Genomic DNA, 115,079 nt, shown 5'->3' on the forward strand with positions numbered 1-115,079 from the left:
TCGTTCACGATCCCACCCGTCCGACACCGCTCGTCGGCGGTCATCTCGGCACGCCCTCGGGTTTTGTCGATCGCAGCGGCCACGACAACCGTGCCGATATTGCCGTCTATACCAGCGCGCCATTCAAGGCGGCGACGTCTTATATTGGCGAGGCCTCGGCCGAGATCGAGGTCGAGACACAGTCCGAAGGTTTCGACCTCTGCGCGACGTTATCGCTCGTAGGGTCGTCCGGGGAGGCGAGGGTGCTGAGCACCGGTTATGCCCGCTTCGCAGGCGGCGGCAGGGTTTCGGCGCGCATCAGTCTGCGCCCTATCTGCGTCACCGTTTCCGAAGGTTGCGCCTTGCGGCTTTCCCTGCAGGGCGCCGGCGCGCCGGTCTTCGAAATCCATCCGGGCGATAGACCATTCGCGTCGGTGCCGGAGATGGCGCGGCGACCGATCACCATTTCCATCTGCCATGGCGGGACGACCCGCTCCCGCCTGATCATGCCCGAGGCTCTCGACCATGTCGCATAAGCACTACCTGACGCTCGACAACATCACGGCCATCTACGGCGATTCCGTCGCCGTCAGCGGCCTCACGATCGAGGTCGCCAAGGGCGAGCTTCTGTCGCTGCTCGGGCCGTCCGGCTGCGGCAAGACGACGACGCTCCGGATGATCGCCGGTTTCGTGCAGCCATCGGAAGGGCGCGTCATCCTCAACGGCGAGGACATCAGCAAGCGCCCGGTCCACACCCGCAATATCGGCGTCGTCTTCCAGTCCTACGCGCTGTTTCCGCATCTGACGGCGCTCGACAATGTCGGTTTCGGCCTGCGCATGCGCCATGTCGGCAAAGCCGATTGCCGCGCCCGCGCCGCCGCCGCACTCGATACTGTCGGGCTCGGCGCCTATTACGATCGGTATCCCGGCCAGCTTTCCGGTGGCCAGCAGCAGCGCGTGGCGCTTGCCCGCGCGCTGGTGATCGAACCGGACGTGCTCCTCCTCGACGAGCCGCTTTCCAACCTCGATGCCCATCTTCGCGCCGACATGCGCACCGAAATCCGCACGCTGCAGCAGCGGCTTGGCATCACCACCGTCTTCGTCACCCATGACCAGCAGGAAGCGCTTGCGATGTCGGACCGCGTCGCGGTGATGAACAAGGGCCTGCTGGCCGAAATCGGCACGCCGGTTGCGCTCTGTGACCGGCCGCATTCGCCATTTACCGCCTCCTTCCTCGGTGCCCGCACGGTGATCGAGGGCAAGACCGAGAACGGCCTGTTCACCGCGCCGGGGCTGACATGCGAAGGGGCGCCTGCCGGTGCCACCCGTCTCGTGCTGCGCGCATCTCGCCTGAGACTGTCCGGTGAGACAGGCCCGCTGCATGTCTCAGGCACGCTCGTCAATGCAGCCTTCCTCGGCGACACCTACGAAGCCGATATCCAATCCGCATGCGGCACGATCCGCCTGATCGTGCCTTCGGATATGCCGCCTCCGCCCCTTGGGACGCCGTGCAGCATCCAGACCCAGCCGGGTGGCGCCACATTCATCTGACCGAAAAAGGGGAACCAAGACATGAACGTCTCGCGTCGTACATTCAACAAGCTGATTGCCGGTGCCGGCCTTGCCGCACCGTTCCACATCATCCGTCCCGCCTCCGCGCAGGAGCCGAAAAAAGGCGACGAACTGGTCGTCGGCATCTGGGGCGGCGCGCAGGAAAAGATCGTCAAGGAATATGTCGAGAAGCCGCTGGTCGAGAAATACGGCTGCAAGATCAGCTACGTTCTCGGCGGCACCGGTGACCGTCGCGCCCGCGCCTATGCGGAACGCGGCCGTCCGAGCTTCGACGTTCTCTACCTGAACATCTTCGAAAGCCGTCAGGCGGTGAAGGACGGCGTGACCCAGGCGCCGACGCCTGCCGTCAAGAACTTCGAAGCGCTCTATCCGAGCGCTCGCAAGGGCGGTTACGGAGTTGCCTTCAACCCCTGCACGATCGTCTACGACAAGACCAAGGCGTCGAAGCCGATCACGTCCTGGAAAGACATGTGGAACCCGGAATGGAAGGGCCGCATCGCCTGGCCGGATGGTCTGGGTGCCGAAGGCATTTCCGCGCTGATGATGGCCGCCCGGGTCTGGGGCGGCGACGAGAAGAACGCCGACATCGCCTTCGAAAAGGTCAAGGAACTGAAGCCGTTCGCGGCGATCCAGGGCAGCCAGGCGCAGCTTTTCGAAATGTTCGACCAGAAGCTCGCCGATCTTTCCGTCGAGTTCGGCAGCTTCACCCAGTCCTATGTCGAAACGCGCAATCCCAATATTGCGATCGCCACCCCGGTCGAGGGACAGGCGCTTTCGATGAACGTCGCCTGCATCACCGAAGGCACCAAGAACCAGAAGCTCGCCGAAGAGTGGATCAACCTGCATCTCTCCGAGCCCTGCATGCTCGCCTACGCACGCCAGATCTACTACTCGCCGACCGTCAGCAACATCACCGTACCGGATGACATCAAGTCGAAGCTCGTGCTCGGCGATGCCAATGTCGCCAAACTCGTCGATTTCGATTGGGACGTGATCAATGCCAGCCGCGCTAAATGGCAGGCGAAATACGATCGGGAGATCGCCGGATGAACCGTTGGATCGGGCCAGCGCTTGCAGCGCCGGTCACCCTTTGGCTGCTTTTATCCTTCGCGGCGCCAATGTTCGTGGTACTCGTGCTCTCCCTGCACGAGTATCCCGATCCTTTCGGCCCGCTGTTCATAACGCCGTCGATCGCGCAGTTCCGGGATATCGTCTCGGACGGCTTCTATTTCGGCGTCGTCTCCGAAACCATCCTGCTCGGCCTCGGCGTCACCGTCATCACCGCGCTTCTCGGTTATCCGCTCGCCCACTGGCTGGCGCGGATGCCGGTGAAATACCGCGCAGCCGCGTTTGCGGTCATCCTCATTCCGCTGCTCACCAATGTCGTGGTGCGCTCGCTCGGCATCATCCTGCTGCTGGCACCCGAAGGGCTGATCAATTCCGTCACCGGCCTCATCGGCATTCCTCCGGCCCGGTTCATGCTGTTCACCCATGGTGCGGTCGCGGTTGCACTGGCGCAGGTCTTCCTGCCGTTCATGGTGCTGGCGCTCTACGACAACCTGCAGAATACCTCGCCGCGGGTGCATGAAGCGGCCCAGAGCCTTGGCGCATCTCCGGCGGTCCGGTTCCTCACCGTCGATCTGCCGCTTTCGCTACCGGGACTGCGTTCCGGCACTGTCATCGTTTTCCTGATGGCGACCACGGCCTATGTGTCCGCCTCGCTGCTCGGCGGCAAGAAGGTCTGGACCACCGGCATGCTGGTGCTGCAGGAGGCGATCAAGAACCTCAATGCGCCGCTTGCTGCCGCACTTGCGATCATCATGACCGTCACCGGTCTCGCCTTTGCGGCGCTCTGCGCCTACGCGCTCAACCGGCTGATGCCGTGGCTGAAGGGCAAGCCCAGCAATCCGTGGAGCATTCCGCGCTGGCTGGTGCCGATCATCGACATCCTCGGGCCGATCGTGTCGAAGCTGCTGCTCGCCACCTCGCTGCTGCTCCTGCTGCTTCCGCTGGTGCTCGTCTGCGTCCAGAGTTTCAACGACGTGCCGCAGGCGACCGCTTCCGGCTTCCGCGGCTTCACGCTGAAATGGTACGAGGCGGTGTTCTTTGCCGGAACCTATGCGGATGCCTTCTGGGTGTCGGTGCGGCTTGCCGTCACCTCCATGCTGGTGGCGCTGGCGCTTTCGCTGCCTGCAGCATTCGCGCTCGCCCGCTATCCCTTCAAGGGCCGGTCCGCGCTGCTGACCTTCTGGCTTTTACCGATGTCGCTGCCGCATGTGGCGATCGGCGTCGGTATGCTGCGGTTGCTGCAGATCTACCTGATCATCCCGCCTTTCCTCGGTCTCGTGGCGATCCACGTGATCGTCATCCTGCCGTTTGCGATCACGCTTCTGACCACCTCGGTCATGGGGCTCGATCGGGCGCAGGAAGAGGCGGCGGCGAGCCTTGGGGCAAGCCCGGTGCGACGCTTCTTCCTGATCATCATGCCGGGACTGGCGCCAGGGCTGTTCGCGGCCGGCATCGTCGGCTTCCTGCTGAGCTTCGGCGAGGTGACTGTGACGAGCTTCCTCACCACCGCCCGGCTGACGACTCTGCCGGTCAGGATCTACGCGGAATCAACCTTCAGCCTCGAGCCGACCGCGCATGCAATCTCAGCGGTGTTGATCCTGTTTACCGTGATCGCGCTGACCGTACTGGGCAAGGTCGTGCGTCTCGACCGCCTCTATGCCAGATAGACAAGGTGGAACAACGGGTGGAGATCCGGGATCAAGCTGGATATCCAGGAGGTTCGGACCAACCGACGCTCTATGTCAGTAGATAGACAAGGATCGCCGCCCCCAATATCCAAAGCGCGCTCAGAAGAGCTAGAGAAACAGCAACCGTTCTGCGGTCAAGTTGAACCCACGGCCGTGGACCGCGCAGGCTCATGGCCGACGTGTTATTGCGGGCGGTTGGAACTCCGAAGACCGATATACTTTCTTCAGCAGAAGCAGTTTTTGACAGTCTCGCTTTCATGCCAGTCTTATCCGATTTGTCCAAAATCCATTTAATTTTGAAGGCATTCTGCCGGAGTTGATTGCCGGCGCGGCGATAAGATGATGCACCTGCAAAAGTTGTCCCGGTAACTCGCCGGTTGCGGTGGAAATTTGCCGAAGATACGCTACATTTCCTGATTGAACTGGACGACAGCGACAGCTGTATGGAGGTTCCACTGCCGCAGGGCCGCCCCCAGCGGTTACCCCCACTGCGGCGAGGGCTCGACGTGCTTCCATACCGCCCGTCGAGCCCTTCGTGCCGCCCCCACTGCACCGTTCAGCGACATCAACCGTCGCTCACTATCCGATCGCGGTTCCCGCCTATTGATAGGTTTGACTTGGTGTTTTGCGTGAGTGCTTGGCCGCCGTAACATCCAGATCACCAGTAAGCTCCTTGGTGATCGCTTCAAGCGTCACGGAAAGTCCAGCCTCGACCTCGATCGATTTGAGACCCTTTGCGATCTCTCTCGCGTAGATCACCAACCTCGCCAGAGCGACGAGTTCTGCTTCCATATCAATTTGCAAATCCGAGCATGCCATGCACCAACCCCCAACCTGTGCGGGCAATCTAAAACTCTTTGAGGGCGTCGGGCGTGACATCGGCGTGACACAACGCATGGCTGATGACGCTAGTCGTCGCGCCAGAGAGATGTTCGGTTAAATTCAAAGTGGGTGGGGGGAGAATAGGCGTCGGCGTGACGCAGGGCATCGATCAGGGCCATGGCGTCCGCTCTTTTTTGGTCCACATAGTTGTGGCGAAGAATTCGCAGCAATTCGTTGGCGCGCCCACTCGCAATCTCCAAGCAGTTTGCCACGACCGCGTTCCAGCTACGGGCCTTGAAGAACAAAGATCGCGCGCTTTCCGTGAGATGCCGCGCTTCCCGGGCGGAGATCAGACCGCGCGTGCAACAGCCGGCGATCGTTGCGTCGACGTTGACCATCGGAATGGTGATAGCGACATATCCAAGCTCTTTCGGTCCATGCAGAAGAGCGACATCCGCATCGTCGATACGGGTTTCGCTCGCATAGGCCGCAAAGATTTCCCCAATGCCGATCATGCCGAAGGCGTGACACTCTGCCGCTCGCAAGGCACCCATGCTCGCCGCTCCAAAGACCGCCACGCCTTTCGAGAGACCGTAGAGAATTTCCTTGTGCCAGACGGGGGCGACATATTCGAAGGCGCCGTCGATCAATCCGATGGCCCGCGCGCCCTGGTCGACTGCCAGCCGCACGTCTCCCTGCATCGCCGGCGGCCTCACACTCATATCGTCGGAGACGAAACGTCCTGCCTCCGGCAGGCTTGGACCGACAAAAAGTACTTTCATGAGGTAAACGATGCTGCCATCGCCCTGCCGCCAAATCTGTGCCGTCGCTCTCCCTCGGGGCTTTCCAGTCCGGGCACCAATATCTTGACGACCGCAAAAGGTGATGTCGGCTCGCTCAATCGGACGGCGATTGCCTGCGTGATACCCGACCGCTTCAAGTTCCCCAGGATTCCTGCGAGGTCGCCTGGACCGGGCAAAGGCGCGCCGCATGAAGGATCCGCAGAAAACAACTTTAGCAACCGCTCGGGCAGCGGTCGCCGATAGGTCTCATGGAATACGTCATCGCGTGCGCCGCTAATATAAGTGACCCGGGACTGCGCGGCTTCCGTCAGCGCGCGTATGGCAGCGCGTTCGGGGGATGGATGAGCACCGCAGCCGAACGTCACGTCGACATATCGCGGCGCGCGGGACGCGAGCGCGGCATTCGCCGCAAGGAAGGCGCCGATACACGGTACGCCGATATCGCTTGTCATGTCGAACATACGCAGCAGGATGCCCGCATCCTCGATCTTCACGATGAGGGACCTAACGTCCTCATCGCTGAATGCGTCGGGTTCCAGACACCTGGAGTGCTGACTGGATTGAGGAAGAACCTGCCACAAGACATGAGCGTCGCGTTCGACGCGCTCGAGAAGACCGTGGAAAATTGCCTCGTCATATGTGTTGCCCGATGCAAGACCATCCGAAGATTGCCAGTATCGGCAGTTCGACAGGGTCCGATCGAGTGAAACGGCTTCGGCCGGAACATAGACGCGGTCAAAACTGAAGAGGTCTTCTCCCGCCGCAAATGCCATAATGTCGGTTGCTCGGGGAGGGGACTGGTTCCGGCCAAGAAGCGGCACAAGCAAATCGACACGCTCGTCGGCATCCGAAAGAGCTGACGCGGAGACATTCCTGATCGACAGGAACGGGTCGCAAGCGACCGCCCGCTCTATGGCCTCCATGACCGCGGATGTTCTCGCATCGGCATCGGTAAGTCCTTTGCCTTGAGCAACCACGATCGATTTGGCGTTTGGAGCATAGGCGCACCAGACCGGAATGCTGATATGATCGAGTCCGGTCTGGCGGCCGATACGGGTTATTCCAAGCGTCTTCAGAAAAGGACGCACCCGCTCATAGGTCTCCTCGGGTAAGCAGATGCGGTCCATCGCTTACGCCGTCGACAGCTTAGCCATCGAAGACACCAGAGAAAGCCTGTTCGGAGGAGGAGACTGCAACCGCCAGGTTGACGTCTTTGACAATTGTTCCCCCTGCATTTCTAAGATCGTTTGCCGCAGCCAGCGGTCCGGAAACTGGCGGCTGCATCGGCAGGACCGTTCCTGCGTCGATGTCCGCCAGATAAAGCTGATCGTCTCCGGGCAGCCCGATTATCACAACTCTTGCCATATTTACCCCTCAGGTTGTTGGCACGAAAAAATCTAAAAACCGGCTTTCATCAGGCCCTCGCGGTAGAGTTCCTTCTGCCATTGTTCTTTCACCGGAAGCACGGAGAGCCATTTGTCGAGATCGAATTGCGGGTTGAGCTCCTGAGCCCTGCGGCGATGGACGCGTGCCTTCGCGGTATCGCCAGCCATTGCATAACTCGCCGCTAGCAATCTCCGGGCCGACGAGGAGTCCCCCATCTGGTCTATGTAGCTGATAGCCTGTCGGAACTCACCCAGGAAATAGCTGGCGCCAGCCGCAATCCAAAAATAATCGTCGGGACATATCGGATTTAGGCGGATAGCCTTGCTGATCTTCACCAATCCATCGGCAGGTTTCGATGCATGAACCAAAGCGTCGGCATATCCGCATATTGCGTCGGCAAGGTGCGGGCTCAATCCCTCGGCTCGATCGAATGCCTCCAGGCTTGCATCGACGTCACCGCGGTAAAGCCTCGATAGCCCAAGCTCCCGGTGAGCCGATGCCAGTTCCGGCTCCAGGGCCACAGCTTTTCTTGCCGTTTCTTCCGCCTGAACCAGCAGCTCGGTTTCTCCCCGCGCCGTCAAGACCCATTCCCATGAGTAGGTACGGGACAAACCCGCCAACGCCGGCGCGAAATCCCCGCGCATTCTCAGCGTTTCTCGAAAGGCGTTTCTGGCCCGGCGCACGTCAGGGAGCGTGAACTTGTTGAGATGCTGGGCGCTTGTGAGATAGGATCTATAGACGTCCGGATGAGCACGGTAATCAGCAAGCGCTATTTCAGTGCGCTGGAGGTGGCCGCTAATAGCCATCACGATCATCTGTGCCACTTGTCTGCGGTGTGAAGCAAGTGAGCTGGCGTTGAGGCGGAAACGCTCCGCCCACAAAACGCTGTCCGAGGGAAGGAAGATCATCTGTACGAAGAGGCCTTCGCTACTGATGTTCGTGTCGAGGACGTAGGAGATGGAATGTCTCTCCAGCTGAGCCATCTTGTCCGCATCCTGCCGGATGCGGACTGCCGTATACGGAGCAACGACCGCCACCGTCCTCAAGGAACAGAGACTTATCGTGATGTCTTCCATCAGTGCGCGAGCTGGATAAGCGGCGTTCTGCTCTGCTTCCTGGGGAGGAAGCAATACCAGCCGGGGGAGTTCCATGGGCATCGGGGGGACGATTGCAGCCCTCACGGGCAACGTGAACTCGGTTCGACCGATCGATGATCTTGAGGATCCGATTTGGTCTTCATGACGATGCGCCCCAAGCAGCACCTCGCGCACGGCGGAATCGCCCGGATCGCGTTCGAGGAGTTGTTTTGCGCTATCCTTGACATCGGTCCATTCCGACCGACTTGCTGCGGCGGCTTGTGCCTCGAAGAGCCCTGCGCGAAAACGTTGCCACTGGACCGACCGTTGTTTCTCGACCCATGGTTTCAGGCCGACGGGTAAATTGGCTTCGTCCATAAACTGCCGCGTCATCAATTTCGACATTGCGTTCAATCGCGGCAGCGCTTCAAGATCGCTGGAGAAGACGGAGAAATCCGCCTCAACGGGCTCGGCGGATCGCTGTACGGTCGAAGCCGTGAAATCGAGTGGAGCGGGCCAGCCGTCCATGGCGCATTTGCGCACGCGCTCGGTCATCTTTCGAAAGTTGATTTTGGCTGCGTCTTGATCGCCTGCCCAAAGCAGCCGCGCCAGATAATCTCGCGGCAGCTCAAATTCACCGCTGGCCAACATATAGGCGAGGCCGAACAGTGTCTTCTGTGGCAGTGGTACTGTCCCTCGTTCCTCGTCAGCAAGCCAAAGGCCCCCGAATGTCACAAGCCGGAGCATCGGAATGATCCGTTAACGCGTTGCGCCCGGATCCGCGTGATCGCGTTCCAGACCTGACGGGGCCCCCAAGGATTTGACCAGTTGAACGATGTTTTGGCGCAGCTTCGCATTTGCTACCCTCTGGAATGCCAGATTGAGTTCCACCCCCTCACGGGTTGCCAGAAAGGAGGTCACCGCATCTTCCTCGTGCACGACAATCTTGCTATCGGTCGCCGATGACGGGGTTGGCGCATCGGCAAAGAAATAGCCGACAGGCGCGTTCAGTATAGTTGCAATCATCTGAAGACGACTGGCGCCAACCCGATTGGTCCCCTTTTCGTATTTCTGCACTTGCTGGAAGGTAATCCCAAGCCCGTCGGCCAGTTTCTCCTGGGACATCTTCAGCATGGCCCGTCTCAATCGGATCCTTGATCCAACATGTACATCAATCGGGTTCGGCTTCTTCTGATCCATCACTGTACCCTCCGTCACGGCTACACAGTGGTATAAACCGAGACTTCGTGCAACTAGGACCTGTCGGCAAAGGTGTGCCCGGTGGAGAATCTACGCAAGGAGCATCATGCCAGGTCGCAGGAAGTTGGTAAGGACCTCTCTGACGAGGCTTCATCCGTCGGTTCAGTTTCCCTCTCCATGGCGGACCCACTGGCTGGACCGATCTCGGGACCGGAAGTTCCCTCACGTCCGGCTTTAAAGGGTTCTGCTAATTTACGGCTGCCCGGAAGCACTCGCCTAACCTCACCCACTTGCTGTCGCCGCACACTGCACCGCGTGGGCGGGAGAGGGGCTGCGCCCCTCTCAGGGTAGTTGGTGGCTTTAGCCCATTCGGTTTCCTCCTTTCGGTTTAGAGTTAGAGGGCTGTGCTTGGCGCACTGACGGATTGAGAGGGTTGGAGAGAGGCTCCGGCCGGTCCGTCATGGAGAAACCGACATGGCACAGGCCATCGAAAAATCACCCTCAGTGCAGCCCGCGATATTCCCTTCAACAACTGGTGTTGAGCCAGCAGAACGTCCGTAGGATAAAGTCCGGTTGGCCTGCTGCCGGTTTCATGGACATCGAGTTAAGGTGTTCCTCCTGAAACCGGAGAGCATGAATGCAAAGACGAATATTCAGCCGCGAGTATAAGCTTGAAGCGGTGAAGTTGGTCAGGGAACGTGGGGTCACTGTTGCCCAGGCGGCCCGTGACCTTGATGTGCACGAGAATGTGTTGCGCAAATGGGTTCGGGAATATGGCGACGATCCCAGCCAGTCCTTTCCCGGAAAAGGCCAGATGAAGCCGGAGCAGCTTGAGATCGAGCGGCTCCGTCGTGAAGTTGCCAAGCTGAAGGCGGAGCGCGATATCCTAAAAAAGGCCGCAGCCTACTTTGCCAGGGACGCGATATGAAGTTCGCGTTCATTGCAAGGCACCGTTCGATCTGGCCGGTGGCATGGCTCTGCGAAGCGCTGGGGGTTTCTCGTTCAGGTTTCCATGCCTGGCTCAATCGTTCTCCCAGCGAACACGCCTGCTATGATGAGGTTCTGCTGGAGAAGATCACGCAGAGCTTCAAATCCAGCGACCGCACTTATGGTGCCCGACGGGTCTGGCACGACGTGTTGGAAGAAGGGTTGTCCTGTGGCCTCCATCGTATTGAGCGCTTGAATGCGCTCAGGGCCAGGCCCAGACGGCGTGGCTTGCCAAAGGATGCCGGTGACCGTGCCGTCATCATGCCGAATGTGCTGGACCGTCAGTTCATGGCAGAGCGACCGAACCGGAAATGGGTGGCCGACTTCACCTATATCTGGACCGCAGAAGGCTGGTTGTATGTCGCTGCCGTCATTGACCTATTCTCACGCCGTGTCGTCGGCTGGTCAATGAATGCCAACATGACGGCCCAACTCGTCACAGATGCGCTGATTATGGCGATCTGGCGTCGAGGAAAACCAGATGCGCTCCTGCATCATTCCGATCAGGCAAGCCAATACACGAGCGAGCAGCTCCAGCGCCTCATGGGCTACCACGGCATCACCTGCTCCATGAGCCGCTCTGGAAATGTCTGGGACAACGCCGCAATGGAGAGCTTCTTCTCATCGTTGAAAACGGAGAGAACAGCACGGAAGGTGTATCGCAAGAGGAACGACGCCAGAGCGGATGTGTTCGACTACATCGAGCGCTTCTACAATCCGAAGCGCCGACACTCGACACTGGGCTATCTCAGCCCCAACGACTTTGAAACCAAGGTGGGATTAGCTTAACCTCGTGTCCATGAAACCGGCAGCAGGCCACCGTGTCGATCGTCGGCATCTATGGCAGTTTTCTCGACAAGATACCCATGGGATCCGCTGCCCTACCTTCAAGATAGCACAGACGCCGGTGCAGCATTACCTGCCGATCCTCATGGAGCGCATTCAGAACGGAGAAATCGATCCGTCCTTCGTCATTACCCATCGCGCCGCGCTGGAAGAGGGGCCGGAGCTCTACAAGACCTTCCGCGACAAGAAGGACGGCTGCATCAAAGTCGTCATGAAACCCTGAAAAGGAGAGAAACATGAATCCTGTGGAAACAGGCAGGGGCCTTGCCGTCGTCACCGGCGCATCGACCGGCATCGGTTACGAACTGGCGAAATGCGCGGCACAGGATGGTTACGATCTCGTCGTTGCCGCCGATGAGCCGCAGATCCAGGACGCGGCCGTGAAGCTCAGGGAGTTCGGCGGCAAGGTCGAGGCGATGCAGGCGGATCTCGCCACGCCGGATGGCGTGCGGCATTTCGTGGCGGGTATTACCGCGCTCGGACGGCCGGTCGACCTGCTGATGGCCAATGCGGGCAACGGCCTGGGCAACGGTTTTCCCGACGAAGACATTCGCGAAGCACAGCGCGTCGTCGATACCAATATCAGCGGCACGATCGCGCTGGTTCATGACATCGGCAACCGCATGCGAGCGCGCGGCCAGGGCCGCATTCTCTTCACCGGTTCGATCGCCGGCTTCGTGCCGGGAACCTTCCAGGCTGTCTATAACGGCACCAAAGCCTTCATCAATTCCTTCTCCTTCGCGTTACGTGAGGAACTGAAGGATACCGGCATCACGGTAACCTGCCTGATGCCCGGTGCGACGGACACCGAGTTCTTGGAACGCGCCGACCTCCTGGACACCCAGGTCGGTCAGTCCAGGAAGGACGATCCGGCTGTCGTGGCAAAGATCGGTTACGATGCGATGATGGATGGCGAAGGCGACGTTGTTTCGGGCTGGAAGAACAAGCTGATGTCGACGGCGGCCAATATCACGCCGGCCGGCATGCTCGCCAGGCAGCACCGCAAGACGGCCGAACCCGGTTCTGCCAAGAACTGATCAAGATCATTCGAGGCGGGCCGATTGGCCTCCGGTCTCACGCGAAGAGCGGTAGATCCGGTCGATCACCCTGCCCACATCGGCGATCCTCTCGCATGCGGGATCGTACCTTTCTCCCGCGGCCAACCGCCGAGCCCAGTCGGCCGCCGCGCGTCCGCCCCAGTCGTCCGGAGGCTCGATCAGGGTTTCGCGCCATGTGCCGTAAAAGCGTTCGAGGGTGAAATCGTAGAACGACCCATCGACATTGCGCATCGATATCCCCCCGTTCGTGCCGTAGAAACTTGCCTCGATGATAGCCTCGCGGCCGGCCTGCAATCGCCATGAGCAGGCAAGGCGGACCGCCATTCCATCGCCAAACGTCAGGTTCGCGACGGCGTAGTCCTCGACCTGATGATTATCGGCGATGATTGGCCGGCCGCCGGCCATCAGGTGACCGGAGACGGATGTCACAGCCGAGAAATCCAGGGACCACAGCGCCATGTCGATCAGATGGACACCGAGATCCATCAGGCAGCCACCGCCCGACTTGGCCTTGTCGTAGAACCACGGCTTGTCGGGTCCATAGGCATTGTGGAACACGAGGTCGGCTGCAAATATCTTTCCCAGTTCTTCTGCCCGGATGATCTCGCGGATACGGGACATGCCCGCGGTATGCCGGTAGGAAAAATCGACCTCCAGCAGCCTATCGGACACCTTTGCCGCCTCCACGACTGCTGCCACTTCTTCTGCCGAGCGGCCGAGCGGTTTCTGGCAGAAGACCGAGACGCCCGCCCGCAGCGCGGCGATCGACTGTTCCGCATGCTGGGCGCTGGGGGTCGCGACAACGACGCCATCCAGACCGTGAGCGAGGAGCCCGTCGAGATCGTCTGCCATTGCGGCACCGGGCGCGATCTTTTTCGCCTCCGCCGCCATGTCCACGGAAGGGTCGGCGATCGCTACGGCCTCGGCAATTCCGGTATCAAGGATCGCCTGCATGCGGTGCCGGCCGATCCAGCCCACGCCGAGGAACCCGAGCCTCACCGGCTTGGAGGAAACGGAAAGTGTTTTTTCGGAAGTCATTTCATTCATCGTAGAGCACCAATGCCTTGAGAAAGTTTCCCGGACGATCGCGGGTATCGTTGAGCGCCTGGTCGAGCTGGTTCAGGCGATAGGTGTGCGTGTAAAGCGGCGAGGGATCGAGCTGGCCGGTCGCGACCGCTTCGACCGCCTCGCGAATGCCCTCCATGTACCTGGCGGGATCGCGCTCATGGGCATTGACGACATCCAGCCCGCGCCAGTTCCAAAGCTGCATGTTGACCTGACGCGGACCGTCCTGATGATAGCCGGCGATGATCAGCTTACCTCGCTCCATTGTCAGTTCGGCGGCGAGGTCGAGCGGCCATTGCTTGCCGACGGCCTCGATGACGTGGTCGCAGAAACGACCGTCGGTAAGCCTGCGGACTTCCTCGATGATGCGCCAATGGTCGTCCATGACGATGGTCTCGGCCGTGCCCATCCGCCGGGCGACCTCCAGAGAGAACGGCCGCCGCGAAATGGCGATCACCCGCGCGCCGGCACTAGAGGCGAGCCGGGTCAGCAGAGCGCCCAGGAAGCCGATGCCGATGATCGCCACCGTCTGGCCGGGCTCTATTCCGCTGCGGCGGAGGATGTTCATGGCGCAGCCAAGCGGCTCGCCGGGGAAGGGTTTGCCCTCCAGCGCTGGCGGCAGAGGAACAACCATATTCTCGTCGGCCACGTCATGCGTGGCATAGGCGTGATAGGAGAGGGCGGCCACGCGGTCCCCGATCCTGACACTGCGGACGCCAGGCCCTATCGCATCGACATCCCCCCAGCCTTCGTGCCCCAGGCCGCCCGGTTCGGTGGGAAACGTCATCCAGTCGGGGCCGGCCCACGGGCCGAGGTTGGACGCGCATACGCCGCATCCTTCCAGCCTAATCCTGACCTGATGAGGGCCGGGCTCGGATAAAGGCCGCGCCTCCACCGCAATCCTGCCCGGGCCGGTCATGATGGCGGCCTTCATCTCCTTCAGCCGCGGCATCGTCGTGCTATCCATGCCAAATTCTCCTCTTCGGAACGCGTGACACGGCGGGTGGAACTGGAAACCCGCAGCAGAGTTCCGGAAGAAGTTGAAGAAGATGAAGTCATAGAAGATGAAGCTGCATCAGCGGTCAGCTTGCCGCTCGATCTCTTCCATGACCACTTCGGGCGGTACGTTCTGCTTCATCTCCTCGATTTCGTGCTGTTCGACCTCGGTGTCGATGCCGAGCCTGTCGGCGATTGCCGAGACCATCGCGATCAGCTTCGTCGTCTCATGTTCGTTGAGAAGCGAGATCTGGAGGCTGAGGTCCGCGCGTTTATCGTCTTCCAGCGCCATGCGGTTCTGGCTGATCAGCACGAAGGTCGAAATGAAGATGGCCTCCACCGAAGCCACCATCGCCAGGATGACAAGCGAAGGGTCGAAGGCGGGCATCACCGGCAGCCATCCGACATTGACGATGATCCACAGACCGAAGACCAACGCGTGGAGGTAGACGAAGGGCATGCTGCCGGCAAAGTTCGTCATCGCTTGCGCAATGCGCTCCTGCCGCGACATCGTCTTCTGGTCTGCGGCCCGGCGCTGGATCAGCGCATTGATATTACGGTCGAGAACTGCGGAGATCGGCTGGCCCTTCCGGGGGACATCGGAGGCCGAGGTCTTTTCTTTTTCCTGATCGGTCACATCTCTATCCCGTCACGGTGCGTCCATTTTTCTCCTAACCGGAGACTCCGCGCGCGGTTCCTGCCGCTGGGGATGATGTCATTGATGAAGTCATAGATGACAAAGATGTCATTGATGAAGGAACTTTCGTTCCCGACTGCTGTTCGGCACCATCGAAAGCTATGTTCCATACATCTAGGACATCCGATGGCAACGATTCTTGTAACTGGTGGTTGCGGCTTTATCGGCCGGCATGTGACTGAAGAACTTCTGGAAAATGGCTGCGATGTACGCATTCTCGACGCTCTGATTGACCAGGTGCATGGCGACGCGGAAGCGTCCGTGCCCGATGCGGCGGAAGTCTACCGCGGCGACGTCAGAGACAAGGCTGCAGTCGAAAAAGCGATCGAGGGCATCGACGGCATCATCCATCTCGCGGCCGAGGTTGGGGTGGGCCAGTCGATGTACGAGATCGCCCGTTATGTCGCTGGAAACGATCTCGGCACGGCAGTCCTTCTCGAAGCCATGATCGGCAGGCCCATCCGGAGGATCGTGGTGGCCTCGTCGATGAGCGTCTATGGCGAGGGGCGTTACCGGACAGCCGATGGAGACCAGCTCGGCTTCATCCGGCGGAAGCCGGAGCGGATCAGGACCGGTCAGTGGGATCCTTTGTCTTCCGATGGAAGGGCGCTGATACCGATTGCCACCGACGAGGAAAAGCCGGTCGACCTCGCCTCGATCTATGCGCTGACGAAATATGCGCAGGAAAAGCAGGTGCTCATTTTCGGCGAGGCCTATGGAGTCGAGGCGGTGGCACTGCGGCTATTCAACGTCTTCGGCGCCGGCCAGGCGCTTTCCAACCCCTATACCGGCGTGCTCGCCAATTTTGCGTCCCGGCTCGCGAACGGCCAGCCACCGATGATCTTCGAGGACGGCCAGCAGCGCCGCGATTTCGTCCATGTACGCGATGTGGCCCGCGCATTCAGGCTGGCGCTCGAAAAGCCGAACGCCCCCGGCCATGTCATCAATATCGGCAGCGGTCAGGCCTATACGATCGCGGAGGTGGCAACCTTGCTTGCGGAGGCGATGGGCGTTCCGGATATCACCCCCGACATCATGAACAAGGCCCGTTCCGGCGATATCCGCAACTGCTTTGCCGATATCTCCAAGGCTCGCGAACTCCTGGGCTTCGAGCCCGGATATCGGCTGGAGAACTCGCTGGCGCCGTTCGCCGAATGGGTCCGCAGCACAGGCGCCGTCGATCGCGGTGCCGAAATGAAGCGGCAACTCGAAGAGCGGGGGCTTGTATCATGAACCCAACCGTCCCGTTCCCCGCAGACCCTGTCCGTCGCAAGTCCTATGGTTTCGTCGAGTGGTTCCGGCCGGGCGAGTTCGATCGGACCGAGCAGTTGCTGCCCAACATCCTCGCGAGCGGTGCCTGCTATTTGCGCACCCATCTCTCCTGGGCGGAATACCTCGCCCCCGGTGGCGAAGAGTGGTTCGACTGGCTGATCCCGCGCCTCGGCAGCCAGATCGATCTTCTGCCCTGCATCCACTATACGCCGCCGTCGATGTCGCGGACCGGCCGGTCCTCCGCTGCGCCGCGCGATCTCAAATCCTATGCGGATTTCGTCGATCATGTGCTGACCCGCTATGGCAAACATTTCAGTCACATCGAACTGTGGAACGAACCCAACAATTTGCTGGACTGGGATTGGCGCGACGACGGCGACTTCCTTTTGTTCTGCGAAATGGTGGGCGGGGCTGCCTATTGGGCAAAACATCGGGGCTGGAAGCCGGTGCTTGGCGGCCCGTGCCCTTTCGATCCCTATTGGCTGAACCTGATGGGCGAGCGTGGCGTTCTGAGTGTCGTGGACGCCGTCGGTTTCCATGGTTTTCCGGGCACCTGGGACAGCGAGACCGGCACCTGGGGCGGCTGGGACATGCATCTCGGCGAGATGCGCAAAATCCTCGACCGCTACAATCCGGCTGCCGAAGTCTGGATCACCGAGACAGGTTATTCCACCTGGCGCAGCGACGAGATGGAACAGGCCCGGCGTTTCGTAAAGGCGCTCTCCGTGCCGGCCGATCGCATGTATTGGTATTCGTGGTGCGACGTGCCGCCGGACGTGCCGGTTCAGGAGGGGCTGTGGTTCGATCCGCGGCATTATCATCTCGGCGCCGTCACCCATGACTATCAGCCGAAACTGCTTGCCCGACTGCTGATGGAAGGCGGCGTTTCTCGTCTCGAGGACGTGACGCAACTTGCGGCTCCGAACCTTTCGGCCGGCGCGGCGCCTGTCGTGGTTACCGGGGGCAGCGGCTTCATCGGCTCCAACCTCGCCGACAGTTTTCTGCAGGAAGGCGAGGATGTGGTGATCCTCGACAATCTCAGCCGACCGGGCGTCGATCAGAACCTTGCCTGGCTGACCGAGCGCCACGGCAAGCGGGTCCACCCGGTGCTTGCCGACGTGCGGGACCTGCGCAGCATCGAGGCGGCCTTCAGCGATGCCAAGGCGGTCTTTCATTTCGCGGCGCAGACCGCGGTCACCACCAGCCTTGCCCATCCGATCGACGATTTCGAAGCGAATGCGCGGGGAACGATCAACGTCCTGGAAGCCGTGCGAAAGGCCGGAAAGAACGCCCCGGTGATTTTCGCCAGCACCAACAAGGTTTACGGAGCCCTCGAAGATCTGAAGATGCTGGAGGTGGAGGACCGTTACATCCCGGCGAATGAAGGCGTGCGGTCACATGGCATCGGCGAGGAAAGGCCGCTCGATTTCTGCACACCCTACGGTTGCTCGAAGGGCGTTGCCGACCAGTATGTGCTCGACTACGCCAAGTCCTATTCCATCCCGACCGCGGTTCTGCGCATGAGCTGCATCTACGGGCCGCGGCAGTTCGGAACCGAAGACCAGGGCTGGGTGGCACATTTCCTGATTCGCGCCCTGTCAGGGGTGCCGATCTCCATTTACGGCAACGGCAAGCAGGTACGCGACATCCTCCACGTCGATGATGCGGTCCAGGCCTACCGGGCGGTGCTTTCCAACATCGCTGAGGTCAAGGGCGAAGTCTTCAATCTCGGCGGCGGACCGCTTAACGCCGTCAGCATTCTGGCCGTCCTCGAAGAGATCGAGAAGCTCGCCGGGCACCCGCTGGAAACCGACTTCGGCGACTGGCGCGCCGGTGACCAGTATTACTTCGTCGCGGACACGCGAAAGCTGGAACGCCAGCTCGGCTGGCAGGCACGGGTGCGCTGGCAGAGCGGCCTGCGGCACCTGGGCGAATGGCTGGCCGACAACCGCTTCGGTGGTCGCCCGCGTCTTCGGCAAAAGCAGAAGGTGCGGGCATGACGGCGCGCGGCAATCCGGTCGGGAGCCGTCGGCTGCTGATGACGGTCGATGCCGTCGGCGGCGTCTGGCGATACGCGCTCGACCTCGCTTGGGGTCTGCGATCGAACGGGGTCGACGTCGTCTTCGCCGGTCTGGGACCTAAACCATCGGTCGAGCAGACACGCGAGGCGGAGGCCCTTGGAAAGCTGATCTGGCTCGACGCCCCGCTCGACTGGATGGTCGAAGACGAGGCGGCACTGAGACCCGTTCCGGATCTCATCGCAAATCTCGCAGAGCGGGAAGGGATTGACCTCGTCCATCTCAATCTCCCATCCCAGGCGGCGGGATTGGCGATCGAGATACCGGTGGTGGTGGTGTCTCATTCCTGCGTCGTCACCTGGTTTGCCGCCGTTCGCGGCAGTGCCGTTCCCGATGACTGGATGTGGCAGTTTCACCTCAATCGGCAAGGGTTCGATCGTGCGGACGCGGTGCTTGCGCCGAGCGGCAGCCATGCGGCGTCGCTGCAAAAGGCTTACGGACCGATTGCCGGATTGCAGGTGGTCCGTAATGCAAGCCTGGTCGAGCATCCGCGCGGTTCGAAAGAGGATTTCGTGTTTGCCGCCGGCCGCTGGTGGGACGACGGAAAGAACGGCGCCGTGCTGGATGCCGCAGCCAAGCACGTCGACTGGCCGGTGGTCATGGCGGGCGCGAACCGCGGGCCGAACGGACAACATCTGCCGCTGGAAAATGTCCAGTGGCGGGGCGAGCTTTCCCACGACCAAACCATGGCGCTGATGGGCCGCGCCGCAATCGTCGCATCGCCTTCCGTCTATGAACCGTTCGGCCTGGCGGCTTTGGAAGCGGCCCGCAGCCGAAGCGCCTTGGTGCTGGCCGATATCCCGACCTATCGGGAGCTCTGGGATCGCGCGGCCCTGTTTGCTGATCCTCGCGACCAGCAGGCATTCGCCCGGGCCATCAATCGTCTTTCACGGGATAGGCGGTTGCGGGAAGAACTGGCCGAAGCAGCACTTTCCCGGGCTCGTCATTATACGCCGGAGGCCCAGGTCGCAGCGGTCATGCAGGTCTATGACCGGCTCCTGCCGGCGAACCACCATGCACGCACCGCAGCGGAGTGATCATGAAGTTCATTTTCTACACCCATTCCCTGATTTCCGACTGGAATCACGGAAACGCTCATTTTCTTCGAGGCGTCATGCGTGACCTCATCAGCCGCGGCCATGAGGCGCTTGCGCTGGAGCCGCAGGATTCCTGGAGCCGTGTCAACCTCCTGAAGGAACAGAGGCCTGTCGCGGTTCAGAAGTTCCGGGAGACATTCCCTCAACTTACGGCGCAGACCTATGACGGCAATTTCGACCACGAGGCCGCGATCGCCGACGCCGATGTGGTCGTAGTTCATGAATGGACCGAGCCGGAACTTGTGGAACGGATCGGGAAGATCCGACGCAACGGCGGCAGGTTCACGCTGATCTTCCACGATACGCATCACCGCGCTGTTTCGGCAGAAAGCGATATCGCCGGTCTGAGGCTCGCCGACTACGACGCAATCCTGGCTTTTGGCGAGACGTTGCGACAGCGTTATCTCAAGGCGGGCTGGGGCAGGGCCGTCTTCACCTGGCACGAGGCTGCGGACGACACGCTGTTCCATCCGCGGCTGGACATCACCAAGACGGGCGATCTCATCTGGATCGGCAATTGGGGTGACGACGAACGGTCCGCCGAGATCATGGAGTTTCTGGTTCGACCCGCCAAGGCGCTGAAACTCGACGCGACGGTGCGCGGAGTGCGCTATCCGGAACACGCGCTGGAAGAACTCAGCCAAGCTGGGATCGCCTATGGCGGCTGGATTGCCAATGCCGAAGCGCCGCTCGCGTTCGCCCGGCATAAAGTGACCGTCCATATCCCGCGGCGGCCCTACGTCGAAAACCTGCCGGGCATTCCCACGATCCGTGTCTTCGAGGCGCTCGCCTGTGGCATCCCGCTGATCTCGGCCCCCTGGGACGACGTCGAAAACCTCTTTCGACCGGAGACCGATTACCTCGTCGCACGCGACGGTGAGCAGATGACGCGTCTGCTGCGCGATGTTCTGTCCGATCCGGATCTGTCGGAATCCCTGACCGCCTCCGGTCTGGCAACCATCCGCGCCCGCCACACCTGCCGCCACCGGGTCGATGAACTGCTCTTCATCCTGACCCAATGCGGCACCGAACGGGTTACCGGCAAACTGGCAGCAAGGGAGGCCGCCGAATGAAGATCGCATTCTACGGATCGAGCCTTGTCTCCGCCTACTGGAACGGCGCCGCCACCTATTACCGCGGCCTCCTGCGGGCCCTGGCGCAGAAAGGCTACGACATCACCTTTTATGAGCCGGATGTCTACGACCGCCAGAAGAACCGCGATATCGACCCGCCGGACTGGTGCAGGGTCGTCGTTTACGAAGGCACCGTCGACGCGTTGAAGGCCGTTACGGTGAGGGCGGCTGACGCCGATATCGTCGTCAAGGCAAGCGGGGTCGGTTTTGAAGACGACCTCCTGCTCGAAGAAATCCTTCGCAACGCCCGGCCGACGGCGCTGAAGATCTTCTGGGACGTCGACGCGCCGGCGACGCTTGCCGAACTGCGGGCCGCTCCCTGCCATCCGCTTCGCCAGGCTCTCGGCAAGATCGACCTCGTTCTGACCTATGGCGGCGGCGACCCCGTCGTCAACGCCTATCGTGCCCTCAGGGCGGCCAATTGCGTTCCGGTCTACAATGCGCTCGACCCCGACACCCATCATCCGGTACCGGCACAGCCACGCTTCGCCGCCGATCTCGGATTTCTCGGCAATCGTCTGCCGGACCGAGAGGCGCGTGTCGAACAGTTCTTCCTGGAGCCCGCCGCACGATTGCCCCGGCAGACGTTCCTGCTCGGCGGTTCCGGCTGGCAGGACAAGCCGATGAGCGACAACGTGCGCTCCATCGGCCACGTCTCCACCCGCGATCACAACGCCTTCAACGCGACGCCGAAGGCTGTGCTGAACATCTCCCGCGCCAGCATGGCAGAAAACGGCTTTTCGCCGGCGACGCGGGTGTTCGAGGCGGCCGGGGCCGAAGCATGCCTGATCACCGATTATTGGGAAGGCATCGACCTCTTTCTCAAGCCCGACGAGGAGGTTCTGGTCGCCCGCGACGGTCAGGACGTGGTCGAGATCCTCTCCGGCCTGACGCAGGAGAGGGCAAAGGCGATCGGAAAGAGGGCATTGGCCCGCGTGCTTTCCGAGCACACCTATGCCCATCGCGCAGACGAGGTCGATGCGATCTTCCGGGCCCAGGCCGGCGCCCGCATGGAGGCGGCCGAATGACCAAGCGGCTCGACATCGTTTTCCTCGGCTTGTCGCTGTCGTCCTCCTGGGGCAACGGCCATGCCACGACCTTCCGGGCGCTGATCCGGGGGCTGAAGGCCGCCGGGCACCGCGTGCTGTTCCTGGAGCGCGACGTTCCCTGGTATGCGACCCAGCGCGACCTTGTCGATCCCGATTTCTGCGAACTCGCCTACTATTCCGACGTCGGGGCGATGATCGACGCCTATGCCCACCGGATCCGGCGCGCCGACGCCGTCATCATCGGCTCCTATGTGCCGGAGGGCGTGAGCGTCATTGATGCGGTGGCGGACCTTCAGCCGAGACGTCTGTGCTTCTACGATATCGACACGCCGGTGACGCTTGCCAAGCTCGAAAGGGTGGACGAGGAATATCTGGCTCTCCGGCAGATCCCGCTCTTCGACACCTATTTTTCCTTCTCGGGCGGCGAGGTGCTGACGCGGCTGGAGCAGCGTTTCGGAGCCAGGAAAGCCGAGGCCCTTTATTGTTCGGTCGATGCTGGCCGATACCAAAATACCGGTGAAACTTTCCGGTGGGATCTTGGTTATCTCGGCACATATAGTGCCGACCGCCAGCCGACGCTCGAAAGGCTGCTAATCGAACCGGCAAGGCGGCTGCCGCACTTACGCTTCGTGGTGGCCGGGCCGCAATATCCCGCAGACATCGCCTGGCCCGCCAACGTGCAGCGCATCGAGCATCTGCCGCCGAGCGAGCACGCCGGCTTCTACAGCCGGCAACGGTTTACCCTCAACGTCACGCGGGCCGACATGATCGCCGCCGGCTGGTCTCCAAGCGTCCGCCTGTTCGAAGCCGCCGCCTGCGGCACGCCGATCGTCAGCGACTTCTGGCGCGGCCTCGACGAGCTTCTGCCCGATGGAGAGGCCCTCATTGTCGCGAGGCAGCCGGAGGACGTGATGAAGGCGCTGACCGAGATGGGCGAGGAGGCTCGCAGATCCCTGGCAGAGGACGCCAGGGCTCGCGTCCTGAAAGACCATACCGGCCTTGCCCGTGCCCGTCAGCTCGCCGGAGCGCTCGAACACCTGCCCGAACGATCCGCACGCAGCGAACCGATGATCCAATCCCTGTCAGCCTAAGGAGTGCCTCAATGCTTCAAAGAACCCGAAACGGAAAAAGCAGAACCGTTCTTGTTGCCGGAGGGGCCGGCTTCGTGGGCTCGCATCTTTGCGATGCCCTGCTTGCCCGCGGTCATCGGGTGATTTGTGTGGACAGCTATATTACCGGTTCCAAGGACAATGTCCGTCCGCTGCTGAACCATCCGGAATTCCGGCTGATCGAGGCGGATATCTGCGAGTTCGACCGCATCGACGAGCCGCTGGACCAGGTCTACAACCTCGCCTGCGCCGCGTCTCCGCCGCAATATCAGGCCGATCCCGTCCACACGATGATGACCTGCGTCACCGGCACCGGCAATCTCCTGTCGCTTGCCGAGCAGCACGGCGCCAGCTTCCTGCAGGCCTCGACGAGCGAGGTCTATGGCGACCCGGCCGAGCATCCGCAGCGCGAGGACTACCGCGGCAACGTCAACTGCATCGGCCCGCGCGCCTGCTACGACGAAGGCAAGCGCGCGGCGGAGGCCCTCTGCTTCGACATGCTGCGGAGCGGACGGGTGGATGCCCGGGTGGCGCGCATCTTCAACACCTACGGCCCGCGCATGCAGCCGAATGACGGCCGGATTATCTCCAATCTTCTGGTCCAGGCGATTTCCGGCAAGCCGCTGACGATCTATGGCACCGGCGAACAGACGCGCTCCTTCTGCTTCGTCAGCGATCTCGTCGCCGGCCTGCTGGCGCTGATGGATGTCGATCCCAATCCGCTAGGGCCTGTCAACCTCGGCAATCCCGGCGAGTTCACCATCAACGAACTCGCCGCCCTGGTGCTCGCCATGGTGCCGACGGTTTCGAAAATGGTCCGCAAGCCGCTTCCGCAGGACGATCCCCAGCGGCGCCGGCCGGATATTTCGCGGGCGCGGGAACTGCTCGGCTGGGAGCCGAAGGTGCCGCTGCGGGAAGGCCTGCGGCACACCGCGGACTGGTTCATCGCGACGGTCGGGAACGATGCGGAGAGGAAGCCGCGCCGCAGTACCGTCTGGAGCCCGGCGGTTTCCCCCGAAATGGGCATGAGGGTCTGACCATGGATGCTGGAAGAGGGAGAACCCACGAGGACCTGCAACGGCGGATCGCGGAGCTCGGGCCCTGGTTCCACAATATGGAGATCGGTGGCGTACAGACGGCGCCGGATCATTTCCTCGGCGATTATCCGGCCTTCAAGTGGCGCGGTTTCCAGCATGTCATCCCTGAAGATCTCGAGGGCCGCAGTGTCCTCGATATCGGCTGCAATGCCGGCTTCTATTCCCTGGAGATGAAGCGGCGGCATGCCGGGCGCGTCGTCGGTATCGATTCCGATCCGCGCTACCTCGCCCAGGCGCGGTTTGCCGCCGAACAATCCGGCCTCGACATCGAGTTCAGGCAGATGTCGGTCTATGACGTCGGCCAGCTCTGCGAAAAGTTCGACCTCGTGATTTTCATGGGAGTGCTCTATCATCTGCGCCATCCGCTGCTGGCGCTCGACCTTCTCCACGAGCACGTAGTCGCGGACCGGATGCTCTTCCAATGCCTGCAGCGCGGTGACGAACGGGCTCCCTGTCTCCAGGAGAATTACGAGTTTTCCGAATGGGCCGTCTTCGACCGGCCGGATTACCCAAAACTGTTTTTCGTCGAGGAACGTTACGCCGCGGATCCTACCAACTGGTTCATCCCCAACAAGGCGGCGATGGACGCTATGCTGCGCAGCTCCGGCTTTACGATCGAGGCAAATCCCGAGCGCGAGGTCTATCTTTGCCGGCGCGGCGAGCGGCACTACATGGTCGAACCGCCGCCGCGGATTTCTCCCGCAGATCCCTGACAGCTCTGAAATTGACCCCGATAGGGCCGATGGAGTAGGGAAGGCCGAGGCGGCATCCCCGCACGGGCAGGCCGGCAATTGCAAACCATTTCAACAATGTAGAGTCGATTATATCAACAGGATAGAGAACGCGTCTGTCAACTTGACGGCGCGGCCGTTTGCGTTATCCGCGTCACGTGCATAGGGAATCCGGTTGTTCGACGGCCGGCCGATCGCCTGGTGCCGGATCGACGCCGCGCCGCCAGCGCTGATCCGATCCAGCAGACGACGCACCTGGCGTGTGCTCAGGTCGAGAACATGCGCCGCCGTCACCAGCGTCATCCGATCGGCCATAACCTTCGTCAAAACTTCGATCCGCTGCAGATCGCGCTCGCTCATCGCTATCAGTCCCATCGCCAATCTCCCAGGTCATCAAGACCCGGGGAGAGTGACATTCCAACTTTGCAGAATCAGGACACTTCAACTTTGCGGCTACAGGGATTGGTCGCATAATAGATATTATGGAACGGGAAGGCGGTTTTACGTGTGTTGCTTTTTGCCATCAGCGTCCACAAAGCGCAGGGATCGGCCTTCAAGCGGGTCATCATCCCTGTCTTCCGGTCGAAGCTGTTGGATCGGACCATGCTCTACACCGCCATCACGCGTGGCGTAGAGACTGTCGTTATCGTCGGCAACACCGATCTCATCAACGAAATGGTCGCAGCGGCTCCGGCAAGCCTGGAGCGTAACACCGCGCTCCGGTTCGACGAGAACTAGCAACGGCTCACAGCCGGACTTCCGTTGCCATCCGATCCCTGCGCATGATGGCCCAGTCGATGAGTTCGGCCATCGACGGACCCAGGGCCTTGCCCATCTCGGTCAATGCATATTCTACCTTCGGCGGCACCTGGGGATAGACGGTACGGGTTACGATCCCGTCCTTCTCCAGCTCCTTCAATTGCTGGATGAGCATCTTCTGGTTCACCCCTTCGCACCGCCGTTCGAGTTCGGAAAAGCGAAGCGCCTCCTTGGTCCCGAACAGTTGGCAGATGATGACGATCTTCCATTTACCTTCGAGTACCCGCACGGCGTCCGTCGTCGCGTCCGCCCATTTGCGTTGCTGCTGCGGGTCTCCGCATCTCCACTCCCGTTCCTGGGCCATACATACCTTTTGGTGGGGAACCCGCCTATCTGTCTGTTCTTGTTGAAGTCGCAGTATTCATTATCTTGATTGGCGGCACAACAGGAGCATCAGCATGAAAATCGGTATCATCGGAATTGGCCATATCGGCGGCACTCTCGCCCGCAAGCTTGCATCGGCAGGCCATGAGGTCAGGGTGGCGAACTCCAAGGGCGCGGATGCCGTCAGGCCATTCGCCGACGAGATTGGAGTCGCTGCTGCGGACACGAAAGGAGCCATCTACGGCGCGGACCTTGTCATTCTTTCCATTCCGCTTCTCGCCATCGAAAACCTGCCGAAGGACCTCTTCAAGGACCTGCCCGCCAACGTCCCCGTCATAGATACCAGCAACTACTATCCGGGTCTGCGTGACCCGCAGATCGCCGACCTCGATGCAGGCGAGGTCGAGAGCGTCTGGGTCTCCAGACAGATTGGTCGCCCTATCATCAAGGCCTTCAACAACATCCTCGCATATTCCCTGGCGGAACTGGGCCAGCCCGAGGGTGCGGCCGGTCGACTGGCCGTGGCGGTCGCGGGAGACGACGCCGCCGCGAAGAAGATCGCCATGGCAATCGTAAACGAGGTCGGGTTCGATCCGGTCGACGGCGGACCGCTCGCTGAATCCTGGAGGCAGCAGCCGTTGACGCCGGGCTACTGCTGCGACTTCGACGCACCCACCATGCGCAAGGCGCTCGATGCTGCGGCGAAGGGTGAAGCACCCACAAGATGGTCCATATTTAAGAGCAAGATGGCAGCGCTTCGGCCAGACTCGACTCATGCGGACCGCGTTGCAATGAACCGCTCGTTCGTCCCACTTCATTAAAGCAACAGCACCCTATTCTCGATCCGCAACACGAAGAGATCGTGTTGCGGATCAGCGTCTCTTGGAACACAACAACCCCCCGACCCCAAGGGTGGCGACCCTATCACTGGCACGCGTTGCGCCTGCGCGGCGGCGAGAATAACGTCTATTTCGCCTTCGCCAATGTGCTGGATGCGGCGCGGGGATACTTGGGCAAGAGTGCTGTGTTCGGGCCGGATTCCTTTGCCTTTCCACGCCAGGAATCGGCGATTTTGGACGAGGAAGGGATTGCCGCGGCAACCGTCGACACCTCCAATCTCGATACGCCCTATCCTACAAATATCGTCCGCCGAAAGGATCTTGTTGTCATGCGCCAACCGCATCACTATCAGCCGCTGGTCAAATGGCATCAGTGAGAGGCTGGTATGATGTCCACATTCACATTCGCGACCGTCCCGCAGATCATTGCAGGGCCGGGCTGCATCGCCAGGCTTTCGGAGCTGGCGACCCTGCTCGGGTCGCGTGTTTTGGCGATTTCAGATGATGGGGTCGTCAAGGCGGGGCTGGTGCAGCCGGCCCTGGCGAGCCTTTCGGCAGGTGGCGCTGAAACATCGCTCTTTACGGGCGTTGTCGCCGATCCGCTGGAAGCCATCATTCATGCGGCTGTGGCGCAGGCGATTGAGTTTGGCGCAACCGGCGTATTGGGCATCGGCGGTGGCTCGTCGCTCGATGTCGCAAAACTTGTGGCTCTGCTCTGCAGAAGCGGCGAAACACTCGATGATATCTATGGAGTGGGCAAGGTACGCGGGCAGCGTCTGCCGCTGGTGCTTGTGCCGACAACGGCAGGCACCGGATCAGAAGTCACACCGATTTCCATTGTGACCACCGGCGCGCACCAGAAAAAGGGCGTCGTATCGCCGGTGCTGCTACCGGATGCTGCCGTTCTCGACGCCGAACTGACCCTCGGCCTTCCACCAACCGTGACCGCTGCAACGGGGATTGACGCCATGGTGCACGCCATCGAGGCGTTCACCTCCGCAAGTGCAAATAACAATCCGGTTTCCCGCACCCTTGCCAAGGAGGCTCTTCGGCTTCTCGGGGCGAATATCGAGATCGCCGTCATGACCGGAACCGATCTTGCCGCCAGGCAGGCGATGCTGCTCGGCGCGATGCTCGCCGGACAGGCCTTTGCCAACTCGCCGGTCGCTGCCGTCCATGCGCTCGCCTATCCGGTCGGTGGCCGCTATCACGTCCCGCACGGCCTTTCCAACAGTCTCGTCTTACCGCATGTCCTGCGTTTCAACGCGACCGTGTGTGGCGATGCCTATGCTGAGCTGGCGCCTTGCCTCTATCCTCACCTTGAGCCTGCAGGTCAGGCCGAGCGGATTTCCGGCTTTATCGAAGGATTGGCGATGCTGCCTGTGCGCCTGAACCTGCCCGTACGCCTGAGAGATGTTGGAATTCCCAAAGACGGACTTCCTCTGCTAGCGGAAAGTGCGATGGAACAGAACCGTCTGCTGGTCAACAATCCGCGCACGGTGTCGCTGCCAGATGTTGTCAGGATCTACGAAGCCGCTTGGTAAAAAAGGTGCCGGATGCCACAGGTCGCGCCATACGCAACGATACGGACAGGATTTTGGTGCTCTTGAGCCAATCTGAACCCTCGACCCCTTAACGCTCACTCGGGAACGTGGTCAGAAGGATCGTCTGCGACGATGATTTGTTGTGGGAAATGATGACGCCTGTAGCCGATGGGCGAATTCTCATCCCACCATATCCATGCCCCACTCCTTGACACAACGCCGTTAGGGCCATTGAGCTAAATATGATCCTCGACCTCTTGTGGGGCCGGTTGACTTACCAACCTTAAGGACTACTCTTTAGTGATCGCAAGCATATCCACGCCCGGATGGGGTGGATGATGGGGCGATTGGGCAACCTTGAGGAGGATGAGGTTTGCCATGACCTATCGTGTTATTCTGTTGATCGGCGCGTCTATCGTCGCCGTTTCGTCGTTTGATGCCGCAGCTCAGGAAAGTGACGCGACGGCGGGCGCCACCGTTTTCAAGAAATGCGCGACCTGTCATATCGTCGATTCCGATACGAACAAGGTCGGCCCGTCACTGAACAAGCTGTTTGGCCGAAAGGCCGGAACGCATCCCAATTTCGCCTATTCGACCGGGATGAAAGAGGCCGGAGACGGCGGCCTCGTCTGGGACGAGGCGACGTTGCGCGACTATCTGCACAATCCAAAAGCGAAGGTGAAGGGCACCAAGATGACCTTCGTCGGCCTGAAGGACGAGCAGGAGATCACCAATCTCATCGCCTATCTCAAGCAATATTCCCAGTAACCGGCCGAGAGACCACCGGCTGGACATGCCTAAATTGCAGTAATTGCCCATCTTTTCCATTCGTGCGATAATAACCCCGTATTTTTGCGGAATGCGGTTTCACGGTCGACCTGCTCAGGGAGGGGCGGAAATGGCTGTTGTGCTGATTCTCGTCTTGATTGTTGTCGGCTCCGTGCTGTTCCATGTGCTGAGCCCGTGGTGGTGGACGCCGATCGCCTCCAACTGGACCTATATCGACAGCACGCTCGTCATCACCTTCTGGATCACCGGCATCGTCTTCGTGGCTGTGGTTTCGTTCATGGCCTATTGCGTCTTTCGCTTCCGACACAAGCCAGGCAACCAGGCGGCCTATGAGCCTGAAAACCGCAGGCTGGAATGGCTGCTGGCATCGGGAACGGCAGTCGGCGTCGCGGCGATGCTGGCGCCTGGCCTGGTGGTGTGGAACCAGTTCATCACGGTGCCCGACGATGCCGTACCGGTCGAGGTCGTCAGCCAGCAGTGGTTGTGGAACTTCCGCCTGCCGGGCGCGGACGGAAAGCTCGGCCGCGCGGAGACGCGCGACGTCAGCGCCGAAAATCCGCTCGGCCTGAACAAGAACGACGCAAGCGGCCTCGACGACGTGATCATCGAGGGCGGCGAACTGCATCTGCCGGTCGGCAAGCCGGTGCGCATATTGCTGCGCTCGGTCGATGTTCTCCATGATTTCTACGTGCCGGAATTCCGCGCCAAGATGGACATGATCCCCGGCATGATCACCTATTTCTGGTTCACGCCGACGCGCACGGGAAGCTTCGAGATCCTCTGCGCCGAACTCTGCGGCGTCGGCCATCCGCAAATGCGTGGCACCGTCGTCGTCGACGAGGATGCGGACTACCAGACCTGGCTTGGGCAGCAGCAGACATTCACCCAGCTTACGGCGTCATCGGGAGAGCCGCCGCGGCCGGCAAACTGACCCGGCGGAGCGGCCGGAAGCCGCTTCGGAAGGAAAGGGAAGAGAGATCATGGTCGAGATTCCATCCGGAAGTGCAGGCGCCATCCCCGCCGCCGAAGTCGAGGATGTCGAGCTTTATCATCCGAGCAGCTGGTGGACGAGATATGTGTTCAGCCAGGATGCCAAGATCATCGCCGTGCAATATTCGATGACCGCTATCTCGATCGGCCTTGTAGCGCTGGTGCTCTCCTGGCTGATGCGGCTGCAGCTTGCCTTTCCCGGCTATTTCGCCTTCATCGATGCCGATCACTATTATCAGTTCATCACCATGCACGGCATGATCATGGTGATCTATCTCCTGACCGCGCTGTTCCTCGGTGGTTTCGGCAACTACCTCATTCCGCTGATGGTCGGCGCCCGCGACATGGTGTTTCCCTACGCCAACATGCTGAGCTACTGGATCTACCTGCTCGCGGTGCTGATCCTGGTCGCCGGCTTTTTCGCCCCCGGCGGCCCGACAGGGGCGGGCTGGACGCTTTATCCGCCGCAATCCGTTCTTTCCGGCACCCCCGGCGGCAAGGACTGGGGCATCCTCCTCATGCTCTCGTCGCTGATCGTCTTCATCATCGGCTTCACCATGGGCGGGCTGAACTATGTGGTGACGGTGCTGCAGGGGCGGGCGCGCGGCATGACACTGATGCGCATGCCGCTCACCGTCTGGGGCATCTTCACCGCCACCGTGATGGCGCTGCTCGCCTTCCCTGCCCTGTTCGTCGCTTGCGTCATGATGCTGTTCGACCGGGTGCTCGGCACGAGCTTCTTCATGCCCGCCATCGTCGAGATGGGCACGCAGCTGCAGCACGGCGGCGGCAGCCCGATCCTCTTCCAGCACCTGTTCTGGTTCTTCGGGCATCCCGAGGTCTATATTGTAGCACTTCCCGCCTTCGGCATCGTTTCGGACCTGATCAGCACGCATGCGCGCAAGAACATCTTCGGCTACCGCATGATGGTCTGGGCGATCGTCATCATCGGTGCGCTGAGCTTCGTCGTCTGGGCACACCACATGTATGTCAGCGGCATGAACCCGGCCTTCGGCTTCTTCTTCGCCACCACGACGCTGATCATCGCCGTCCCGACGGCGATCAAGGTCTATAACTGGGTGCTGACGCTCTGGCGCGGCGACATCCACCTGACTCTGCCGATGCTCTTTGCGCTCGCCTTCATCGTCACCTTCGTCAATGGCGGGCTGACGGGCCTCTTCCTCGGCAATGTCGTCGTCGACGTGCCGCTGTCGGACACGATGTTCGTCGTCGCGCATTTCCACATGGTCATGGGTGTGGCGCCAATCCTCGTCATCTTCGGGGCGATCTATCACTGGTATCCGAAGGTGACGGGACGCATGCTGAACGACGTGCTCGGCCATATCCACTTCTGGATCACCTTCCTCGGCGCCTATGCGATCTTCTTTCCGATGCATTATCTCGGCCTGCTCGGGGTGCCGCGCCGCTATTTCGAGATGGGAGAAACGGCCTTCGTTCCGCCTTCGGCCCATACGCTGAACATCTTCATCACCGTCATGGCGCTGATCGTCGGGGCCGGACAGATGGTGTTCCTGTTCAATCTCGTCTGGAGCCTTTTCCGGGGGCAAGAGGCCGGCGGCAATCCATGGCGGGCGACGACGCTGGAATGGCAGACGCCGCAGACCCCGCCCGCCCACGGCAACTGGGGCAAGGACCTGCCCGTCGTCTACCGCTGGGCCTATGACTACAGCGTGCCGGGAGCGGCCGAGGATTTCATTCCGCAGAATGTTCCGGCAAGCGATGGCGTCACCCGGGAGGTTCCCGCATGAACGTCATCCTGATCTTCCTTGCCGCGATCGCCGCCATCATCATCTGGTGGCTTTCCGGGCAGCGGCTGACCTCGAAGCCCTGGCTGGAAACCGGGTCGGTGCAACTGCCGGATCATATCGGCGCAGAGCGGCGACAGCCGCCGGCGGTGAAGATCGGCCTCTTCGTGTTTCTCGGCGTCGTCGGCGCCGTCTTCAGCCTTGCCGTCAGCGCCTATTTCATGCGCATGGCGTCGGCCGACTGGTGGGGCATGCCGGTTCCGCGCCTCCTCTGGGTGAACACCGCAGCACTCGCATCGAGCAGCGCGGCGCTGCAATGGGCGAGACGAGAAGCGGGACACGGCCGCATGGAAAGCCTGCGGCTGGCGCTTGTGACAGGACTTGCGCTTGCCGTCTTCTTTCTCGTCGGGCAGATCCAGGCATGGCGGGAACTGGTGTCAGCCGGCTACGTGCTGGTCGACAATCCCGCCAACAGCTTCTTCTACATGCTGACCGGCCTGCACGGGCTGCATATCCTCGGTGGGCTCGCCGTGCTTGCGCACACGACGGTCAGGGCATTTTCAACCGACGTTGCGCCGGAGAGGCTGCGCCTCAGCGTCGATCTCTCCGCCATCTATTCGCATTTCATGCTCGCCGTCTGGCTGTTGCTCTTCGCGCTATTTGCCGGGTGGGCAAATGATTTCGTCGATCTCTGCCGCACATTGCTGACCTAGGGGCCGAACCAGGAGATTTGCAGATGGCACAGACTATCGGGACACATGGCGAGCCAGACCTCAGGCCGGCGGGCCTGCGCGGTGTCGCCGCCGATTTCGCGTCGGATCAGCGCGCCTTCAAGACCGCCTCCTGGGGCAAGGCGATGATGTGGATCTTTCTCTTGAGCGACACCTTCGTTTTCGGCTGTTTCCTGATCGCCTACATGACCGCCCGCATGTCGACGCCGGTCGCCTGGCCCAATCCGAGCGAGGTCTTCGCGCTGCATATTGGCGGCCAGGACGTGCCGCTGATCCTGATTGCGATCATGACCTTCGTGCTGATCTCGAGCAGCGGCACCATGGCGATGGCGGTCAATTTCGGCTATCGCCGCGACCGCCGCACGACCGCGATCTTGATGCTGCTAACGGCGCTTCTCGGCGCATGCTTCGTCGGCATGCAGGCCTTCGAATGGACGAAGCTGATCACCGAAGGTGTGCGCCCATGGGAAAACCCCTGGGGGGCGGCACAGTTCGGATCGACCTTCTTCATGATTACCGGCTTTCACGGCACCCATGTCACGATCGGCGTCATCTTTCTCCTCATCGTCGCCCGCAAGGTCTGGCGGGGCGATTTCGACCAGGAACGGCGCGGCTTCTTCACCAGCCGGAGAGGTCGCTACGAGGCCGTCGAGATCATGGGCCTCTACTGGCACTTCGTCGATCTGGTCTGGGTCTTCATTTTCGCATTCTTCTATCTGTGGTGAGGTCGTCATGAACGAGACAGCGGCGCATGCACACATCCAATCTGGACAACGGCTCCAAACCGGGCAGCAGCACCCGATCCGGCTCTACCTCCTCGTCTGGGGCATGCTCTTCGTGCTCAGCGCCTTTTCCTACATGGTCGATTATCTCGGCTTCCAGGGTTATCTCAGATGGACGCTGATCCTGTTGTTCATGATGCTGAAGGCCGGGCTGATCGTTGCCGTCTTCATGCACATGGCCTGGGAACGGCTGGCGCTCGTTTACGCCATCCTGCTGCCGCCGCTGCTGGTGCTTGTTTTCGTCGCGCTGATGGTATCGGAGGCGGACTATACGATCTTCACCCGCCTCGCCTTCTTCGGCACTGGTCCCTGAGGGGCAGTGCCGAAGCCGGTTTTCCGACCTACCGACCGCTGCTGCTCCCCAAGCYGGATTCCGGTTCAACGACCTTGCGATACAGATGCCAGGTCGCATGGCCAAGTACCGGGATCACGATAGCCAGACCGGCAAAGAACATCGCAAAACCGACGACCAGAAGCACCGCCACGATGAGACCCCAGAGTATGAATTCCATGGGATTGACCGCGAAGGCTTTCATCGAGGTATAGACCGCTGCAGCCGCACCGGTGTCACGATCAAGAAGCAGCGGAAATGCAATGACTGTGGTGCAAAGCACGGCCAGAGCGAAGAGGAAGCCGACGGCATTGCCGTAGAGGATCAGCTGCCAACCCCTGCTCGTCGAGAACACCTCGTTGACGAAAGTCATCAGCGATTCCGGCCGTCCCGGCCCGAACAGGCTGACATAGAGCGACTGCGCCGTCAGGAGCCACAGGATAAAAATCACCGCCAGCATAACACCGATGGCAAGGATTGCCGGGACCGCCGGGGAATGCCTGATTTCGAGCGCATGCTGCCAGGAGGTGTCAAGGCCAAGCTCCCGCCGGCGACTGATTTCATAAAGACCCAGCGCCGCTATCGGACCGATCAGGGCAAAGCCTGACATGAGCGGAAACAGCAGTGGCAGCGCATTGGCACCGGATGTCCAATACGCGAGGATCACGCCGGCCATAGGGTAGATCAGGCAGAGAAAGACGTAGTGCGACGGCTTGGTCCAGAAATCATCCAACCCCTGACGCAACGAAGTGAAGACATCTGCTACATTGATGCGCCGCACGGTGGGATAGGCCACCTTCCTGGCGCCTCCCGCGATCACGTGAAAATGTGCCATAACAATTCCTCTCCATTCTTGTCACAGACAACAACGACCACAACGGATACCCGCGTTAGGAACGGCGCCATAGGACTGAACCTGCACGCGTGAAGATTATACGCCCCCGGTCGACACTTGACCAGCGGCGCAGAATTGCTGCGCATCTAAGCGTCGTCGCCTAAACCATATGTCAGTGAGTGGGGCGTGGAATTGTCACGTTATCGAGCAGTGATCGAACTATGCCGCTGCTGTCTGAGATCGGGTAACGCGCCCGTCACGACGTTCCAACGCGCCATGGCGCGGATGCGATGAATGTCAATGGCGAGAGACGAGCGCCTGGGCAGTGGCATGACGGAGAGATTACGAGACGCCGAGAAAATCGATATGGAACGCCGCAGACTTCCGGCTGATCGGAACCCCTGCATTATCCGCTCTCGTTTTCGCAGCAGCAGACGCCATCGCGATGGCCATGCTCGGGACGACTTGATGCCGGCCGCCCGCTTGTTCTCGAAAGTCATGTCCAAATTCCTGGGAAACTATGCTTGTGACCGGCGGATCTCACCACCGGTCACTGGCGAACTAGCTTTTCGGCGCGTAGTCGAAATCCTTGTCTCGCTGCGCTGCCGCCGGATCACGCTTATCGGGCGCGCCGTATCCTCCACCGCCTGGAAGCTGCAGGATCAATCTGCGGCCGGCCGGCACATGCTGGCGCCCCTTGGTGGCAAGAACCGTTCCGTCATCAAGCAAGACGGCACCCGCGGCGCCATCGGCCCCACCCTCACGTCCACGGGGTGGATGGTCGACGCGATCGAACATGGCGTTGAAATGCATCTCGTGACCTTCGGTCGGCGATATCTCCACCACCTGCCCGAGACCGCCGCGGAACTGTCCGGCGCCACCGGAACCGTCTCGCAACTCCTTGCGCCAAAAGATCACCGGGCCGACATGCTCGGTCGCCTCGATCGACATGGAATGCACGCCGCTCGGGAACGCCGTGGCGCTGAGGCCGTCGAGCGTGGAGCGGGCGCCGGCGCCGCCGCTGTTAAACAACAGCACTTCTGCACGTTGCCCGCCCTCCGCCGGTGCCTTATCCCCCTGTAGCGGGCGCACGCTGACATGCAGGTTCCACAATGCCCCTGCCCCTTCTGCCGGCACTTTACCGGGAAGCATCTTGTGCACGGCCCCGAGCACCGCATCAGGAACCAGATGGCCAAGCACGTGGCGAACGGAAACAGGCGCCGGGTGCTGGGCATTGAGGATGCAGTTCTTCGGGGCGGTTACACGGAACGGCAGCAGAGACGCGTGGTTGTTGGGGATCTCCGGCGCGATCGAGCATTTCATGCCATAGCAAGCATAGGCGGCCGAATAGATGATCGGGCAGTTGATACCCTTCGGGCTTGGCGGTGACGTCCCCTCGAAATCAGCGAGGATATGGTCCTCTGCCACGTCGAGACGCACAGCGATATCGATCGGCGAACCGTACCCATCGACGCGCATAGTGTTCGAATAAGTGCCCTTCGGCAGGGCCGCGATGCGCTCGATGGTAGCGTCATAGCTGCGCTTGAAGATGAAATCGCCCAGCGTTTCCAGATCGGCGATCTCGAACTCTTCCATCATGTCCATCAGCCGACGATGGCCGATCTCGTTGCAGGCGGCCAGCGAATAGACGTCACCGACCACCTGATGGCTTTCGCGGACGTTGTTGTGCAGGATGTTGACGAGGTCCTTGTTGACCTTGCCGCGCTCGGCAAATTTCATGATCGGGACGAAGATGCCTTCTTCGTAGACCTCGTTGGCATCCGGCCCAAAACCGCGGCCGCCGACATCCACCACGTGCGCCGTGCAGGCGAAATAGCCGACGAGCGCGCCATTGCGGAAGCTGGGCGAGACCACGGTGAAATCGTGCAGGTGACCAGTGCCCTTCCACGGATCGTTGGTGATGTAGACGTCGCCTTCGAAGATGTTTTCAGGCCCGATGTCGCGGATGAAGTGGCCGACGGCCTCGGCCATGGCGTTGACGTGGCCGGGTGTGCCGGTCACCGCCTGGGCGATCATCTTGCCGCCGCGGTTGAAGACGCCGGCGGAAAGATCGCCTGATTCACGCACACTGGTCGAGAAGGCGGTTCGGATGAGCGTGACGGCTTGTTCTTCCACAACGGAGATCAGCCTGTTCCACATGATCTGCATGTGGACGTCGGAAAGTGCGCTGGTTTTCATGTCAAATCCTCCGTTCAAGCGCTCTGCTTGACGCGTATGAGCAGGCAGCCATCCGACTGGATGATGACTTCGCGGCTCGTGGTGATAATCGTTGACGTCTCGCGTTCGGTGATGACAGCGGGACCGGAAACCCAGTCGCCCGGTTTCATGTCGGCGCGCGCGACAATCGACGCGCTCAGAAAGCTGCCTTCCTGGACGTCGAAGATTTCGCGGGTACCGCGGACCTTTGCTTCGCGAACCTTTGCGGTCTTGCCTATCCTCGCCGGCGGGGCAACCTTTGAGGTTGCGCGCAAGGACCAGCTGACGATCTCGACGTCGAGACCATCGATGACCCGACCAAAAAAGTGTTCGTACTGCTCATCGAACAGCTTCCGGAACAGGTGCCCGTCCGCATCGGCGTAGTCGCGTACCTCGATCGTGACCGGCACTTCCCACCCCTGACCGACGTAACGCATGTAAGCCGTACATTCGAGATCTGGATTTGCTTCGGGCGAACCGGAACGCACGAACGATATGGCCTCGGCGCTGAGGTCAGCGATCGTCTGATTGATCGCATCCGCATCGAACCGGCTAAGCCGGCTGTAGGCGCTACGCACGCTTTCGAAACCGAAGGGAGCGCGCAGGAAGCCGATCGCAGAACCGACGCCGGCACCCGGCGGGATCAGCAGGTCCGACATGCCGAGCTTTTCGCACAGACGGGCAGCGTGGATGGGAGCTGCGCCGCCGAAGGCGATCATGGTGAATTCGGAAAGCTCCTTGCCATTCTCCACGGCATGCATGCGCGCCGCGTTGCTCATGTTCTCGTCGACCACCTCGCTGAGGCCGTAGGCGGCGGTCGCGATATCAGTGTTGAGCTTGGAGGCGAGATCCGCATCCATCGCTCGGTCAGCGGCCGGGCGGTCGAGCTTCATCGCGCCACCTGCGAACTCCCCCGGATCGAGACGACCTAGGATCAGGTCGGCATCGGTGACGGTCGGGTTCGTGCCGCCGCGGCCATAGCAGGCCGGGCCTGGCTCGGAGCCGGCGCTGTGCGGGCCGACACGGATCTGGCGCATGCTGTCGATAGTGGCGATCGAGCCGCCGCCGGCACCGATCTCGACCATCTCGATGACGGGAATAGAGATCGGCATGCCGCTGCCTTTCTTGAAACGCCACGTTCGCGCCACCTCGAAGGTCTTGGAGGTCTTTGGCGTCTGCTTTTCGATCAGGCAGATTTTTGCGGTGGTGCCGCCCATGTCATAGGAAAGGACCTGATCAAGACCGTAGCTGCTGGCGATATGGGCGGCAAAAATCGCACCGCCGGCAGGACCGGATTCCAGCAGACGAACCGGAAACTCGATCGCGCTTTCGACGCTGATGATGCCGCCACCCGAATGGATCATGAAGACCGGGCAGCGCGTGCCTTCCTCGGTCAGGCGTCCAACGAGGCGGTTGAGATAAGATGCCATCAACGGTTTGACGAAGGCGTTGGCGCAGACGGTGTTGAAGCGCTGGAACTCGCGCATTTGCGGCGAGACTTCCGACGAGATCGACACGGAAATATCGGATTTCTTGGCCAGAAGACGGTCGCGAACAACCTTCTCGTGCGCGCCGTTAAGATAGGAATGGATGAAGCCGATGGCGACGCTGTCGTAACCGGCAGCGACGATGCTGTCGCACAGCGCATCAACCTCGGCAAGATCGAGAGGTTTCAGCACCGAACCGTCGGCGCCGATCCTTTCGTCGATGACGAAACGTTCGTTTCGCGGCACCAGCGGCGCCGGCAGCACAATATCGAGGTCATATTGTTCGAAGCGGCTTTCGGTGCGCATCTCGATGACGTCGCGAAAGCCCTTGGTGGTGATAAAGGCGGTGCGGGCGCCGCGCCGTTCGATCAGAGCGTTGGTGGCGAGCGTGGTGCCATGAATGATCGTGTCGATCTGCGAAAGCTCGACACCGGCGACCTCGGCGACCTCTCGGACGCCCTTCACGATTGCATTTTCGGGATAGGAATAATCGGTCAGCACCTTGATTGAATGGAGTGTGGTACCGACCTCCATTGCAACGTCGGTAAAGGTGCCGCCGATATCGACACCGACCCTGATCTGCTTGCCATCTTTCGTCATTTTCTCGACTATGCTCCCTAAGCGAGCTGTTGTTGCGCTTGCCCGATAACCCGATTTTCGGCGTGCAGCGGCCTGTCCCCGCCCGCACAGACGGGCGGGGGTCAAAAGCTCTTGAATGTGTTGAGTTTCTTAAGCTCAGCGCGACAGCTGTAGCGGCAACGCAGAGCTTTGGCGCTACAGTTTCCCGGTAAAGTCTACACCCGGCAATTCTGTTGGAAGTTTTGCACGGTCGACGCCGATCCACTTCTTGTAGAGGGCATCGAGTGACCCGTCCGTCGTGTGCTTGATAACGAAGTCCGTCAGGAAGGCGAGCAGTTCCTTATCGCCCTTGCGGACCGCCATACCCTGGAAGTTGTCGGCGACTTTGTATTTGCGTTCGAACTGCTTGTCATAACCGGTCTCTTTGATGACGAGGCCATAGGTGACGCTGCCTACGATCGCATCAACCTGACCGGACAGAAGCGATTGAACAGTCGTGGCGTCGTCATCGAAGCGCTTGATCTGCGTACCCTTCGGCGCGACCTTGACCAGCAGCGGCTCGAAAGCGCTGCCGCGGTTAACACCGATCACGTATTTCGAAAGATCCTCGTTACCTTTTATGGCTGCGTCCGTCTTGCCCCAGACAGTAATGTCGTTCGACGAATAGGGAATGACATACTGGATCACCTTGGCGCGTTCTTCGGTGATCGTCATCGACGGCACCAGGAAGTCAACGTTGCCGTTCACCAGCAGCGGAATGCGGTTCTGGCCTGTGATACGTTCGAACTTCACCTCGACGCCCAGCTCCTTGGCGATCATCTTGGCGATTTCGATATCGAAACCGTCATTGCCGCCCTTGGAGTCGATAAAACCCCACGGAAACTGGTCCATCTGCACGCCGATGGTTGCCGTGCCCTTGGCCTTGATCTCCTCGGATGTGACAGCCATTGCCGTCGTTGCGAATGAAGTCGCGGCGAAGAGAATGGCGGCAAGGCCGCTCAGGGCTTTCGAACGCGAAGGGGTCGGGACTGCGTTGGTCATGTGATCACCTCTGGTTGGTTTCTTGGCATGCGTTTTGTCTTACCGCGCGGCGTTGAGGCGCCGCTCGATCCGGGCACTGCAGTAGGTCAGTGGTACGCAGAGAAAGAAGTAGACGAGTGCGACCGCCCCGTAGACCTGCAGCGGCTGAAACGTGATGTTCGACATCAACTGACCGGAGCGGGTCAGCTCTGTGAGACCGAGCAGCGCGGCAAGTGCCGTGCCCTTGATCAGGTTGACGAGGAAGCTGATGGTGGCCGGCAGGCCGATGCGCAAGGCCTGGGGCAGCACGACATCGACCATGCGATGCCTGTAGCCGATGCCCAGTGCGCGTGCCGCCTCGCTCTGTCCATCGGGAACGGCCTGGATGCTGCCGCGCCAGATTTCGCCGAGGAACGCGCTGGTGTGAAGCGACAGGCCGATCGTCAGCGCCACCCAGACATCCACTTTGAAGCCCAAAAGTGGCAGGCCGAAATAGACGAAGAACAGCTGAACCAGCAATGGCGTGCCCTGAAATATCTGGATGTACGTCGCTATGAAGATGCGCAACGGTTTCCATTTGCTGGTGCGTCCAAGCGCAACAGCCAGACCCAGCGCTCCGCCGACGGCGAAGGCAAGAAGCGAAAGGACAACTGTCCAACGTGCGCCTTCAAGCAGAAAGAGGAATTCATTCCAGCCAAATTGACGGATCATCGGACTGCCTCAATTTGCCGGATAGGAAAAATAGACCCGGCCGATGGTGCCGAGGGTGACGGAAACGAACTGGGACAACAGGAGGTAGATGACGCCGAGCGTGAGATAGATCTCGAAGCTTCGGAATGTCTGGGCATCCAGCGTCTGTGCAAAATAGGTAAGCTCTTCCGCCGAGACCGACGAAACCAGACTTGAGTTCAGCATCATCAGGATGAACTGGCTGCAGAGAGCCGGATAGACGGCCCGGATGGCCGGCCGGAGGACGATGAACCGATAGATATCAGCCGTATGCATCCCAAGCGCCCTGCCCGCCTCGACCTGTCCTGGACGGATGGACTGCACACCGCCGCGCACGATCTCCGCCGCGTAGGCGGCGCAATTCAGCGTCATGGCCAGGATTGCCGCCTGTTCGCCGCTGAGCCGGATGCCAATTGCGGGCATGCCGAAAAAGACAAACAACACCTGCACGAGGATAGGCGTGTTGCGGATCAGCTCGATGTAGCCAATCGCAATCGTGCGCAGCGTTGGCAGCTTGCTCATGCGCATCATCATGAAGAAAATGCCGAGCGACAATCCGAACACCATTGAGAGAGACGACATTCTCAACGTACCGATCATGCCTTCCAGCAGCGTTGGCCACGCAGCAAAAACGGGTGCGAAGTCGAAAGTGTAATTCATCAGCCCCTCCTCAATGGTTGAGGATCTGGCTGAGGAACGTTCTGGTTCGCTCGTGAGCCGGATTGCTGAAGAATACGTCGGGTTTGGCGCTCTCTATGATTTCGCCACGGTCCATGAAGATGACGCGGTGGGCGACTGCCCGTGCAAACCCCATCTCGTGGGTTACACAGATCATCGTGATGCCGTCGTCAGCAAGCGAGATCATCGTGTCGAGCACTTCCTTGACCATCTCAGGGTCGAGCGCTGAAGTCGGTTCGTCGAACAGCATGATCTTGGGGTCCATGCAGAGCGCCCGCGCGATTGCCACGCGCTGCTGCTGACCACCGGAAAGCTGAGCCGGATATTTCTGTGCCTGTTCAGCAATGTGCACGCGCTCGAGATGACGCATCGCCTTTTCCTTTGCGTCAGTCACCGAAGCCTTGCGCACCCGGCGCTGCGCCAGCATGCAGTTTTCCAGGACGGTTAGATGCGGAAACAGGTTGAACTGCTGGAACACCATGCCGACATCGCGGCGAATATGGTCGGCATTGCTGCCCTTCTGGCTCAGCTCCGTGCCATTGACGGCAATGCTTCCCTCCTGGATTTCCTCCAGGTGATTGATACAGCGGATAAGGGTCGATTTGCCGGAACCTGAAGGTCCACACAGAACGATATGCTCGCCGCGACCAACTTCAAGGTTGATCCCCTTCAAGACCTGAAGATGACCATACCATTTGTTGACGCCCGTCATGGCTATGGCTTTTTCCGACATGCTGGTCCCGTTCATGGCCAGTTCCCCTTTATTTGATGTCAGGCTTTCGGTGCGACTTCGAAAATGGCGTCGACTTCTACGGAAGATCCGCGCGGCAACGAGCCCGCACCAATCGCGGTGCGAACGTGGCGTCCCTTGTCTCCAAAGATCTCCACGAGAAGGTCGGAAGCGCCGTCGATGACGGCTGGATGGCCCCCGAAATCCGGCGGCGCATTAACGAAACCACGCAATTGAGCGCAGGCAATGACCCGGTCCAGATCGCCATCCAGCGCGGCATTCGCTCTGGCAACGATGTTGAGCGCGCAAAGGCGAGCGGCCTTGTATGCGTCCTCGGGCGAAATGTCCTGACCAACCACGCCGACATAATGCTCGACACCATCGATCCGCGGGATCTGGCCCGATACGAAAAGAAGGCTCCCGACGAGCCTGTAAGGAATGTAATTTCCTGAAGCCGGGGCAATCGCAGGCAAAACGATACCGAGCTCCGAGAGACGTGCGACGACGACACCCATAGCAGTTTTCCGTTATTGTAAGGCGCGCCGATGCGCGAACCAGGTTCCCGGGACCGTTCATCAGAAGCCATAAGCGTCGAATGTCGATCCACTTTTCTGATGATGAAGATTGACGAAATAGTATCTCATGTCAAGATAGAATTCAGAGGTACTATCTCTTGAGCCAACGGTTTCCTACATGCTACTTTTTAGAAGCTTTTACAAGATATTAGCCAACTTAAGACGACCACTTCTCTGGTAGTGGCATTAAAATTTCGACCCGTTTCCCGCAATTTTTTTTGAGGCCAGCCGCTGATTTGCGCCCAGTGGAACTTCTCTATGTCAAGTGTGCGCACACTAAGGCAATAAATCAGTGGTGGGTAGTAGCATCACCTCGGGATGAAGTGATAACTTGCGTCAAACCCTGAAGTCATTCAGCGGGGCGCGACTTAGGCAAAGGGAAACAGGTTTTGGACACTTTAACGGGCCGAACAATAAAGGCACTTAAAGCTCACATCGGCAGCAACCAGTTCGAAAGCGGTACCAAGCTCGGATCGCTCGCGGAATTGTCGGAGCAGTTCGGCGTCAGCAGGACCGTCATTCGAGAAGCAGTGTCCGCCTTGCGGTCCGACGGCACTGTCGAGTCGCGACATGGTGTCGGGGTGTTCGTTCGCAACAGACCCAGCCCCGATATCGAAGATGCCAACTCGTTGGATGCAAGCCTCGCGCTTGCTCCCCTGGCTCGCCTGCAGACGTCATTCATGGATCTGCTGGAGCTCAGAATGGCTTTCGAGGTGCATGCTGCCGGGTTGGCGGCGGTTCGGCGATCCTGGGCTCAGGAATCCAATATCTGGAACGCCGCTCGCGAGTTCGAAGCCTCACTTGAAGACGAAGCTGCGCTTGATCATCTCGACTTCGTCTTTCATCGGTCAATCGCAGAAGCGACGAACAATGGTGCTTTCATCGAGTTCTTCAGCCTTATGAGCCTGCAGATTCTCCCGCAACCGGCTTTCTCCAAGCAGCTCAATCCTGCGCTCATAACTCTAGACTATATCCAGAATACTGTGGTCGAACATCGGGCAATCTGCGAGGCAATTAGCTCAGGCAGTGCGGAACGGGCGCGCGAGGCGATGAGAATTCATCTTAGCCGTAGCCATCTACGGTATCGCGGTTTTTCGGACGACGCTGCCTCGCCCCTGAGCAATGTGGCGCCCAAAGACTAGCCCACCTCGCCGTACTATGCTCTTGATGGGATTTGAACCATCGGCACGTCTTACGGTCTGATTATGTGGCGTAGGTCCACTTCTGTCCCACTCAGAGGCATGTTGTCGGAAAGTGGTTTGCAAGTGGGTTCTATTTCGGTGGGTCGATGACCGTCATGCTGATGCTCCCAACTTGCGTGAATCGGACTGGTTTCGAATTCGTCTGGGCAATGGACCAACAGTTCTTAGTCATGTCCATCGTGGGCAAGAGCTTTTCGAGAAGGCGGCCCTATCCCGCTCCAGGATGCGACTGGAGCTCGAATTCTTCAGATTCGTGGGATCAAACAGTTCCCTTACTTCCATCCGCTTGTGCAAGAGGTCTGGACCGGCCTAACGTCCGCTTCAATCGTATGCAGACGAAGGGTGCCCCGTGAGTCCGTCCCGCAAATCGACCGCCCAGCAACAGCCGCGCTCCCTCGAGGCACGCATCTACGCGATCTATTCCACGCTCTCGCCCGCCGAAAAGCGGCTCGCCGACATCCTGCTGCAATACCAGATGGACCTGCCGAGCTATACGGCGGGCGAGCTTGCGGAAAAGGCGCAGGTGTCGAAAGCGACGGCGGCACGGCTGATCCGTTCGCTCGGTTATGCGACCTATCCCGATGCCAAGCGGCAGATCCGAGCCGACCAGCACTGGGGATCGCCCCGGGCAGGCCTGGAGGACCCCGATCGCGCGCCGTCAGGCAAGGTCACCCTTTCCAGCACGGTCCAGATGGACCTCGACAATATTCGAACCACCGCCGAAAGCCTGTCCGAAACTACGCTGAGCGAGGTAAGCCAGGCGATCGTCGGCGCCCGCCGCCTGTGGATCATGGGCCTGCGCAGCGGCTACGGCCTGGCGCTGCAGGCGGCGCATTATTTCACGCTGATGAAGAGCGACGTGCAGGTGATCCCCGCCGGCGGGGGGAGCTATTCGCATGAGATCGCCTCCATCGCGAAGGGCGACGTGCTGCTCGTCATCGCATTCCGCCGGCGCCCCAGGCTGCTGCCGACGATCATCAAGGAGGCGCGCGCCGCAGGGGCGATAACTGTGCTGATCACCGATCTCAGCGCCGCGGCAAGCGCCAAGGCCGCCAATCATGTGCTGCGATGCCGCTGCCAATCACCGTCGCCCTTCAATTCCTTCGTCGCCGCCGTCACCATCATCAATTATCTCGCCTGGAGCGTATCGACGGCGATGGGCGAGGCGAGCCTTGCCCGATTTGAAAAGATCGACCGGCTGGTGAAACTGCTCGACGACGTATCGACCCCCCAGACCAGTATCGGCCGGTAGGCCGCTAAGGCGCGACATTGGTCAGGAAAATTTTTCGAGCACGTGCAGACGCGTCGGCGATGCCCAGACACCGGATTTGGATGTAGTCAGGCCACACCTGACGAGCGTCTCGGCAAGACCGACGGCCGCCGAGACGCCATCAACCACCGGAATGCCGTGCGCGCGCTGCAGGTCGAGCGCAAATTCCGCCATGCCGGCACAGCCGAGCGAAACGCCCTCGGCACCCAGCTCGATTCCCCGGCGAATACAATCCGAGATCCGCTCGAACGCGCCGCTTTGCGGCTTTTCGAGTTCAAGCACCGGAATGTCGGTCGCAAAGACCCGGCGGCAGCGGTGGCCGAAACCATAGCGGTGGACATTGTCCTCGATGACCGGCGCCGAGCGGGAAAGCGTCGTCACCACGCAGAAGCTGTGCGCGACAAGGCTGACCGCATGGAACGAAGCCTCGCCAATCCCGATCACGGGTTTTGTCGCAATCGCTCTTGCCGCATCCAGCCCGGTATCGTCGAAACATGCTATGATATGGGCATCGGCGCCATCGCGTTCCGCGGCAACGATTTCCTTCAGCAGGCCGGGCACCGAAAGCGCCCCGTCAAAGGGACCTTCGATCGCTTCCGGCCCGGTTGTGGGTTGCCGGCCGACGATCTCGGTGTCACGGCCGGCAACGGCGCGCGCCGCAGCCGTGATGCGCTGCGTCATCGACGCAGTCGTGTTGGGATTGATGACGGCAATACGCATCGTCTTGGATACTCCAGGGATCAAGTTGGGTCAGGCGGCCGTGAAGGCTGCCGTCGGGCGCGTGTCGATAAGATCGCCATAAGCGATCGGCGCCTCGGTAAGATGGCCGTCGGCAATACCCTGCTGCCAGCGGGCATAGGCGTTCGGATCGATCCGTGGCGTCGTCCACATGCCATTGGCCCGATAGATATTGGCTAGCCCCACAAGCAGGTCCGGCGAGAGTTTCGGGAACGTCTTTGCCAGGAACTCGCGGTACCCCTCGGCATCATGGGCCAGGATCCACGCCATGCCGCGGCCGAGCGCCCTTGAGAACCGGGTCTGGGTGTCCAGCCGCGCATCGTCGCTCTCGCCTTCGGCGTAATAGACGCTCCACGGCACGTTGTCGCCCGTGATGGGGAGCTCGGCAACGACATGGACGGCGGTCTTCGATGCGAGCGTGACGGCGGACGGGTAATCGATCACCAGATAGTCGCCCATTCCCCCCACGAAGAGATCGGACAGCATCTTGCCGTCGAGATCCTGGACGAAATTGACCGTCAGCGGATCGACACCGTTTTCGCGCAGCAAAAGCTTGGTGAACAGGCCGACGCTGGCGCCATTGCTGCCCTTCATCGAAATCGTTTTGCCAGGCACGGCCTGCCAGTCGAAATCCCCGGGGTGTTCGCGGCCGAGGATGGCCAGGGGCGCGCGGGCCGCGATCTGCGCGAACGGCGTATAACGTTTGCCGCGGCCATGGAACATCGACGGGACCCAGATGCCGCCAAGCGCGGCGTCCGCCATGGCCGAGCCGATGTCGCTGAGCACCAGGTCCCAGGGAGATGGAACGCTTGCGGTGACGCCGAGCCCCTCCTCCTGAAAGAACCCCTGCCAGACCGCGACATATTCGGGAAGATAGTTGAGGCTGTGCCCGGTCGCCGAGACGTGGAAGTTCTGCATGATGTTCACTCCTGGTCCAGGAAAATGCGATCGCCGTTGTCGATGTCGAACCACAGGACATCGTCCGCCTGATAATCCAGCGAACACAGTTCACCGATCTTGATCTTCGGGTTGCCCGAGACCCGGACGAAAACGAGGTCGTGTTCCAGCAATCGCTGGTCCTTGTTCTCCTCGCCGGTCATCAGGCGGCAACCGATCACCGTCTCCGCACCGAGGCGCTCGACGACAGCCACCTGGGCCGGCAGCCGCCCTTCCCCGGCCGGATGAATGGAAAGTTTTTCGGGCCTGACGCCGAATGTCAGCTCCCGTCTCGTGGGCAACGGCGCTGCGTGATCGACCGCAAGCTTGCCCGAAAGCTTAAGAGCGTTGTTTCTGACCGAAGCCGGGATGAGGTTCATCGGGGGCGACCCCACGAAACGCGCGACAAAGGTGTTGGCGGGATGATCGTAGATCTCGTCCGGCGTATCGACCTGCTGGACGATGCCCTTGTTCATCACGATGATGCGCGTCGCCATGGTCATGGCCTCGACCTGGTCGTGCGTCACGTAGACGAAGGTCTTGCCGACCTTGTGATGCAGAGCCGAGATTTCCGAACGCATCTGCGTGCGCAGCTTGGCATCCAGGTTGGAAAGCGGCTCGTCGAGCAGGTAGAGGGCCGGGTTGCGCACCAGCGCGCGGGCGAGCGCGACGCGCTGCCGCTGACCGCCCGACAGGCTCGCCGGGCGCCTGTCGAGCAGAGGCTCGAGCTCCAGCTGACGGGCGATGCTGAGCGTCCGCTCGGCGATATCCGCCCGCTTCATCAGCCTGTGGCGGGCGACGATGTTGACGATCGGCAGATGATACCACTTGCGAAACGCATCCATGACCAGCGGAAACGCGATATTCTCGCGAACGGTCATATGCGGATAGAGCGCATAGGTCTGGAAGACGAAGGCGACGCCGCGCTGTTTCGGCTCCCAATCGTTGGCGACGGACCCGTCGAACAGCAGGTCCCCGGAGGTAATCTCGCTGAGGCCCGCGATCATGCGCAGGAGCGTCGATTTTCCGCAGCCGGAGGGGCCGAGCAGGACCAGGAATTCGCCGTCATGGATGTCGGCGCTGAAGGCGTCGATCACCGTGTGATCGCCGAAGGCCTTGGAGACTTTGTTGAACGTTAAAGCGGGCATGGATTATCCCTTTACGGCGCCAGCCGTCAGACCGGCCACGATCTTGCGCTGGATAAGAAGAAAAAAGACAATGGCAGGAAGGCTGAACACCAGGGCCGCGCCAAGCACGGCGGACATCGGCGTTTCATACTGGCCGACGAAGGAGGCGAGCCCGACGCTTGCCGGCCACAAGGAATTGTCCATCAGGAAGGTCGAGGCGAACAGGAACTCGTTCCAGCCGGCAAAGAAGGCCACCACGGCCGCCGCCGCGATGCTCGGCATGATCAGCGGCAGAATGATCATGGTGAGCACGCTGAATCGCGGGCAATTGTCGATGATCGCGGACTCCTCGATCTCGTAGGGCACCGCATCCATCGCGCCCTTCAGGACGAAACACGCGACGGGCAGCGAGAAGCCGACATTGGCGAGGATCAGACCCGTCAGGCTGTTCAACAGGCCGAAGGTGATGAACATCGCATAGAGCGGCACCAGGATCAGTGCTTCGGGAACGACCTGGGTCATGAACAGCAGAAAGCCGACCAGGCCACGCCCATGGAACTTGAAACGGCTGAGCGCATAGCCGGCAAGCGCGCCGAGTGTCAGGCTCAGAATGGTGCCGCCTGAGGCAATCAGCAGCGTGTTGAACAGCCAGCGGCCGATCGGAACATTGCCGAGCTCGGTTACCAGATCCGGCAAATGCTGCAGCTGCGGCCAGGCGACCTGGCCGGTTCCGTAAAGCTGGGAATTGACGTTGAGCGCGGTGGCTGCCATCCAGTAGACCGGGAAGCCGGCGAGCACGACCAGAACTCCGATCAGCGTATATCGCAGCGCCTTCACGGCGAGTTTTCGGGGTGTCATCATCGCGACATCCTTTTCATGCGGCGTTGTTCGGCAGTGTAGTGGACGGCTGCCACCATCAGCGCCAGTGCGAGACCGACCGCGCCGTAAGCGCTGGCCATTCCCAGTTCATGGCCTTCGAACGCGGTCTGGCGGAGCTTGACGACGAGGGTGCTTGTCGAACCGAGCGGGCCGCCCCCGGTCAAAAGGTAGATGATGTCGAAGCGACGAATGGACCAGACGGCAACCAGAAGGGCTGCGAGCTGGATCGAGGGACGGATATGCGGCAGCGTCACTGCTCGGAAGGTGCTGATCCCATCGGCGCCATCGATCCTGGCGGCTTCGCGCACCTCCTGCGGCACCGATTGGAGGGCTGCCAGCACAACCAGCATCACAAATGGTGCGACCTGCCAGACGGTGACGGCAAGAACCGAGCCGAGCGCATAGTCCGTGCTGGTCAGCCACGAGAAACGGCCGATGCCGAGGAGCTCGGTCATGCGATTGAAGACGCCTGACCGTTCGTTATACATCCACAACCAGATCAGCGAGGCCGCCACCCCGGGCACGGCCCAGCCGAACAGCAGGATTGCCCGGACAACTGCGCGCCCCTTGAAGGGACGATCGATGGCAAGTGCGGCCACAACGCCGAGAGCGACGCCGATAAGGACGGTCAGGACCGTATAAACCAAGGTTGCTTTCAGGGAGACATAGAAGGCTGGATCTTCGATCAGCCGTTCATAATTGCCGAGGCCGATGAACCGGCCTCGGTTGGGATTGACGATCCGGGTGTTGGTCAGGCTCATGTACATCTGCCGCGACAGCGGCCAGAACATGAAGACCACCAAATAGATCATGGGCGGAAGGATGAAGGCATAGGGCAACAATTTGACCAGGCCGCTCCTGTTTTTCAGGCCATTCGCGCTCACATCAGTCTCCCTTCTTGATGCGACGGTCTCAGAACTGCTTGTCGATGGCCGACTGAGCTTCGGCGAGCGCCGTCTTCGGATCGGCATTCGCAAGGATGACCTTTTCGACGGCCTGCATCACGAAACGCATGATTTGTGCCGTTTCGACTTCATATCCCTTGATCAGCGTGCTGCGGGAGGTTTCCGCGAGCTTGACGAAGGTCGGCGCCCAAGGGTTGGCCTTAGAGTAGGTGTCGCTGACAGGCACGTCGGTTGCAAGCGCATCCGGACCTGATGCGTCACGCAGAGCCTGCTGGCCAACCGGGCCGACCAGCCACTTGACGAAGGCGATCGCTTCCTTCTGATGCTTGCCGTGCGAGCTCACGCCGACGAAGATCTGCTGATGCGCGCCGGGGTTCTTGAACGGCATCGGAGCGGCATAAAGATCGCCGGACTGAAGGGCGCCGCCGGAGGCGATATTGAGCGTGCCGCCGGAATTGTCGATCGAGAAGGCCGCGTGTTTTTCCTTAAAGCGCGTGCGCTGCGTCGGAAAACTGTCGCCGATCGGCATGATGCCGGCGTCGTAAGTCTTCTTGAAAGCCGTGATGGCGGCGACGGCTTCCGGCGTATTGATCGTCAGCTTGCCGTTTGCATCGACCCAGTTGACGCCGTAGCCGTAGGCCCAGCTCTGGAAATCCATGAACCAGCCCGAAAAGTCGTTGATCTGGTGGCGGGCGGTAAAGCCGATGACGCCCGGAGTTGCAGCTGATGCAGCCTTGGCGGAGGCGATGAGTTCATCCACCGTCGCCGGCACCTCCGCATTGGCGGCATCGATCAGCGGCTTGTTATAGATCAGGGCGTAAACGGCGCGCTGCCAGGCGACGCCCAGGCGCTTGCCGTCGATCACCCCGTTTTCATTGCTCTTGTTCAGCTTGGCTGCGTCGGCCGCAGCCGAGAGATCGACGAGGAAGCCTGCATCTGCAATCGCGTAGAACAGGCCTTCCTGCATCATCGCTACATCCGGCCCCTGGCCTGCACCCATTTCCGTCGTCAGCTTGTCGGCGAATTCTGCGGACGGAATGGCTTCCTGCTCGAGCGTGACGTTCGGATTGGTTTCCTGGTATTTGGTGACCGCTGCCCAGAGGTTCTTGCCGCGCAACGCATCAAGCCATTGGGAATTGGCCAGTTTCAGCGTGACCTTCTCGCCCGATTGCGCATGAGTTTCACCTGCACCGAGCCCGACGGTCAATGCAAGCGCCGCAAGGGCTGCCGTAGCCAACAGCTTTCGGCGACGAATCCTATCAAACATGTCTGTTCTCCATCTGGGTTTCTTATTTGGCGGTTTCTTATTGGCATTTTGGCATTCACAGATCAGGCAGTGCGTCAGGCGACCGCTTTCACACGATGCACTGCAAGCGGCGTATGGTGGCTGAGATTTTCGCCCCCTGTATCGGTGACGAGATAGCAGTCTCCGACGTTGCAGCCGGCGACTTCGGGCTCGAGCCATTGCGAGTGCAGGACAAAGGTCATGCCTTCTTCGAGCTTGTCGTGGTTGTTCGATTGGATGTTGTAATTGTTGAACTTCACCATCGAAACCGAATGTCCGACATTGGGATTGTGAGGACCTGATGTCGCCGGATAGACATGCATCAGCTTGCGGCCCTGCCGCTCCCAATCTTCATCCACGACATGCTTTCGCGGGATCAGGCGCGGCTTGCCGTCGTCTTCGGACACCCAGTTGTAAGGCATTGTCCGGCTGTCATGGGATGAAAGGTAGCCGCGGGCGATGTAGGGTTCGAAGGAAGCGTTGGCGAGGTCGGAAATGATCGCGCCGGGCCTGATCAGCGCCGCCGCTTTCTGAACACCTTCGGTGCACATCTGCAGCACGTCTTCCTGCTTGTCGGTAATGTCGCCGACCGCGATCATGCGGGCGATCTGGGCCGTATAGCCCTGATAGATCACCGCCGAAATATAGAGATTGATGATGTCGCCGTTGCGCACCACGTGGCCGTAAGGCTTGCCGCAATGGGTGCCGTATTGGTTGATGCCGATCTGATAGCCGTCACCGCTCTCACCGCCTCGCGCCATCTGGGCATAGGTGAAGGCGGCGTAGATTTCATAGTCGGTCACTCCCGGCTTTACGACATGGTATGCGGCCTCTATGCCGATACTAGCCAGCTGTGCCGCGGCCCGCACCACCGCCTGCTCACGCTTCGAGCGCACCTTCTGCATGCGATCGATGATCGAGCTTGCCTGCACGACCGAACTCTTCGGCAGACGTTTGCCGAGGCCGTTCCAGTAACCGGCCGAGGTCGCATCGCCGATCAGGCCGATCTGAGCCGACCCGAAGCCCTCACGCTCCAGGAAGGAGCCCACGGCTTCGACGACCTTGTCGACGGTCCTGCCCGGGCGATTATAGGTTTCGCGCCCCCAGGTACCGACCTGCCAGATGTCGTCGACCAACACCGCCTCGCCGGCCGGCGGCAGCAGGACGGAACTGCTGAAGATGGAAAACAGCGTCAGCGGCTTGTCTTCGTCGGTCGGGACCACCAGCACGCCCTCGCGTGCCCAGTCGCACATGTAGCGAAGGTACGAGTTGGAAACGCGGTACGAGCCGATGGAATCGGCATGGACAAGCATGACGTCATGCCCCGCGACGGTCGCCTCGCGCCTGATGCGGCGCAGCCTGTCCACGAATTCGCTTTCCGGGAGCGGACCGACCGGCTCGAACTCGAAGCTCGGGCTAAAACCGTCCAGCAGGCGCTCGAAACGCACATCACCGTGCTGAAATGGGTGGTTAGGACGAGTTTGGGCGATCATAGGGCGTCTCATTTAGCAGATACTGATGAGACTAGATTATATCTGAAAATTAATTTGCATAGCCCGGCGAATGTTCATTTGTCGAGCGAACTGCTGTAAAAACAGGCATTTGAAAAAATGGCGCAGATTTCCGCTCGAAATGATTCAACCGGGAACGTTGGATGCGTTCCATTTCTCATTGGTAATCGGGAAGTTAAACGACCTTCTGGCTTGAGACGAGGGAAAAAAAAAGCACCTCTACTCATGGAAAATCGGCACCCGCGGTTGGTACGGGCGCCTATAGTTTGGCCACGCGCCAGATCGCTTTCCGCGTAAGCAAGACAGGGAGTGTGAAAAAAAAGTTTCTCCTACCTGAGTGGCCCCTAGGTAGCAGCAGTCAAGGTCAGGATAAAATTCACGATGCGCCAGCACTCATATAGCTGTAGGTCTTGAACGGAACCGAACCGTAGACCCGATAGATTAAGCACCAGGGGGTTCACCTCTACCAAGTCGATTGGCGGGACTTTTCCCGGAAGCCCGACCGCCTTAGATGGCTCGCCGACAAGTCCGTTAAAAGGCTTGCGCGCCCGCCGATCGCGGGAAATAGTTCTAGCGCCTCCTGCTCAACAAAAACATCAAGCAAGGAGCGCCTATGAGGGCTGACACGAGCCCGGCCGGGATCTGGTAGGGCGCTACGATGGTACGGCCGACGAAATCTGCCGCAACCATGAGTCCGCCGCCGATCAGCGCAGCGCCGATCATCTGTGGAAGGGCGCGCGTCAAGCCGGCCTCCCGCGCAAGATGTGGCCCCATGAGTCCCACGAAGGATAGCGGGCCAACCGTCAACGTTGCGGCTGCGGTCATAAGTCCAGAAAGCCCAAACAGCGCCAGCCTTGATCTGGCCAACGGTATGCCGACCGCAGCCGAAGGGGCAGCTCCGAGTGGCAGGATGTCCAGCCAACGGCGCGCTGCCAGAGCAACGGCAATCAGTGCGGCTGCTATTGCTGCTTCCGCCGTGGCTATCGTGCCGTCGACCAGATAGGTCGAGCCGCTCATCCATCGCATGAGCAGGACTGCCCTTGGATCTCCCGTCGAACTCAAGACGCCGACAATTGCATCGACCATCGCACTGAGCGCGATGCCGGCCAACAAGACCCGTTCCGGCGCGAAGGTGGAGCGCCGTGAACTCAGAAGAATGACCGTGAGAACCGAGATGGCGCCGCCGACCGCAAAGGCAAACTGGCCGGAAAACCCCGGTGCGATGGCAAAAAGCGCGATAGCAACGCCGAAGGTAGCGCCGGCGCTGATCCCGAGAACTTCGGGGCTTGCCATCTCGTTGCCGGTCAATCTCTGGAGGATCGAACCCGCGACGGCAAGCATCGCGCCGGATGCGAGCGCAGCAAAGACCTTCGGGGCGCGGATCGCAAGGATCTCATCAAGGAATTCGCCGGAAAGGACAGTCCAGCCGCCGCCAGGCCCACGTCCGACAAAAAGGCCGACAATCACGAGAACCAGAACACTTACGGCAGCAATGGCGACGGGGACTTTTGTGTTCCATGTGGGCGGGTGCCGCCGCGCCGCCGGCTGCTGCATCCTGTGCCGGATCTTTAATCGCGGCAGTAGCGCCAGGAGCAGCGGCGAACCGAAGATGGCAGTGACTGCACCAGTCGGCAGGAAATCGCCAAAGCCGCCCGCCGCGAGTTGGAGCACGGAGTCGGCAAGAAAGAGCAGTCCGGCGCCGATCAACGGAGACCAGAAGATCAACTGGACCGGCCGACGCGCTCCGGAGAGCCGCGCGAGCGTCGGTGCGACCAGCCCGATGAAGCCTATGACGCCGACAGCACTGGTGACGAAGGCGGCAAGCGCCACCGCACAGGCGACGACCACGATGCGAAGGCGAGCGAGCCTCACTCCGAGCGCGGCCGAACTGCTCTCCCCCAGATCGAGCAGCGACAGCGGCCTGATCACCAGCGCGCAGGTGATGGCGACGGTGCCCACTTTCCAGATGAGCGACAGGGGAATGACCCAGCTCTGCTGCGCCAACGAACCAGCCCCCCAGATGAACAGGCTCGCCAGGTAGCGCTGGTTCAGGTAGGTCAGGATAGCCGCCAGGCCCCCGCACCAGAGGCTCAGCACAAGGCCCGAGAGGACAAGCGAATAGGGTGAGAAGCCGCGTCGCGCGCCAAAGCCAACGACGATCGCAGCGGCGGCACTGCTCCCGAGAAGAGCGACAATGTCGCGGCCGGCCCCAAGCAGGCTGGGAATAAAAAGCGAGACGACAACCAGTGCGAGATTGGCTCCGGCTGACACGCCGAGCGTCGTCGGATCGGCCAGCGGGTTTCGTAGGACCTGCTGGAACAAGGCACCGGACAATGCGAGCGCGGCACCGGCAACCAATGCCGTGGCTAGCCGTGGCAACGTCGAATAATAGAGCATCATGCGCTGGATGTCGGTGCCCTGCCCGGCCGATCCTGAGAGCACCGGTCCTGCGAGAAGCCAGAATGCCATGCAACCGGCGCAGAGCAGGACGAAAGATACGAGCGCCGGCCCGAGATTTTCGCGGCGAATTGTCTTCATGCGTCTTGTTCCAGAACGTCGGTCACCAGGCCGGCGAAACGCATAGCCTCGTTGACCATGCCGAACATCAGTGCCGGCGGAACCACTGACAGGTGGCCCGGCCGGGAAAACGGAAGCGCCTGCCACAATGGACTGTCGACGAGCTTCGGCAACACGTCGGGCGGAACGGGGTCGAAGGCGATCAGCCGGGCGTCCGGATCGGTGATAACGGACAATTCTTCGATGCCAATAGTCTCAAAGCCCCAATAGTTCGATTGCCGCGTCCAGGCATTACGTACGCCAATACGCTCGAGCGCATTGTGAAACAGGCCAGGGGCTGAATAGACGCGAGCGTGGCGGGCATCCATAAAGCTCACCAGCACAACTGGCGGAACAGTCCGGCCGGCAAGCCGTCGGCGGCATCTGTCAAAGAATGCGTCCGATCGCGCCAGGAAAAGCTCCGCGTCGCTTTCACGGCCGAGTTCGGCAGCCAGTTTGCGCGTCGCTACCATTGCCGCCGGGAGGATCGGGCCAGTGTCGGGCGTGAAGATCTCAAGCCGCAAAATCTTCGCAATCGGCTGGAGCCTGGGCAAAAGCTCGTCGAGATAAGGCGTCGTCAGAATAATGTCCGGCTTCAGCTGTATCAGGACCTCGAAATCGACTTCATTAGAACTCCCGATATCGACGACCGATTGCGGCATCGCGGGCTCGACGACCCATTTGCCCCAGTCGGCAAGGTCGGATATTCCGACTGGAGGCAATCCAAGCGACAGGAGCGTGGACGACAGCCCGTAGTCGAGGCTGACCACCCGTTGCCTGGCGACTTCGGCCCACAATGGCTTCGGCATCGACACGGCCGCGGCATAGTGCAGAAGTGAACGCCTTGAAATCTTCATCCCCGAACAGGTCTCAGCGGGCATAGGCAAGCGGATGCAAAAGGTGCGGAACCGAAATCACATCCATATCGATCCCGTAAATGGTATGGAGCGTCTCAGGCACCACAATTTCGTCCGGCGTGCCGCTTGCAACGACCCGTCCGCCTTTCAGCGCATGGATCCGATCGCAAAAGCGTGCGGCCATGTTGATATCATGAAGAACGATCACGATGCTCCGGCCGCCTTCGCGGGCCAGTCGCTGCACGAGAGACAACACTTCGATCTGGTGCGCGATATCCAGCGCCGCGGTCGGCTCGTCGAGCAGCAGGCACCGGGCGTCCTGAGCGATCAGCATGGCGATCCACGCACGCTGCCGCTCCCCACCGGATAGTGTGCCTACAACACGATCGGCAAAGGTCTCGATATGCGTGGCTGCTATGGCGGCCTCGACTTTTGCCTTGTCGGCATCGGAGAAACGGCCAAGCGCGCCGTGCCACGGATAGCGGCCGCAACCGACGAGTTCGCGGATCGTCATGTCTGAGCCTGTACCCAAATCCTGCGGCAAATAGGCAACCGAGCGCGCGAAGTCACGGCCGTGATAATGCGCGAGGTTGCGGCCACCGTAGGCAACCGATCCGGCGGTCGGTGTGAGTTGCCGTGCCAGGATTTTCAGGAGACTGGATTTGCCTGAACCATTGTGGCCAACGAGGGCCACCACCTCACCTGCCGGGAAATCGAGACTGACCTCTGACAGGATCGTGTTCCCGTCGATGGAAAGACCGACCTTGTCGACAGCAAAGGCATCCGTCGTTTCGGGAGCGTCCTGCGCTAGCTGAGCCGAGACCACGTTACCTCCTAAGCCAATACTGAAATGTCGCGCCAACAGCGCAGGTGTCTGTCACACATCTTTGTCCACCACTTCGAAAGCGACGCCCACTGCGCGATTGACGGCTGGTCCGAGGACGGACATGTGGGTCTGCCCTGCAAAAAGCTCGAACTGCGTGCGAATGCCGTCCTCGGGACGGTTCAGTCGCTCTGCCATTTCCTGCGCCAACGCAACCGTCTGCTCGGTTTTCCTCTTCTCCAGACGAGAGGCTGCATCTTCGTTTCGGTACTGGAAAGGAGCAAGTTCATCCCCCTCGTACTCACCGGCCGACAGATGCAGGAAGGCCGCGTGACCCGCCACGCGCTGGCGGCGCACCTCATTGTTCAGGATTTCACTGCCTTCCCAATAAATGGTCGGACTGGCAGCGATCCAGTTGGCAAAAAGGACTGGACGTTCAAAAAAGGCGTAGAGAGTAAAAAGACCGCCGAAAGAATGCCCGAAAAGCGATCGCCGCGTCGCATCGAGCCGCACCATTTCGGAAAGCCGCGGAAGCAGTTGCGTCTCGATCAAGTCGAGCAATTCGCCCGTCCCGCCGATGCGGACGGCAGGGCCACCGTCAAAATAGGGCGGATAGGATTTGATCGGCGGAGGGCCCAGGTCCCACGCCCTGCGGAGTGCGTTATAGGGTTCGTCAGAGGGATAGCCGATCGCCGCGATAACGCCCCAACCGACGTTGGTTCCGGTCGGGTAAGGCGCTTGCGTTACCAGGCTGGCGACGGCAAAGGGAAAGGTTGCGTTCCCGTCGGTCATGACCAGAAGCGGCCATCCCTCGGCCGGAGGTTCGCCGGTGGGAATATAGAGGAAGATGCGATAGGGCTCGCCGCCCGCCTTTGGTGCCAGGTCAAAACAAACAGTTCCGGGCAACGGGTAGGTTTTTTCAGTCATGCTCAACTCGCTGAGATTTTCTGCCATGGCGCCAGCTTCCACCTGCTACCACTTATACTTCAGCGATCCGAGAACCGTGCGGCCTTGGCCGAAGTAGCAATAGCCGCCGTTGCAGACCTGCTCTTCGCGGTTGGCGAGGTTCGTCGCACTGACGGAGAGTGAAAGACCTTTCAGGTCCGGATTTTTTGCACCGAAGTCATAGGAAATTGCGGCGTCCAAATACACGACTCCCGCGTTCTTGCCGGTGTTGGCGTCGCTGGTGAAAGATTCGCTTGTTGCGCGGATGCCACCGCCGACGCTGAGGCCGTCGATCACGGTATCTTCAGACGCTGCATAGTTGACCCACAGCGATGCGACGTGCCGGGGTGTCGTCGTTGGCGTGTTGCCGATAATGGAGCTGTCGAGATTGTCCGTGATTTCCCCGTGAGTGTAAGTGTAGGCGGCGATCAGGCTGATGCCGTTGTCGAAAGTCTTTCGACCTTCGACCTCGAAGCCCGTGAACGTATTCTCACCCGAGTTTTCATAGATAGGGACGAGGATCGGCGTGCCGGCATATTGCGGCTTGCCGGTTTCGACCAAACGATAAACCGCCGTGCTAAGTGAGAAGTTTTCGCCATCCGGCTGATACTTGATGCCGACTTCGATCTGACGGCCTTCGGTTGGCTCCAGCACGGCCCCTGAGACAGAGAGCTCGGTCGAAGGGACGAAGGAGGTTCCGTAGCTCACATAGGGAGCGATCCCGTTGTCAAAGAGATAGAGAAGGCCGACCTGACCGGACAGAGCTCCGTCTTCCCTCTCGTCGCTTGTGCCAGCGACCTTATCTGTGGTGGTCTGATCCAGCCAATCGTAGCGCAAGCCGCCGACGAAGCGCCAGTTTCCGATCTCTGCCTGTTCCTGCGCATAAAGCCCCGTCTGACGCAGGTCGTTGCCAGTGAAGCCCGTCAGCGCTGGCGTTGGTGCGTTACCAACGTTGCCTGGCAATGTGGACCCGTAGCCGACGGCAAAATCCGAGTTTACGGCAGTGTAATCCAGTCCCGCGAGAATGGTATGGGACACATTGCCTGTTTCGAACTTGGCTTGGAGCTGGTTGTCGATCTGGTAGGCACGCATCTTGTCCGTAACCGCTGCGGTCGACCAGGGATCGGCCGGAGCGCTGAACATTGTCATCCGGTTGAGATAACGTGCCTTGAGGTCCAGATCGCTCACGCGTGCGTTCTGCCGGAAGGTCAGGCCGTTGCCAAAGTCATGTTCGAGTTTGTAGCCCAGCTGATACTGCCGAATTTTCTGATAATCGTAATCCGGGTCGCTGACGAGATAGATCTGGCCGTCGTTTTTGAAAGTCCAGGCGCTGGCTGCGGTTTCGGTATCCTGGGCCAGGCCGTAGATGGTGATTTTGGTGCTGTCGGTCGGCTCCCAGGTAAAAGACGGCTGCAGCAGGTAACGGTCGTCCTGAATATCGTAGTTGGTCTCCCCTTCCCGGACGAGACCTACGACACGGTAAAACGCATCGTTGCTCTGGCCGATCGGTCCGCCGAAATCGAAAGCGGCCTGCTTGCGGCCAACCGTCCCGTATTGGAGTTCGACTTCGTGGTGAGCTTCCTGCAGCGGCAGTTTGGAAATCTTGTTGACGATACCGGCTGCGCTCGCCGCGCCGTACATAACAGACACTGGTCCCTTCAACACCTCCACACGGTCGAGCGTGTATATTTCGGTTGTGAATGTTCCGTAGGTCATCACCGGTTGGCGCAGACCGTCGCGAAAATCACCGCTTACGGTGGTCTCGATGCCACGGATGTAAATCTGATCGAAGCGCGGGTCATAACCGAAGCCACCGGTACTCACGCCGGAGCTGTACCGGGTTGCCTGGATTATATCGGTGACGGCACGCTGCTCCATCTCCTTGCGTGTGATCACGGAAACGGAGCGCGGCGTCTCGACGAGCGGCGTGTCGGTCTTCAAGGCGGAAACCGAACGCTCGGGAACGATGGTGTCGTTGTCTTCACTGATTGTTTGAGTACCGGAGCCTCGTAAGATTATGGGTTCGAGCGTAGTCGCGTCCTGCGCAACTGCCCCAATAGGCATGATGGCTGCAGCCACGGCGCCAACGAGTACGGTGGAGCCGAGAAGATGGCAGCGGGCGTAAAACCGATTGAAAGATAACGTCATTGCCCAATCCCTTCGGCTGCAAACTGGGTGGTGATCCTGACAGATCACGGATGTGAGGGAGCAGCGAGAGAAGGTCGCTGGGCGAGATGGTTCGCCGAGCGCAGCTATAAAAGCCGAATCTTCGTCGATCAATCAAATATGAGTATCATACTCATCTTATTGAGGGGAGGGTCGCAAAATTGCAACGGACAATGGCCGACGCGAACCGGAAGGGCTGGCCATAACGTCTACATCCAACAGCTCTGCCAAACCCTCCCCTTGCACCGCCTTCGCAGGGCGGATTTCCGGCGCTGACGGTGAAATGCGCCAGGAGGGATCTAGCTGCTTTGAACGGATTGGGACCGTCGCCCATCATCTCCAGTGAAATGATGCCTTTCGATTTTTCTCGATTTTCCCGATCCTTATGACCGATCTCGGCAGAGCCTGCCCTCGGCGCTCATCCCGATCCCGGGCCGCTTGCCCAACGGGAGGACGACAACGACCGATGGGTAAAAACGAGAAGCGGAAGATAAAACTACAGGGACAAAAGGGAGCGGTTAGGGATGAACTGACCCCATAAAGTTGGACATCAACTTTATGGGGTTTTTGACTAGGTGTTGACGATCAGGCAGCGCGAACCAGCTGTTCTGCCTGACGCAGCGCCGAGATCACGCGGTTCTGGCCACGCACGAGTTGGGTCTTGGCAAAACCGAGTTTCTCAGGGCCGAGTTTGTCGAGATCGGCTGCCGTCGAGATGGCCGGCAGTTCCGGGATCGGCAGGGCCGGGTCGTGGCGGAATCGCTGCTCGCGGGTGTAGTTCAGCGGCACCAGGATGCGGGCGAGCCTTTGGACCACGTGGTTGGCGCTCTTCGCTTCGATCTTGCCGCTGTCGATCCCGGCGTAGAATGCGGCGAGTGCTTCGGCCAAGGACTCGACGGCCGTGCGACTCGGCGAAAGGTCGAAGCGGTCGCCGGCCTTCTTCTGGTAGGTGTCGACCGTGTGGAGGAACTCTCGTGCCGTCGCACGCCAGTCGAAGGGCAGGATTTTGGCGTTGGCATTGCGCAGCACGGCCAGCAGATAGACCTTGATGTCGCGCAGCATGATGTCCTTGTCGGCGATCTCAAGCGTGTCGTTTTCGGTGTGCCAGGCGATGTTGGCGCCACAGCCGCCGACCGTGTAGTAGCCCTTCTCCTCGCGGTCGCGTTCCGTCATAGTCGAGGACAGCATCAGGTAGCTCGACAGGCCGATATTGTTGAAGGAATAGTCGCCGGCGCGGTGCGGGCGCTCGGCCTCGGCTTTCTTGCCGGCCACTTCCTCGATGACGTCGGAGAGGAAAGCTTCCGTTTCGGTCATCATGCAGAGATTGATGAATTCCGTCGCCCAGCGGCAGCCGGGGCTGTCGCAATTGACCGAGGCGACGCAGTTTTCGTCGAGGTCGAGCGCAAAATTGTCGGAGAACCAGGTGGAACCGGCATAACGGCCGGTCGAATGGCCGGGCCACCAGCAGATGCGGATCGAGCGCTTCAGCTTGTCGCGGTTGGCCCAGAGAACGCGGGCGATTTCGAGCATCGTCGCGTCGCCGGTGGCATTGTCGCCAACACCGACATCCCAGCTGTCGAGATGGCCGTGCAGGAAGACGTATTTGTCCGGCTCCTCGGTGCCCTTGATGAACACTTCCGGCAGCTTCGACTTGAACCAGCCTTCTTCCATGTCCGCAAAGATGGTGACCTCCGTGCCGGTCTTGGCAAATTCGATCAGCGCATCGCCGCTCTCGCGGTTGACGGCAACGGCCGGGATCGACGGCTTGCGCGGCAGGTCGTCGAGGTCCGGCGTGCCCCAGACTGTGGTGCAGGTGCCCCAATGGATGTCGACGCCCGGATTGATGGCAATGACGCCGACTGCGCCAAGCTCGGTGAACTGCGAAACGAGACCCGGATTGGCGAAACCTTCCGAGAGAACCACTTTGCCGCGGACCCGGGCAGCGAGTTCACCGGTGCCGTCGACGGTCTTTTCGAACATGGTCGAGATCGCCTTCGGCTGCAGGCTGGCGATATAGACGATCTCGCCCTTCACGCCTTTCGATGCGTCCAGCGAATAGGACGGCGGCTTGGCGCGGAAGGTCTTATCCCCCGCTTCGACGCGGGCGAGGCCCGGCAGGCTGAGGAAGAGGTCGGCTTCGTGCATCTTGACCTCGACGCCGTGCTTGGCGAGCCTCGCGGCGACCTCGTCCATGGCCCGGTTCACATCGGTGGGATGCTCGCGCTTGTAGGTCGCAAAGCTCTCCACCAGAGCCCAGGGTTCATCCAGCGTCACCGCTCCCAGAACGGCAGATTCGATCTCGTTCATATCCGTTACTCCCCTACATGTTTTATCTATCGAAACGATGTTTCACAAAACTCGAAAACGCTAACAGAGGTTTGATGACCCCGCAAGCGGCTTCGAAGGGCTAGAAATCGCACTGACGAAAACGGACGCCAAAGCGCCCGTCTATTTCCGGATGATTGGAGGTCGGCTTGATCGAGCCTCAAGCCCTTGATTTCACGAGGCCGTTTTCGCCAGGGCCGTGGATCGAAAGTCGCTCGGATATTTCCGCAGCGGCGTCGAGGGCGGCCTTCAAATGGCTTTCGCGCCGCTCCTCGTCGAAACGGGCGACAGCGCCGGCGACCGAGATCGAGGCGATGATCGTGCCGTCGGCGCCGGTGATCGGCGCAGCGACAGAGAAGGCGCCTTCGTCGAGATCGTTGAGCACGATATTGTAGCCGTTGGCGCGGATGCGTTCGAGTGCCTGGCGCAGTTTCGCCCGGTCGGTAATCGTGTAGGGCGTGAAAGCTTCGAGGGGCTGGGAAAGTGCCGCATCAATGACCGACGGATCTGCGTAAGCCAGCAGAAGCAGCGAACCACCGCCCGCATGCAATGGGCCATTGCGTCCCGCCTGGGCAAAAAGCCGGATCGAATGGCGGCCGGCGCGGGTCGCCAGAACGTAGGTCTTCAGGCCCTCCCGCACGACAAGGTTGACGTTCTCGGATGTCTGGTCGCGGAGCGCATCCATGACGGGCCGGGCGGCGTAAAGCAGGGCGCCGTCCTTGCCAAGGCGCTCGCCGAGCACGCCGATGCGGTAGCCGAGCGAGAATTCGGCACGCTCCGGATCGCGCGATACGAAGCCGCGTTCCTCCAGCGTGTGCAGCAGGCGGAAGACCAGCGATTTGGTCATCCCCAGCGATTTTGCAAGCGACGTCACGCCCTGGTCCGGACGATCGGCAAGGGCTTCGAGAAGGGCGAGCGCCCGGTCCACGGCCGCGATCTTGTAGTCTTTTGGTTCGGTCATCGGATGGTCTCCTCCGGCATGTGATTTGGATTGCTTGAAGCTTCTTGCAATCTTCTTGGAATGTGTTTTACTCGCCATCAATGCGAAACGATGTTTCACACAATAAAACATTGAGAGCCGGGTTGCAAACCCTTCGAAGGCGCTCGTGAATTTATTCTGTGGATTGAGTGTCGGCATTGAACGCGCGGGAAACGTGTTCGAAGGCCGATTTCGGATTTGCGATGCGGAGGGAGAAAACCCTTTGCCAACAAAGAGAATAGTCAAGCTATTCAGAGGAGAACGATCATGAAGTCCGTTTTGAGAAGTGCATTTGCAGCTCTTGTGGTAACGGCCATCGCTCTGCCCGCCTGGGCCGGCGATCCGATCCGCAAGATCACCATCCTGTCCCGGCCCCAGGCCGGCCAGCAGGCGGAATTCCAGTCCGTCCAGCTGATCGCCCAGGAATGGCGCAAGCTCGGCCTCGACGTCGAAGTCCGGGCGATCCCTTGGGAACAGATGTCCGACGAAGTCTGGTACAAGCGCGACCAGTGGGACTCGACTGCCTGGCAGATGGTCGGCCGGCCTGAGCGCTCCGATCCGGACGAGCTCATCTTCAACCTCTTTCATTCTTCTACCGCCAAGGATGGCTACAACTTCGCGGGCTACCTGAACAAAGACTACGATGCGACCGCCGAAGCCCAGCGCGGCGAGATCGATCCGGCCAAGCGCAAGGCGCTGGTCTTCAAGGCGCAGGAGATCCTCTCCAAGGATCAGCCCTACATGATGCTCGTGCATCCGAAATCGACCTTCGCTTTCGACAAGACCGTCTGGAAGCCGGAATCGGTCGTCAACCAGAGCGGCATCGGCATCCGCAACACCTGGACCTTCCTCGGCATCGAGCCGGCGGGCGCCAAGAAGGACCTGATCATCAACTCGTCCGACAATATCAAGGCGATCAACCCGCTCTATATCTCGGGCAGCGTCGACAGCTGGATCACCGAACTCGTCTGGGACCGCCTGCTGCGCGTCGGTCCGGACGGCCTGCCGAAGGCGTGGGCCGCCGAGAGTTTCACCTGGAAGGACGGCACCACGGTCGACGTGAAGCTGAAGTCCGGCATGAAATGGCATGACGGCAAGCCGGTCACCCCTGATGACGTCAAGTTCTCGTTCGAAGCGGCCGTCGGCGGCGAAGCTCCGATGTACAAGCCTTTCGCGACGAATATCGATGCGATCACCATCAGCGGCGACGTCATCACCTTCAAGCTGAAGAAGCCCGCCGCTTCCTTCGTTACGTCAAGCCTTGCCAAGGTCAACCTGATCCCGAAGCATATCTGGGAGCCGATCCTCAAGGATCTCGCCACCAAGCCGGAGACTGCGGAAAGCTATCAGGAGCAGATGCCGATCGGCTCCGGTCCGTTCAAGTTCACCAGCTGGGCGAAGAACGAGTCCGTCACGCTTGCCGCCAACAAGGATCACTTCGCCGCGCCGAAGGTCGATCGCTGGATCCTGCGTATCGTACCGAATGCAGAAGCTGCACTCGGCATGCTGCGCTCGGGTGAAATCAACTTCATGGGCGAGTTCACCGGCGATCCGCAGGTGCTGATCGACGCCGCCAAGAAGGACGGCGACCTGGAAGTCGTTTCCACCGTCGACATGGGCTTCCGTTACATCGCCTTCAACGAACGTCGCCCCCCCTTCAACGACCCGGCCTTCCGTCGCGCGCTTTCCGAAGCGGTCGACCGCCAGCTGATCGTCAAGGCTGCCTACAAGAGCTTCGCAGTCGGTTCCAACTCGATCGTCTCCCCGGCACTCGAATTCTGGCATGACAAGTCGGTCGTCGATGGCTTCAAGACCGGTCAGGCCGTTGCGGCCAAGACCCTGAAGGATGCAGGCTATACGCTGGACGGCGGCAAGCTGCGCTATCCCGGTGATGCCAAGGAAACCATCGCCGCCAAGTAATCTTCACGGAGGCGGTGGATTTTCCACGCGCCGCCTCCCCTTTTTGCCCGACGCTTGACATCGGCAGCCTCGCCTTGTCCTCCCAAGGCGGCGCCGAGCCAAGAGAAGGAATTTTTTCAGATGAAGAATTTCAAGGCTGTGGGCAGCAGGTTGCTGCAGCTCGCTCTCGTTTTATGGGCGGTAGTGACCATCCTGTTTCTGATGTTCCGGCTGATGCCGGGCAATCCGATGGCCGCTTATATCGATCCGACCTTTACGCTCGAGCAGCAGCAGCAGCTCATGGCCCAGTTCGGCCTCGACAAGCCGCTGTGGCACCAATACCTGATCTATCTCGGCAATCTTCTGCAGGGCGAGCTCGGCCAGAGCTTTCGCTACCGCGAGCCGGTCGGCCAGCGCATCTGGATCCTGTTGCCGAACACGTTGATCCTGACATTCTCCTCGCTGATCGTCGCTTATGTCTTCGGCATTCTCGCCGGCGCCTATCTCGCCTGGCGCCGTGGAAGCTGGGTGGAGCAGGCGGCCATTCCGCTGGTGCTCACCACCCGCGCCATGCCCGAATTCTGGCTCGGCATGGTGATGCTGGCGATCTTCTCGTTTTCGCTCGGCTGGCTGCCGGCGGGCGGCACGCGGGCTCCCGGCAACGAATATTCCGGCCTTCTCGACCTCTATACCTCGCGCGACTTCCTCGCGCATCTGGCACTGCCGGCGACGACGCTGGCAATCTACAGCCAAGGCCTGCCGCTTCTGCTGATGCGCTCCAACATGCTCGACGTGATGAAGGAGGACTTCGTCACCATGGCCCGCATCAAGGGCCTGTCGAACTGGACCGTGGTGGTACGCCATGCGGCCCGCAACGCGCTGCTGCCGGTGATGACATCGTTTGCGATCGCCGTCGGTTACCAGCTGCAGGGTAATGTCGTGGTGGAATCGGTGTTCTCCTGGCCAGGCCTCGGCCGCGAATTGGTCAACGCCGTTGCCGCCTCCGACTATCCGCTGGCGCAGGGCGCCTTCCTGATGATCGCGCTCGTGGTGATCTTCATGAACTTGGCTGCCGATCTGCTCTATGCATTCCTCGATCCAAGGATTTCCCATGCCTGAGATCGTCGCACCCGCACTCATCAAGCCGAGACGCCCCAATATCCTAGCCCGGATGTTCCGCGCGCTGAGATTGCCGATGAACGACCCATTCGCGGTCGCCGGTCTTCTCATCTATCTGGTGTTCATCGTCGTCGCGGTGTTTGCCGATCAGATCGCCACGCATGATCCGACCGAAATTCTCTACACGCCAGCCTACGATCTCGCGGCGGACCTCCGGCCGGGGCAAGATGGTTTCATCATGGGAACCACCAGCCTCGGCCGGGACATCTTCTCGCAACTCGTCTATGGCAGCCGCTCGGCACTGCTGATCGGCATCACCGCCGCCTTCATGGTGGCGCTGATCGGCTCGGTCATCGGCCTCGTCGCCGGTTATTTCGGCCGCTGGGTGGATGCCATCCTGATGCGGCTTGCCGATATCGCCTTCGGCATTCCCTTCCTGCCCTTCGTCATTGTGCTTGCCGCCTTCCTGCGGCCGTCGATCTGGAACGTGGTGATCGCCATGGCGCTGGTGCTCTGGCGCGATACCGCCCGCGTCATCCGCAGCCAGGTGCTGACGCTTCGCACCCGCGGTTATGTCGAGGCGGCGCGGGTGGCTGGGTCGTCCGACTTCAAGATCATCCTGCGCCATATCGCGCCGAACATCCTGCCGCTTTCCTTCCTCTACGGATCGATCGCCATCGGCTGGGCGATCCTGACCGAAGCGTCGATCAGTTTCCTAGGCTTCGGGGACCCCAACTCGATCAGCTGGGGTTATATGCTGCAGGATGCGTTTGCCAGCCAGGCGCTCGCCAAACAGGCCTTCTACTGGTTCGTGCCTCCGGGCATCTGCATCATCCTCGTCGTCAGCGCGGGCTTCTTCATCACCCGCGGTTATGAAAACATCCTCTTCCCGAAGTTGAGCCGATGAGCGAACCCCTTCTTTCCGTGAGAGATCTTCGGGTCAGCTATCAGGTGGGGCGCAATTTCGTCCATGCTGTGGACGGCGCAAGCTTCGACATTCCGCGCGGCTCGATCACCGGCCTCGTCGGCGAATCCGGCTGCGGCAAGACGACCGTTGCCCGAGCACTGACGCGGGTGATTGCCGAAAATGCGGCGATCACCGGTGGCCAGATTCTGTTCGACGGCAAGGATCTCGCAAAGATCCCCGAAAAGGAGATGAATGCACTGCGCTGGCGCGACATCGCCTTCATTCCCCAGAGCGCCATGAACTCGCTCGATCCTGTCTATACGGTCGCATACCAACTCGACGAAGTGCTGCGCCGCCGCGGCGGCCTGAGCCGAAAACAGTCCCGTGCCCGTTCCGAAGAACTGTTCGAGATGGTCGGTATCGACGCGAACCGCCTGAACGATTATCCGCATCAGTTCTCCGGCGGCATGCGCCAGCGGGTTGCGATCGCCCTGGCTCTCGCGCTCGACCCGAAGCTGATCATCGCCGACGAGCCGGTGACGGCGCTCGACGTCATCGTGCAGCGGCAGATCCTCGACCAGTTGAAAGAGCTACAGACGCGGCTCGGTGTCTCGGTCATTCTCGTCACCCACGACATTTCGGTCGTCGCCTATATCTGCGACCGTACCGTCGTCATGTATGCGGGCAAGGTGGCCGAATCCGGCACCATGCAGGCGGCGCTGACCGCGCCGTCGCATCCCTATACGATGGGCCTGCGCAACGCCTTCCCGGATCTGCAGGGAGCCGCCTCCGGCATCCTGACGCCGATCGAAGGCGCACCCCCGAACCTCGCCTCTCCGCCGGCCGGCTGTCGGTTCAAGCCGCGCTGTCCTTTCGCGCTCGACATCTGCGGCACCGAGCCGCCGGTCATCGAGGTTGCGCCGGATCATCCGGTGCTCTGTCACCGCGCCAATGAGAGTGCTGCCTTGCGTATCGAATCCGCCAAGACGGAGACATGGATGGTGCCGGCATGAACATGATCACCAAAAGGCCGGATGTCCTTGTCTCGGTTTTCGATGCCAAGCTGCATTATGCTGTCGGCGGTGCGTTTGCGGCGATGCGCGGCAAATCGACGGTGGTCAAAGCCGTCGATGGCGTCAGCTTCGATATCCGGCGAGGCGAGAGCGTCGGCCTGCTCGGCGAATCCGGCTGCGGCAAGACGTCGATGGGCCGGCTGCTGCTGAAGCTCGAGGAAAAAACCGGCGGCACGATCCATTTCGACGGCGAGGAGATCGGCGCGGTGCGCGGCAGCGGGCTGAAGAAGTTCCGCTCCAAGGCGCAGCTGATCTTCCAGAACCCGTTCGACGCGATCAATCCGCGCTTCACCATCCGCCAGACGCTGGCCGAGCCGCTGGAAAATGCCGACATTCCGAAGCGCGAGCGCGAGGACCGGATCATCACCGCGCTCGAACTGGTGAAACTGCCCGAGCCGGCGCAGTTCCTCGACCGTTATCCGCATCACCTTTCCGGTGGCCAGCTGCAGCGCGTCGTGATGGCGCGGGCGCTGATCCTGCAACCGGAATTCGTGGTGGCCGACGAACCGGTGTCGATGCTCGACGTCTCGGTGCGCGCCGGCGTGCTCAACGTCTTCCGCGACGTCCGCGACCGGCTGGGCCTCACCGCCATCTATATCAGCCACGACCTGGCGCTGGTGCGTTACGTCTGCGAGCGGACCATCGTCATGTATCTCGGCCGGATCATGGAAGACGGGCCGACCGAGGATATCGTCCGCGAACCGCTGCATCCCTATACCAAGGCGCTCGTCGCCGCCGTCCCGGTGCCGAACCCGGACCAGAGCCACGAGCCGTTGCCGATCGGCCGCGGCGCGCCGGACCCGCGTAATCCACCCTCCGGCTGCGTGTTTCGCGACCGCTGTCCGGCTGCCCATGCGCGCTGCGCGGCCGAGATACCTCAGCCGAAGCCGGTCGGAACCCGCATTGTTGCCTGTCACCTGTACTGATTGGAGTTGTTGATGCTTGCCGCTTCCTACACACGCACCGGTCCTGCCGCGGAGGTTCTCTCCGTGGCTGAGATGGCTGCACCGGTCGCCGGTCCCGGCGAGGTGCTGGTGCGCGTGCATGCGTCCGGCATCAACCCTGCCGACGTGAAACGCCGTGGCGGCTGGCGCGGCATGGGCATGGATCACAAACTGATCATTCCGCATACGGATGGTGCCGGCGAGATCGTCGGCGCCGGGGCGGGCGTCGATCCGGCGCGCATCGGCGAACGGGTCTGGATATGGAATGCCCAGGGCGGATATGGCGAAGCGGGCCGCGCGTTCGGCACCGCCGCCGAGTTTATCGCAATCGCTTCCCACCAGGCGGTGAAACTTGCCGATGCCTTGAGTTTCGCCGACGGCGCCAATCTCGGCGTGCCGGCGATGACCGCCTATCGCGCCGTCTTCTCCGATGGCCCGGTTACCGGGCAGACCATATTCGTGAACGGTGCGGCCGGTGCGGTCGGTCATTTTGCGGTGCAGATGGCGGTTGCCGGCGGAGCGCGGGTGATCGGTACGGTGAGCACGCCGGAAGCTGCGGCCCACGTGAGGCAAGTCGGCGCTTTTGCGACGATCGACCGCAAGCGCGAAGACGTCTCGGCCCGCATCCTCGAACTGACCGAAGGACAGGGCGTCGATCGCGTCGTCGAGGTCGATTTCGGGGCAAATCTGGAGCTCGACGCGGCCGTCCTGAAACGTAACGGCACCGTTGCCTCCTATTCGTCGAGCAGCAATCCGACGCCTGTTCTTCCCTACTACGCCTTTGCAGCCAAGGGCGCCAACCTGCGCTTCATCCAGGGTTTTCTGATCCCCGAGGATCAGCGACTGGCGGGTGCAAGGATGATCGCCGAGCTTGCCGATGCAGGCAGGCTCAAGGTCGCCATCGGCGCGACATTCCCCCTCGAAGACATCGCCAAGGCCCATGAGCGCGTCGAGCGCGGAAGTCTCGGCAATGTCGTCATTCTGGTCGGGGGTGCCTAATGAGCACCCGGTCGATCCATTCCATAGCATCCAACGAGGATTCCACGATGTACAATCCCAAGGAAAGCGAAAGCACGCCCGCCATGGCGGTAAAACCGGAGGGGGCCGTCTGCGATCCCGTCTCGCTCGAAATCATCCGCGGCGCGATTGCCGCCGCCCAGTCGGAAATGGAAGCGCTGCTCGAGCGCACCGCAATTTCCGCCTTCATCCGCGAGAAGAAAGATTTTTATACCGCGCTGTTCGATGGCGAAGGCGTCATGGCGGTTGGGTCCATGGTGCCTGTCTTCGGCGACATGACCGGGCCGGTCTTCGACAAGTTTCCCGCCGATACGATGAAGCCCGGCGATCTCTACTGGTACAACGACTGCTACGGTTCGCGCGGCGCGGTTTCGCATTCCAACGACCAGGTTTTGCTGGCGCCGGTCTTCAAGGACGGCAAGCGCTGCGCCTTCGTGATGAGCTGGGCGCATTTCGCCGATATCGGCGGCATGCGGCCGGGCTCGATCAGCCCGGATGCGACCGACATCTATCAGGAAGGCATCATCATCCCGGTCACCAAGCTGATGGACCAGGGCGTCACCAACGAGGCGACGCTGTCGATCTTCCACCGCAATTCCCGCTTCCCCGAACAGAGCATCGGCGACATGCGGGCGCTGATGGCGAGCGTCGACGTCGGCGTCAAGCGCATCGGCGAGATCCTTGACCGCTTCGGCTCCGATGTTGTGGAGGATGCGCTGGCGCAGCTGCTCACCCGCACCCGCAAGCTGGTGCGCTCGAAGCTCGCGGAGACCTTCGATTACGGCACGCACAAATTCACCGACGCGATCGATAGCGACGGCCATGGAAACGGCCCGTTCAAGATGCGCCTGTCGCTGACCCGCGAGAAGCTGGCGAATGGCGAGGACAAGTTCACGTTCGATGCGACCGAGTCCGACGATCAGGCGCCCGGTCCGATCAACTTCCTGATGAACCGCGGTGTGCCGGGCATGGCGCTCGGTCTCTTCTATCTCGGGGGCGATCCGGGCCAGGTCTGCAATGCCGGCGGCCCGCAGGCGCTGGATGCGGTGAACCTTCGCCAGGGGTCGTTCCTGCAGCCGAACTTCCCGGCCTCGCTCGGTATGCGCGGCCTGACCATGATGCGCGTGCTGTCGGCTCTCAACGGTCTCGTCAACACGGCGGGGGGCAAGGCGCCAGCCTCCAACTCGGCCTATGTCATCACCATCATGCGCGGCAACTACAAGGATGACGCGGGCGAGCTGAAGCGCTTCCTGCTCGCCGATGGCATCGGCGTCGGTTACGGCGCCCGGCCGGATTCGGACGGCATCGACGCGGTCTATTTCGTGGCGCAGGAGAACTATCCGGTCGAGTTCCTCGAAGTCGGGTATCCGGTGCGCCTGCGCACCTACGGCATCGTCAAGGATTCCGGTGGCGCCGGCAAATATCGCGGCGGCTGCGGCATCATCCGCGAATACGAAATCCTAGCCGAAGACATGATGCTTGCGGTGCGCATCGACAGCGTCAAGAACCCGCCCTGGGGCATCAATGGCGGCATGGGTGGCGGTACCGGCCGCGTCACCATCAATCCGGGCCGGCCAGACCAGCGCATGGTGCTGCCACTGTCGGACGGCAACCGGCTCGTCAAGGGCGACGTGCTGCGCATGGAGACCGGCGGGGGCGGCGGCTATGGCCATCCGTTCGACCGCAATCTCGATGCGATTCTGGAAGACGTGCTCGGCGGTTTCGTCAGCCCCGAGGCCGCCGAACGCCTCTATGGCGTCGTCGTGAAGGGCACCAAGGTTGACCACGCGGCTACGGCCGCACTTCGCGCCAACCGCCCCGCTACCCGTGCATTCCATCGTCAGGAGTATGTCGATGTCCTCGCCTGAGACCTTTGTCGATACGTCCCTTTCCGTCGCCGTCGATATCGGCGGCACCTTCACCGACGTTGCGCTTCTCGACCGTGCCACCGGCAAGGTCTGGCGGGCCAAGACCCCGAGCGTGCCCTCCGATCCTTCGGAGGCATTCCTGAACGGTATCCGGCTAGCGCTCACCGATGCCGGGCGCGAGGCCTCCTCGCTCGGCCAGGTCCTGCACGGCACCACCGTCGCGACCAACATGATCCTGGAAGACAAGGGCGCCCGCACGGCGCTGGTCACCACCAAGGGGTTCCGCCATGTGCTGAACATCGGCCGCCAGGATATCCCCCGCAAGGCGAACCTTTACACCTGGGTGAAGCCGGAGCGGCCGGTGCCGGCGTCGCGTATCGTCGAGATCGACGAGCGCATTGCCGCCGGCGGTGCCATTCTCGATGCGCTGGACGAAGACAGCGTGCGGCTTGCGGCCGAAGCGATCCGCGGGATGGACGTCGAGGCGGTGGCCATCTGCCTGCTGCATGCGTTTGCCAACCCGGTGCACGAAAAGCGTGCGTCGGACATTCTTCGCCAGGAACTGCCGCATCTTGCAGTCACCATCTCGACCGACGTGCTGCCTGTCGTGCGCGAATTCGAGCGCACGCTGACGACCGTGCTCAACGCCACCGTCATGCCCGGCGTCACCACCTATGTGGGACTGCTGGAAAAGCGGCTTGAGGACGAGAAGGTCGCCGCCCCGCTGCTGCTGATGCAGTCGAATGGCGGCGTCGCCGGCGCGGCCACCATCCGCCAGGCTCCGGCGCTGACGGCGCTGTCCGGTCCCGCCGCCGGGGTGGTCGGTGCACGCTCGGTTGCCGCCGCCTGCGGCATCAAGGATATCATCACGGTCGATATCGGCGGCACCAGCGCCGATATCTGCCTGATCAAGGATGGCAAGATCGGGCTGACCCAGCACGGCAAGGTCGGCGAATGGCCTCTGCCTCTGCCGATGGTCGACATGGTGACGATCGGTGCGGGAGGCGGCTCGATCGCCAAGGTGGCGGATGGCACGCTGACCGTCGGTCCGCAGAGCGCCGGCGCCCGGCCGGGCCCGGCCGCCTACGGGCACGGCGGCGAGAACCCGACGGTGACCGACGCGCATGTCGTGCTCGGCCACCTCCCGGCCCGGCTCCTCGGCGGCCGCATGGCGCTCGATGTCGAAGCAGCCCGCAAGGCGGTCGGCGGCAAGGTCGCGAACCCGCTCGGTCTTTCGACCGCGACGGCGGCGCGGGGCATTCTGGCGATCGTCGACAACCACATGGTCGGCGCGGTGCGCGTCGTTTCGGTCGAACGCGGCCACGATCCGCGCGACTTCACGCTGGTGCCCTTCGGTGGTGCCGGTCCCTTGCATGGCTGCGCGCTCGCCGAACTGCTCGGCATTTCCCGCGTCATGATCGCGCCGGCTCCGGGCATTCTCTGCGCCGACGGCCTGCTGGCCGCCGACCTCAAGGCCGAATTCAGCCGCACGCTGCCGAAGGCCGGTGCCGTGGATGTGGCGACCGCCAACGGTATCATCGCCGAGCTCAAGACCCAGGCCTCCGCCTGGTTCGACACAGAAGGCGTTGCCGAAAAAGACCGCCGCATCGCGACCGTCGCGCTGTTGCGCTATCACGGCCAGGGTGGTGAGCTTGCGGTCACCTGGGGTGAGACCCGCGAGGCTGTCGAGGCGGCCTTCGCCGCCGAGCACAAGGCGCTCTATGGTTTTGCGCTGGAAGCGGCGATAGAGCTCGTGACACTGCGCGTCGAGGCCGCCGGCATAACGGTCGAACCGCCGCCGGCAATTCTCGAGAAGGGCTCCGATGTCACCCCGTTCGACCATGTGCCGGTGCATTTCGAAAGCGGCGTCACCAGCGTTCCGGTCGTCGACCGCTCGACGCTCGGTGCAGGCGCCACGTTCAAGGGGCCGATGATCCTCACCCAGCTCGACACGACGACATTGGTCGCACCCGGCTGGAGCGGCACGGTGCACGGCTCCGGCGCCCTCCTTCTGACAGCCAAGCAGGATGCATGAGATGACTGAGCAAGAGAGTGATCTGGAGCGCGTCTTCGCGCATATCGAGGAAAACCGCGAAAGCTTCATCGAGCGGGTGATGGATTATGTCCGCCATCCCTCGATCAGCGCCCAGAACAAGGGCATCGCGGAAGTCGCGGCCATCCTCGTCGACATGCTGAACGGCATGGGCATGGAGGCGGTCACCATCCCGACCAAGAACCATCCGATGGTGCTCGGCCGCATGGAAAAGCAGCCGGGCAAGCCGACCGTGCTTCTCTACGGCCATTACGACGTGCAGCCGCCGGAGCCCTACGAACTCTGGGACAGCCCGCCCTTCGAGCCGACCATCCGCGACGGCCGCATCTATGCGCGCGGTATAGGCGACAACAAGGGCCAGCATTTCGCCCAGCTGATGGCGCTGGAATCGCATCTGAAGGTGACCGGCGAACTGCCTTGCAACGTCATCTTCCTGCTGGAAGGCGAGGAGGAAATCGGCAGCCCGCACATCGCCGAATTCGTGGCCGAACATGCCGACAAGCTGAATGCCGCGGATCTGGTCGTCACCTCCGATGGTCCGCTGCACGAATCCGACACGCCGATCATCACCTTTGGCGTGCGCGGAGTGGCGTCCTTCGAACTGCGCGCGAAGACCGCCAATCGCGATGCCCATTCCGGCAATTTCGGCGGTGTCATGCCGAACGCGATCTGGAAGCTGGTGCATCTGCTCGCCACGATGAAGAACGACAAGGGCGAGATCACCATCGATGGCCTGCACGACGTCGTCGTGCCGCCGACCAATATGGAGCGCGAGGCAGTCGACAAGCTGCCGCTCGATCTCGAGGCGATCAAGGCGGACCTCGGCATCAAGGAACTCGACGCGCCCCTCGACCGCGGTTATTTCGACCGGCTGATGTTCCATCCGACGCTGACGATCAACGGCCTGCATGGCGGTTACGGCGGGCCGGGCCAGAAGACGGTTCTGCCCTGTGAGGCGTTTGCCAAATGCGACATCCGCCTGGTCGAAAGCCTGACGCCGGACTACGTATTCGAAAAGGTACGGGCGCATGTGGCGGCCCACGCGCCGGACGTGGAATTCGTACCGCTGAACGCCATGCTGCCGTCGAAAACGCCGATGGACAGCCCGTTCGCACCGGTCATCCGGGACGCGATCTTCACCGCCCGCGGCGTCGAGCCGCTGCTCTACCCGACCGTTGGCGGCTCGCTTCCAGACTACGTGTTCACGAAGATCCTGAAGAAACCGGCGTTCGTCGTGCCTTACGCCAATGCGGACGAAGCGAATCATGCGCCGAATGAGAACCTGAAGCTGGATTTGTTCATTGCCGGCATCAAGACGGGTGCGGCGTTGCTGACGAAGCTGGGTGAGATGAAGCCGTAATCCTGCCTTTGTGCCGAAAGAAATCCCCGCAAGGATTGGAACATCATCGAGAGGGGTTCGGTTTTATGAACCGATCAAATGTCCTGTCATCGACCCGTTTGTCTCTCTTTGCGGCAGGGCGCTTGAGGAAGGTTCTACGGACGGCGGACGGCATGGTTGAAGCGACGGGCATCCTAGCCGTTAACGGCGGCTTGCTTACCAGAGTGGATGCTCTCAAGGGCCCGAGCCGCCGACACCTTGACGGGATGCTCTTTTTACGAGAACGCACTCCAACCGAAGGCTCGGCTAGGCATGCCCGGCGATCGATTTCGGAAGGTAATGCTGTTCGAGCTCTGCAACATCCTGCTCGCTCAACCTGATCTCCAGCGCTTCGACCGCGTCCGCGAACTGTCCTGGCTTCGAAATGCCGACGATCGGTGCGGTGATGGCGGGGCGGCTGGCGACCCAGGCGTATGCGACCTGCGCCATCGGCCGTCCGTGACGCTCGGCGACCGCCTTCAGGCCGGCGACGACCGCATCGTCGGCGGCCTTTGTCCGGTCGTAGAGCGCACGCGCCGTGCCGTCCGTCTGGCTGCGCGTGGTTGCTCCCTCGGCCCGGCCAGCGAGACGGCCGCGAGCGAGCGGGCTCCAAGGAACAACACCGACGCCTTCGCTTAAGCAGAGTGGCAACATTTCGCGCTCCTCCTCCCTGTAGATGAGGTTGTAATGAGGCTGCATCGATACGAACCGCGCCCAGCCATTYTGCCGTTGCAACCCGATTGCCTTCATGAATTGCCAGGCATGCATGGAAGACGCGCCGAGATATCGCACCTTGCCGGCCCGCACCACATCGTTCAACGCTTCCAGTGTTTCCTCGATCGGTGTGGCCATAGTCGAAGCGGTGCAGTTGATAGAGGTCGATATAGTCGGTCCCAAGACGCCTGAGGCTGCCGTCGACTGCATCGAGGATATGCTTGCGCGACAGGCCGCGATCGTTGATGTCGCTGCTCATCGGATGGAAGAGTTTTGTCGCGATCACCAGCTTGTGGCGTGGAACAAGGTCTAGCAGAACCTTGCCGGTAATCTCTTCGCTCTTGCCGAGCGAATACATGTCGGCCGTGTCGAAGAAGTTGATGCCGAGCTCAACCGCTTGCTTCAGAATCTTGGCACTGTCCTCGAAATCCAGGACCCAGGGCGCCCATTCGCTCGAACCGAAGGTCATGCAGCCGAGGGCAAGGCGAGAGACTTTGAGGCCGGTTCGACCTAGGTTGATATATTCCATTGATACACCTCGTGCAGTTTAAGCGGCGACACACCGCATCTTCTGCGTCTGAAAATGATATAATTGGAAATTATCGAGGCACTCAATGGGCTTGCTGCTAAATTATGCAAAAAATTGCGGAAGGGATTGTCAAATTGGAATCTCCTGTTACGGTCAGTGTATCAATCGAGAAATACACGCATGTTCACTATCGACGCGTCCAGCATTGACCGCTCCCTGCCCGTTCCGGTGGGCAAGCAGCTTTACGGGCTACTGAGCTACGTGCTGTCTTTCGGCGACATGCCGAAGGGCGTGAAGCTGCAGTCCGTGCGCCAGCTCGCTGCCGAGCTTGACATCGCGCCGATGACGGTGGCGGAAGTCTACAAGCGGCTTCGCGCGGACGGCCTTGTCGAAATCCGCCCCGGCCTCGGCGCCTTCACGGTTTACGAACCGCGCCGCCGGGACGGCGTGATCGCGCCTGCGAGCGTGCTTGGGCCCGATATCGACAATCTGTTGGAGAAAGCCGAAGCGCTCGGCATTTCGCCGATCACTCTCGCCTCGATGGTGCAGGCGCAGGCGCGGCTGCGCAAACCGCGCGTCCACCTCGACATCGTCTTCGTCGGCATATTCGAGGCGCCGGCACGCGACTATGTCGAACAGATCCGTCCGACACTTGCTGCTAACGACCTGATCTCGCTCCTAACCTTTGACCATATCCGCGACAACGAGGAAGCGCGCGAAAAATGTCGCAACGCCGACCTGGTGCTCACCTTTGTGCATCGCGAAGTCGAAATGCGCAGCCTCGTACCGGATGCCAATATCCTGTCGCTGCGGTTCATTCCGTCGGAACGCACACGGCAGGCGCTGGCGCTGCTCGATCCGCGCACCCGCGTCGCGGCCGTCACGCAGCTCAAGGATTACATCGCCATCATGCGTCCCAGCGTGCGCGAATTCGCGCCGCATATTTCCGATATCACGGTCGCATGGTCCTATGCGGATGATCTTGCGGACATCGTCGCCCGCTGCGACGTCGTGATCTACGCTTCCGGCGCCGACCATGTCGCCGATCTGGCCGGCCCGAACAAGCGCTGTTTCGAATACCGCCACTCGCCGGATCCGGGTGTGCTCGAAAACCTCCTCGCGCCGGCGCTCGCCGAGCTGCGCCACAATAAGATCGCTGATGGCGAAGCTCGGCCAAAGGTCGCCGATATTACCTCGCTGAGGACCAAGGCCCGCTGACGACCTATGCCAAGCTTTGAATGAACCAAAACCAATAAGGGAACAGACATGAGCAAAGCACTCTCGATCACAGCAGCCGCCCTTCTCGCAGGGCTTTCCTTCACCGCTCTGAACTCCGCCCAGGCCGCGACCATCACGATCGGCACCGACGTCGATGCCGGCACTCTCGACCCGCGCCTCGCGCGAGACACAACCGCCTATCGCGTTGCGGACCTCATCTATTCGGGTCTGGTTCATCTGACGCCGAGCCTGGAAGCCAAGCCTGATCTCGCAGAAAGCTGGGAAAACCCGAACCCGACCACCTGGATCTTCAAGCTTCGGCCGAACCTGAAATTCTCCGACGGAAGCCCCCTGACCTCGGCCGACGTGGTCTTTACCTTCAGCACCATTCTGAACAAGGATTTCAACGCGCCGCAACGGGCGCTCTACACACCGATTTCGGCGGTGGAAGCGGTCGACGCGCAGACGGTGAAGTTCACGCTTTCGGCTCCCTATGCACCGCTGCTCAGCTATCTCGACATCGGCATCGTGCCTAAAGCGCTGGTGGAAGGCGGCACTGACATCGCGCTGAAGCCGGTCGGCGCCGGACCGATGAAGTTCACCTCCTGGACGCGCGGCAGTGCCATCGAACTTGCGCCGAACCCGAATTACTGGGGGGAAAAGTCAAAGGCCGACAAGGTGGTCGTGAAGATTATCGGCGACGGTTCAGCCCGTGCTCAGGCATTCGAAGCGGGTGACCTGGACGTCATCCAATCGCCGCTCGCACCACAGGACATCAAGCGCCTACAGGCGGACAAGCGCTTCGGCGCGGTGGTCCAGCCCGGCCTCGGCGTAACCTACATCAACTTCAACACCAAGGACCCGCTGCTTTCGAGCCCGAAGATGCGTCAGGCCTTCTCGATGCTGATCGACCAGAAGACCATCGTCAACGATATCTTCCAAGGCGTCGATGCGGTCGCCTCCTCGATCATCCTGCCCTCCTCCTGGGCCTATTCGAAAGATATCAAGCAGCCGGGCTTTGATATCGAGGGCGCCAAGAAACTGTTCAAGGAAGAAGGCTGGGCGGACACCAATGGCGACGGCATCCTCGACAAGGGCGGCAAGCCGCTGACGATTGTTTTGTCCACCCATAGCGAAGACAGCAACCGCGTCCAGACGATCGAATTCATGCAGGCGAATTTCCAGGCCGCCGGCATCGAGGCCAAGACGCAGATCAGCGACTGGCCGTCCTTCTCCACCAACTACGTGCAAAAGAGCCAGCACCAGATCGCTTTGCTTGGCTGGCTGAACATCGTCGATCCGGATCGACTCCTGTTCGCACAGTTGACCACCGGCGGTTCGACCAACTGGGGTGGCTATTCCAACCCGGCGGTTGACGATCTGCTGAAGCAGGGTCGTTCAGCGACCAGCCAGCCCGACCGTGCCGCCGCCTATCAGAAGGCCGCGACGGCTTTGGCAAGCGACCTGCCCTACTACATCGTCTCCTATCAGGGTTATCAGCTCTTCTATTCCAAGAAGCTGCCCTTCCAGGTGCAGGCGACCTCGCGCGGCAATATGCGCGGCCTGATCGGTCTCAAGGACTGAGACAGCTCGCGCGGGCCGGCTCATCCGGTCCGCGCCTGAAGACCCAATTGCAGTTCCAGGATAGATCGATGGCTTTCTCACAGCGTCTCGGCGCGGGCTTCTATGCGAAAATTCAGGCCGACATCCGCAAACGGATGGCGATTGAGGGCATCGATCTGTTGCTTCTCGATTCCAATGACGACGTCATCTATACGACCGGTTTCTCGCATTATACGACGGAGCGGCCGGTGGTTTTCGCGATCACCGCGACCGATGCCTTCCTTCTGCTTCCCGAGTTGGAACGTACCCATGCGGAACACCAGCATATTGCGGCTGAGCCGATCATTTATTTCGAGTTTCCTGGCATCAATCCATGGAATGCAGTGCTCGGCCGCAAGTTTGCTGACTTCAAGGGAACGGTCGCTTATGGCCATGCGATCTCGCTTGCCCGGGTAAAGCCGATCGAGGGCGCCTTTCCGAATGCGGAACGGGTGATCCCGAGCAACATCGTCCAGCAGATGCGGCTTCGCAAACATCCGGAAGAGGTCGCACTGCATCGCGAGGCCGCCAGGCTTTCCGACCGCATGGTCGAGGCCGGCGTCGAGATGATCCGCGATGCGATGCGCAAGGGCGCCACGCTGCCGAGCGAGGTCGAGATCGAATCCTACGTGTCGCGCCACGCCATGCGCACCATGCACGAAGAGCATGAGGACGTGATGCTCGTACAGGGGCTTGCGAGCGGGCTCGTCTATTCCGGGCCAAGATCCGCCTTCCCGCACGGCATGCCGACCGGTCACCCGGTGAAGATCGGCGAAAGCATCATCCTGTCGCTCGGCTGTCGGGTTGGCGCTCGCGCTTCGGAAAGCGAACGCACCTTCTTCATCGGCGAGCCGTCCAAGGTGCAGGAGCAGCACTATGGCGTCGCCTACGAGGCGCAGCGAATGGCAACCGCAGCGCTGATCGCCGGGCATGCCTGCGCTTCTGCCGACAATCTGGCGCTTGCGTATATCCGCGACAGCGGCATGGGCGAATACCTGCTGCATCGTGTCGGCCACGGCATGGGCATCATGTTCCATGAAGCGCCGTGGGTGGAAGGCGGCGACCAGACCATTCTGGAACCCGGCATGATCACCTCCAGCGAACCGGCGATCTTCGTGCCGGGCTTTGCCGGCTATCGCATCGCAGACACCGTGCTGATCGCCGCCGAAGCGCCCGACAGTATGACGGTCTATCCCCGCAAACTCGATGACATCGTCATCACCTGAGGTCGGAAAGATGGGTTTCAGCCTAGCCGATACAGTTCTCGTGACCGAGCAGGGTCCGGATTCGCTGACCAAATTCCCCCGCCGCTTCGAGGAGATCGTGCTGTCATGACCTTTGCTTCGGCACATATCAGGGGAGCGGCCTCGTGTTAGCCTATATCGTCCGTCGAATCCTGCTGTTGATCCCGATGGCCGCAGGCATGGTCATCGTCACTTTCGGCCTGCTATTGCTAATCCCCGGCGACCCTGCCTCAGTGCTGCTCGGCCAAGAGGCCTCGGCGGAAGCGATCAACAACCTGCGCAACGCGCTCGGCCTCAATGATCCCTGGTATATCCGTCTCGGCGTCTATTTCGCGCAATTGCTGCGCGGCGACATGGGCCGTTCGATCTTCCAGAACCAGGCCGTGTCGGAGATCATAGCCGGCAGGCTCGGTGCGACTATCGAGTTGGCCGTCCTGGCGCTGATCCTTGCCTGTCTCGTCGGCATCTCGCTCGGGGTGCTGGCTGCCACGCGACAGGGTTCGATCGTCGATACCGTATCGATGATTTTCGCCCAGCTTGGCGTTTCGATGCCGGTCTACTGGCTCGGCCTGCTATTGATGTTGCTGTTTGCCGTGACTCTCGGCTGGCTTCCGGCGATCGGCCGCGGGGCCCCCTTCCCCGAAGCGGTCTGGGAGGCGCTGACCGGTCGTCCGCAGGTGCTGCTCGACAGCTTAGCCCACATCCTCCTGCCGGCGCTGGCGCTCGCCGCGAACTCGGCGGCGATCATCTCCCGCCTGGTGCGCACCGCCATGCTCGAAGTGCTGCGGGAGGATTTCGTCCGCACCGCCTATTCCAAGGGGCTGCGCCGCAATCGCGTCATCATCCGCCACGCATTGCGCAATGCGTTGCTGCCGGTGCTAAGTGTGATCGGACTGCGCTTCGGCGCCCTGCTCGGCGGCGCGGTGCTGACCGAAACCATCTTCGCCTGGCCGGGCCTCGGCCAACTGACCATCACGGCGATCTCGCAGCGCGACTTGCCGCTCATCCAGGGCATCGTGCTCACCTTCGCGATCATCTTTGCACTGGTGAACCTGGTCGTCGACCTTCTCTATGCGGTCGTCGACCCGCGCATCCGTTTGGGTTGAGGCTCATGAGATTATCCAGGCGTTTCCGCAATATTTCACTCATCCTCGGCTCGATCATCGTGCTGGCGATCGTCGTCTGTGCTGTCTTCGCTCCCTATCTATCTACGCATGGCGTCGAGCAGATGGACATGCGCAACCGCTTCTCCGGCCCGACGCTCACCCACTGGCTCGGCACCGACAATTTCGGACGGGACCTCTGGTCGCGGCTTATATACGGCGCACGCATCTCGCTGACGATCGCCTGCATCTCCGTTTCGGTCTCCACCGTCATCGGCACGGCGGTCGGACTCGCGGCTGGCTATTTCGGCGGCTGGACGGATCTGATCCTGATGCGGATCACGGACATATTCCTGGGCTTCCCGGCGATCGTCCTGGCGCTTGCGATCGTCGCGGTGCTTGGCCCCGGCATGATCAACGTGGCAATCGCCATCATCGTCGTCGCCTGGACGGAATATGCCCGCGTGGTTCGGGCGACTACCTTGATGCTGCGCGAGCAGAATTACGTACAGGCCGCCAGGGCGCTCGGCGCTCATCCGGTCCGCATCCTGGTCAAGGAAATCCTGCCGAATGCGATGGGGCCGATCATCGTGCTCGCCTCGCTCGGCTTCGGCACCGCGATCATCTCGGAATCGGCGCTCAGCTTTCTCGGTTTCGGCCTGCCACCGCCGACGCCGACCTGGGGCTGGACGCTTGCCCATGGCACCCGCTTCATGCGCGACGAACCGTGGCTGGCAATCATTGCCGGCGCCACGATCATGGTGACCGTGCTCGGCTTCAATCTGCTCGGTGACGGCCTGCGCGATGCGTTCGACCCCCGCCATCTCTCCCGCTCGGCGGGCAAGAAGAAATAGGCAACTCCTCGGATCAATACGACAAGACGCTGAAAGGAAACGTCCATGGTCAAGTCGATCAACAAGCTCCGTCCCAAATTCACCACCCATGCGGACGGTAGCGATGCCGTGATCTTCATGCACGAACTGGTGGGTGAACAGGATGGCCCGACGGTCGGGATTTCCGCCTCGATCCACGGCAACGAAAATACCGGTTCGCAGGCGATCCTGGACCTGTTCCGCATCATCAAGGACATGCCGCTCAGGGGTCGCATCATCCTGCTTCCGGTCGCAAACCCGCGCTCCTTTGCGGTCAACCATCGTCACAATCCGCTCGATCAGATGAACCTCAACCGCGAGTTCCCCGGCGATCCTCGCGGCACTTACAGTCAGCAGCTTGCCGATGCGCTGGCGCACGAATTCTTCGCGAAGATCGACTATAATCTCGACCTGCATTCCGGCACGGACCGGCCGACGGTCGACTATGTTTACATCTGGAACGACGAGCCGCTATCGCGCGCTTTCGGTTCGAAAATCCTCTATCGCCCAACGACGGGTAAGGCCGGCACGGTTTATTCCGGCACCAGCAAGTCCGTCTCGATGGACCGCCACGGTACCAAGGTCGTGACCATCGAGCTCGGCGGCGGTATCGTCGACCAGACGCCCTATGCGAAGCGCACCGTCGATGGACTGCTGAACCAGCTCCGCCTGATCGGCTCGATCGAAGGCGAAGTGATCCCCAATCCGAAGCAGGTCGTCATCACCGAGCTCGTCGGCATCCGTCCGAAACATGGCGGTTGGCTGGAGCCGCTCTCGCCGGCAAACGGCGAGATCATCAGGGGCGGTTCGCTGCTCGGCCGTGTCGTCAGTCCCTACGACTTCGAGACGATCGAGGAAATCCCGACGCCCTTCGAAACCGGCATCATGGTCATGCAACACCTGACCCGCAATCTCGTGGAAGCCGGCGATTACGGCTTCATGGTCGGCAATATCGAAGGGTCTACCGACTGATCGGATCCCTCCGGCAGATGGAATGAACGGATGCAAGATCGCGCAATGGAAAAGACGATGGAACCGGCGCTTGCCGTCAGCGACCTGAATGTCGAAATCCTCGGGGAGAACGGGGCCTTCCCCGTCGTCTCGGAGATGAGCCTTTCGGTGCGCCCCGGCGAGACGGTCTGCATCGTCGGCGAAAGCGGCTGCGGCAAATCGATGACCGCGCTGTCGCTGCTTCGCCTCCTGCCCGACAGCGCCCGTGTCGCCTCCGGCTCGATCAGGATCCATGGCGAGGATTTTCTCGGCATGGATCGGCGCCAGGTCGAGAACTTCCGCGGCGACAAGATCGCCATGATCTTCCAGGAGCCGCTGAGTGCGCTGAACCCGGTGCTGACGATCGGCGAACAGATCGCTGAATCCGTCCGCCAGCATCGAAGGCTTGGGCGGCGCGAGGCCTTTGCGCGCGCCGTCAAATGCCTGGAACTGGTCCAGATGCCGGACCCCGAACGCCGGGCCCGGCAATACCCGCATGAACTTTCAGGCGGCATGCGCCAGCGCGCGATGATTGCTTTGGCGCTTGCCTGCGAGCCGAAAATCATCATCGCCGACGAGCCGACGACGGCCCTCGATGTCACCGTGCAGGCGCAGATTCTCGGACTGATTTCCGACCTGCAGAAGCGGCTCGGCACGGCGCAAATCCTGATCACCCACGATCTCGGCGTGGTTGCCGAAATCGCCGACCGCGTCATCGTTATGTATGCCGGCCGGCGGGTTGAGGAATGCAGCGTCTACGAACTCTTCGACAACCCGATCCATCCCTATACGATCGGCCTGATGGGCGCCGTCCCTCATCGGGACAGAACGGAAGCCGCCCCGGAACGGCTGACGGATATCCCCGGTACCGTGCCGCCGCTCTGGGATCTGCCGAGGGGTTGCGCGTTTGCGCCACGTTGTCCCGGCGCGTCCGCTCGCTGCCTCGAAGAACGCCCGCCCCTCATCGAAAAGAAGCCTGGCCATTTTGCTGCCTGCTGGGAGCATGACAATGCCTGATGCCGAGGCCCCTCTCCTTTCGGTCGAAAACCTCAAGGTTCATTTTGCCATCCGCTCTGGCGTCTTCCAGCGGCAGGTCGGCGAGGTGAAGGCCGTCGACGGCGTTTCCTTCTCGATCGGTTCGGGCGAGACGCTCGGCCTTGTCGGCGAAAGCGGCTGCGGCAAGTCGACCACCGGGCTCGCCCTGATGGGCCTCGTGAAGGCCACTGAGGGACACATCGCCATGCAGGGAGCCGAGGACGTCACGCAGATGCGGAGCATCCCGCGATCCTACCGCCGCCGCATGCAGATCATCTTCCAGGACCCGTTCTCCTCGCTCAATCCTCGTCAGAAAGTGCGCGACATCATCCGCGCGCCGCTCGATATCCACGGCATCGGCACTGTGGGGGAACGAAGGACAGAAGTGGCGAAACTCATGTCGCTGGTGGGCCTCAGACCCGATCAGGCAGACAACTTCCCGCACCAGTTTTCCGGTGGCCAGCGCCAGAGGATCGGCATTGCGCGGGCACTGGCGCTGAGACCGAATATCATCGTTTGCGACGAACCCGTCTCGGCGCTCGACGTCTCGGTGCAGGCGCAGATCCTTAATCTGCTCGCCGATTTGCAGAAGGAACTCGGCCTCTCCTATCTGTTCATCTCGCACGACCTCGGCGTGGTCGAACACGTCTCGCACAGGGTCGCCGTGATGTATCTCGGCAAGATCGTCGAGACCGGGTCGAAAGAGGCGATCTTCACGAACCCCCTTCATCCCTATTCGGAACTGCTGTTGCGCTCGGCGCCGGCACATGATCCGCGCAAGCGTCACAAGTTCAGCGCCGTCAGCGACGACATTCCGAGCGCCACGCGAAAACCCTTGGGCTGCGCTTTCCACACCCGTTGCCCCCTCGCGACCGATATCTGCCGGCAAGCCGAACCGCAGCTCGAGCTGAAGGCCGATGGCCAGTCCGTCGCCTGCCATCACCGATAAGGAGTTTAGGATGACCGAAGACCTGATCGAGCTTCTCGCAGAACCGGGCCAGCCGAACTTTTTCTTCGACGCATTGGATACCGCACTCGCCACCCGGGTCGGGCACCGGCTGCTGACGCTGCTCTATAAGGACGGCGACGAGGTGGCGCGCGTCTATTCCAACATGCCGGACGTCTATCCCGTCTTCGGCCGCAAACCGATGGGCATGACGCCCTGGGGCGACCTGGTGCTGCGCCGACAGCAACCATTCCTCGGACGCGACCGGGAGGCGGTCAGGTGGGCTTTCTTCGATCACGAGCTGATCGCGAGCCTCGGCCTCAATTCGGCGATCAATATTCCGGTCGTCTACAACGGCGAGACGATCGGCACGATCAACCTGCTGCACGAGGAATTCTTCTACGAGGAAAAGCATGTGCAGCTCGCCAGACAATTCGCGCCGCTGCTGATCCCCGCCTTTCTCGAAGCCCGCCGCGCTGGCACTTCAAAAGCCTGAACAGGATAAAATCCCGTGACCACCATTCTTTTTGAAAACGCCCGTATCGTCGATGGAACGAGCCCCGAGCCGAGCGAGCCGATGTCGGTTCTCGTTGAGGGCGATATGGTTCGTGAGGTCTCGCCCTCCATCAACAGTGCCAGCGCGCAGCGGATCAACCTTGCCGGCAAGGTGCTGATGCCGGGCCTGATCGACGCCCATGTGCATGTCATCGCCGGCATGGCGAACCTCGGCCAGAACGCAAAACTTCCCGATCCGATCGTCACCGTGCGCGCCTTCAGGATCATGGGCGAGATGCTGATGCGCGGCTTCACCACGGTCCGTGATTTGGGCGGCGCGACCTCCGGCCTGCTGGCCGCCACGCAGGAAGCGCCCTGGCCGACACCGCGGCTCAATATCTGCGGCAAGGCGCTGTCGCAATCCGGCGGCCATACCGATTATCGTGGCCCCTATGACGACACGCCGACGCCGAAGACCGGCCATACGCTCGGCAATCTCGGGCGCATCTGCGACGGGGTGCCGGAAGTCCGCAAGGCCGCCCGCGAAGAATTGAAATCCGGTGCACATTTCATCAAGGTCATGGCAAATGGCGGCATCGCCTCGCCGACCGACCCAATCCATTTTCTCGGCTTTTCGCGGGAAGAGCTGATCGCCTCCGTCGAAGAGGCCGAAAACGCCGGCACCTATGTCGCGGCGCATCTCTATACGGACAAGGCTATCCGCCGGGCGATCGAATGCGGCATTCATTCGCTGGAACACTGCAACCTGATCACATCCGAAACCGCGAAATTCGCTGTCGAAAACGACTGCATCTCGGTGCCGACGCTCGTCACCTACGAAAAGCTCGGCGTCGAGGGCCTGGCGCTCGGCTTGCCGCCCGCCTCCGTCGCCAAGGTGGATTCGGTACGGCTCGCCGGCATGGAATCGCTGACGATCATGCGCGAGGCCGGGCTGCCAATGGCCTATGGCACCGACCTTCTGGGCGAAATGCACCGGCACCAGTCCGAGGAATTCGTGATCCGCTCCCGCGTCCTTCCCGCCCACGAGGTGATCGCCTCGGCAACCCACGTCGCGGCGAAGCTGCTCCGGATGGAGGGCAAGATCGGCTGTATCGCCCCCGGCGCCTTCGCCGACCTGATCGTGATCGACGGCAATCCGCTCGACGACATGTCGTTGCTCACCGACCAAGGCGCCCATATGCCAATCATCATTCGCGGCGGTCATTTCGTAAAGAGCCGGAGATAAGTGGATGAAGCTGGGAGGAGAATTGGCGGCGATAACGGCGGGTCTTGACCTGCTCTATCGCAGCCGCAATCGCAATGCCGGCATTCTGGACGCCGAAGGGCTCATACCCGTCGCCGTCGCCGAGATATCGCCGCTGCGATTTGACAGCTACGACGAAGCGGAAGCTGCGCTCCTGTCCTTTCGTGATCGTCTCGGGCAAGCCGAAACCGCGCTGCGCGGGGATTGGCTCGACGAGATGTCCGACTCGCTGCTCGCCCTGATTGCCACTTTCCGGGGCGATTCCATCAGTTTTGGTGAGAGGCTGGAGCGGCAGATCCGTGTCGGCGCCCGCGATATACCCGAAGAGATAATCACGGGATATCACAGAGGAATTCGTGAGGTGTTGGATGAACTCGGCTTCCGCGGCGGCAGCCTTTTTGAGGATTTTGCGCGCTGGGAGCAGCACGCCCGGATACCATCGGACAAGGTGCTCGACGTGCTTGCGGATTTTCAGCGTCAGGCACGAACGCGCTGCGGCATACTGGCAACCGCGTTAAGGGCCGATTGGGTGAATGACGAATGGATCAAACCTATCGCCCAGCGGGACGTGCCTTACTCGGCCTATTGCGATTTCCCCGGCAGACGACTGCTGCTCAATGTCGACTTTCCTTACACTGCTTTTGGACTTAAGCACCTGGCAGTACATGAGGCTTTTCCGGGCCATCTCGTTCACCTGAAACTGCGCGAGAGGCGCGTGGCGGAAGGCCTGATGCCGCTTGATGCCGCTCAGGTGGTCACGAGTTCGGCAAGTTCGGCGATTTTCGAAGGCATCGCCGACAATGGCATGCAATTTCTCGATTGGATCGAAACGCCGGAGGATCATCTCGGCCACCTTCTGCAGCGCCTTCGTTCCGCGCTCAGGTGTCGCGCCGCCTGGCAACTGCTTGGCGAGGGGCAATCCTTTGATGAAGTCGTGCCGAGTATCGCTGCTGCTTCCCTACAATCTCCTGACGTTACCCGATCCCGCCTCGCCTTCCTTCGTCATGATCTGCGCGCTCCTTTTGTCTACGCATATTGGTGCGGAGAGATGGCGGTTCACTCGGTCTGGTCCCAGATACGTGTTGAAGAAGAAGGTGAATTTTGGAACTATCTCTATAACAACATGCACACGCCGAATACGTTGGCGAAACATTGGCTTAGTCGCGGTTCTTGAACGGATCCGAACACAAAACCCTTGCGTTATCGACGCAATCTTGCCTACTTGAATGCGACAAGATTTTTATGTAGAAATCTAGAAATAACGCTATTTTTCTATACGGGAGCTATCCCACATGAGCCTTAGCATCAAGGATCCGGAAGCCCATCGCCTGGCACAGGCGATCTCTCACGCCACGGGAGAAAGCATGACCCGTGTCGTCACCGAGGCGTTGCGTGAGCGTTTTGCCAAGATCGAACGCCGAAAAGGCCGGGCCAGCGTCGAGGAGCTTCTCGCGATCGCCGATCGCGCTGCGGCGAACGTCAAACGCCCCTATGTCGATCATGCCGATTTCCTTTATGACGAGAACGGCCTGCCAAAATGATCGTCGACACTTCGGCGCTGGTCGCAATTCTTTATCGTGAGCCCGAGGCGGCAAGGTTTGTTAAGGCCATTCATGACGTCGAGCTCACGCGGATCAGCGTAGCGAATTACGTGGAGTTGTCGATGGTGGTGGAAGGCCAGCTCGGCCCTGATGGTATGCGCCAGGCCGAGGCTTTCCTTCGGCGCGCCGGCATCATCGTCGAGCCTGTCACTCTTGATCACGGCGAACTGGCCCGACAGGCTTTTCTAGATTTCGGTAAAGGCCGTCACAAGGCCGGTCTCAACTTCGGCGACTGCTTTGCTTATGCTCTAGCGAAAGCGACTGGCGAACCGCTGCTGTTCAAGGGTAACGACTTCTCTCAAACCGATGTCCAGGCGGCGTAACCACGGTCGACGATGTAATGCCGACCGGATCCGCTCAAGCCATCATGCTGCCCGATAACGAGCCCGTTGCCCTGCCGGCGCATCGGCAAAATCTGACCCGTCGCCTTGGATGATGGACATCAGGGTCACCATCGAAGACTGCCAAGCAATTCGGCAGGCGTCCCGATCAAGCGGTCCGCCCCGGCGATCTCCAGTTCCTCGCGGCTGCCATATCCCCAGAGGACGCCAATCGCCCGCATGCGATTGGCATGAGCGCCAGCGACGTCGAATTTGCGATCGCCGACCATGATGCACTGATCCGCGGTCAGACCGTTCTCCGCCAGAATGTGGGAGATCAATTCCGGCTTGTGGTCGATATCCTGGCCGGGCACCGAACCGTAGATGCCGTCGAAAAGCGGAGCCAGATTTTTGTTCTCAAGAATCCTGCGAGCAAACACCGCCCGTTTCGACGTTGCCAGATATAAGCTCACACCCGTTTCCCGCATCGCAAAAAGAGCGTCTGCAATTCCGTCGTAGAGCTCGCTGAGCAGCAGGCCCCGCGTCCCATAGTCTTCACGATATGCCTCGACCGCTTCCGACACGCGACAGTCGCCGAATGGCTGGAGAAGATAGCGCATGACGTCTTCGATCGGCGGGCCGATGATCGAGGCGATATCCATTGCCGGATCTGTCGTATGGCCGAGAGCCCGCAAGGCCGCGCGGCAGCTGGACAGGATGCCCGGCTCTGAGTCGATCAAGGTTCCATCGAGGTCGAGAAGAATGGCTGAAGGCGAAGACATAAGGAAACTCACTTTCCGATCATATAAAGGCTCAATAACTGATGTATGGATGGCAACCATTGCATCCGGTTCTGCGAACTGGATCGGTCCTGTGCAACATTTTAATGTCGCGTTTCAGCCATCATGCTGGTGATGAGATCGATCGCATCCTCGCCCTTCAGGGCGCTTTCCCACATCCTGCGGGCAATTTCCTCATGCAGTTTCACGCCTTCGAGCGATGCGGTGATGATCCCGACCCCGACCCTGACGTTTGGCTGTTCTCCAAGGCGAAACGGACTGATCGCGAGAACAGAGCGCCCCGCCTGCCTAAAGATCTGAAAATTCGTCGCCGGAACAAGGCCGGGCACAACCGCTATCTGAACGCCGATCGACGGCTTTTTGACGAGCTCGACAATGTGTTTGACCTCGGACCTGGCCATGGACTGTCGATTTCGCCGGTCCGAAGCTGAGAGATCATCGCGCCCAATCAGCCCATTCGACAGAAACCGCCGTAGCTCGGAGGCTGCTATCAGGTTGACCAGGAGCGGGCGGCGGCGTTGATAGGCTTCCTTACGCTCCCGGAGGACCAACAGAAGCCTGTCGATGGCCGTCGCGGTCTCGTCGTCCTTGGATCTCAGGTCATCCATCGCAAGCGCGAGCATCTCGTCATATGCGGGTGAGGTCAGGAGATACGAAAGAGGACCGAAGAAGCCGATGATCTGCTCGCTCTCGGCCTCAATCTGACGCATTCGCTCGAAGAAACCCAAGGCGGTATCCACATATTCGATACCTACCCCCAGGAGATTGGGCAGAGAGACGTCCAGCACACGGCTGATGCGAACGAGGGTTTCAATCTTGAGGATCTCTCCTTTTTCCGCCCGGTAAAGCGCGGCACGGGAAACGCCGAGCTTCTCGGCAAGCGTTTCAGGAGACAGGCCGTGCCCCAGGCGATACGCATTCAGCCGCTGGCCGATATCCTTCAGTATGCCGGCCTCCTCCGCCGGCATCGTTCGCCTTTCCGACATCAGCAATTCTCCTCATTGAGAACGAGGGATACTTCATTTTATATGCCTTGTCTAAATATTATGGACATCGTCTAAATTTTGAGATAGCCCGTTTACAACATCAAAAAAGGGGACGTGATAATGATGAAAGCAATTGCAGCAATCCTGCTTGCCGCAGGGACACTGGTCAGCTCCGCCGTTTCCGGTATCGCGCAGAACCTGACGCCGGTGAAGTTCTCGCTGGATTGGACCCTGCAGGGGAACCATGCCATCTGGGGTCTTGCCCTTAAAAACAAAGATTTCGCGACCAATGGGCTGAACGTCACCATGGACCGGGGCTATGGCTCGGGCGATACCATCGTTAAAGTCGCAGCGGGCGCCTACGACATCGGGTTCACCGACATCAATTCGCTCATCAAGTTCAATGCCGAAAATCCCGATCGGTATCTGATTGCGTTCTATCAGGTGTTCGACAGGACCCCCAACTCGATCATTGCTTTGGCCAAAAGCGGCATCAAGTCGCCGGCAGACCTTGCCGGCAAGAAGATCGGCGCTCCGGAAGCCGATTCAAGCCGCCTGATGTTCAGCGCGTTTGCCCAGGCAAACAAGATTGACCCCGCCTCGATCAACTGGGTCACCATCGCGCCGAACCTACGCGAGACGATGCTGGTGCAGGGCCAGGTGGATGCGATCTCCGGCTTCTCCTCGACGTCTGTCTTCAACCTCATTTCGGCTGGCGTACCGGAAAAAGACATCACCGTGCTCGGTTATGCCGACAATGGGCTCGACCTTTATGGCAGCGCGCTGGTTGCAACCCCGAACTATATTGCCAAGCACCCGGACGTCATCAAGGGCTTCGTCAAGGCCTCGATCGCCGGCACCATCGCTCTCCTGAAAAACCCGGAGGCCGGCATGCAGGCGATGAAGGAAATCGAACCGCTCTATGACGTCAAACTCGAGGCGGCACGCCTGAAATTCCTGTTGGACAAGGGTGTTCTGAAATCCCCTTCGTTCGAAACGAATGGTCTCGGTTACGTAGATCCTGCCCGCATGGCGCTGACGATCAAGACGAACAGCGACGCCTACAAGATCGCGGCACCCGCTGCCGATAAGGTCTACACGACCGAATACCTCCCGCCGTCAGCTGAACGGATGCCGCCGAAGTAAGCAATTCCCAGCAAGCATCTCATAAATCGTTCCGAAACGACATTTCTGGCGGCCCGGATGAAGAACCTCGTCGAATTGATTGACGTCAGCCTTTCCTACGGCAAGACGCCGGCCGTATCAGGCCTCAATATGAAGGTCGAAGAAGGGTCCTTCGCGGCGGTGGTCGGACCGTCCGGCTGCGGGAAATCTTCGCTGATGAAATTGGTGACGGGCTTGATGCCCGCCACCACCGGCGCCGTTGTGGTCGATCAGCACGAAATCTCAGGCCCGGTCAGCATCGTCGGCATGGCGTTTCAGAATCCCAATCTTTTGCCCTGGCGGACGACGTTGGAAAACGTCCTGCTCCCTCTCGAAGTCGTTCGTCCCGAGCGCCATCAGTTCCGTGCGAAAAAACAGGAGTTTGTCGATCGGGCCATGGATCTTCTGCGGATCGTGGGACTGGAGAGTTTCGCAAGTCATTATCCGTGGCAGCTTTCCGGCGGCATGCAGCAACGCGTGTCTCTCTGCCGGTCGTTGATCCACCAGCCGCGGCTGCTGATGCTCGACGAGCCCTTCGGTGCACTCGATGCATTCACGCGCGAGGAATTGTGGGATGTGCTGCAGGCGATCTGGCTGGAACGGCGTTTCACCGCCATTCTGGTGACCCATGATCTCAGAGAGGCGCTTTATCTGGCAGACAGCGTTCATGTGATGTCCAACAGGCCGGGCCGGGTTGTTCGGACGGTCGATACGTCGGCGTTCAGCCGGCCGAGAGGCGAGCAGACCTTCCTGGATCCCGCGTTCAACGCAAACGTCATGGACCTGCGCTCGGATATCCGCTCGCAAAGAGTGCCGATTGAAATCGCACCCGCAAAACCAGCAGGAAAGGCATGATGAGCATGTTGGAACGTGTCGGTCCCGTGGCTTTGCCGGTTATTCTGCTTGTCCTGTGGGAGCTCGCCTGCAAAGCTTTTGATATCCCGCCTTTCGTCCTGCCATCACCGACGATGATCGCGGCGGCCCTTTACGAGAACGCCTATATCATCTGGTTTCATTCGAGCCAGACGCTGCTGACGACGGTCATCGGCTTCGCCGTCGCGGTGGGATTCGGCGCGGTTCTCGGTGTGCTGGTGGGATCGTCCAGGCTCGCCTATACGAGCCTTTACCCGCTGCTCGTCGGCTTCAACTCGGTGCCGAAGGTGGCAATCGTACCCATCCTTGTCGTATGGTTCGGCATAGGCACCATACCCGCCGTGATCACCGCGTTCATGCTGAGCTTCTTCCCGATTGCGGTAAACGTCGCGACAGGTCTCGCGACAATCGAGACCGACCTGCGTGACGTCTTGCGCTCGCTGGGCGCAAGTCAACTCGATATCGTCCGCAAGGTCGGCATTCCACGTTCCATGCCTTACCTGTTCGCGTCGCTGAAGATCTCGATCACGCTTGCATTTGTCGGATCCGTCATCTCGGAAACGCTTGCTTCCAACCGGGGTATCGGAACGCTGATGACCCAGGCGTCCGCCAATTTCCGGATCCCGCTTGTGTTTGCAGGCCTTGTCGTCATCGCGCTCATGGGCGTCCTCATGTATATGATCTTCGCCTTCATAGAACGCCGCATGACCGGCTGGGCGACGCGGGGAGCCACCTTCGGCATCGGCGGCTAGTCAACCCCTTTGGGCAGTGCTAGATGCGCCGCGATCATCTCCGCCACATGGTCAAACCCGCAGATACCCAACTCCGCGGGTTTTATGCCCGGCCCGGTCGCCAGCACCGGCACCCGCTCGCGGGTGTGATCGGTGCCCGCCCAGGTCGGGTCGTTGCCGTGGTCTGCGGTGATAATCAGCAGATCATTGCTGCGCAGGCGCCGTGTGAGTTCCGGCAGGCGAGCGTCGAAGGTTTCGAGCGCACGGGCATAGCCCGAGACGTCGCGGCGATGGCCCCAGAGACTGTCGAACTCGATGAAATTGGCAAAGACCAGATCGCCCGGCTCGGCACGGCAGCACCAGCCAAGCACATGGTCGAAGAGCGCCATGTCGTCGCTGCCCTTGGAGACGTCGGTAATGCTCTTGTAGGCAAAGATGTCGCCGATCTTGCCGACCGCATGGACCGCACCGCCTGCGGCAACAACCCGGTCGCAGATCGTGCCGTCCGGAGGGGCGATGGCGAAGTCCCTGCGGTTTGCGGTGCGGACAAAGGCACCCGGCGCCTCGCCGACGAAGGGTCTGGCAATGATCCTGCCGACATTCAGCGGATGAAAGATTTCGGCGGCGATGCGGCAAAGGTCGAGCAGACGCTCAAGACCGAAATGGGCCTCATGGACAGCGATCTGCACGACGCTGTCGGCGGAGGTGTAGACAATCGGCTTGCCGGTTGCGATGTGCTCGGTACCGAAGTGGTCGAGCACTTCGGTGCCCGAGGCATGGCAGTTCGCAAGCGTTCCGAAAATGCCGGAGCGTGCTTCGAGTTCGGCCATCAGATCATCTGGAAATGCCGGTATCGTGCGCGGAAAATAATGCCAGTCACGGATGACCGGCAGGCCGGCGAGTTCCCAATGGCCGCTCTGGGTATCCTTGCCGGCAGAGATTTCCTCCGCCGCACCCCAACGACCGATCGGTGCAGCGCCGAGACCGGGAGCCGTCCTGCCCGATGCGAGCCGAATTGCGGCACCCAATCCCAATGCGTCGAGGTTCGGAACTCTCAGCGGTCCGCTGCGCCCCTCTTCCGCATGCCCAGCGGCACAGGCCTCGGCAATATGAAGCAAGGTATTCGAGCCTTCATCCCCATAACGGGCCGCATCCGGCGCGCCGCCGCAGCCGACGGAATCGAGGACACAGAGGAAAACGCGCGCCATGACCTAACCCGTCAGCTCAGTTGAAACCGGCCGAGCGAACGGCGGCGGATCAGTTCGATAACCTCGTAGAAGGCCCAGCCGATCAGCGACAGCAGGAGCACCATGCCGATGACGACGGCAGTATCGCTGTTTTCCTGGCCGGAGGACAGCAGATAGCCGATGCCCTCATTGGCGCCCATCAATTCGCCGATGACGGCGGCGGTCATCGCGAGCGTCGTTGCAACCGCCATGCCGGCAAGCACCGCCGGCAGCGCCGACGGCAGCTCGATATGCCAGAAGCTCTGCCAGGGGCTGAGCTTCAGTACGGCGGCGAGATCGCGAAAACTGCCTTCCCCGTAACGCAGACCGGTCACCATGCCGGACATGACGGGGAAAAAGGTGACGATCGCGATCAGTACGATCTTGGGCGTTGGCCCGATTCCCAGCCACAACAGCAGCAGGGGCGCGATCGCGATCTTCGGTGCTGTCTGTAGCAGCAGGATGAGCGGCGTGGCAAAGCGTTCGACCCGGGGAAGCCGCGCGAAGACGACTCCGGCAAGAATGCCGACCGCCGTCCCGATCACGAAACCTGCGACAATCTCCGTGAGCGTAACGCCGATATGCCGGAAAAGCTTGGCGTTTTCGAACAGGAAGAGCAGACGGGCGAACACCTCAAGCGGTCCCGGCAGAAGAAATGCCGGAACCCTGAAGATGACGACGATCGCCGTCCACAGGACGAGGGTTGCGATCAAACCCGCTATGCCACGCAGAATCATGTTTACTTACCGATCGTCGACGGATCGACGACGAAGTCGGCCGCCTTGGGGGCGCTGTCGATGACCTTGTACTGCGCCAGGATATCGGCGTTTTTCTGCCAGGCGGCCAGATCGGCGGCACCCAGGCCCTTCTGCTTGGTCAGCGCGCTCTGCCAGACGGACGGCACGAAGGTCTGTTCGAAGGCGGTCGTCAGAATGGCCTTCTGGTCTTTCGGCCAGGTCGGCGTGTATTTGGCAAGCGAGATGTCGAGCGCGTCACCGATATGACCATCGATGACCCATTCATAGGACTGGGTCACGGCGGTCGTGAAGCGCTTCACCAGATCCGGATTTGCCGAAAGCTTCTTCGAGCTGGTGACAACGACGTTGCCGAAGGACGGCAGGAAATCGTTCGACAGGATCATCGTGACCTTGGTGCCGTCGGCTTCGAGATTGTACTTGCGAAGCTCGGAGAAGACGATCGCATCGACCTGGCCGGCCTGAAGCGACTGCACGATGGCGCCGGTCGCGACAACTTCGACGCTGACATCGTCGAGGCTGAGGCCGGCCTGCTTGAGGCCGACCTGGAGCTGAAGATAGTTGGGGCTGGCAAGGCTGGTAACGGCGATCTTCTTGCCCTTCAGGTCCTTGTAGGTCTTGATGCCACTGGATTCCTTGGCCAGAAGCGCGCCGATGCCGCGCTGATAGGTCGTGTGGACCACCTTGACCGGCAGGCCGTTGGCGGCAGCCGCGACCACCGCATCACCGTTCGGGAAACCGAAATCGACATTGCCGGCGGCGATGTTCGTCAGGATGTCGGCGGCAGCAGCATAGATGAATTCGACCTCGATGCCGTTCTTCTCGAAAATGCCCTTGTCGACGCCGGCATAAAGCGGCGAGTAGAAAGGGGCGGCTGCGCCATCGATCTGCAGCACGACCTTGTCGGCCGCTGCAGCAATCGACGCGAAGAAGGGCGAGGTAAGAAGAGCGAGCAGGCTTGCCGCGGTCGTCACGCGAAACTGGATCATGGTTGGCTCCTAAGTTCCCATTTTTGTGGAGGAAAATGCCCTTCCCGCAATGCGCAGAAGGTTTCGCTGGGTCGCCTCATAGTCGTCGAGCCAATCATCGGTGGCGCGATTTCCGTGGACACCAAGTAGGCAGCCGGTTTCGAGGCCGATCGCCCCGCCGACCGTCAGCGTGATCTCGCTCTCCATCTCGACGCCGACGGCGCCTTGAGCCTGGAAGCGGTCGATGAAATTGGCGGAGATATCGGCGCCATCGTCGAGCGGACGATAACGGCGGTCCTGGCCGAGATAGTAGCTGTCGGTCGAAGCGACCATGCCCGGCCGGCAGGTCAGTCCTAACTCGGCCGCGGCGGCGACGAGGCCTTGGGTTATCTGCGGTGAAGCCTTTGCTTCGCCTCCGGCTGCCCGATATGTCATGGCAGTGCCGGTATCGCCGATCGCCCTGTCGACCGCGATGAAGGAGCCGACGGTGTATTCCGCGACGAGCGCTGACATGCCACCGATCCGGATGACACGCCTGGCGCCAAGCATGGCGAGTTCCACAAGGGCGATTTCGGTCGAAGGGCCACCGATGCCTGTCGAACAGATGGTCAGCCGCCGTCCTTCATAACTGCCGGTGATGACGGCGAATTCGCGCTTGCGGCCGAAGTCCTGCACATCTTCCAGCATGTCGGCGAGCAGCGCCACGCGATCCGGATCACCAGGCGTCAGCACGTTTTCGGCAATGTCGCCGGGACCGCAAGGTAGATGCGGCGGGCGGCCGTTCTTCCAGGGAAAGGCGGCGCTGGTCCTAGCCATTCTTCGCACCCTTCCAGGAGAGAAGCCGGCGTTCGAGAATGGTCAGCGCGACATGCAGGACCAGGCCGAGTGCAACGGTCATCAGGACGGCTGCGAACAGAAGCGGCGTCTTGTAAGTGGCCGATGCGAAGGTCATCAGGTAACCGAGCCCGACCTTTCCGGACATCCATTCCGCCAGAACCGCACCGACCAGCGCCTGCACCGCGCCGATCTTCAGACCGACGAAGACCTCCGGCATTGCCGCCGGCAGTTCGATCTGGCGAAAGCGCTGGACGGCGCTGAGACCGAGCAGCTTCGAAAGATCCTTCATCTTCGGATCGAGCGTGCGGAAGCCGGCGACCGCACCGACGAAGACGGGAAAGAAGACCAGCGAAAAGATCAGGATGATCTTGGAGAGCACGCCGAAGCCGAACCAGACGACGAAGAGCGGCGCAAGCGCGATCTTCGGCGCCGTCTGCAGGATCACCAGCGGCCCGTCGAGCCAGACAGCGAGCCTCGGAAAGCGGGTCATGACATAGGCGATCGCAATGCCGGCAATGCAGCCGAGGATCAGGCCAAGGACGATGTTCTGCAGCGTGAAGCCGAGATGCCGCCAGAGGTCGCCATTGAGCCCAATGGTAACCAGCGCGTTCCAGGTGCGCAGCGGCGACGGCAGGAGAAAGGTCGGCAGGCCCATCGGCCCCGTGGCAAACCACCAGACAAACAGGAGCACGGCAAGCGCCAGCGTGTAGTCGACCGCCGCGGAAAAGCGCCTGTTCATCAATGCCCCTCTCCAGCCGGCGTCCGCAGATCGCGGCGCAGCTGGGCGACCAGCGCATGATAGGCCGGATCCAGCTTGGTCTGTTCACCACGAGGACGAGCAAGCTCGACAGTGTGGACGCATTTCAGCTTGCCCGGACGGGCCGTCATGACCATCACCCGATCGGCCAGATAGGCGGCTTCGTCGACGCTGTGGGTGACCAGCAGGATCGTCTTGCCGGTCGACTGCCAGATGCGCAGCAGTTCGTCATTGAGATTGTCGCGGGTCATCAGATCGACGGCAGAAAAGGGCTCGTCCATCAGCAGGATCGGCGGATCGTCGGAAAGCGCGCGGGCGATCGCCGCGCGCTGGCGCATGCCGCCGGACAGCTGGCGCGGCAACGCCTTTTCGAAACCGGCGAGCCCCACCATCTTGATCAGGTCGAGGGCGGTCTTGTCGCCCTGAGCCCTGGCAACGCCGGCTGTATCGAGCGGGAAACGGACGTTGTCGACAATGGTCTTCCACGGCAGCAGCACGGGCTCCTGGAAGACAAACCCCACGGGGCGCTTGCGGCCGGAGACATCGAGCGTGATCGAACCGCCGGTCGCCTGGTCGAGGCCGGAAATCAGCCGCAGCAGCGTGGACTTGCCGCAGCCGGACGGCCCGACGATCGAGATGAACTCGCCTTCCCTGATGGCGATGCTGACAGGCTCCAGCGCCGTCACCGTCCCATGGTCAGCCACGAATGTCTTGTGAACACCCGCGATATCGATCATCCGCTCCGATTGCGCCACCCAAAAACTCCCTGCCTTGCTGGGGAAACAATTGATCCGCGAGGAGATAGATCCCCTTGGACCGCCCGCCTGCCCCGGAAAGACGTCAAGCTTTCACAAAACTTTCAGGCGTGCAACAAAAATCTCAAAGATGAGATTTGTATCAAAATTGCGTCCGCAATTGTGTTTCGCGTCCTGATAGAACTCAGGCGGCAGCCTGTCTCTTGAGGACGGTTTTCTCGATGAAATCGGCGGCCTGATCGCCTTTGAGGCTACGCCGCCAGAGCTGGTCGGTAATGCCACCATAGAGCTGAACCGCCTCCGCGGCCGCAGTAATGGTGGCGACGCCAACGCGGATATTGGCGAACGAACCAAGCCGGAAGGGGCTGACCGCCACCTGTGCCCTGTCGGCCCGCTTGAAGATCTGGAAGCTTGCGCCCGGCATGGAATCGATCACGACGCCGATCTGAACGCCGATCGGCTGCTCCCGCAGCATATGCACGATATGCTCGATTTCGGCGCGGGCGGCGGCCTGCCGTTCCGACAGCCTGACACCCGGATGATCATGGGCGCCGACGAACCCGACACGACCGAACTCCTCCAGTTCAGCGGCAGAAACCAAGCTGACAATGCTCGGGCTGCGCCTGCGAAACGTCTCCTTGCGAGCTTTCAGGATGTCCATCAAAGGTCCGATTTCCCGGATCGCCGTCTTCCGGTCACTGACGTCCTGAGGAATGCTTTCATCGAGTACCGTCGGCAGCAGCTCGTCATAGCGGTCGGTCGTCAGTAGATACGAAATCGGCCCGAACATTACGGTGATCTGGTCCACATCCTCTTCAAGCTGACGCATCCGCTCGAAAAAACTGACAGCAGAAGCAATATACTCGACGCCGACGCCGAGCAGGGTCGGCAGCGAGACGCCAAGCAGGTCGGCGATCTTGCCAAGCGTGTCGACCTTCGGCGGCTTGCCGGACTCGTAGCGATAGATCGCAGCCCGTGAAACGCCGGCCTTGGCGGCGAGCTCCTCCGGGGTAAACCCCGCCCCCATCCGGAACGCGCGAAGGCGACGACCGACATCCTCTGTGGAACTCACGAAGTCCAAGGCGATTCCTCCCGTCATCCTGTTGCCAAACCTTCGACTCCTTAAACAAAAACTGGAATAATCGCAATGTAGTTAATCTTCACGCGATAATTCTCATTTTTGAGAATCGTCTTGACAGCTTTCGCATTTCCACAATAGGCTCTGTTTTTGGACCCCGAACGCAGGGAGCACCCTATGACGTCCGACCACCACCTTCTCCGACGCTGATCTAAAGCGAACGACCCCGTGCGACGGTCAGGGCAATGTGCTGAAGCCCGACGACGCCTCCCACCGACATTCCGATCCGATCGGCGGTCCATCCGCCGAGGGCATTATTTTTCTTGATTCCGGACACCGCCATGCCAGCAAGCCTTTGCGTCGTCTCCGATTCCGCTCCCACCGCCGCTCCCGTGCGTCACTCCGTCAATGAGGTAGACTGCCGGGTCAAAGCGCATGAATGGGTAAACGGCCAATATCGCCTTCTTACGCTTTCCGCGCCGTGTTCAGTGCTGGATTGCCAGCCGGGGCAGTTCTTTCATCTGCTCTGCCCGCAGACGGATCGGTTTCATCCTTATCTGCGCCGGCCGATGAGCATCTATTCCTGCAATCGCGAAAAGGGCGAGCTTACGTTCCTCTACAAGGTCGCAGGCGAAGGCACCGGCGCTCTGGCCGGCCTCGAAACCGGCGATGTCCTGAACATCGTCGGTCCGCTCGGCCAAGGGTTCGAGATCCGCCCAGAATGGCGCCGCCCGCTGCTCATCGCCCGTGGCGTCGGGCTTGCGACGCTCGCCCCGCTGGCGCAGGAATGTGCTCGCCTCAGACTGCCGCTGACGGCGATCTGCAGCGCCCGCGCGCCCGATCTGCTGATGTCGACCGACCTCTTCCGCTCCTTCGGCGCGGAGGTCATCACCGTGACGGATACTGAAGGCAATTCGGATACCGAAAGCCTGACGCCCCTGATCGAGGGCCTGATCCGCAGCCGCGGTATTGACGCTTTCTTCACCTGCGGCTCGGCGCGGCTGATGCGCATGCTGCAGGAGATCGGCGCCCGCCACGGCATCGGTGGACAAGTGGCGCTCGAACAGCACATGGCCTGCGGCATCGGCATGTGCCAGGCCTGCGTGCGACCATTTCGGCGCGAGGACGGCGCGGTGAATCTCCGGGTTTGCCGCGAGGGACCGGTCTTCGATCTTCAGGAGGTGCTGTAATGGCCGACCTCACCACCCGGATCGGCGCGCTCGTGCTCAAGAACCCGATCATGCCGGCCTCCGGCACCTTCTCCGAGGAACTGGCCGAAGTCTTCGATCTCGATTGCCTGGGGGCACATGTGACGAAGACCATTACCCAAGGCAAGCGCGCCGGCAATCCGGTGCCGCGGGTCTGCGAGGTGAACGGCGCCATGCTGAATTCGATCGGCATCCCCAGCAAGGGCGCGGAATGGTTTCTGCAGAACACCGTGCCGTTTTATGCTGACTACGATGCGCCGTTGGTGATCAGCATATCCGCCAATTCCGCCGACGAATTCGCGCGTTTCGCCGAAGAGGTCAGCGTGCCGGGCGTTGCGGCGATCGAAGTCAACATTTCCTGCCCTAACGTCGAGGATCACGGCAAAGCCTTCGCAATGCGGCCGGGCCCGACCGGCGACGTGATCCGCAAGATGCGCTCCGCTACCGACCTTCCCCTCTGGGCAAAACTTTCGCCCAATACCGGCGAGGTGGTGGAAGTCGCGCAGGCGGCCGAGGCGGCCGGCGCCGACGCACTCGTCACCGCCAACACGATGCTTGCCATGGCGATCGACAGCGCCACCGGCCGCGTGCGCCTCGGCAATGTCATGGGCGGACTTTCCGGTCCGGCTCTGAAGCCCATTACGTTGCGCATGACCTATCAATGTGCCCGGGCAGTTTCCATCCCGGTCATCGGCTGCGGCGGCATCTCGACGGTGGACGACGTGCTGGAATACCTGATCGCCGGCGCCCGCGCGGTACAGGTGGGCACCGCCACGTTCATCAGTCCCACGACCATGCCCCGCCTCATCGGCGAACTCGAACAGGAACTTGAAGAACGCGGCCTCACCTCCGTCGACGCCCTGATCGGTTCGGTCGACACCGCCGACGAAGCCATTACCCTTGCGGAGTATGCGTGATGAATGCCGCCGTTCTCGAAAGACCCACATGCTTTGACTTCGCCGGTACCGCCGCCCGGCTGTTTGCCGAGATCGCCAAGCGTACAGCAGATGTCGAGGGCGTGAGCCGTCCGGCCTTTTCCAAAGTTGAGACGGAAACGCAGGATTTCCTGGTCGACTTCGCCCATTCGGAAGGGCTCGTGACGGAATGGGATGCCGGTCGCAACCTCGTCTTCTCGCTGCCCCAACATGCAGGGGCCGAGCACTATGTCCTCGTCGGCTCGCATGTCGACAGCGTCCCCAGCGGCGGCAATTTCGACGGGCTTGCCGGCGTGCTGGCCGGGCTGCTTTGTCTCGTCCGGGCAAAGCGCGAAGGCGGCCGTTTCCCCGAACCGGTAAAGGTCATCGCCATGCGCGGCGAGGAGAGCGCCTGGTTCGGCCCATGTTACATCGGCTCGAAGGCGCTGCTCGGCGTGCTCTCGCAGGATGAACTTTCCGCTCGCCACAAAAGCGACGGCCGCACACTCGATGAACACATGGAAGCGGTCGGCATCGACATGGCGCCGATCCGGGCCGGCAAGCCCCTCCTGGATCGCTCGGCGGTCAAGGCTTATGTCGAGGTGCATATCGAACAGGGGCCTGTCCTTATCGAGCGCAATGTGCCGGCGGCGGTCGTTTCCGGCATTCGCGGTAATTTCCGCTTCAAGAAAATCTCCTGTTTCGGCGAAGCCGGCCATTCCGGCGCGGTTCCCCTTGCCTATCGGCACGACCCGGTGCTCGCAATGGCGGAGTTCCTGAACGTGCTTGACGCCGCCTGGCATGATTTCGTCGCCAAGGGCCGCGACCTCGTCGTTACCAGCGGCATGGTCTCAACCGATCAGCAGAAGCATGCCCTCTCCCGCATTCCCGACAGCGTCGAGTTCAGCCTCGACGTTCGCAGCCAGGACCGCGATATGCTGGAGGCAATGCACGCACTCGTCCTCCAGCACGTGACGCGTATCGAGAACGAACGCGCCGTCCGCTTCGATCTCGGCCAGGCGCTGTGGACCAGTCCGGCCCTCAGCAGCCAACCGCTGATCGCCCGACTGACCGAGGCGGCGCAAGCCCTCGGCGTGCAGCCGACGTTGATCCCGTCCGGCGGTGGGCATGACGCCGCGGTCTTTTCCGCGGCCGGCATTCCGTCGGGCATGATCTTCATCCGCAACCGCAACGGATCGCACAATCCGCAGGAGGCGATGGAGATCGGCGATTTCGAAATCGCCACAGCCATCCTCTATGAGTTCCTCGGCAATCCCCACGAAACGTCAGTCGGCGGCCAACCAGCGAAGGAAACTGCTCCCATGTTCTCCAACATCACAGACATCATCCGCCAGAAGGGCAATGCGGTGCGCGCCTATCGCGCCGCGGCGGTGGCCGCCGGGCAAGCCGCCATCGACGATCCGGATCGCGTGGTCGGCTATTTCATGCTCGGTCTCGCGGCGCAGGAAGTCGCCGAAACATATTATGCCGAACCGGTCGAGGCCGCTGTTTTCGACCAGGAACTGTCGAGGTTTGATGGATATGCCAACACGCTCGATGCTGCATTCGCAAACCCAGATGCCGGGATTCGGCTTGATGCCCTATCGAGGGTAGCCCGCAGCCTGGCAATTGATCGCCAGCGGTCGACAATTCGCGCTGCCAGCTTGTAGTGCAGCGACGATTTTGGTTGCGTAAGTGTTGGCCGCCCCCTGGGGAAGACATTTCGCTCACGACCAGCCGGCAATGCTCTGCAGGAACAGACTGGCCGCCCGTGACAGCGGATGTTTTTCGCCGCTGAGCAGGCAGTATGTGACCGGCAGCTCCGGTTCAAGCACGACGAAGCGCAAGGGCAGCGCCGCGTATTCGCGGGCGATCAGCTCGCTGACCAGCGCGATGCCAAGACCCTCGGCGGCCAGTGCGCAGGCGCTTGCGACGGAATGCGCCTCCAGCAACGGCCGCTGTCGCAAGCCGTGCTGATAGAACAGCGCCTCAAGCTGATGGCGGACGGGCCGTTCACGATTGAGGACGATGAGATCGTGGCCCTTCAGCTCGGCGATCGTCAGCGACGACCGCTCGGCGAGCAGATGATCGCGATGCAGTACGCAGACGATCCGCGACGGCAGCAGCTTTTCCTGCCGCAGTCCGGGAGTTGCCAGCGGCAGACGTGCGAAACCGATATCGGCTTCGCCATCGGCAACCATGCGTTCGAGCGCCAGATAATTGCCGGAGGCCAGTTCCACGCGCATCGGGCCGTTGGCGGCAAGAAAATCTCGGATCATCTTAGGTATCCGGTTCGACGACAGACTGGCCGGAAAAGCAAGTCTCAGCAGCATGTCGCGGGAGCGCCCGTTTTCCAATTCGATGGCCGCCGTCTTAAGCACACGCAGGCGGTCGGCGATGGCGCGGATTTCCGGTCCGAGCTGCAGGCCTTCGCGCGTCGGCGCCAGACGGTTCTTGTCACGCTCGAACAGGCGAACGCCGAGATAATCCTCCAGCTGCTGCAGGAGCCGGCTGGCATTCGATTGCGAAATGCCGAGCTCCAATGCGGCGGCAACCGTCGAGCCGGTGGCGGCGATCGCGTCATAGGCCTCGATATGCTTGAGGCTGATCCCCGCCTTCACCATGGAGAACCCCTTCCTTCGATAGACTTATTCGAAAACCGCATAAGATTGCGGCCTTCAACGAAGTCGAACACTTTCGCCCGTGTACCAAGCGCAGCGAAAGACATTCGTCAATGACCACGATCCTCCTCGATATCGCCCGGCAGCTTTCAGCGCGGACGGAGTTTTCATCTCTTGCCATGGAGCGCGCCCGCGACGCGGTTATCGACACGCTCGGATGCATGATCGCGGGCAGCAAGGATCCAAGCGTAGCGGCGGTTACCGCCGCATTCGGCAATGAGATATCCGGCAGCGGTTCCGGATGGCTTGTCACAGGCGGATACGCATCGCCCTCGGTGGCGGCACTTGTGAACGGCACGGCGGCCCATGCCCTCGATTTCGATGATAATTTTCATCCCGCCCGGGCTCATGCGTCCGCAGTTCTGGTGCCGGCCCAGCTCGCCACCCTACGTCCGCAGCGCCCGATCAGCGGCAAGCAGTTTCTGGAAGCCTATCTCACTGGGCTCGAGGCCCAGGCGGCGGTCGGTTTTGGGGTCAACCCCTCCCATTACAACAGAGGCTGGCATGGTACTTCCACGGTCGGCGCGATCGGAACGGCCGCCGGCGTCGCGCGCCTGCTTGGCGCCAACATCGAGGAGACGGCCCAGGCCATGAGCCTGGCCACCTCGATGGCATCCGGTCCCAAAGGCCAGTTCGGCACCCTCGCCAAACCGCTGCATGCCGGAATTGCAGCGCGCAATGCAGTCGAAGCCGCCTTGCTGGCTATGTCAGGCAGCGGCGGCCGGCTCGACATCCTCGAGCGACCGCAGGGTTTTTTGGATCTTTTTGGCGGCGGCGAAGCCCGAGGTTGGGCGGACTGGCGGCTGAATGAAGCCCATGTCATTGAAACCCGCGGTCTTGTCACCAAGCGCCATCCCTGCTGCGCCTCGACGCATCGGGCAATCGACGCGCTTTTCGACCTGAAACAGGAACATCGGCTGAGCACTGGCGATATCGATCGTATCGACGTCAAAGTCGGGATTTCAGCCGCCCGCAATCTTGCTTATCCGCGGCCGGAGAACGAGATGCAGGCCCGCTTCTCGATGCCGTATTGCCTTGCAAAGGCGATGCTGCAGGACACGCTCAGCCTGTCGGACTTCGCGCCCGCCGCCCTTCGACAGACAGACGTCCTTGCGCTGATGCCGCGGATCGAGATGCATTCCTACACCTCAAGCGAGGAGTACGGTCATGATCGTCTTCCGCATGTGCTGACTGTGACACTGCGGGACGGTACGGGCCTGTCCAGCCAACGGCTTCATGCCAAGGGATCGATCGAGGCCCCCCTCGATGCCGGCCAGCGACGAAATAAATTCTTCGACTGCGTTCATTGGGGCTCCGGACAGGCGAACGATGATCTCTATGACAATCTCCTGGATCTCTCTCAGTCGACCTCGGCATCAAATCTCCTGAACTTGTTTGCGGCATCGTCTTGAACGACGCATTCTGAAGGCGAAGCTTCAGCACCAAATCGGGGTCGGCTTTAAACGGGTGGTATTCCTTTGAGCCTGCGAAAATGCGGCACGTCCATTGCCCGGCGCTCGATCGAGGAGATCAGCCGCTCAACAGTCGCAGGCAGCGGTACGCCGGTTGCCGTGATGACGCCCCAGTAGAACGGAATGTGGAAGGCGAGCGGCAGGATGACGACATCCTTGACCGGAAGACCCGTGAGGGTAACGGATTCGACGATTGCCACGCCAAGTCCCGATCGAGCCAGCGCGAGCGAGACATAAGTCGCATTGCTGTCGATAATTCCACCCGTTTCAATCGACTGCTCCGCAAGCGCCTTGTCGATCCTCATCCTCAGCCGATAGGGGTTGGCGGAAGCGATCAGCCGGCGGCCCTTCAGGTTTTCCGCGGAAAGCAGATCGAGACCGGCCAGGGGATCGTTTGCGGCGACCACCGCGACACAGGGCACCTCGCCCACCCAATGCACATCCACCCCCGGATTATCCAGCGGAAGGCTTGCGATGCCGATATCAGCGGTTCGCGCCACGACCGCCTGCACGACATTTTCGGCCGACGTGCTTCGAAGGTGGACATGATCCGGAAACTGATCCGCGGGTAAGTCACTAAGGGCGAGCGGCACAATGCTCGCGGCGATGGCCGGGATCGACGCCACCTCGATAGGCGTCGCCCGCGCCGTCGCGATCGAGCGGGCACGTTCGCTGATCGTGCGCAATCCGCTCAAGAACAGCTCCGCTTGAGCGAAGAAGGCCACGCCATGCTCCGTCGGCGCTATCCGCGGACCGTTGCGATGCAGGATCGGAAATCCGAGTTCCTGCTCCAGATCCTGTATAAGCCGGGTAATCACCGGCTGCGACTTGCCCAGCGCCTTGGCAGCTCCGGTCATGCTGCCGATCGAGATCACGGCAACGAACGCCTCGAGCTGTTTCGTATCCAGATAGTCAGGGGGCATCCAAAATCCTGAATTCGCCAAGACCGCAGAGCGCAGCAATTGTTGCAAGCCGGCTGGATGTCTTTTTAGACCGGCTCGGATTGCCCGATAGTACCCATAGGTTAATTTGCTCAGCGGAAGCTAGAGGTGGATTGGACAAGATCAGCAATCTCCATCATCAAAATGAAAGTCCATAAAGGGGCAGGCTCGTCCCAGGGAAACCTGGTCAGGAGGGCGGCCTTTCCCAAAGCGCCGTTCTGCTGTCGAAGGGATCGATCGGGAGGCGGAATACGCCCTTCTCCATGTGCAGGACCTGTGGCTTGGCGCCGGAATAACGCGGCCACCTGCCTGCAGGTGTCTCAGGCGCCGCGTCGCGAATGAACGAAACCCAGACGTCGTGAACCGCTGTCGCGAAGGTCCTATCGCTGACGGATTGGCGGGCCGGCAGATGGCTGACGTCCATTCCCTGGCGATACCAGACCTCGCCGACCTCCGCACCGTGTGGCGCGCCAAGCTCGTCCGGCTCGATGGGACCATAAAGATATTTATAGACCGGCTGACGCGCCGCATGGAGGCGCGCGAACCGGGTGGCAGGGTTCTGGAATACCAGGTCACCGCCGATGGCCCTCCAGATGCCGCGTGCCGTATGCTGCGGAAGAGCTTCACGATATCGCCGGACGATCTCGATACCGGTCAGCCCAAAAGGCAGCACGCGCTGATGCAGCAGCCGGGCTGCGAGTTCGAAATCCATTTCCGGCTGCGCTGTCGCGTGCGTGACGTATTCGCCCGTCGTACAGCCGATCATCATCGGGACGCCGGCCGTCTTTCCGCGCGCGGCTGCGTCTTCCGGATGGTCGGGAAGCGAGACCCCATCGACAACCGGAACGAAAGGCACGCCCAGCATCGAGGCCGAGCCGTCCCGCTCGAAATCATGCTTTTCGTAGGACTGATTGCAGAGGTCGCGCTGGGCAATGAGCAGTCTCTCGAAGGGCACGGCTGCGAGTTCCGCTTCGGTCGCGTTTAGATAGTCCAGCATGCGCCTGTTGAGCTTCTGGGCATCGTCTATCGTCGAGACGCCGGTGCTTGCGCCGCTCTGCAACATTGCCTTGCAAAACAGCCCGTCGGCAGCCGGCATCGCCATGACAGCCGCGATCGAAAAGCCCCCCGCCGAACGACCCGCAAACGTGACCTGCTTCGGATCCCCTCCGAAGGCGGAGATGTTGTCGCGGACCCATTCCAGTGCCGCGATCTGATCCAGAAGCCCGCGATTGTCCGGCGAGCCGTCGTTCAGATGCAGAAAGCCGAGCGCCCCAAGCCGATAGTTGGCGGTCACCTCGACAAGGCCGCTGGCGGCGAATGCGCCACTTTGCAGCACTGCCTCATTGGCCGAACCGACCGCGTAACCGCCTCCGTGAATCCACACCAGCACCGGTGCCGATCCGGTGACGGACGGCGTGCGGATGTTGACCGTCAGGAAGTCGGTGCCGAATTCGAGCGTCGATGCAGCTGCCTTTCCCACGGGACCATAGGTCGGGATCTGCGGGCACACCTCGCTGAGCGCTTTGGCGGACCGGATCCCGGACCAGGGTGAAACCGGCTGCGGCGCGGCGAACCGCCGTTCGGGTGTGATCGGCGCCGCGTAGGGAATCCCGAGAAAGACGGCGTAGCCGTTCTCGTTAAAACCCTCGATGGTGCCGGCAGTTGTCTCAACGAGCATGTCAGAGCGCCTTGCGCAGGCCAATCAGCTTTTCGACTACCATCACGACCCCGACCGAGATCAGGATCAGGACGACGGAGAGGGCGGCGATCTGCGGATCGGTGGAATATTCGAGATAATGGTAGATTTCCGTCGGCAGCGTCGAAGCCTTGACCGACACGATGAAGAGCGAGATCGTCGCTTCGTCGAAGGAGATGAGGAAGGCAATCACGCCGCCCGCAATAAGGCCGGGCCGCACCAGCGGCAGGGTTATGCGCCAGAACACCATGCGCGGCGATGCACCATGGACGAGCGCCGCTTCCTCGATGCGGGTATCTACGGCCATCAGGCTCATGGTGATCGTTCTGACGGTGTAGGGGATCGTGATGCCGAGATGGGCCAGCACGATGCCCGGATAGCTATCCAGCAGGCCGAGCGGCGCGATCACCAGCATGATGCCGACCGCAAGAACGATATGCGGCACGAGAAATGGTGCGAGGATGAGGAAGTTCATCGCCGCCTTGCCACGGAAGTGGTGCCGCACCAGCGACAAGGACAGCAGCATTCCGGCAGAAACCGCGACCAAACCGACAATCGCGCCGATGATGAGGCTGCGCCAGAAGGCCGAGATGAACTTGACGTTCTGGAAAACTTTCACATACGAGCCGAAGGAGAAGCTCTCCGGCGGGAAGGCCAGATACTGGCGTGTATCGAAGGAGATGATGAAGACAACGATGATCGGCGCCAGCAGGAACAGGTAAAGCAGCGCGATCAGCGTATTCCAGGCGAGCCGGCCGAGGAGTGGATTGCTCTGCATGGCTCCTCACGTCTCCAATGCGCGCAGGGCGCGCTGGTAAAGCAGGATGATGCTGCTGAACAGGATCAGCAGCATGACCGACAGGGCTGCCGCCAACGGCCAGTTGAGCGTGACCGTCGCCTCGTTGAAGACTTCGGTGCCGAGCACGAAGACGCGCCCGCCGCCCATCAGCCGCGGCGTGACGAAAGAGGAGATCGCCAGCACGAAGACCAGAAGCGCTGCGGTGAGCACGCCGGGGGCACTAAGCGGCAGGATGATGCGCGTGAAGACCCTCAAGCGGTTCGCCCCGAGCATGGCGGCAGCTTCCTCGAGTTGCGAGTTCAGCCGCCCGAAACCGCTGAGCATCGCGAGGATGGCATAGGGCATCAGGATTTCAATCAGCGCGACCGTGGCACCGAAGCTGTTGTTGGTGAGCCGGATAACGCCGCCCGTCAGCGAAAGAGACTGGAGCGTGCTGTTGATCACGCCGCGGTCTCCGAGGATGACCATCCAGCCATAGGTTCTGACGACCGACGACGTCAGCAACGGCGCGACGGCAAGTGCCGTCAGGATACCGCGAAAGCGGCTTTCCGTGCGCGCCAGGAACAGCGCGATCGGATAGGACAGGATCACCGCAAAAATCGCCACGTTGAAGCCGAGCACCAGCGTGTTCCAGGCCACCCGCCAGTAGAACGGGTCGAACAGCACCGCCATATAGGATTGTACCGTCCAGTCTCCGCCGCTGAGCGCACCCATCGTCGAGGACGCGAAGGATGCCCGCAAAAGCCATATCAGCGGCAGCAGAAAGGTGATCACCAGAGCAATGAGCCCCGGCAACAGCAGCATCAGCAATACCCCGCGCGACGCGTTTGCCGATGGCGTTCCGGCAGCTGGAAGTGCGGCAGCGCTCATGGCGCCACCTGCCCGACCAGGGTCACGTCTTGCGGGGCGACTGCGAGCGTCACTTCGCTGCCCTTCTCGGGCAATACGCCGGCGTGGGTGGGAAGATCCGCCTGCAGCAGCCTGCCCCCGCAGCGAATGTTCAGCGTCAGGATCTGGCCGCGATAGACGATGTGCTCCACGGTCCCGGTGAAGCTGTTCGGCTGGCCGGCACTGTCGGCAAGGACCAGCCTGTGCGGCCGGATCATCAGCTTGACCGTTGATCCAACCGGCGCTTCACCGACGAAACGCAGCGTCTTAATCCCTTCGACCACGGCAAGGCCGGGTTCGGCTACCCGGCCTTCGAAGAAGGTCCCTGCCCCGATGAAGGACGCGACAAACTCGGTCTGAGGCCGGTCGAAAATCTCGCGCGGCGTACCGACCTGTTCCAGACGCCCGGCGGACATGACCGCCAGGCGGTCTGCCATGGACAAGGCCTCGTCCTGATCATGGGTGACGAAGATCGCCGTGACGCCCGTACGCGCCTGGATATCGCGGATCTCATCACGCATCTCGTCGCGAAGCTTGGCATCAAGATTGGAAAGCGGTTCGTCCAGCAGCAGAAGTTCCGGCTCGATCACCAGTGAGCGGGCAATCGCCGCGCGCTGCTGCTGACCGCCGGATAGCTGGCCGACCTTGCGGTCGCCAAGCCCGGTGAGCTTCACGAGATCGAGCGCCTTGCGGACACGCTCCTCCCGCTCGGCGCGGCCGACATTGCGCATTTCAAGGCCGAAGGCGATGTTCTGGGCGACCGTCATATGAGGGAACAGGGCATAGGCCTGAAAGACCATGCCCATGTTGCGCTTGTAGACGGCAATCGACGACACGTCCTTGCCCTCCAGCCTGATCGCCCCCGAAGTCGGGGCGATCAAGCCTGCGATCATGCGCAGGATCGTTGTCTTGCCGCAGCCCGAGGGGCCCAGCAGGGCCAGCATCTCGCCGCGCGGCAGCGAGAAGCTGACGTGATCCACGGAAGGCTTCTGGGCGCCTGGATAGGTCTTCACGAGATTGTCGATGATGACGTGATGATCAGCCATGGCGGCCAGATTCCCCAAGTTGGATCAGTTGAGCGCGATGACTTCGCGGTTGATGCGTTGGATCCAGGCCGAGTATTTCTCGGCGACGAAATTCCAGTCGAGCGACATCTGTGCGGCCTGCGCTTCCTTGGAACCGTAGATGCGGGCTGCTACGGCGTCCGGCAGGTTCACCTTGGTATTGACCGGACCGTAGAAGCTCTTCTCTGCAAACGCCGCCTGCGCTTCGGTGCCGAGCGCATAGTTGATGAAGAGCTGGGCCGCCGCCGCATTCTTGGAATTTTCGACAAGGCCGATCGTGTTGGTCTGGCCGATCGAACCTTCCTTCGGGGCTGCGACGCCGATCTTGCCGCCCTGCGTGTCGTGCAGGTATTGCGCACGGCCGTTCCAGCAGATCGACAGGTCAACTTCGCCGCTCTGGATCACCGCATAGCAGTCCGGAGCCGGCTCCCAGGTCGAGACGTTCGGCGCGATCTTCTTCAAGAGGTCGAGTGCAGGATCGACGCTCTGCTTGTAGTCGGCACCTGCCAGCTTGTCGAGAATCGGCAGCAGGATGACACCGCGCGTATCACCAAGCTTTGCGGCAATCTTGCCCTTGTATTTGGGGTCGGTCAGGTCGTTCCAGCTGGTTGGCGGCTGCTTGACGGTATCGGTATTGTAGAGGATCGCCAGGTTGTCCTGCGAAAACGCGACAGCCTTGTCACCGTCGAGACGAGCCCAGGCGGGCATCTCGTCGAGCACCTTGACCTTGGCGGGGTCGAGCTTGGCAAAAATGCCATCCTTGCTGGCCTTGATAGCGACAGCAACGTCGATCAGCGCGATGTCGATCTTCGGATCGGCGCGCTGCAGGGTCAGCAGCGCCAGGGTCTCGGCGGAGTTCTTGCTCTGCTGATAGGTGACGTCGATGCCGGGATGTTTGGCCTTGAACGGTTCGACGATGAACTTTTGGTAGTTGTCTGCGAACACGCCGGAAAAGCCGACGATGTTGACGGTGCCTTTGGTCGAGGCGTCCTGTGCCTGAGCCGTGCCCAGAAGCGCCAGCATCCCGGCGACAGCCGCGCCAGCGCGAAGCAAGATCCGCGAAACCCCGTTCCCTGAAATCCTATTCTCCATGCATGTTGTCATGTCCGTCTCTCCAGTTTTAGCCAAGGCTTGCCATCTATCGGCTTGCAATTCATTGGGCGCGCCTGACGCGAACCACTCTCCGTGCGCTGCAGTTTTCTTCCTTCCGACGGCTTCGTCACGCGGTTGGCGTCCAGGCTTTGCCGAGGACACGCAGCCAGTTCTTTCCAAGCAGCTTCAGCACCAGATCCTCGCTCCAGCCGCGGGCCAGCATGCGGGCGGTCAGGTTCGGCAACTCGGTCATCCGCTCGATCCCCTTCGGTTTGGAAATCTTGACCGAGCCGAACTCGGTGAGCCTGCGGGCCGTGCCCTTGTCCTTGTTGGCCCAGAGCAGCCAGGGTCCGGGACGTGGGCGATCGAGCGAAAAGTCGGTGCCGATGCCGACATGGTCTTCGCCGACCAGGTCGATGATATAGGCCATGGCGTCGAGGTAGTCCTCGACGGTGGCGTCATTGCCGGCGGCAAGGCCGGGTGCAAACAGGCTGACGCCGATAATGCCACCCTTTTGCGCGCAGGCAACGAAGAGTTCGTCCGGTTTGTTGCGCTTCACGTCCTTCAGCGCCCTCGGCAGGATATGGGAGATGCAGACCGGGCTCTTCGAGTGGGCGATAACGTCCGCGGTCGTCTTGTCGCCTACGTGGCTAAGGTCGCAGAGGACCCCGACGCGGTTCATCTCCGCCAGAACTTCCTTGCCGAAACCGGTGAGGCCGCTATCGACCTCCTCCAGGTAGCCGGCACCGGAATAGTTCTGGGTATTGTAGGTGAGCTGCATGATCCCGACGCCGAGATCCTTGAAGATTTCCACGTAGTCGAGCTTGTCCTCGAGCGGCGACGTGTTCTGCCAGCCGATGATGATGCCGGTCTTGTTTTCCGCCTTGGCGGCATGGATGTCGGCGACGCTGCGAACCGGACGGAGAATGTCATCGTTCTCGCGCAGGAAGCGTTTCCATTCGGAAACATAGGCGATGCCTTCGCGAAAATTCTCCCAGAGCAGCGATGAGACGTTGACGGCCGTCAGGCCCCCTGCCCGCATTTCCTCGAAGATCGACCGGCTCCACTGGCAGGTCTGCAGGCCATCGACGATGATCGCATCTTCGTGCAGCTTCTTCGCGCTCAGGTTTTCGGTGTCGGGCATCACGCAGGCTCCTTCAGTGCTTCAGTCGTTTTTCGGCCGGCTTTCAGGGCCCGGTCGACGAAATCGAGGCGGTCCTGGCCCCAGAACAATTCGGTGCCGACGACATAGGTCGGCGTTCCGAAAATGCCGAGCCGCTCGGCCTCGGCAAGGTTCTCCTGCCATTCATCGACGATCGTTTCCGGCTGTGGATCAACCACTAATGCGGAGGCTTCTTCGCCGGCCGTCGCACGAGCGATAGCGCGCAGTGTGTCGGTATCGGCAATATCGCGCTCTTCGGCCCACAGCGCCCGCTGGACAGCGAAGGAAAATGAGATGGCGTCGAGGCCGGCTTTCTGGAGCGCGATCACCGCTTGCGCAGCCGGTTCGATCGTGCGGCAGGGATAAAATTTCGGTTTCAGGTTGAGCGGAATGCCGAGATATTCCCGCCAGCGGCGCAATTCGACCTCGTGATAGAGCTGACGCGCGTCCGGCCGCCTGCGCAACGGTATGCCGCCATTGGCCTCGATGATGCGGATCGGGCGCAGACGCAGGTGAGCGCCGTTGTCGCCGGCGACGGCAATCGCCTTCTGTGCCCCGAAATATGCCCAGGGCGACGAGATGCCGTAGAAAATCTGCAACTGCGGGACTTGGTCATCCATTGGCACGGTTCATTTCCTCTTCGAGGTCTGCGTCTGTCCATTCGTCGCCAAGAAGCTCCGGCGTATCGAACCCGAGAAAGCGATCGAGGTGGTAGGCCCGGTCTTCGACAAACAACGAGCGGGCAAGTCCTGTCGCAAGTCGCGTTGCCCCCTCGCTGATGGAAGGAATGCCGCTCGTGATCTTGCCGTGTGACGGGACTGCGGGATAGGCGAAGCAGGAGATCCGGGAGACCGCATCCGCTGTCGCGGTGTCGAGATCGGGTCTGGGCCGGAACTCGAAAGCCGGGCCGAGATAGGGGGTGGCGCCGATGCCGGCATGTTCCCAGCCGGCAGGAGGGGTATA

Annotated in this window: 104 protein-coding genes and 6 pseudogenes (2 of these 110 running past the window's edge); 56 read left to right on the forward strand and 54 right to left on the reverse strand. The window is 61.0% G+C overall.

Going from position 1 to position 115,079, the window contains the following annotated elements:
• The 4 genes in view from AC1D3C_RS06020 to AC1D3C_RS06035 are tightly spaced (at most 21 nt apart) and all read left to right on the forward strand, a layout consistent with a single transcriptional unit that may run on beyond the window.
• A protein-coding gene (locus tag AC1D3C_RS06020) for a CocE/NonD family hydrolase (RefSeq protein WP_477482226.1) crosses the window boundary here: on the forward strand, positions 1-515 show its final stretch. Its footprint begins 1,111 nt before the window's first position; the window shows 515 of its 1,626 coding nt (coding positions 1,112-1,626); the start codon falls outside the window, past its left edge; the stop codon is at positions 513-515.
• A complete protein-coding gene (locus tag AC1D3C_RS06025; RefSeq protein WP_477482227.1) occupies positions 505-1,530 on the forward strand; it encodes an ABC transporter ATP-binding protein in 1,026 nt (341 codons plus the stop codon). The genes AC1D3C_RS06020 and AC1D3C_RS06025 overlap by 11 nt, the downstream gene beginning before the upstream one ends.
• Positions 1,531-1,551: 21 nt before the next feature.
• Complete coding sequence (locus AC1D3C_RS06030) at positions 1,552-2,601, forward strand: ABC transporter substrate-binding protein (protein ID WP_040124912.1); 1,050 nt, start codon at positions 1,552-1,554, stop codon at positions 2,599-2,601.
• Positions 2,598-4,286, forward strand: coding sequence for an ABC transporter permease subunit (locus AC1D3C_RS06035; RefSeq protein ID WP_477482228.1), 1,689 nt, complete (start codon positions 2,598-2,600; stop codon positions 4,284-4,286). The genes AC1D3C_RS06030 and AC1D3C_RS06035 overlap by 4 nt, the downstream gene beginning before the upstream one ends.
• A gap of 621 nt (positions 4,287-4,907) precedes the next feature.
• On the opposite strand, the gene AC1D3C_RS06040 is transcribed toward AC1D3C_RS06035, so the two are convergent.
• From AC1D3C_RS06040 to AC1D3C_RS06065, 6 genes are all read right to left on the reverse strand, one after another.
• Positions 4,908-5,099: a hypothetical protein gene (locus AC1D3C_RS06040; RefSeq protein WP_040124909.1), complete on the reverse strand. Its 192-nt coding sequence runs from the start codon at positions 5,097-5,099 to the stop codon at positions 4,908-4,910.
• 116 nt (positions 5,100-5,215) lie between these two features.
• Positions 5,216-5,911 carry a TfuA-like protein gene (locus AC1D3C_RS06045; RefSeq protein ID WP_477482229.1) on the reverse strand — a complete coding sequence of 232 codons (696 nt, stop codon included), beginning with the start codon at positions 5,909-5,911 and terminating at the stop codon, positions 5,216-5,218.
• Positions 5,908-7,059, reverse strand: coding sequence for a YcaO-like family protein (locus AC1D3C_RS06050; protein ID WP_477482230.1), 1,152 nt, complete (start codon positions 7,057-7,059; stop codon positions 5,908-5,910). Before AC1D3C_RS06050 ends, AC1D3C_RS06045 begins: the two co-directional genes overlap by 4 nt.
• 19 nt (positions 7,060-7,078) lie before the next feature.
• Entirely contained in the window at positions 7,079-7,297 is a 219-nt protein-coding gene (locus AC1D3C_RS06055) for a hypothetical protein (RefSeq protein WP_040124903.1), read from the reverse strand.
• A 32-nt stretch (positions 7,298-7,329) separates the two neighbouring features.
• Positions 7,330-9,141 carry a peptide antibiotic resistance protein gene (locus tag AC1D3C_RS06060; protein ID WP_477482231.1) on the reverse strand — a complete coding sequence of 604 codons (1,812 nt, stop codon included), beginning with the start codon at positions 9,139-9,141 and terminating at the stop codon, positions 7,330-7,332.
• Positions 9,142-9,153: 12 nt separating this feature from the next.
• Positions 9,154-9,594, reverse strand: a complete 441-nt coding sequence (locus AC1D3C_RS06065; RefSeq protein WP_477482232.1) for a helix-turn-helix domain-containing protein — start codon at positions 9,592-9,594, stop codon at positions 9,154-9,156.
• A 637-nt stretch (positions 9,595-10,231) separates the two neighbouring features.
• Here AC1D3C_RS06065 and AC1D3C_RS06070 point away from each other — a divergent pair.
• The 3 genes and pseudogenes from AC1D3C_RS06070 (at position 10,232) to AC1D3C_RS06080 (ending at position 12,464) form a co-directional block, all read left to right on the forward strand.
• A protein-coding gene (locus tag AC1D3C_RS06070; RefSeq protein ID WP_477482233.1) for an IS3 family transposase occupies positions 10,232-11,370 on the forward strand; the annotation gives its coding sequence in 2 pieces (ribosomal slippage) (positions 10,232-10,481 and positions 10,481-11,370; 1,140 coding nt in all).
• A gap of 17 nt (positions 11,371-11,387) precedes the next feature.
• Positions 11,388-11,650 (forward strand): annotated as a pseudogene (locus AC1D3C_RS06075) (glutathione-dependent formaldehyde dehydrogenase); the annotation flags it as partial.
• A gap of 13 nt (positions 11,651-11,663) precedes the next feature.
• Positions 11,664-12,464, forward strand: coding sequence for an SDR family NAD(P)-dependent oxidoreductase (locus AC1D3C_RS06080; RefSeq protein ID WP_477482234.1), 801 nt, complete (start codon positions 11,664-11,666; stop codon positions 12,462-12,464).
• A gap of 6 nt (positions 12,465-12,470) precedes the next feature.
• Here AC1D3C_RS06080 and AC1D3C_RS06085 read toward each other — a convergent pair whose 3' ends face one another.
• The 3 genes from AC1D3C_RS06085 to AC1D3C_RS06095 all read right to left on the reverse strand — a co-directional run bounded on the left by AC1D3C_RS06085 (position 12,471) and on the right by AC1D3C_RS06095 (position 15,183).
• A complete protein-coding gene (locus AC1D3C_RS06085) occupies positions 12,471-13,532 on the reverse strand; it encodes a Gfo/Idh/MocA family protein (protein WP_477482235.1) in 1,062 nt (353 codons plus the stop codon).
• The gene (locus AC1D3C_RS06090; protein ID WP_477482236.1) at positions 13,525-14,517 is read right to left on the reverse strand and encodes an MDR/zinc-dependent alcohol dehydrogenase-like family protein; all 993 of its coding nucleotides are present in this window, start codon (positions 14,515-14,517) and stop codon (positions 13,525-13,527) included. The genes AC1D3C_RS06085 and AC1D3C_RS06090 overlap by 8 nt, the downstream gene beginning before the upstream one ends.
• A gap of 108 nt (positions 14,518-14,625) precedes the next feature.
• The gene (locus AC1D3C_RS06095; RefSeq protein ID WP_477482237.1) at positions 14,626-15,183 is read right to left on the reverse strand and encodes a DUF1003 domain-containing protein; all 558 of its coding nucleotides are present in this window, start codon (positions 15,181-15,183) and stop codon (positions 14,626-14,628) included.
• A gap of 186 nt (positions 15,184-15,369) precedes the next feature.
• Here AC1D3C_RS06095 and AC1D3C_RS06100 point away from each other — a divergent pair, with 186 nt between their 5' ends.
• The 8 genes from AC1D3C_RS06100 to AC1D3C_RS06135 are packed head-to-tail and all read left to right on the forward strand — an operon-like array spanning position 15,370 to position 24,791.
• Positions 15,370-16,476: an NAD-dependent epimerase/dehydratase family protein gene (locus AC1D3C_RS06100; RefSeq protein ID WP_477482238.1), complete on the forward strand. Its 1,107-nt coding sequence runs from the start codon at positions 15,370-15,372 to the stop codon at positions 16,474-16,476.
• A complete protein-coding gene (locus AC1D3C_RS06105; protein WP_477482239.1) occupies positions 16,473-18,515 on the forward strand; it encodes an SDR family NAD(P)-dependent oxidoreductase in 2,043 nt (680 codons plus the stop codon). Before AC1D3C_RS06100 ends, AC1D3C_RS06105 begins: the two co-directional genes overlap by 4 nt.
• Entirely contained in the window at positions 18,512-19,630 is a 1,119-nt protein-coding gene (locus AC1D3C_RS06110; RefSeq protein ID WP_477482240.1) for a glycosyltransferase family 4 protein, read from the forward strand. The genes AC1D3C_RS06105 and AC1D3C_RS06110 overlap by 4 nt, the downstream gene beginning before the upstream one ends.
• Positions 19,631-19,632: 2 nt before the next feature.
• Positions 19,633-20,763, forward strand: a complete 1,131-nt coding sequence (locus tag AC1D3C_RS06115) for a CgeB family protein (RefSeq protein ID WP_477482241.1) — start codon at positions 19,633-19,635, stop codon at positions 20,761-20,763.
• Positions 20,760-21,851 (forward strand): CgeB family protein, encoded by a 1,092-nt coding sequence (locus AC1D3C_RS06120; RefSeq protein ID WP_477482242.1) that lies wholly within the window; start codon positions 20,760-20,762, stop codon positions 21,849-21,851. The genes AC1D3C_RS06115 and AC1D3C_RS06120 overlap by 4 nt, the downstream gene beginning before the upstream one ends.
• Positions 21,848-22,963 (forward strand): CgeB family protein, encoded by a 1,116-nt coding sequence (locus AC1D3C_RS06125; RefSeq protein ID WP_477482243.1) that lies wholly within the window; start codon positions 21,848-21,850, stop codon positions 22,961-22,963. Before AC1D3C_RS06120 ends, AC1D3C_RS06125 begins: the two co-directional genes overlap by 4 nt.
• A gap of 11 nt (positions 22,964-22,974) precedes the next feature.
• A complete protein-coding gene (locus AC1D3C_RS06130; RefSeq protein ID WP_477482244.1) occupies positions 22,975-24,018 on the forward strand; it encodes a UDP-glucuronic acid decarboxylase family protein in 1,044 nt (347 codons plus the stop codon).
• A gap of 2 nt (positions 24,019-24,020) precedes the next feature.
• A complete protein-coding gene (locus tag AC1D3C_RS06135; protein ID WP_477482245.1) occupies positions 24,021-24,791 on the forward strand; it encodes a TIGR04290 family methyltransferase in 771 nt (256 codons plus the stop codon).
• 186 nt (positions 24,792-24,977) lie between these two features.
• Here AC1D3C_RS06135 and AC1D3C_RS06140 read toward each other — a convergent pair.
• Positions 24,978-25,184: pseudogene (locus AC1D3C_RS06140) on the reverse strand (helix-turn-helix domain-containing protein); the annotation flags it as partial.
• A 132-nt stretch (positions 25,185-25,316) separates the two neighbouring features.
• Here AC1D3C_RS06140 and AC1D3C_RS06145 point away from each other — a divergent pair.
• Positions 25,317-25,547: an ATP-binding domain-containing protein gene (locus AC1D3C_RS06145; RefSeq protein WP_477482246.1), complete on the forward strand. Its 231-nt coding sequence runs from the start codon at positions 25,317-25,319 to the stop codon at positions 25,545-25,547.
• 7 nt (positions 25,548-25,554) lie between these two features.
• On the opposite strand, the gene AC1D3C_RS06150 is transcribed toward AC1D3C_RS06145, so the two are convergent.
• Complete coding sequence (locus AC1D3C_RS06150; RefSeq protein WP_041364890.1) at positions 25,555-25,932, reverse strand: winged helix-turn-helix transcriptional regulator; 378 nt, start codon at positions 25,930-25,932, stop codon at positions 25,555-25,557.
• Positions 25,933-26,026: 94 nt separating this feature from the next.
• Here AC1D3C_RS06150 and AC1D3C_RS06155 point away from each other — a divergent pair, with 94 nt between their 5' ends.
• The 9 genes and pseudogenes from AC1D3C_RS06155 (at position 26,027) to AC1D3C_RS06195 (ending at position 33,706) form a co-directional block, all read left to right on the forward strand.
• Positions 26,027-26,773: an NADPH-dependent F420 reductase gene (locus AC1D3C_RS06155; protein WP_477482247.1), complete on the forward strand. Its 747-nt coding sequence runs from the start codon at positions 26,027-26,029 to the stop codon at positions 26,771-26,773.
• A 77-nt stretch (positions 26,774-26,850) separates the two neighbouring features.
• Positions 26,851-27,168: pseudogene (locus AC1D3C_RS06160) on the forward strand (carbon-nitrogen hydrolase family protein); the annotation flags it as partial.
• A gap of 12 nt (positions 27,169-27,180) precedes the next feature.
• A complete protein-coding gene (locus AC1D3C_RS06165; RefSeq protein WP_477482372.1) occupies positions 27,181-28,335 on the forward strand; it encodes an iron-containing alcohol dehydrogenase in 1,155 nt (384 codons plus the stop codon).
• A 378-nt stretch (positions 28,336-28,713) separates the two neighbouring features.
• Positions 28,714-29,103: a c-type cytochrome gene (locus tag AC1D3C_RS06170; RefSeq protein WP_477482248.1), complete on the forward strand. Its 390-nt coding sequence runs from the start codon at positions 28,714-28,716 to the stop codon at positions 29,101-29,103.
• Positions 29,104-29,233: 130 nt separating this feature from the next.
• Positions 29,234-30,055: a cytochrome c oxidase subunit II gene (locus AC1D3C_RS06175; protein ID WP_040124709.1), complete on the forward strand. Its 822-nt coding sequence runs from the start codon at positions 29,234-29,236 to the stop codon at positions 30,053-30,055.
• Between the two features lie 49 nt (positions 30,056-30,104).
• Positions 30,105-31,883, forward strand: a complete 1,779-nt coding sequence (gene ctaD, locus AC1D3C_RS06180) for a cytochrome c oxidase subunit I (protein ID WP_477482249.1) — start codon at positions 30,105-30,107, stop codon at positions 31,881-31,883.
• Complete coding sequence (locus AC1D3C_RS06185) at positions 31,880-32,593, forward strand: cytochrome c oxidase subunit 3 (RefSeq protein WP_477482250.1); 714 nt, start codon at positions 31,880-31,882, stop codon at positions 32,591-32,593. Before ctaD ends, AC1D3C_RS06185 begins: the two co-directional genes overlap by 4 nt.
• Before the next feature lie 23 nt (positions 32,594-32,616).
• The gene (locus AC1D3C_RS06190; RefSeq protein WP_041366035.1) at positions 32,617-33,336 is read left to right on the forward strand and encodes a heme-copper oxidase subunit III family protein; all 720 of its coding nucleotides are present in this window, start codon (positions 32,617-32,619) and stop codon (positions 33,334-33,336) included.
• Positions 33,337-33,343: 7 nt separating this feature from the next.
• A complete protein-coding gene (locus AC1D3C_RS06195; protein ID WP_040124703.1) occupies positions 33,344-33,706 on the forward strand; it encodes a cytochrome C oxidase subunit IV family protein in 363 nt (120 codons plus the stop codon).
• 28 nt (positions 33,707-33,734) lie between these two features.
• Here AC1D3C_RS06195 and AC1D3C_RS06200 read toward each other — a convergent pair whose 3' ends face one another.
• From AC1D3C_RS06200 to AC1D3C_RS06240, 9 genes and pseudogenes are all read right to left on the reverse strand, one after another.
• Entirely contained in the window at positions 33,735-34,559 is an 825-nt protein-coding gene (locus tag AC1D3C_RS06200) for a DUF2189 domain-containing protein (RefSeq protein ID WP_477482251.1), read from the reverse strand.
• Between the two features lie 200 nt (positions 34,560-34,759).
• Positions 34,760-34,987, reverse strand: a pseudogene (locus AC1D3C_RS06205) (hypothetical protein); the annotation flags it as partial.
• 133 nt (positions 34,988-35,120) lie between these two features.
• Positions 35,121-36,758: a hydantoinase B/oxoprolinase family protein gene (locus AC1D3C_RS06210; RefSeq protein WP_477482252.1), complete on the reverse strand. Its 1,638-nt coding sequence runs from the start codon at positions 36,756-36,758 to the stop codon at positions 35,121-35,123.
• 14 nt (positions 36,759-36,772) lie between these two features.
• Entirely contained in the window at positions 36,773-38,863 is a 2,091-nt protein-coding gene (locus AC1D3C_RS06215) for a hydantoinase/oxoprolinase family protein (protein WP_477482253.1), read from the reverse strand.
• 174 nt (positions 38,864-39,037) lie between these two features.
• The gene (locus AC1D3C_RS06220; protein WP_247137024.1) at positions 39,038-39,883 is read right to left on the reverse strand and encodes a transporter substrate-binding domain-containing protein; all 846 of its coding nucleotides are present in this window, start codon (positions 39,881-39,883) and stop codon (positions 39,038-39,040) included.
• A 39-nt stretch (positions 39,884-39,922) separates the two neighbouring features.
• Positions 39,923-40,573: an amino acid ABC transporter permease gene (locus AC1D3C_RS06225; RefSeq protein WP_477482254.1), complete on the reverse strand. Its 651-nt coding sequence runs from the start codon at positions 40,571-40,573 to the stop codon at positions 39,923-39,925.
• Positions 40,574-40,582: 9 nt separating this feature from the next.
• Complete coding sequence (locus AC1D3C_RS06230; RefSeq protein ID WP_477482255.1) at positions 40,583-41,251, reverse strand: amino acid ABC transporter permease; 669 nt, start codon at positions 41,249-41,251, stop codon at positions 40,583-40,585.
• 10 nt (positions 41,252-41,261) lie between these two features.
• A complete protein-coding gene (locus AC1D3C_RS06235; RefSeq protein WP_040125767.1) occupies positions 41,262-42,002 on the reverse strand; it encodes an amino acid ABC transporter ATP-binding protein in 741 nt (246 codons plus the stop codon).
• Between the two features lie 38 nt (positions 42,003-42,040).
• Positions 42,041-42,514, reverse strand: a complete 474-nt coding sequence (locus tag AC1D3C_RS06240; RefSeq protein WP_040124690.1) for a RidA family protein — start codon at positions 42,512-42,514, stop codon at positions 42,041-42,043.
• A gap of 449 nt (positions 42,515-42,963) precedes the next feature.
• Between AC1D3C_RS06240 and AC1D3C_RS06245 the strand changes: the two genes are divergently transcribed.
• Positions 42,964-43,716: a FadR/GntR family transcriptional regulator gene (locus tag AC1D3C_RS06245; protein ID WP_477482256.1), complete on the forward strand. Its 753-nt coding sequence runs from the start codon at positions 42,964-42,966 to the stop codon at positions 43,714-43,716.
• A gap of 409 nt (positions 43,717-44,125) precedes the next feature.
• Positions 44,126-45,028, forward strand: coding sequence for a MurR/RpiR family transcriptional regulator (locus AC1D3C_RS06250; protein WP_040124687.1), 903 nt, complete (start codon positions 44,126-44,128; stop codon positions 45,026-45,028).
• Between the two features lie 21 nt (positions 45,029-45,049).
• On the opposite strand, the gene AC1D3C_RS06255 is transcribed toward AC1D3C_RS06250, so the two are convergent.
• From AC1D3C_RS06255 to AC1D3C_RS06320, 14 genes are all read right to left on the reverse strand, one after another.
• A complete protein-coding gene (locus tag AC1D3C_RS06255; protein ID WP_477482257.1) occupies positions 45,050-45,766 on the reverse strand; it encodes an aspartate/glutamate racemase family protein in 717 nt (238 codons plus the stop codon).
• A 30-nt stretch (positions 45,767-45,796) separates the two neighbouring features.
• Positions 45,797-46,702: an ABC transporter substrate-binding protein gene (locus AC1D3C_RS06260; RefSeq protein ID WP_477482258.1), complete on the reverse strand. Its 906-nt coding sequence runs from the start codon at positions 46,700-46,702 to the stop codon at positions 45,797-45,799.
• A 5-nt stretch (positions 46,703-46,707) separates the two neighbouring features.
• Entirely contained in the window at positions 46,708-47,868 is a 1,161-nt protein-coding gene (locus tag AC1D3C_RS06265) for an ABC transporter ATP-binding protein (protein ID WP_477482259.1), read from the reverse strand.
• Positions 47,869-47,871: 3 nt separating this feature from the next.
• Positions 47,872-48,708 (reverse strand): carbohydrate ABC transporter permease, encoded by an 837-nt coding sequence (locus AC1D3C_RS06270; RefSeq protein WP_247137034.1) that lies wholly within the window; start codon positions 48,706-48,708, stop codon positions 47,872-47,874.
• A complete protein-coding gene (locus AC1D3C_RS06275) occupies positions 48,705-49,610 on the reverse strand; it encodes a carbohydrate ABC transporter permease (protein WP_477482260.1) in 906 nt (301 codons plus the stop codon). The genes AC1D3C_RS06270 and AC1D3C_RS06275 overlap by 4 nt, the downstream gene beginning before the upstream one ends.
• Before the next feature lie 28 nt (positions 49,611-49,638).
• Positions 49,639-50,898: an ABC transporter substrate-binding protein gene (locus AC1D3C_RS06280; RefSeq protein WP_477482261.1), complete on the reverse strand. Its 1,260-nt coding sequence runs from the start codon at positions 50,896-50,898 to the stop codon at positions 49,639-49,641.
• Between the two features lie 74 nt (positions 50,899-50,972).
• Positions 50,973-52,409, reverse strand: coding sequence for a M24 family metallopeptidase (locus AC1D3C_RS06285; RefSeq protein WP_477482262.1), 1,437 nt, complete (start codon positions 52,407-52,409; stop codon positions 50,973-50,975).
• Positions 52,410-52,997: 588 nt separating this feature from the next.
• Complete coding sequence (gene fhuB / locus AC1D3C_RS06290) at positions 52,998-54,965, reverse strand: Fe(3+)-hydroxamate ABC transporter permease FhuB (protein ID WP_477482263.1); 1,968 nt, start codon at positions 54,963-54,965, stop codon at positions 52,998-53,000.
• Positions 54,962-55,840, reverse strand: coding sequence for an ABC transporter substrate-binding protein (locus AC1D3C_RS06295; RefSeq protein ID WP_477482264.1), 879 nt, complete (start codon positions 55,838-55,840; stop codon positions 54,962-54,964). The genes fhuB and AC1D3C_RS06295 overlap by 4 nt, the downstream gene beginning before the upstream one ends.
• Positions 55,841-55,853: 13 nt before the next feature.
• On the reverse strand, positions 55,854-56,666 hold the full coding sequence (locus AC1D3C_RS06300) for an ABC transporter ATP-binding protein (RefSeq protein WP_477482265.1): 813 nt from the start codon (positions 56,664-56,666) through the stop codon (positions 55,854-55,856).
• Between the two features lie 51 nt (positions 56,667-56,717).
• Positions 56,718-57,617 carry an alpha/beta hydrolase gene (locus tag AC1D3C_RS06305; RefSeq protein WP_477482266.1) on the reverse strand — a complete coding sequence of 300 codons (900 nt, stop codon included), beginning with the start codon at positions 57,615-57,617 and terminating at the stop codon, positions 56,718-56,720.
• 18 nt (positions 57,618-57,635) lie between these two features.
• Complete coding sequence (locus AC1D3C_RS06310) at positions 57,636-59,756, reverse strand: TonB-dependent siderophore receptor (protein ID WP_477482267.1); 2,121 nt, start codon at positions 59,754-59,756, stop codon at positions 57,636-57,638.
• Between the two features lie 603 nt (positions 59,757-60,359).
• Positions 60,360-62,081, reverse strand: coding sequence for a M28 family peptidase (locus AC1D3C_RS06315; RefSeq protein WP_477482268.1), 1,722 nt, complete (start codon positions 62,079-62,081; stop codon positions 60,360-60,362).
• A 178-nt stretch (positions 62,082-62,259) separates the two neighbouring features.
• Entirely contained in the window at positions 62,260-63,060 is an 801-nt protein-coding gene (locus tag AC1D3C_RS06320; protein ID WP_046665647.1) for an IclR family transcriptional regulator, read from the reverse strand.
• Positions 63,061-63,345: 285 nt separating this feature from the next.
• On the opposite strand from AC1D3C_RS06320, the gene AC1D3C_RS06325 reads away from it, so the two are divergent.
• The 9 genes from AC1D3C_RS06325 (at position 63,346) to AC1D3C_RS06365 (ending at position 75,318) form a co-directional block, all read left to right on the forward strand.
• Positions 63,346-64,998, forward strand: coding sequence for an ABC transporter substrate-binding protein (locus AC1D3C_RS06325; RefSeq protein WP_477482269.1), 1,653 nt, complete (start codon positions 63,346-63,348; stop codon positions 64,996-64,998).
• Positions 64,999-65,118: 120 nt separating this feature from the next.
• Positions 65,119-66,096, forward strand: coding sequence for an ABC transporter permease (locus tag AC1D3C_RS06330; protein WP_477482270.1), 978 nt, complete (start codon positions 65,119-65,121; stop codon positions 66,094-66,096).
• Entirely contained in the window at positions 66,089-67,003 is a 915-nt protein-coding gene (locus AC1D3C_RS06335) for an ABC transporter permease (RefSeq protein ID WP_477482271.1), read from the forward strand. Before AC1D3C_RS06330 ends, AC1D3C_RS06335 begins: the two co-directional genes overlap by 8 nt.
• Positions 67,000-68,016 (forward strand): ABC transporter ATP-binding protein, encoded by a 1,017-nt coding sequence (locus tag AC1D3C_RS06340; RefSeq protein ID WP_477482272.1) that lies wholly within the window; start codon positions 67,000-67,002, stop codon positions 68,014-68,016. The genes AC1D3C_RS06335 and AC1D3C_RS06340 overlap by 4 nt, the downstream gene beginning before the upstream one ends.
• A 2-nt stretch (positions 68,017-68,018) precedes the next feature.
• Complete coding sequence (locus AC1D3C_RS06345; protein ID WP_477482373.1) at positions 68,019-69,002, forward strand: ABC transporter ATP-binding protein; 984 nt, start codon at positions 68,019-68,021, stop codon at positions 69,000-69,002.
• Between the two features lie 12 nt (positions 69,003-69,014).
• Complete coding sequence (locus AC1D3C_RS06350) at positions 69,015-70,019, forward strand: NADPH:quinone reductase (protein ID WP_477482273.1); 1,005 nt, start codon at positions 69,015-69,017, stop codon at positions 70,017-70,019.
• A gap of 47 nt (positions 70,020-70,066) precedes the next feature.
• Positions 70,067-71,905: a hydantoinase B/oxoprolinase family protein gene (locus tag AC1D3C_RS06355; protein ID WP_477482274.1), complete on the forward strand. Its 1,839-nt coding sequence runs from the start codon at positions 70,067-70,069 to the stop codon at positions 71,903-71,905.
• Complete coding sequence (locus AC1D3C_RS06360; protein WP_477482275.1) at positions 71,892-73,940, forward strand: hydantoinase/oxoprolinase family protein; 2,049 nt, start codon at positions 71,892-71,894, stop codon at positions 73,938-73,940. The genes AC1D3C_RS06355 and AC1D3C_RS06360 overlap by 14 nt, the downstream gene beginning before the upstream one ends.
• A gap of 1 nt (position 73,941) precedes the next feature.
• Positions 73,942-75,318, forward strand: coding sequence for a M20/M25/M40 family metallo-hydrolase (locus tag AC1D3C_RS06365; protein WP_477482276.1), 1,377 nt, complete (start codon positions 73,942-73,944; stop codon positions 75,316-75,318).
• Between the two features lie 285 nt (positions 75,319-75,603).
• Here the strand turns inward: AC1D3C_RS06365 and AC1D3C_RS06370 are convergent.
• Positions 75,604-76,579: pseudogene (locus AC1D3C_RS06370) on the reverse strand (aldo/keto reductase).
• Positions 76,580-76,759: 180 nt separating this feature from the next.
• On the opposite strand from AC1D3C_RS06370, the gene AC1D3C_RS06375 reads away from it, so the two are divergent.
• The 13 genes from AC1D3C_RS06375 (at position 76,760) to AC1D3C_RS06435 (ending at position 89,272) form a co-directional block, all read left to right on the forward strand.
• A complete protein-coding gene (locus AC1D3C_RS06375; RefSeq protein ID WP_477482277.1) occupies positions 76,760-77,797 on the forward strand; it encodes a GntR family transcriptional regulator in 1,038 nt (345 codons plus the stop codon).
• A gap of 48 nt (positions 77,798-77,845) precedes the next feature.
• A complete protein-coding gene (locus AC1D3C_RS06380) occupies positions 77,846-79,381 on the forward strand; it encodes an ABC transporter substrate-binding protein (RefSeq protein WP_477482278.1) in 1,536 nt (511 codons plus the stop codon).
• Between the two features lie 68 nt (positions 79,382-79,449).
• Positions 79,450-80,625 carry a M24 family metallopeptidase gene (locus AC1D3C_RS06385; protein WP_477482279.1) on the forward strand — a complete coding sequence of 392 codons (1,176 nt, stop codon included), beginning with the start codon at positions 79,450-79,452 and terminating at the stop codon, positions 80,623-80,625.
• 143 nt (positions 80,626-80,768) lie between these two features.
• A complete protein-coding gene (locus tag AC1D3C_RS06390) occupies positions 80,769-81,749 on the forward strand; it encodes an ABC transporter permease (RefSeq protein ID WP_477482280.1) in 981 nt (326 codons plus the stop codon).
• 5 nt (positions 81,750-81,754) lie between these two features.
• Entirely contained in the window at positions 81,755-82,600 is an 846-nt protein-coding gene (locus tag AC1D3C_RS06395) for an ABC transporter permease (RefSeq protein ID WP_477482281.1), read from the forward strand.
• A 45-nt stretch (positions 82,601-82,645) separates the two neighbouring features.
• Positions 82,646-83,590: a succinylglutamate desuccinylase/aspartoacylase family protein gene (locus tag AC1D3C_RS06400; RefSeq protein ID WP_477482282.1), complete on the forward strand. Its 945-nt coding sequence runs from the start codon at positions 82,646-82,648 to the stop codon at positions 83,588-83,590.
• A gap of 30 nt (positions 83,591-83,620) precedes the next feature.
• Positions 83,621-84,625 carry an ABC transporter ATP-binding protein gene (locus tag AC1D3C_RS06405; protein ID WP_477482283.1) on the forward strand — a complete coding sequence of 335 codons (1,005 nt, stop codon included), beginning with the start codon at positions 83,621-83,623 and terminating at the stop codon, positions 84,623-84,625.
• Positions 84,618-85,592 carry an ABC transporter ATP-binding protein gene (locus AC1D3C_RS06410; RefSeq protein WP_477482284.1) on the forward strand — a complete coding sequence of 325 codons (975 nt, stop codon included), beginning with the start codon at positions 84,618-84,620 and terminating at the stop codon, positions 85,590-85,592. The genes AC1D3C_RS06405 and AC1D3C_RS06410 overlap by 8 nt, the downstream gene beginning before the upstream one ends.
• 10 nt (positions 85,593-85,602) lie before the next feature.
• Entirely contained in the window at positions 85,603-86,085 is a 483-nt protein-coding gene (locus tag AC1D3C_RS06415; protein WP_477482285.1) for a GAF domain-containing protein, read from the forward strand.
• 15 nt (positions 86,086-86,100) lie between these two features.
• Positions 86,101-87,330, forward strand: coding sequence for a metal-dependent hydrolase family protein (locus AC1D3C_RS06420; RefSeq protein ID WP_477482286.1), 1,230 nt, complete (start codon positions 86,101-86,103; stop codon positions 87,328-87,330).
• 4 nt (positions 87,331-87,334) lie between these two features.
• A complete protein-coding gene (locus tag AC1D3C_RS06425; protein ID WP_477482287.1) occupies positions 87,335-88,522 on the forward strand; it encodes a hypothetical protein in 1,188 nt (395 codons plus the stop codon).
• A gap of 118 nt (positions 88,523-88,640) precedes the next feature.
• Complete coding sequence (locus AC1D3C_RS06430; protein WP_040124628.1) at positions 88,641-88,889, forward strand: type II toxin-antitoxin system VapB family antitoxin; 249 nt, start codon at positions 88,641-88,643, stop codon at positions 88,887-88,889.
• The gene (locus tag AC1D3C_RS06435) at positions 88,886-89,272 is read left to right on the forward strand and encodes a type II toxin-antitoxin system VapC family toxin (RefSeq protein WP_477482288.1); all 387 of its coding nucleotides are present in this window, start codon (positions 88,886-88,888) and stop codon (positions 89,270-89,272) included. The genes AC1D3C_RS06430 and AC1D3C_RS06435 overlap by 4 nt, the downstream gene beginning before the upstream one ends.
• A gap of 125 nt (positions 89,273-89,397) precedes the next feature.
• Here the strand turns inward: AC1D3C_RS06435 and AC1D3C_RS06440 are convergent, their stop codons facing one another.
• Together AC1D3C_RS06440 and AC1D3C_RS06445 are read right to left on the reverse strand one after the other, a co-directional pair.
• Positions 89,398-90,051, reverse strand: coding sequence for an HAD hydrolase-like protein (locus AC1D3C_RS06440; protein ID WP_477482289.1), 654 nt, complete (start codon positions 90,049-90,051; stop codon positions 89,398-89,400).
• Between the two features lie 101 nt (positions 90,052-90,152).
• Positions 90,153-91,055 (reverse strand): helix-turn-helix domain-containing protein, encoded by a 903-nt coding sequence (locus AC1D3C_RS06445; RefSeq protein ID WP_247136665.1) that lies wholly within the window; start codon positions 91,053-91,055, stop codon positions 90,153-90,155.
• 120 nt (positions 91,056-91,175) lie between these two features.
• Here AC1D3C_RS06445 and AC1D3C_RS06450 point away from each other — a divergent pair, with 120 nt between their 5' ends.
• The 3 genes from AC1D3C_RS06450 to AC1D3C_RS06460 are packed head-to-tail and all read left to right on the forward strand — an operon-like array spanning position 91,176 to position 93,844.
• Positions 91,176-92,201, forward strand: coding sequence for an ABC transporter substrate-binding protein (locus tag AC1D3C_RS06450; protein WP_477482290.1), 1,026 nt, complete (start codon positions 91,176-91,178; stop codon positions 92,199-92,201).
• A 57-nt stretch (positions 92,202-92,258) separates the two neighbouring features.
• Complete coding sequence (locus AC1D3C_RS06455) at positions 92,259-93,074, forward strand: ABC transporter ATP-binding protein (protein WP_477482291.1); 816 nt, start codon at positions 92,259-92,261, stop codon at positions 93,072-93,074.
• A complete protein-coding gene (locus AC1D3C_RS06460; protein ID WP_040124622.1) occupies positions 93,071-93,844 on the forward strand; it encodes an ABC transporter permease in 774 nt (257 codons plus the stop codon). The genes AC1D3C_RS06455 and AC1D3C_RS06460 overlap by 4 nt, the downstream gene beginning before the upstream one ends.
• Here AC1D3C_RS06460 and AC1D3C_RS06465 read toward each other — a convergent pair.
• The 7 genes from AC1D3C_RS06465 to AC1D3C_RS06495 all read right to left on the reverse strand — a co-directional run bounded on the left by AC1D3C_RS06465 (position 93,841) and on the right by AC1D3C_RS06495 (position 100,193).
• On the reverse strand, positions 93,841-95,031 hold the full coding sequence (locus AC1D3C_RS06465; RefSeq protein ID WP_477482292.1) for a phosphopentomutase: 1,191 nt from the start codon (positions 95,029-95,031) through the stop codon (positions 93,841-93,843). The two genes, AC1D3C_RS06460 and AC1D3C_RS06465, sit on opposite strands and share 4 nt — an antisense overlap.
• A gap of 11 nt (positions 95,032-95,042) precedes the next feature.
• Positions 95,043-95,786 (reverse strand): ABC transporter permease, encoded by a 744-nt coding sequence (locus AC1D3C_RS06470; RefSeq protein WP_477482293.1) that lies wholly within the window; start codon positions 95,784-95,786, stop codon positions 95,043-95,045.
• Positions 95,787-95,788: 2 nt separating this feature from the next.
• Complete coding sequence (locus AC1D3C_RS06475; protein ID WP_477482294.1) at positions 95,789-96,793, reverse strand: ABC transporter substrate-binding protein; 1,005 nt, start codon at positions 96,791-96,793, stop codon at positions 95,789-95,791.
• Between the two features lie 9 nt (positions 96,794-96,802).
• Entirely contained in the window at positions 96,803-97,588 is a 786-nt protein-coding gene (locus tag AC1D3C_RS06480) for a nucleoside phosphorylase (RefSeq protein ID WP_477482295.1), read from the reverse strand.
• The gene (locus tag AC1D3C_RS06485) at positions 97,581-98,348 is read right to left on the reverse strand and encodes an ABC transporter permease (protein ID WP_477482296.1); all 768 of its coding nucleotides are present in this window, start codon (positions 98,346-98,348) and stop codon (positions 97,581-97,583) included. Before AC1D3C_RS06485 ends, AC1D3C_RS06480 begins: the two co-directional genes overlap by 8 nt.
• Positions 98,348-99,121 (reverse strand): ABC transporter ATP-binding protein, encoded by a 774-nt coding sequence (locus AC1D3C_RS06490; protein WP_477482297.1) that lies wholly within the window; start codon positions 99,119-99,121, stop codon positions 98,348-98,350. The genes AC1D3C_RS06485 and AC1D3C_RS06490 overlap by 1 nt, the downstream gene beginning before the upstream one ends.
• 184 nt (positions 99,122-99,305) lie before the next feature.
• Positions 99,306-100,193, reverse strand: coding sequence for a helix-turn-helix domain-containing protein (locus tag AC1D3C_RS06495; RefSeq protein WP_477482298.1), 888 nt, complete (start codon positions 100,191-100,193; stop codon positions 99,306-99,308).
• Positions 100,194-100,540: 347 nt separating this feature from the next.
• Here AC1D3C_RS06495 and AC1D3C_RS06500 point away from each other — a divergent pair, with 347 nt between their 5' ends.
• From AC1D3C_RS06500 to AC1D3C_RS06510, 3 genes are read left to right on the forward strand one after another with little or no spacing between them, the layout of a single operon-like run.
• The gene (locus tag AC1D3C_RS06500) at positions 100,541-101,389 is read left to right on the forward strand and encodes a dihydroorotate dehydrogenase electron transfer subunit (protein ID WP_477482299.1); all 849 of its coding nucleotides are present in this window, start codon (positions 100,541-100,543) and stop codon (positions 101,387-101,389) included.
• Positions 101,389-102,324 carry a dihydroorotate dehydrogenase gene (locus AC1D3C_RS06505; protein WP_477482300.1) on the forward strand — a complete coding sequence of 312 codons (936 nt, stop codon included), beginning with the start codon at positions 101,389-101,391 and terminating at the stop codon, positions 102,322-102,324. Before AC1D3C_RS06500 ends, AC1D3C_RS06505 begins: the two co-directional genes overlap by 1 nt.
• Complete coding sequence (locus AC1D3C_RS06510) at positions 102,324-103,991, forward strand: hydantoinase/carbamoylase family amidase (RefSeq protein ID WP_477482301.1); 1,668 nt, start codon at positions 102,324-102,326, stop codon at positions 103,989-103,991. The genes AC1D3C_RS06505 and AC1D3C_RS06510 overlap by 1 nt, the downstream gene beginning before the upstream one ends.
• 57 nt (positions 103,992-104,048) lie before the next feature.
• Here AC1D3C_RS06510 and AC1D3C_RS06515 read toward each other — a convergent pair.
• Positions 104,049-104,986 (reverse strand): annotated as a pseudogene (locus AC1D3C_RS06515) (LysR family transcriptional regulator).
• Between the two features lie 69 nt (positions 104,987-105,055).
• Here AC1D3C_RS06515 and AC1D3C_RS06520 point away from each other — a divergent pair.
• Entirely contained in the window at positions 105,056-106,414 is a 1,359-nt protein-coding gene (locus tag AC1D3C_RS06520; RefSeq protein WP_477482302.1) for an MmgE/PrpD family protein, read from the forward strand.
• Between the two features lie 47 nt (positions 106,415-106,461).
• On the opposite strand, the gene AC1D3C_RS06525 is transcribed toward AC1D3C_RS06520, so the two are convergent.
• From AC1D3C_RS06525 to AC1D3C_RS06565, 9 genes are all read right to left on the reverse strand, one after another.
• A complete protein-coding gene (locus AC1D3C_RS06525) occupies positions 106,462-107,397 on the reverse strand; it encodes a LysR substrate-binding domain-containing protein (protein ID WP_477482303.1) in 936 nt (311 codons plus the stop codon).
• A 205-nt stretch (positions 107,398-107,602) separates the two neighbouring features.
• Positions 107,603-109,093: a carboxylesterase/lipase family protein gene (locus AC1D3C_RS06530; RefSeq protein WP_477482304.1), complete on the reverse strand. Its 1,491-nt coding sequence runs from the start codon at positions 109,091-109,093 to the stop codon at positions 107,603-107,605.
• A 1-nt stretch (position 109,094) separates the two neighbouring features.
• A complete protein-coding gene (locus tag AC1D3C_RS06535) occupies positions 109,095-109,889 on the reverse strand; it encodes an ABC transporter permease (protein WP_477482305.1) in 795 nt (264 codons plus the stop codon).
• Between the two features lie 6 nt (positions 109,890-109,895).
• Complete coding sequence (locus AC1D3C_RS06540) at positions 109,896-110,780, reverse strand: ABC transporter permease (RefSeq protein ID WP_477482306.1); 885 nt, start codon at positions 110,778-110,780, stop codon at positions 109,896-109,898.
• Positions 110,777-111,844, reverse strand: coding sequence for an ABC transporter ATP-binding protein (locus AC1D3C_RS06545; protein ID WP_477482307.1), 1,068 nt, complete (start codon positions 111,842-111,844; stop codon positions 110,777-110,779). The genes AC1D3C_RS06540 and AC1D3C_RS06545 overlap by 4 nt, the downstream gene beginning before the upstream one ends.
• Positions 111,845-111,868: 24 nt before the next feature.
• Positions 111,869-112,885, reverse strand: a complete 1,017-nt coding sequence (locus AC1D3C_RS06550) for an ABC transporter substrate-binding protein (protein ID WP_477482308.1) — start codon at positions 112,883-112,885, stop codon at positions 111,869-111,871.
• 196 nt (positions 112,886-113,081) lie between these two features.
• On the reverse strand, positions 113,082-114,098 hold the full coding sequence (locus AC1D3C_RS06555) for a dipeptidase (RefSeq protein ID WP_477482309.1): 1,017 nt from the start codon (positions 114,096-114,098) through the stop codon (positions 113,082-113,084).
• The gene (locus tag AC1D3C_RS06560) at positions 114,098-114,736 is read right to left on the reverse strand and encodes a DsbA family protein (RefSeq protein ID WP_477482310.1); all 639 of its coding nucleotides are present in this window, start codon (positions 114,734-114,736) and stop codon (positions 114,098-114,100) included. Before AC1D3C_RS06560 ends, AC1D3C_RS06555 begins: the two co-directional genes overlap by 1 nt.
• Positions 114,729-115,079: the 3' portion of an FAD-dependent oxidoreductase gene (locus AC1D3C_RS06565; protein WP_477482311.1), read on the reverse strand. The gene runs 1,125 nt beyond the window's last position; only the last 351 of its 1,476 coding nucleotides appear in the window; its start codon lies off the right edge, out of view; it ends in the stop codon at positions 114,729-114,731. Before AC1D3C_RS06565 ends, AC1D3C_RS06560 begins: the two co-directional genes overlap by 8 nt.

This window comes from Neorhizobium sp. P1_A6 (assembly GCF_056406795.1).

Coding starts and splice junctions, on each gene's coding strand:
- AC1D3C_RS06510 (WP_477482301.1), top strand. CDS start 102,324: ATGAATGCCGCCGTTCTCGAAAGACCCACATGCTTTGACTTCGCCGGT.
- AC1D3C_RS06295 (WP_477482264.1), bottom strand. CDS start 55,840: ATGAAGATTTCAAGGCGTTCACTTCTGCACTATGCCGCGGCCGTGTCG.
- AC1D3C_RS06135 (WP_477482245.1), top strand. CDS start 24,021: ATGGATGCTGGAAGAGGGAGAACCCACGAGGACCTGCAACGGCGGATC.
- AC1D3C_RS06165 (WP_477482372.1), top strand. CDS start 27,181: ATGTCCACATTCACATTCGCGACCGTCCCGCAGATCATTGCAGGGCCG.
- AC1D3C_RS06520 (WP_477482302.1), top strand. CDS start 105,056: ATGACCACGATCCTCCTCGATATCGCCCGGCAGCTTTCAGCGCGGACG.
- AC1D3C_RS06220 (WP_247137024.1), bottom strand. CDS start 39,883: ATGACCAACGCAGTCCCGACCCCTTCGCGTTCGAAAGCCCTGAGCGGC.
- AC1D3C_RS06065 (WP_477482232.1), bottom strand. CDS start 9,594: ATGGATCAGAAGAAGCCGAACCCGATTGATGTACATGTTGGATCAAGG.
- AC1D3C_RS06525 (WP_477482303.1), bottom strand. CDS start 107,397: ATGCCCCCTGACTATCTGGATACGAAACAGCTCGAGGCGTTCGTTGCC.
- AC1D3C_RS06330 (WP_477482270.1), top strand. CDS start 65,119: ATGAAGAATTTCAAGGCTGTGGGCAGCAGGTTGCTGCAGCTCGCTCTC.
- AC1D3C_RS06505 (WP_477482300.1), top strand. CDS start 101,389: ATGGCCGACCTCACCACCCGGATCGGCGCGCTCGTGCTCAAGAACCCG.
- AC1D3C_RS06195 (WP_040124703.1), top strand. CDS start 33,344: ATGAACGAGACAGCGGCGCATGCACACATCCAATCTGGACAACGGCTC.
- AC1D3C_RS06380 (WP_477482278.1), top strand. CDS start 77,846: ATGAGCAAAGCACTCTCGATCACAGCAGCCGCCCTTCTCGCAGGGCTT.
- AC1D3C_RS06115 (WP_477482241.1), top strand. CDS start 19,633: ATGAAGTTCATTTTCTACACCCATTCCCTGATTTCCGACTGGAATCAC.
- AC1D3C_RS06025 (WP_477482227.1), top strand. CDS start 505: ATGTCGCATAAGCACTACCTGACGCTCGACAACATCACGGCCATCTAC.
- AC1D3C_RS06030 (WP_040124912.1), top strand. CDS start 1,552: ATGAACGTCTCGCGTCGTACATTCAACAAGCTGATTGCCGGTGCCGGC.
- AC1D3C_RS06405 (WP_477482283.1), top strand. CDS start 83,621: ATGCAAGATCGCGCAATGGAAAAGACGATGGAACCGGCGCTTGCCGTC.
- AC1D3C_RS06150 (WP_041364890.1), bottom strand. CDS start 25,932: ATGGCCCAGGAACGGGAGTGGAGATGCGGAGACCCGCAGCAGCAACGC.
- AC1D3C_RS06485 (WP_477482296.1), bottom strand. CDS start 98,348: ATGAACAGGCGCTTTTCCGCGGCGGTCGACTACACGCTGGCGCTTGCC.
- AC1D3C_RS06055 (WP_040124903.1), bottom strand. CDS start 7,297: ATGGCAAGAGTTGTGATAATCGGGCTGCCCGGAGACGATCAGCTTTAT.
- AC1D3C_RS06530 (WP_477482304.1), bottom strand. CDS start 109,093: ATGCTCGTTGAGACAACTGCCGGCACCATCGAGGGTTTTAACGAGAAC.
- AC1D3C_RS06270 (WP_247137034.1), bottom strand. CDS start 48,708: ATGATGACACCCCGAAAACTCGCCGTGAAGGCGCTGCGATATACGCTG.
- AC1D3C_RS06085 (WP_477482235.1), bottom strand. CDS start 13,532: ATGAATGAAATGACTTCCGAAAAAACACTTTCCGTTTCCTCCAAGCCG.
- ctaD (WP_477482249.1), top strand. CDS start 30,105: ATGGTCGAGATTCCATCCGGAAGTGCAGGCGCCATCCCCGCCGCCGAA.
- AC1D3C_RS06550 (WP_477482308.1), bottom strand. CDS start 112,885: ATGCTGGCGCTTCTGGGCACGGCTCAGGCACAGGACGCCTCGACCAAA.
- AC1D3C_RS06315 (WP_477482268.1), bottom strand. CDS start 62,081: ATGAACGAGATCGAATCTGCCGTTCTGGGAGCGGTGACGCTGGATGAA.
- AC1D3C_RS06215 (WP_477482253.1), bottom strand. CDS start 38,863: ATGACGAAAGATGGCAAGCAGATCAGGGTCGGTGTCGATATCGGCGGC.
- AC1D3C_RS06255 (WP_477482257.1), bottom strand. CDS start 45,766: ATGCGTATTGCCGTCATCAATCCCAACACGACTGCGTCGATGACGCAG.
- AC1D3C_RS06185 (WP_477482250.1), top strand. CDS start 31,880: ATGAACGTCATCCTGATCTTCCTTGCCGCGATCGCCGCCATCATCATC.
- AC1D3C_RS06265 (WP_477482259.1), bottom strand. CDS start 47,868: ATGCCCGCTTTAACGTTCAACAAAGTCTCCAAGGCCTTCGGCGATCAC.
- AC1D3C_RS06040 (WP_040124909.1), bottom strand. CDS start 5,099: ATGGAAGCAGAACTCGTCGCTCTGGCGAGGTTGGTGATCTACGCGAGA.
- AC1D3C_RS06035 (WP_477482228.1), top strand. CDS start 2,598: ATGAACCGTTGGATCGGGCCAGCGCTTGCAGCGCCGGTCACCCTTTGG.
- AC1D3C_RS06355 (WP_477482274.1), top strand. CDS start 70,067: ATGTACAATCCCAAGGAAAGCGAAAGCACGCCCGCCATGGCGGTAAAA.
- AC1D3C_RS06365 (WP_477482276.1), top strand. CDS start 73,942: ATGACTGAGCAAGAGAGTGATCTGGAGCGCGTCTTCGCGCATATCGAG.
- AC1D3C_RS06345 (WP_477482373.1), top strand. CDS start 68,019: ATGATCACCAAAAGGCCGGATGTCCTTGTCTCGGTTTTCGATGCCAAG.
- AC1D3C_RS06090 (WP_477482236.1), bottom strand. CDS start 14,517: ATGGATAGCACGACGATGCCGCGGCTGAAGGAGATGAAGGCCGCCATC.
- AC1D3C_RS06305 (WP_477482266.1), bottom strand. CDS start 57,617: ATGGCAGAAAATCTCAGCGAGTTGAGCATGACTGAAAAAACCTACCCG.
- AC1D3C_RS06225 (WP_477482254.1), bottom strand. CDS start 40,573: ATGATCCGTCAATTTGGCTGGAATGAATTCCTCTTTCTGCTTGAAGGC.
- AC1D3C_RS06080 (WP_477482234.1), top strand. CDS start 11,664: ATGAATCCTGTGGAAACAGGCAGGGGCCTTGCCGTCGTCACCGGCGCA.
- AC1D3C_RS06445 (WP_247136665.1), bottom strand. CDS start 91,055: ATGTCGGAAAGGCGAACGATGCCGGCGGAGGAGGCCGGCATACTGAAG.
- AC1D3C_RS06335 (WP_477482271.1), top strand. CDS start 66,089: ATGCCTGAGATCGTCGCACCCGCACTCATCAAGCCGAGACGCCCCAAT.
- AC1D3C_RS06285 (WP_477482262.1), bottom strand. CDS start 52,409: ATGATCGCCCAAACTCGTCCTAACCACCCATTTCAGCACGGTGATGTG.
- AC1D3C_RS06375 (WP_477482277.1), top strand. CDS start 76,760: ATGTTCACTATCGACGCGTCCAGCATTGACCGCTCCCTGCCCGTTCCG.
- AC1D3C_RS06050 (WP_477482230.1), bottom strand. CDS start 7,059: ATGGACCGCATCTGCTTACCCGAGGAGACCTATGAGCGGGTGCGTCCT.
- AC1D3C_RS06060 (WP_477482231.1), bottom strand. CDS start 9,141: ATGCTCCGGCTTGTGACATTCGGGGGCCTTTGGCTTGCTGACGAGGAA.
- AC1D3C_RS06105 (WP_477482239.1), top strand. CDS start 16,473: ATGAACCCAACCGTCCCGTTCCCCGCAGACCCTGTCCGTCGCAAGTCC.
- AC1D3C_RS06230 (WP_477482255.1), bottom strand. CDS start 41,251: ATGAATTACACTTTCGACTTCGCACCCGTTTTTGCTGCGTGGCCAACG.
- fhuB (WP_477482263.1), bottom strand. CDS start 54,965: ATGAAGACAATTCGCCGCGAAAATCTCGGGCCGGCGCTCGTATCTTTC.
- AC1D3C_RS06125 (WP_477482243.1), top strand. CDS start 21,848: ATGACCAAGCGGCTCGACATCGTTTTCCTCGGCTTGTCGCTGTCGTCC.
- AC1D3C_RS06385 (WP_477482279.1), top strand. CDS start 79,450: ATGGCTTTCTCACAGCGTCTCGGCGCGGGCTTCTATGCGAAAATTCAG.
- AC1D3C_RS06475 (WP_477482294.1), bottom strand. CDS start 96,793: ATGATCCAGTTTCGCGTGACGACCGCGGCAAGCCTGCTCGCTCTTCTT.
- AC1D3C_RS06480 (WP_477482295.1), bottom strand. CDS start 97,588: ATGGCTAGGACCAGCGCCGCCTTTCCCTGGAAGAACGGCCGCCCGCCG.
- AC1D3C_RS06260 (WP_477482258.1), bottom strand. CDS start 46,702: ATGCAGAACTTCCACGTCTCGGCGACCGGGCACAGCCTCAACTATCTT.
- AC1D3C_RS06240 (WP_040124690.1), bottom strand. CDS start 42,514: ATGGGTGTCGTCGTCGCACGTCTCTCGGAGCTCGGTATCGTTTTGCCT.
- AC1D3C_RS06325 (WP_477482269.1), top strand. CDS start 63,346: ATGAAGTCCGTTTTGAGAAGTGCATTTGCAGCTCTTGTGGTAACGGCC.
- AC1D3C_RS06450 (WP_477482290.1), top strand. CDS start 91,176: ATGATGAAAGCAATTGCAGCAATCCTGCTTGCCGCAGGGACACTGGTC.
- AC1D3C_RS06235 (WP_040125767.1), bottom strand. CDS start 42,002: ATGTCGGAAAAAGCCATAGCCATGACGGGCGTCAACAAATGGTATGGT.
- AC1D3C_RS06455 (WP_477482291.1), top strand. CDS start 92,259: ATGAAGAACCTCGTCGAATTGATTGACGTCAGCCTTTCCTACGGCAAG.
- AC1D3C_RS06540 (WP_477482306.1), bottom strand. CDS start 110,780: ATGAGCGCTGCCGCACTTCCAGCTGCCGGAACGCCATCGGCAAACGCG.
- AC1D3C_RS06310 (WP_477482267.1), bottom strand. CDS start 59,756: ATGACGTTATCTTTCAATCGGTTTTACGCCCGCTGCCATCTTCTCGGC.
- AC1D3C_RS06400 (WP_477482282.1), top strand. CDS start 82,646: ATGGTCAAGTCGATCAACAAGCTCCGTCCCAAATTCACCACCCATGCG.
- AC1D3C_RS06460 (WP_040124622.1), top strand. CDS start 93,071: ATGATGAGCATGTTGGAACGTGTCGGTCCCGTGGCTTTGCCGGTTATT.
- AC1D3C_RS06350 (WP_477482273.1), top strand. CDS start 69,015: ATGCTTGCCGCTTCCTACACACGCACCGGTCCTGCCGCGGAGGTTCTC.
- AC1D3C_RS06120 (WP_477482242.1), top strand. CDS start 20,760: ATGAAGATCGCATTCTACGGATCGAGCCTTGTCTCCGCCTACTGGAAC.
- AC1D3C_RS06470 (WP_477482293.1), bottom strand. CDS start 95,786: ATGATTCTGCGTGGCATAGCGGGTTTGATCGCAACCCTCGTCCTGTGG.
- AC1D3C_RS06560 (WP_477482310.1), bottom strand. CDS start 114,736: ATGGATGACCAAGTCCCGCAGTTGCAGATTTTCTACGGCATCTCGTCG.
- AC1D3C_RS06435 (WP_477482288.1), top strand. CDS start 88,886: ATGATCGTCGACACTTCGGCGCTGGTCGCAATTCTTTATCGTGAGCCC.
- AC1D3C_RS06130 (WP_477482244.1), top strand. CDS start 22,975: ATGCTTCAAAGAACCCGAAACGGAAAAAGCAGAACCGTTCTTGTTGCC.
- AC1D3C_RS06555 (WP_477482309.1), bottom strand. CDS start 114,098: ATGCCCGACACCGAAAACCTGAGCGCGAAGAAGCTGCACGAAGATGCG.
- AC1D3C_RS06440 (WP_477482289.1), bottom strand. CDS start 90,051: ATGTCTTCGCCTTCAGCCATTCTTCTCGACCTCGATGGAACCTTGATC.
- AC1D3C_RS06320 (WP_046665647.1), bottom strand. CDS start 63,060: ATGACCGAACCAAAAGACTACAAGATCGCGGCCGTGGACCGGGCGCTC.
- AC1D3C_RS06360 (WP_477482275.1), top strand. CDS start 71,892: ATGTCCTCGCCTGAGACCTTTGTCGATACGTCCCTTTCCGTCGCCGTC.
- AC1D3C_RS06465 (WP_477482292.1), bottom strand. CDS start 95,031: ATGGCGCGCGTTTTCCTCTGTGTCCTCGATTCCGTCGGCTGCGGCGGC.
- AC1D3C_RS06535 (WP_477482305.1), bottom strand. CDS start 109,889: ATGCAGAGCAATCCACTCCTCGGCCGGCTCGCCTGGAATACGCTGATC.
- AC1D3C_RS06170 (WP_477482248.1), top strand. CDS start 28,714: ATGACCTATCGTGTTATTCTGTTGATCGGCGCGTCTATCGTCGCCGTT.
- AC1D3C_RS06100 (WP_477482238.1), top strand. CDS start 15,370: ATGGCAACGATTCTTGTAACTGGTGGTTGCGGCTTTATCGGCCGGCAT.
- AC1D3C_RS06110 (WP_477482240.1), top strand. CDS start 18,512: ATGACGGCGCGCGGCAATCCGGTCGGGAGCCGTCGGCTGCTGATGACG.
- AC1D3C_RS06545 (WP_477482307.1), bottom strand. CDS start 111,844: ATGGCTGATCATCACGTCATCATCGACAATCTCGTGAAGACCTATCCA.
- AC1D3C_RS06395 (WP_477482281.1), top strand. CDS start 81,755: ATGAGATTATCCAGGCGTTTCCGCAATATTTCACTCATCCTCGGCTCG.
- AC1D3C_RS06280 (WP_477482261.1), bottom strand. CDS start 50,898: ATGTTTGATAGGATTCGTCGCCGAAAGCTGTTGGCTACGGCAGCCCTT.
- AC1D3C_RS06190 (WP_041366035.1), top strand. CDS start 32,617: ATGGCACAGACTATCGGGACACATGGCGAGCCAGACCTCAGGCCGGCG.
- AC1D3C_RS06430 (WP_040124628.1), top strand. CDS start 88,641: ATGAGCCTTAGCATCAAGGATCCGGAAGCCCATCGCCTGGCACAGGCG.
- AC1D3C_RS06500 (WP_477482299.1), top strand. CDS start 100,541: ATGCCAGCAAGCCTTTGCGTCGTCTCCGATTCCGCTCCCACCGCCGCT.
- AC1D3C_RS06175 (WP_040124709.1), top strand. CDS start 29,234: ATGGCTGTTGTGCTGATTCTCGTCTTGATTGTTGTCGGCTCCGTGCTG.
- AC1D3C_RS06155 (WP_477482247.1), top strand. CDS start 26,027: ATGAAAATCGGTATCATCGGAATTGGCCATATCGGCGGCACTCTCGCC.
- AC1D3C_RS06340 (WP_477482272.1), top strand. CDS start 67,000: ATGAGCGAACCCCTTCTTTCCGTGAGAGATCTTCGGGTCAGCTATCAG.
- AC1D3C_RS06045 (WP_477482229.1), bottom strand. CDS start 5,911: ATGAAAGTACTTTTTGTCGGTCCAAGCCTGCCGGAGGCAGGACGTTTC.
- AC1D3C_RS06210 (WP_477482252.1), bottom strand. CDS start 36,758: ATGAAAACCAGCGCACTTTCCGACGTCCACATGCAGATCATGTGGAAC.
- AC1D3C_RS06410 (WP_477482284.1), top strand. CDS start 84,618: ATGCCTGATGCCGAGGCCCCTCTCCTTTCGGTCGAAAACCTCAAGGTT.
- AC1D3C_RS06425 (WP_477482287.1), top strand. CDS start 87,335: ATGAAGCTGGGAGGAGAATTGGCGGCGATAACGGCGGGTCTTGACCTG.
- AC1D3C_RS06415 (WP_477482285.1), top strand. CDS start 85,603: ATGACCGAAGACCTGATCGAGCTTCTCGCAGAACCGGGCCAGCCGAAC.